This is a genomic window from Arthrobacter sp. 210 2 (genome assembly GCF_059093025.1).
Map to the genome: position 1 here is coordinate 737517 of NZ_JBNHIE010000001.1, position 113141 is coordinate 850657.

At 64.6% G+C, this 113141-nt stretch carries 116 protein-coding genes and 1 tRNA gene (2 of these 117 cut by a window edge); 76 read left to right on the forward strand and 41 right to left on the reverse strand.

What is annotated here, in order from left to right:
* Both AC5RWA_RS03505 and AC5RWA_RS03510 read left to right on the forward strand, forming a co-directional pair.
* Positions 1-251, forward strand: partial view of an ankyrin repeat domain-containing protein gene (locus tag AC5RWA_RS03505; protein WP_275725488.1) — the 3' portion only. It extends 154 nt beyond the left edge of the window; 251 of the gene's 405 nt are visible here — the last part of the coding sequence; the start codon falls outside the window, past its left edge; it ends in the stop codon at positions 249-251.
* Positions 252-299: 48 nt separating this feature from the next.
* Positions 300-1817 (forward strand): DHA2 family efflux MFS transporter permease subunit, encoded by a 1518-nt coding sequence (locus AC5RWA_RS03510; RefSeq protein WP_494056581.1) that lies wholly within the window; start codon positions 300-302, stop codon positions 1815-1817.
* Here the strand turns inward: AC5RWA_RS03510 and AC5RWA_RS03515 are convergent.
* The 5 genes from AC5RWA_RS03515 to AC5RWA_RS03535 all read right to left on the reverse strand — a co-directional run bounded on the left by AC5RWA_RS03515 (position 1779) and on the right by AC5RWA_RS03535 (position 6040).
* Entirely contained in the window at positions 1779-2495 is a 717-nt protein-coding gene (locus AC5RWA_RS03515; protein WP_494056582.1) for a GNAT family N-acetyltransferase, read from the reverse strand. The genes AC5RWA_RS03510 and AC5RWA_RS03515 overlap by 39 nt on opposite strands.
* A 45-nt stretch (positions 2496-2540) precedes the next feature.
* Complete coding sequence (locus AC5RWA_RS03520; protein WP_494056583.1) at positions 2541-3566, reverse strand: ATP-dependent 6-phosphofructokinase; 1026 nt, start codon at positions 3564-3566, stop codon at positions 2541-2543.
* A 229-nt stretch (positions 3567-3795) separates the two neighbouring features.
* Positions 3796-4053 carry a PspC domain-containing protein gene (locus AC5RWA_RS03525; RefSeq protein ID WP_494056584.1) on the reverse strand — a complete coding sequence of 86 codons (258 nt, stop codon included), beginning with the start codon at positions 4051-4053 and terminating at the stop codon, positions 3796-3798.
* A 3-nt stretch (positions 4054-4056) separates the two neighbouring features.
* On the reverse strand, positions 4057-4356 hold the full coding sequence (locus AC5RWA_RS03530; protein ID WP_494056585.1) for a hypothetical protein: 300 nt from the start codon (positions 4354-4356) through the stop codon (positions 4057-4059).
* Position 4357: 1 nt separating this feature from the next.
* Entirely contained in the window at positions 4358-6040 is a 1683-nt protein-coding gene (locus tag AC5RWA_RS03535) for a PspC domain-containing protein (protein WP_494056586.1), read from the reverse strand.
* A 124-nt stretch (positions 6041-6164) separates the two neighbouring features.
* Between AC5RWA_RS03535 and AC5RWA_RS03540 the strand changes: the two genes are divergently transcribed.
* Positions 6165-7601 carry an ATP-binding protein gene (locus tag AC5RWA_RS03540; RefSeq protein WP_494056587.1) on the forward strand — a complete coding sequence of 479 codons (1437 nt, stop codon included), beginning with the start codon at positions 6165-6167 and terminating at the stop codon, positions 7599-7601.
* The gene (locus tag AC5RWA_RS03545) at positions 7598-8281 is read left to right on the forward strand and encodes a LuxR C-terminal-related transcriptional regulator (RefSeq protein WP_275729301.1); all 684 of its coding nucleotides are present in this window, start codon (positions 7598-7600) and stop codon (positions 8279-8281) included. The genes AC5RWA_RS03540 and AC5RWA_RS03545 overlap by 4 nt, the downstream gene beginning before the upstream one ends.
* Before the next feature lie 141 nt (positions 8282-8422).
* On the opposite strand, the gene AC5RWA_RS03550 is transcribed toward AC5RWA_RS03545, so the two are convergent.
* A complete protein-coding gene (locus AC5RWA_RS03550) occupies positions 8423-9640 on the reverse strand; it encodes a pyridoxal phosphate-dependent aminotransferase (RefSeq protein ID WP_494056588.1) in 1218 nt (405 codons plus the stop codon).
* 275 nt (positions 9641-9915) lie between these two features.
* Here AC5RWA_RS03550 and AC5RWA_RS03555 point away from each other — a divergent pair.
* The 9 genes from AC5RWA_RS03555 to rplL all read left to right on the forward strand — a co-directional run bounded on the left by AC5RWA_RS03555 (position 9916) and on the right by rplL (position 16456).
* A tRNA-Trp gene (locus AC5RWA_RS03555) sits at positions 9916-9988 on the forward strand.
* Positions 9989-10070: 82 nt separating this feature from the next.
* On the forward strand, positions 10071-10355 hold the full coding sequence (gene secE / locus AC5RWA_RS03560; RefSeq protein WP_494056589.1) for a preprotein translocase subunit SecE: 285 nt from the start codon (positions 10071-10073) through the stop codon (positions 10353-10355).
* A gap of 113 nt (positions 10356-10468) precedes the next feature.
* A complete protein-coding gene (gene nusG / locus AC5RWA_RS03565; RefSeq protein ID WP_494056590.1) occupies positions 10469-11293 on the forward strand; it encodes a transcription termination/antitermination protein NusG in 825 nt (274 codons plus the stop codon).
* Positions 11294-11421: 128 nt separating this feature from the next.
* Positions 11422-11853, forward strand: coding sequence for a 50S ribosomal protein L11 (rplK, locus tag AC5RWA_RS03570; protein ID WP_003803853.1), 432 nt, complete (start codon positions 11422-11424; stop codon positions 11851-11853).
* Between the two features lie 182 nt (positions 11854-12035).
* The gene (rplA, locus tag AC5RWA_RS03575) at positions 12036-12743 is read left to right on the forward strand and encodes a 50S ribosomal protein L1 (RefSeq protein WP_115525236.1); all 708 of its coding nucleotides are present in this window, start codon (positions 12036-12038) and stop codon (positions 12741-12743) included.
* Between the two features lie 109 nt (positions 12744-12852).
* Positions 12853-13998, forward strand: a complete 1146-nt coding sequence (locus AC5RWA_RS03580; protein WP_494056591.1) for a GNAT family N-acetyltransferase — start codon at positions 12853-12855, stop codon at positions 13996-13998.
* An 8-nt stretch (positions 13999-14006) separates the two neighbouring features.
* Positions 14007-15125: a GNAT family N-acetyltransferase gene (locus tag AC5RWA_RS03585; protein WP_476246202.1), complete on the forward strand. Its 1119-nt coding sequence runs from the start codon at positions 14007-14009 to the stop codon at positions 15123-15125.
* Between the two features lie 293 nt (positions 15126-15418).
* Positions 15419-16000 carry a 50S ribosomal protein L10 gene (gene rplJ / locus AC5RWA_RS03590; RefSeq protein WP_079596662.1) on the forward strand — a complete coding sequence of 194 codons (582 nt, stop codon included), beginning with the start codon at positions 15419-15421 and terminating at the stop codon, positions 15998-16000.
* A 78-nt stretch (positions 16001-16078) separates the two neighbouring features.
* Positions 16079-16456, forward strand: a complete 378-nt coding sequence (gene rplL, locus AC5RWA_RS03595; RefSeq protein WP_079596663.1) for a 50S ribosomal protein L7/L12 — start codon at positions 16079-16081, stop codon at positions 16454-16456.
* 122 nt (positions 16457-16578) lie between these two features.
* Here rplL and AC5RWA_RS03600 read toward each other — a convergent pair whose 3' ends face one another.
* Both AC5RWA_RS03600 and AC5RWA_RS03605 read right to left on the reverse strand, forming a co-directional pair.
* Positions 16579-17076, reverse strand: coding sequence for an aminoacyl-tRNA deacylase (locus AC5RWA_RS03600; protein WP_494056592.1), 498 nt, complete (start codon positions 17074-17076; stop codon positions 16579-16581).
* Positions 17076-18275 carry an acetyl-CoA C-acetyltransferase gene (locus AC5RWA_RS03605; protein WP_494056593.1) on the reverse strand — a complete coding sequence of 400 codons (1200 nt, stop codon included), beginning with the start codon at positions 18273-18275 and terminating at the stop codon, positions 17076-17078. Before AC5RWA_RS03605 ends, AC5RWA_RS03600 begins: the two co-directional genes overlap by 1 nt.
* A gap of 232 nt (positions 18276-18507) precedes the next feature.
* On the opposite strand from AC5RWA_RS03605, the gene AC5RWA_RS03610 reads away from it, so the two are divergent.
* The 9 genes from AC5RWA_RS03610 to AC5RWA_RS03650 all read left to right on the forward strand — a co-directional run bounded on the left by AC5RWA_RS03610 (position 18508) and on the right by AC5RWA_RS03650 (position 35974).
* Positions 18508-18978 carry a hypothetical protein gene (locus AC5RWA_RS03610; RefSeq protein ID WP_494056594.1) on the forward strand — a complete coding sequence of 157 codons (471 nt, stop codon included), beginning with the start codon at positions 18508-18510 and terminating at the stop codon, positions 18976-18978.
* Between the two features lie 287 nt (positions 18979-19265).
* Positions 19266-22775: a DNA-directed RNA polymerase subunit beta gene (gene rpoB / locus AC5RWA_RS03615; protein ID WP_079596667.1), complete on the forward strand. Its 3510-nt coding sequence runs from the start codon at positions 19266-19268 to the stop codon at positions 22773-22775.
* Positions 22776-22881: 106 nt separating this feature from the next.
* On the forward strand, positions 22882-26781 hold the full coding sequence (locus AC5RWA_RS03620) for a DNA-directed RNA polymerase subunit beta' (RefSeq protein ID WP_079596668.1): 3900 nt from the start codon (positions 22882-22884) through the stop codon (positions 26779-26781).
* 379 nt (positions 26782-27160) lie between these two features.
* Entirely contained in the window at positions 27161-27535 is a 375-nt protein-coding gene (rpsL, locus tag AC5RWA_RS03625; RefSeq protein ID WP_009358312.1) for a 30S ribosomal protein S12, read from the forward strand.
* A 1-nt stretch (position 27536) separates the two neighbouring features.
* Positions 27537-28007 (forward strand): 30S ribosomal protein S7, encoded by a 471-nt coding sequence (gene rpsG / locus AC5RWA_RS03630; protein ID WP_026531948.1) that lies wholly within the window; start codon positions 27537-27539, stop codon positions 28005-28007.
* 69 nt (positions 28008-28076) lie between these two features.
* Positions 28077-30191, forward strand: a complete 2115-nt coding sequence (fusA, locus tag AC5RWA_RS03635; RefSeq protein WP_079596669.1) for an elongation factor G — start codon at positions 28077-28079, stop codon at positions 30189-30191.
* A gap of 249 nt (positions 30192-30440) precedes the next feature.
* On the forward strand, positions 30441-31631 hold the full coding sequence (gene tuf, locus AC5RWA_RS03640) for an elongation factor Tu (RefSeq protein ID WP_050054308.1): 1191 nt from the start codon (positions 30441-30443) through the stop codon (positions 31629-31631).
* A 153-nt stretch (positions 31632-31784) separates the two neighbouring features.
* Complete coding sequence (locus tag AC5RWA_RS03645) at positions 31785-35819, forward strand: hypothetical protein (RefSeq protein ID WP_494056595.1); 4035 nt, start codon at positions 31785-31787, stop codon at positions 35817-35819.
* A gap of 29 nt (positions 35820-35848) precedes the next feature.
* Positions 35849-35974 carry a protein BatD gene (locus tag AC5RWA_RS03650; protein WP_139386233.1) on the forward strand — a complete coding sequence of 42 codons (126 nt, stop codon included), beginning with the start codon at positions 35849-35851 and terminating at the stop codon, positions 35972-35974.
* 28 nt (positions 35975-36002) lie between these two features.
* Here the strand turns inward: AC5RWA_RS03650 and AC5RWA_RS03655 are convergent, their stop codons facing one another.
* Complete coding sequence (locus AC5RWA_RS03655; protein ID WP_079596671.1) at positions 36003-37442, reverse strand: GH1 family beta-glucosidase; 1440 nt, start codon at positions 37440-37442, stop codon at positions 36003-36005.
* Positions 37443-37841: 399 nt separating this feature from the next.
* On the opposite strand from AC5RWA_RS03655, the gene rpsJ reads away from it, so the two are divergent.
* From rpsJ to map, 23 genes are all read left to right on the forward strand, one after another.
* Positions 37842-38150, forward strand: a complete 309-nt coding sequence (gene rpsJ / locus AC5RWA_RS03660) for a 30S ribosomal protein S10 (RefSeq protein ID WP_003803825.1) — start codon at positions 37842-37844, stop codon at positions 38148-38150.
* Between the two features lie 17 nt (positions 38151-38167).
* Positions 38168-38818: a 50S ribosomal protein L3 gene (gene rplC / locus AC5RWA_RS03665; protein ID WP_013601833.1), complete on the forward strand. Its 651-nt coding sequence runs from the start codon at positions 38168-38170 to the stop codon at positions 38816-38818.
* Between the two features lie 4 nt (positions 38819-38822).
* Positions 38823-39443: a 50S ribosomal protein L4 gene (gene rplD / locus AC5RWA_RS03670; protein ID WP_079596672.1), complete on the forward strand. Its 621-nt coding sequence runs from the start codon at positions 38823-38825 to the stop codon at positions 39441-39443.
* Entirely contained in the window at positions 39440-39745 is a 306-nt protein-coding gene (gene rplW, locus AC5RWA_RS03675; RefSeq protein WP_009358306.1) for a 50S ribosomal protein L23, read from the forward strand. The genes rplD and rplW overlap by 4 nt, the downstream gene beginning before the upstream one ends.
* Before the next feature lie 29 nt (positions 39746-39774).
* Entirely contained in the window at positions 39775-40614 is an 840-nt protein-coding gene (gene rplB, locus AC5RWA_RS03680) for a 50S ribosomal protein L2 (RefSeq protein WP_066293289.1), read from the forward strand.
* A 12-nt stretch (positions 40615-40626) separates the two neighbouring features.
* Positions 40627-40908 (forward strand): 30S ribosomal protein S19, encoded by a 282-nt coding sequence (rpsS, locus tag AC5RWA_RS03685; RefSeq protein ID WP_003803803.1) that lies wholly within the window; start codon positions 40627-40629, stop codon positions 40906-40908.
* Between the two features lie 38 nt (positions 40909-40946).
* Positions 40947-41312 (forward strand): 50S ribosomal protein L22, encoded by a 366-nt coding sequence (rplV, locus tag AC5RWA_RS03690; RefSeq protein ID WP_009358304.1) that lies wholly within the window; start codon positions 40947-40949, stop codon positions 41310-41312.
* Positions 41313-42143, forward strand: a complete 831-nt coding sequence (gene rpsC, locus AC5RWA_RS03695; RefSeq protein WP_079596673.1) for a 30S ribosomal protein S3 — start codon at positions 41313-41315, stop codon at positions 42141-42143.
* Positions 42144-42560: a 50S ribosomal protein L16 gene (gene rplP, locus AC5RWA_RS03700; protein WP_013601829.1), complete on the forward strand. Its 417-nt coding sequence runs from the start codon at positions 42144-42146 to the stop codon at positions 42558-42560.
* 2 nt (positions 42561-42562) lie between these two features.
* Positions 42563-42892, forward strand: a complete 330-nt coding sequence (gene rpmC, locus AC5RWA_RS03705; RefSeq protein WP_013601828.1) for a 50S ribosomal protein L29 — start codon at positions 42563-42565, stop codon at positions 42890-42892.
* The gene (gene rpsQ, locus AC5RWA_RS03710; protein WP_013601827.1) at positions 42889-43194 is read left to right on the forward strand and encodes a 30S ribosomal protein S17; all 306 of its coding nucleotides are present in this window, start codon (positions 42889-42891) and stop codon (positions 43192-43194) included. Before rpmC ends, rpsQ begins: the two co-directional genes overlap by 4 nt.
* Positions 43195-43900: 706 nt before the next feature.
* Positions 43901-44269 (forward strand): 50S ribosomal protein L14, encoded by a 369-nt coding sequence (rplN, locus tag AC5RWA_RS03715; protein WP_009358299.1) that lies wholly within the window; start codon positions 43901-43903, stop codon positions 44267-44269.
* Between the two features lie 3 nt (positions 44270-44272).
* Positions 44273-44635 (forward strand): 50S ribosomal protein L24, encoded by a 363-nt coding sequence (gene rplX, locus AC5RWA_RS03720; protein WP_013601824.1) that lies wholly within the window; start codon positions 44273-44275, stop codon positions 44633-44635.
* Positions 44635-45216, forward strand: coding sequence for a 50S ribosomal protein L5 (rplE, locus tag AC5RWA_RS03725; protein ID WP_050054317.1), 582 nt, complete (start codon positions 44635-44637; stop codon positions 45214-45216). Before rplX ends, rplE begins: the two co-directional genes overlap by 1 nt.
* Positions 45217-45304: 88 nt before the next feature.
* Positions 45305-45703, forward strand: a complete 399-nt coding sequence (gene rpsH, locus AC5RWA_RS03730) for a 30S ribosomal protein S8 (RefSeq protein ID WP_079596674.1) — start codon at positions 45305-45307, stop codon at positions 45701-45703.
* A gap of 18 nt (positions 45704-45721) precedes the next feature.
* Complete coding sequence (gene rplF / locus AC5RWA_RS03735; RefSeq protein ID WP_079596675.1) at positions 45722-46258, forward strand: 50S ribosomal protein L6; 537 nt, start codon at positions 45722-45724, stop codon at positions 46256-46258.
* Between the two features lie 2 nt (positions 46259-46260).
* Entirely contained in the window at positions 46261-46644 is a 384-nt protein-coding gene (rplR, locus tag AC5RWA_RS03740) for a 50S ribosomal protein L18 (protein ID WP_079596676.1), read from the forward strand.
* The gene (rpsE, locus tag AC5RWA_RS03745; RefSeq protein ID WP_079596677.1) at positions 46641-47369 is read left to right on the forward strand and encodes a 30S ribosomal protein S5; all 729 of its coding nucleotides are present in this window, start codon (positions 46641-46643) and stop codon (positions 47367-47369) included. The genes rplR and rpsE overlap by 4 nt, the downstream gene beginning before the upstream one ends.
* A 3-nt stretch (positions 47370-47372) precedes the next feature.
* A complete protein-coding gene (rpmD, locus tag AC5RWA_RS03750) occupies positions 47373-47579 on the forward strand; it encodes a 50S ribosomal protein L30 (RefSeq protein ID WP_028269574.1) in 207 nt (68 codons plus the stop codon).
* A complete protein-coding gene (gene rplO, locus AC5RWA_RS03755) occupies positions 47580-48071 on the forward strand; it encodes a 50S ribosomal protein L15 (protein WP_079596678.1) in 492 nt (163 codons plus the stop codon).
* A 216-nt stretch (positions 48072-48287) separates the two neighbouring features.
* The gene (gene secY / locus AC5RWA_RS03760; protein ID WP_079596679.1) at positions 48288-49598 is read left to right on the forward strand and encodes a preprotein translocase subunit SecY; all 1311 of its coding nucleotides are present in this window, start codon (positions 48288-48290) and stop codon (positions 49596-49598) included.
* A gap of 5 nt (positions 49599-49603) precedes the next feature.
* Positions 49604-50173: an adenylate kinase gene (locus AC5RWA_RS03765; protein ID WP_176156829.1), complete on the forward strand. Its 570-nt coding sequence runs from the start codon at positions 49604-49606 to the stop codon at positions 50171-50173.
* Between the two features lie 70 nt (positions 50174-50243).
* Positions 50244-51071 carry a type I methionyl aminopeptidase gene (gene map / locus AC5RWA_RS03770; RefSeq protein WP_494056596.1) on the forward strand — a complete coding sequence of 276 codons (828 nt, stop codon included), beginning with the start codon at positions 50244-50246 and terminating at the stop codon, positions 51069-51071.
* Between the two features lie 76 nt (positions 51072-51147).
* On the opposite strand, the gene AC5RWA_RS03775 is transcribed toward map, so the two are convergent.
* Together AC5RWA_RS03775 and AC5RWA_RS03780 are read right to left on the reverse strand one after the other, a co-directional pair.
* The gene (locus AC5RWA_RS03775; protein WP_494056597.1) at positions 51148-51369 is read right to left on the reverse strand and encodes a helix-turn-helix domain-containing protein; all 222 of its coding nucleotides are present in this window, start codon (positions 51367-51369) and stop codon (positions 51148-51150) included.
* Positions 51369-51860 carry a DUF2975 domain-containing protein gene (locus AC5RWA_RS03780; protein ID WP_494056598.1) on the reverse strand — a complete coding sequence of 164 codons (492 nt, stop codon included), beginning with the start codon at positions 51858-51860 and terminating at the stop codon, positions 51369-51371. Before AC5RWA_RS03780 ends, AC5RWA_RS03775 begins: the two co-directional genes overlap by 1 nt.
* Positions 51861-51969: 109 nt before the next feature.
* Here AC5RWA_RS03780 and AC5RWA_RS03785 point away from each other — a divergent pair, with 109 nt between their 5' ends.
* The 8 genes from AC5RWA_RS03785 (at position 51970) to AC5RWA_RS03820 (ending at position 57261) form a co-directional block, all read left to right on the forward strand.
* A complete protein-coding gene (locus AC5RWA_RS03785) occupies positions 51970-52968 on the forward strand; it encodes a P1 family peptidase (RefSeq protein ID WP_494056599.1) in 999 nt (332 codons plus the stop codon).
* A gap of 171 nt (positions 52969-53139) precedes the next feature.
* Entirely contained in the window at positions 53140-53361 is a 222-nt protein-coding gene (gene infA, locus AC5RWA_RS03790) for a translation initiation factor IF-1 (protein WP_009358723.1), read from the forward strand.
* Positions 53362-53431: 70 nt separating this feature from the next.
* On the forward strand, positions 53432-53545 hold the full coding sequence (gene rpmJ, locus AC5RWA_RS03795; protein WP_009358722.1) for a 50S ribosomal protein L36: 114 nt from the start codon (positions 53432-53434) through the stop codon (positions 53543-53545).
* 174 nt (positions 53546-53719) lie between these two features.
* Positions 53720-54094 carry a 30S ribosomal protein S13 gene (rpsM, locus tag AC5RWA_RS03800; protein WP_003803743.1) on the forward strand — a complete coding sequence of 125 codons (375 nt, stop codon included), beginning with the start codon at positions 53720-53722 and terminating at the stop codon, positions 54092-54094.
* 54 nt (positions 54095-54148) lie between these two features.
* Complete coding sequence (rpsK, locus tag AC5RWA_RS03805) at positions 54149-54550, forward strand: 30S ribosomal protein S11 (RefSeq protein WP_009358720.1); 402 nt, start codon at positions 54149-54151, stop codon at positions 54548-54550.
* Positions 54551-54680: 130 nt separating this feature from the next.
* Positions 54681-55691, forward strand: a complete 1011-nt coding sequence (locus AC5RWA_RS03810) for a DNA-directed RNA polymerase subunit alpha (protein WP_013601812.1) — start codon at positions 54681-54683, stop codon at positions 55689-55691.
* A gap of 68 nt (positions 55692-55759) precedes the next feature.
* A complete protein-coding gene (gene rplQ, locus AC5RWA_RS03815) occupies positions 55760-56335 on the forward strand; it encodes a 50S ribosomal protein L17 (protein WP_494056600.1) in 576 nt (191 codons plus the stop codon).
* A gap of 32 nt (positions 56336-56367) precedes the next feature.
* Positions 56368-57261 (forward strand): tRNA pseudouridine synthase A, encoded by an 894-nt coding sequence (locus AC5RWA_RS03820; RefSeq protein ID WP_494056601.1) that lies wholly within the window; start codon positions 56368-56370, stop codon positions 57259-57261.
* A 55-nt stretch (positions 57262-57316) separates the two neighbouring features.
* On the opposite strand, the gene AC5RWA_RS03825 is transcribed toward AC5RWA_RS03820, so the two are convergent.
* Complete coding sequence (locus AC5RWA_RS03825; protein WP_494056602.1) at positions 57317-58981, reverse strand: sensor histidine kinase; 1665 nt, start codon at positions 58979-58981, stop codon at positions 57317-57319.
* Positions 58982-59236: 255 nt separating this feature from the next.
* On the opposite strand from AC5RWA_RS03825, the gene AC5RWA_RS03830 reads away from it, so the two are divergent.
* Positions 59237-60028, forward strand: coding sequence for a response regulator transcription factor (locus AC5RWA_RS03830; protein ID WP_275731393.1), 792 nt, complete (start codon positions 59237-59239; stop codon positions 60026-60028).
* A 6-nt stretch (positions 60029-60034) separates the two neighbouring features.
* On the opposite strand, the gene AC5RWA_RS03835 is transcribed toward AC5RWA_RS03830, so the two are convergent.
* The 18 genes from AC5RWA_RS03835 to AC5RWA_RS03920 form a co-directional block, all read right to left on the reverse strand.
* Positions 60035-60496 carry an Hpt domain-containing protein gene (locus AC5RWA_RS03835; protein WP_494056603.1) on the reverse strand — a complete coding sequence of 154 codons (462 nt, stop codon included), beginning with the start codon at positions 60494-60496 and terminating at the stop codon, positions 60035-60037.
* 89 nt (positions 60497-60585) lie between these two features.
* Positions 60586-61470, reverse strand: a complete 885-nt coding sequence (locus AC5RWA_RS03840) for a type II secretion system F family protein (protein WP_494056604.1) — start codon at positions 61468-61470, stop codon at positions 60586-60588.
* Positions 61471-61477: 7 nt separating this feature from the next.
* Positions 61478-62410 (reverse strand): type II secretion system F family protein, encoded by a 933-nt coding sequence (locus AC5RWA_RS03845; protein WP_494056605.1) that lies wholly within the window; start codon positions 62408-62410, stop codon positions 61478-61480.
* An 8-nt stretch (positions 62411-62418) separates the two neighbouring features.
* The gene (locus tag AC5RWA_RS03850) at positions 62419-63939 is read right to left on the reverse strand and encodes a TadA family conjugal transfer-associated ATPase (RefSeq protein ID WP_494056606.1); all 1521 of its coding nucleotides are present in this window, start codon (positions 63937-63939) and stop codon (positions 62419-62421) included.
* A complete protein-coding gene (locus tag AC5RWA_RS03855) occupies positions 63939-65132 on the reverse strand; it encodes a CpaE/TadZ family protein (RefSeq protein ID WP_494056607.1) in 1194 nt (397 codons plus the stop codon). The genes AC5RWA_RS03850 and AC5RWA_RS03855 overlap by 1 nt, the downstream gene beginning before the upstream one ends.
* Positions 65129-65884: a Flp pilus assembly protein CpaB gene (cpaB, locus tag AC5RWA_RS03860; RefSeq protein ID WP_494056608.1), complete on the reverse strand. Its 756-nt coding sequence runs from the start codon at positions 65882-65884 to the stop codon at positions 65129-65131. Before cpaB (AC5RWA_RS03860) ends, AC5RWA_RS03855 begins: the two co-directional genes overlap by 4 nt.
* Before the next feature lie 29 nt (positions 65885-65913).
* Positions 65914-66954 carry a pilus assembly protein TadG-related protein gene (locus tag AC5RWA_RS03865; protein WP_494056609.1) on the reverse strand — a complete coding sequence of 347 codons (1041 nt, stop codon included), beginning with the start codon at positions 66952-66954 and terminating at the stop codon, positions 65914-65916.
* The gene (locus tag AC5RWA_RS03870) at positions 66942-67316 is read right to left on the reverse strand and encodes a TadE/TadG family type IV pilus assembly protein (RefSeq protein ID WP_494056610.1); all 375 of its coding nucleotides are present in this window, start codon (positions 67314-67316) and stop codon (positions 66942-66944) included. The genes AC5RWA_RS03865 and AC5RWA_RS03870 overlap by 13 nt, the downstream gene beginning before the upstream one ends.
* Positions 67317-67409: 93 nt before the next feature.
* The gene (locus tag AC5RWA_RS03875; RefSeq protein WP_494056611.1) at positions 67410-67628 is read right to left on the reverse strand and encodes a Flp family type IVb pilin; all 219 of its coding nucleotides are present in this window, start codon (positions 67626-67628) and stop codon (positions 67410-67412) included.
* A 260-nt stretch (positions 67629-67888) separates the two neighbouring features.
* The gene (locus tag AC5RWA_RS03880; protein WP_494056612.1) at positions 67889-68767 is read right to left on the reverse strand and encodes a type II secretion system F family protein; all 879 of its coding nucleotides are present in this window, start codon (positions 68765-68767) and stop codon (positions 67889-67891) included.
* A gap of 10 nt (positions 68768-68777) precedes the next feature.
* Positions 68778-69722, reverse strand: coding sequence for a type II secretion system F family protein (locus tag AC5RWA_RS03885; protein WP_494056613.1), 945 nt, complete (start codon positions 69720-69722; stop codon positions 68778-68780).
* A 2-nt stretch (positions 69723-69724) separates the two neighbouring features.
* A complete protein-coding gene (locus AC5RWA_RS03890) occupies positions 69725-71194 on the reverse strand; it encodes a TadA family conjugal transfer-associated ATPase (protein WP_494056614.1) in 1470 nt (489 codons plus the stop codon).
* Positions 71191-72390: a CpaE/TadZ family protein gene (locus AC5RWA_RS03895; RefSeq protein ID WP_400513861.1), complete on the reverse strand. Its 1200-nt coding sequence runs from the start codon at positions 72388-72390 to the stop codon at positions 71191-71193. The genes AC5RWA_RS03890 and AC5RWA_RS03895 overlap by 4 nt, the downstream gene beginning before the upstream one ends.
* The gene (gene cpaB / locus AC5RWA_RS03900) at positions 72390-73172 is read right to left on the reverse strand and encodes a Flp pilus assembly protein CpaB (protein ID WP_494056615.1); all 783 of its coding nucleotides are present in this window, start codon (positions 73170-73172) and stop codon (positions 72390-72392) included. The genes AC5RWA_RS03895 and cpaB (AC5RWA_RS03900) overlap by 1 nt, the downstream gene beginning before the upstream one ends.
* 54 nt (positions 73173-73226) lie before the next feature.
* Positions 73227-74372: a pilus assembly protein TadG-related protein gene (locus tag AC5RWA_RS03905; protein WP_494056616.1), complete on the reverse strand. Its 1146-nt coding sequence runs from the start codon at positions 74370-74372 to the stop codon at positions 73227-73229.
* The gene (locus tag AC5RWA_RS03910; RefSeq protein WP_494056617.1) at positions 74360-74767 is read right to left on the reverse strand and encodes a TadE/TadG family type IV pilus assembly protein; all 408 of its coding nucleotides are present in this window, start codon (positions 74765-74767) and stop codon (positions 74360-74362) included. The genes AC5RWA_RS03905 and AC5RWA_RS03910 overlap by 13 nt, the downstream gene beginning before the upstream one ends.
* Positions 74768-74877: 110 nt before the next feature.
* Complete coding sequence (locus tag AC5RWA_RS03915) at positions 74878-75093, reverse strand: Flp family type IVb pilin (RefSeq protein ID WP_494056618.1); 216 nt, start codon at positions 75091-75093, stop codon at positions 74878-74880.
* A gap of 279 nt (positions 75094-75372) precedes the next feature.
* Entirely contained in the window at positions 75373-76038 is a 666-nt protein-coding gene (locus AC5RWA_RS03920) for a prepilin peptidase (protein ID WP_494056619.1), read from the reverse strand.
* 297 nt (positions 76039-76335) lie between these two features.
* Between AC5RWA_RS03920 and rplM the strand changes: the two genes are divergently transcribed.
* Complete coding sequence (rplM, locus tag AC5RWA_RS03925; protein WP_015937805.1) at positions 76336-76779, forward strand: 50S ribosomal protein L13; 444 nt, start codon at positions 76336-76338, stop codon at positions 76777-76779.
* 38 nt (positions 76780-76817) lie between these two features.
* Positions 76818-77321 (forward strand): 30S ribosomal protein S9, encoded by a 504-nt coding sequence (gene rpsI / locus AC5RWA_RS03930; protein WP_050054349.1) that lies wholly within the window; start codon positions 76818-76820, stop codon positions 77319-77321.
* Between the two features lie 92 nt (positions 77322-77413).
* Here rpsI and AC5RWA_RS03935 read toward each other — a convergent pair whose 3' ends face one another.
* Positions 77414-77956, reverse strand: a complete 543-nt coding sequence (locus AC5RWA_RS03935; RefSeq protein ID WP_494056620.1) for a hypothetical protein — start codon at positions 77954-77956, stop codon at positions 77414-77416.
* A 220-nt stretch (positions 77957-78176) separates the two neighbouring features.
* Here AC5RWA_RS03935 and glmM point away from each other — a divergent pair, with 220 nt between their 5' ends.
* Genes glmM through AC5RWA_RS03950 form a run of 3 tightly spaced genes read left to right on the forward strand, consistent with a single transcriptional unit; the run spans position 78177 to position 80771 of the window.
* Positions 78177-79538: a phosphoglucosamine mutase gene (gene glmM, locus AC5RWA_RS03940; RefSeq protein WP_494056621.1), complete on the forward strand. Its 1362-nt coding sequence runs from the start codon at positions 78177-78179 to the stop codon at positions 79536-79538.
* A gap of 52 nt (positions 79539-79590) precedes the next feature.
* Positions 79591-79980, forward strand: a complete 390-nt coding sequence (locus tag AC5RWA_RS03945; RefSeq protein WP_494056622.1) for a hypothetical protein — start codon at positions 79591-79593, stop codon at positions 79978-79980.
* Between the two features lie 5 nt (positions 79981-79985).
* Positions 79986-80771 carry an HTTM domain-containing protein gene (locus AC5RWA_RS03950; RefSeq protein ID WP_494056623.1) on the forward strand — a complete coding sequence of 262 codons (786 nt, stop codon included), beginning with the start codon at positions 79986-79988 and terminating at the stop codon, positions 80769-80771.
* 105 nt (positions 80772-80876) lie between these two features.
* On the opposite strand, the gene mscL is transcribed toward AC5RWA_RS03950, so the two are convergent.
* The 3 genes from mscL to coaA are packed head-to-tail and all read right to left on the reverse strand — an operon-like array spanning position 80877 to position 83175.
* On the reverse strand, positions 80877-81281 hold the full coding sequence (gene mscL, locus AC5RWA_RS03955) for a large conductance mechanosensitive channel protein MscL (RefSeq protein ID WP_115525205.1): 405 nt from the start codon (positions 81279-81281) through the stop codon (positions 80877-80879).
* Positions 81282-81304: 23 nt separating this feature from the next.
* Positions 81305-82174 carry a M15 family metallopeptidase gene (locus tag AC5RWA_RS03960; RefSeq protein ID WP_494056624.1) on the reverse strand — a complete coding sequence of 290 codons (870 nt, stop codon included), beginning with the start codon at positions 82172-82174 and terminating at the stop codon, positions 81305-81307.
* A gap of 5 nt (positions 82175-82179) precedes the next feature.
* Positions 82180-83175, reverse strand: coding sequence for a type I pantothenate kinase (gene coaA / locus AC5RWA_RS03965; protein ID WP_275726840.1), 996 nt, complete (start codon positions 83173-83175; stop codon positions 82180-82182).
* A gap of 109 nt (positions 83176-83284) precedes the next feature.
* On the opposite strand from coaA, the gene glmS reads away from it, so the two are divergent.
* The 8 genes from glmS to AC5RWA_RS04005 all read left to right on the forward strand — a co-directional run bounded on the left by glmS (position 83285) and on the right by AC5RWA_RS04005 (position 96071).
* The gene (glmS, locus tag AC5RWA_RS03970) at positions 83285-85177 is read left to right on the forward strand and encodes a glutamine--fructose-6-phosphate transaminase (isomerizing) (RefSeq protein ID WP_494056625.1); all 1893 of its coding nucleotides are present in this window, start codon (positions 83285-83287) and stop codon (positions 85175-85177) included.
* Positions 85178-85293: 116 nt separating this feature from the next.
* Positions 85294-85641, forward strand: a complete 348-nt coding sequence (locus AC5RWA_RS03975; protein ID WP_494056626.1) for a holo-ACP synthase — start codon at positions 85294-85296, stop codon at positions 85639-85641.
* 33 nt (positions 85642-85674) lie between these two features.
* Positions 85675-87270, forward strand: a complete 1596-nt coding sequence (locus AC5RWA_RS03980) for an NAD(P)H-hydrate epimerase (protein ID WP_494056627.1) — start codon at positions 85675-85677, stop codon at positions 87268-87270.
* Positions 87271-87339: 69 nt separating this feature from the next.
* A complete protein-coding gene (gene glgX, locus AC5RWA_RS03985; RefSeq protein WP_079597413.1) occupies positions 87340-89595 on the forward strand; it encodes a glycogen debranching protein GlgX in 2256 nt (751 codons plus the stop codon).
* Complete coding sequence (gene treY, locus AC5RWA_RS03990; protein ID WP_494056628.1) at positions 89592-91922, forward strand: malto-oligosyltrehalose synthase; 2331 nt, start codon at positions 89592-89594, stop codon at positions 91920-91922. Before glgX ends, treY begins: the two co-directional genes overlap by 4 nt.
* The gene (treZ, locus tag AC5RWA_RS03995) at positions 91919-93688 is read left to right on the forward strand and encodes a malto-oligosyltrehalose trehalohydrolase (RefSeq protein WP_494056629.1); all 1770 of its coding nucleotides are present in this window, start codon (positions 91919-91921) and stop codon (positions 93686-93688) included. The genes treY and treZ overlap by 4 nt, the downstream gene beginning before the upstream one ends.
* Before the next feature lie 98 nt (positions 93689-93786).
* Positions 93787-94827: an L-glyceraldehyde 3-phosphate reductase gene (mgrA, locus tag AC5RWA_RS04000; protein WP_494056630.1), complete on the forward strand. Its 1041-nt coding sequence runs from the start codon at positions 93787-93789 to the stop codon at positions 94825-94827.
* Positions 94828-94985: 158 nt separating this feature from the next.
* Entirely contained in the window at positions 94986-96071 is a 1086-nt protein-coding gene (locus AC5RWA_RS04005) for an inositol-3-phosphate synthase (protein WP_079597409.1), read from the forward strand.
* Between the two features lie 76 nt (positions 96072-96147).
* Here the strand turns inward: AC5RWA_RS04005 and AC5RWA_RS04010 are convergent, their stop codons facing one another.
* The 4 genes from AC5RWA_RS04010 to AC5RWA_RS04025 form a co-directional block, all read right to left on the reverse strand.
* Positions 96148-97065, reverse strand: coding sequence for a DUF559 domain-containing protein (locus AC5RWA_RS04010; RefSeq protein WP_494056631.1), 918 nt, complete (start codon positions 97063-97065; stop codon positions 96148-96150).
* 122 nt (positions 97066-97187) lie between these two features.
* The gene (locus AC5RWA_RS04015) at positions 97188-98864 is read right to left on the reverse strand and encodes a formate--tetrahydrofolate ligase (protein WP_494056632.1); all 1677 of its coding nucleotides are present in this window, start codon (positions 98862-98864) and stop codon (positions 97188-97190) included.
* 95 nt (positions 98865-98959) lie between these two features.
* Complete coding sequence (gene mshA / locus AC5RWA_RS04020; protein WP_494056633.1) at positions 98960-100225, reverse strand: D-inositol-3-phosphate glycosyltransferase; 1266 nt, start codon at positions 100223-100225, stop codon at positions 98960-98962.
* 93 nt (positions 100226-100318) lie between these two features.
* Complete coding sequence (locus AC5RWA_RS04025; RefSeq protein ID WP_494056634.1) at positions 100319-101719, reverse strand: family 4 glycosyl hydrolase; 1401 nt, start codon at positions 101717-101719, stop codon at positions 100319-100321.
* 91 nt (positions 101720-101810) lie between these two features.
* Here AC5RWA_RS04025 and AC5RWA_RS04030 point away from each other — a divergent pair, with 91 nt between their 5' ends.
* The 6 genes from AC5RWA_RS04030 to tsaD all read left to right on the forward strand — a co-directional run bounded on the left by AC5RWA_RS04030 (position 101811) and on the right by tsaD (position 107200).
* Complete coding sequence (locus AC5RWA_RS04030) at positions 101811-102902, forward strand: carbohydrate kinase family protein (protein ID WP_494056635.1); 1092 nt, start codon at positions 101811-101813, stop codon at positions 102900-102902.
* A 117-nt stretch (positions 102903-103019) separates the two neighbouring features.
* The gene (alr, locus tag AC5RWA_RS04035; RefSeq protein ID WP_494056636.1) at positions 103020-104240 is read left to right on the forward strand and encodes an alanine racemase; all 1221 of its coding nucleotides are present in this window, start codon (positions 103020-103022) and stop codon (positions 104238-104240) included.
* Positions 104237-104926, forward strand: a complete 690-nt coding sequence (tsaE, locus tag AC5RWA_RS04040) for a tRNA (adenosine(37)-N6)-threonylcarbamoyltransferase complex ATPase subunit type 1 TsaE (protein WP_494056637.1) — start codon at positions 104237-104239, stop codon at positions 104924-104926. The genes alr and tsaE overlap by 4 nt, the downstream gene beginning before the upstream one ends.
* On the forward strand, positions 104926-105597 hold the full coding sequence (gene tsaB, locus AC5RWA_RS04045) for a tRNA (adenosine(37)-N6)-threonylcarbamoyltransferase complex dimerization subunit type 1 TsaB (protein ID WP_494056638.1): 672 nt from the start codon (positions 104926-104928) through the stop codon (positions 105595-105597). The genes tsaE and tsaB overlap by 1 nt, the downstream gene beginning before the upstream one ends.
* A complete protein-coding gene (gene rimI / locus AC5RWA_RS04050; protein WP_494056639.1) occupies positions 105594-106100 on the forward strand; it encodes a ribosomal protein S18-alanine N-acetyltransferase in 507 nt (168 codons plus the stop codon). The genes tsaB and rimI overlap by 4 nt, the downstream gene beginning before the upstream one ends.
* The gene (tsaD, locus tag AC5RWA_RS04055) at positions 106097-107200 is read left to right on the forward strand and encodes a tRNA (adenosine(37)-N6)-threonylcarbamoyltransferase complex transferase subunit TsaD (RefSeq protein ID WP_494056640.1); all 1104 of its coding nucleotides are present in this window, start codon (positions 106097-106099) and stop codon (positions 107198-107200) included. Before rimI ends, tsaD begins: the two co-directional genes overlap by 4 nt.
* A gap of 109 nt (positions 107201-107309) precedes the next feature.
* Here the strand turns inward: tsaD and AC5RWA_RS04060 are convergent, their stop codons facing one another.
* Positions 107310-108461 carry a glutamate--cysteine ligase gene (locus AC5RWA_RS04060; protein ID WP_494056641.1) on the reverse strand — a complete coding sequence of 384 codons (1152 nt, stop codon included), beginning with the start codon at positions 108459-108461 and terminating at the stop codon, positions 107310-107312.
* A 386-nt stretch (positions 108462-108847) separates the two neighbouring features.
* Between AC5RWA_RS04060 and AC5RWA_RS04065 the strand changes: the two genes are divergently transcribed.
* Positions 108848-110281, forward strand: coding sequence for a glycoside hydrolase family 3 protein (locus AC5RWA_RS04065; protein WP_494056699.1), 1434 nt, complete (start codon positions 108848-108850; stop codon positions 110279-110281).
* 88 nt (positions 110282-110369) lie between these two features.
* Positions 110370-111188 carry a shikimate 5-dehydrogenase gene (locus AC5RWA_RS04070; RefSeq protein WP_494056642.1) on the forward strand — a complete coding sequence of 273 codons (819 nt, stop codon included), beginning with the start codon at positions 110370-110372 and terminating at the stop codon, positions 111186-111188.
* Positions 111189-111194: 6 nt separating this feature from the next.
* Here AC5RWA_RS04070 and AC5RWA_RS04075 read toward each other — a convergent pair whose 3' ends face one another.
* On the reverse strand, positions 111195-112433 hold the full coding sequence (locus AC5RWA_RS04075; RefSeq protein WP_494056643.1) for a THUMP-like domain-containing protein: 1239 nt from the start codon (positions 112431-112433) through the stop codon (positions 111195-111197).
* Between the two features lie 53 nt (positions 112434-112486).
* On the opposite strand from AC5RWA_RS04075, the gene AC5RWA_RS04080 reads away from it, so the two are divergent.
* A complete protein-coding gene (locus tag AC5RWA_RS04080; RefSeq protein ID WP_494056644.1) occupies positions 112487-112867 on the forward strand; it encodes a hypothetical protein in 381 nt (126 codons plus the stop codon).
* Here AC5RWA_RS04080 and AC5RWA_RS04085 read toward each other — a convergent pair.
* On the reverse strand, positions 112807-113141 hold the final stretch of the coding sequence (locus tag AC5RWA_RS04085; protein ID WP_494056645.1) for a DMT family transporter. Its footprint extends 583 nt past the window's final position; 335 of the gene's 918 nt are visible here — the last part of the coding sequence; its start codon lies beyond the right edge, outside the window; the stop codon is at positions 112807-112809. The two genes, AC5RWA_RS04080 and AC5RWA_RS04085, sit on opposite strands and share 61 nt — an antisense overlap.

Below are 113141 nucleotides of genomic sequence, written 5' to 3' on the forward strand. Positions count from 1 at the left end.
ATTCCCTCCTGATGCTCGCCGCCTACCACGGCCACGTGGACACGGTGCAGCTGATCCTGCAGCATGGCGCCGAAGCCGATACGGCTAATGACCGGGGGCAGACGCCCCTCGCCGGAGCCGCGTTCAAGGGCTACACGGACGTGGCCCGGCTGCTGCTCGATGCCGGCGCTGATCCGGACGCCGGGTCGCCGTCCGCACGGGCGGCGGCACAGATGTTCGCCCGCCAGGAGATCCTCGACCTCCTGGGCTAGCCTTTCCCGGGTCCGCCCGGCAGCCGACGACTTTTGAAGGATGACCGAGTGGAAAACGTAGCAAAGCCCTGGCCGGCCCTGTGGTCACTGGTGATCGGGTTCTTCATGATCCTGATCGACAGCACCATTGTGTCCGTGGCAAATCCTGTGATCATGGAGGGCCTGGGCGCGGACATCAACTCGGTGATCTGGGTGACCAGCGCCTACCTGCTGGCGTACGCGGTTCCGCTGCTGATCACCGGCAGGCTCGGCGACCGGTTCGGGCCCAAAAAGCTCTACCTCCTGGGCCTGGTGGTGTTCACCCTGGCATCGCTGTGGTGTGGTCTTGCCGGAAACGTGGAGACCCTCATCGCCGCCCGCGTCCTGCAGGGCCTCGGCGCGGCCATCATGACACCGCAGACCATGGCTGTCATCACGCGGATCTTCCCGCCGGACCGACGCGGGGCGGCGATGTCCATCTGGGGTGCCACGGCCGGCATGGCGACACTCGTCGGGCCCATTCTGGGCGGCGTCCTGGTGGACGGGCTGGGCTGGGAGTGGATTTTCTTCATTAACGTGCCCATCGGCATCGCCGGCTTCCTCCTGGCGCTGCGCAACGTTCCCACCCTGAGCACCCACCCGCACAGGTTCGATATCCCCGGCGTGGTGCTCAGCGCCGTCGGGCTGTTCCTGCTGGTGTTCGGCATCCAGGAAGGAGAGACCTACAACTGGGGCACCATCGCCGGGCCGGTCAGCGTCTGGGGCCTCATCATCGCGGGCCTGGTGGTGCTGACGGGCTTTGTGGTGTGGCAGCGGTTCAACAAGGGCGAACCCCTGCTGCCGCTGGGGCTGTTCCGGGACCGGAACTTCTCCCTCGCCAACCTCGGGATCACCATGGTGGGCTTCACCGTGACCTCGTTCGGCCTGCCGCTCATTTTCTACTACCAGATGGTCCGGGGCCTGACTCCCACGCAGTCCGCCCTCCTGATGGTGCCCATGGCCCTCATCTCGGGCGGCCTGGCGCCGGTGGTGGGAAAGATTGTGGACCGGGTCAACCCCAAGTACCTCGCGGCGGGAGGCCTTGTCCTCATGGCAGTGGCCTTGTCCTGGAACGCCCTGCTGATGCAGCCCGGGACGCCCATCCTGCTGTTCCTGCTGCCCAGCGCCGTCCTGGGCTTCGCCAACGCCGGGATCTGGGCTCCGCTGAGCACCACAGCCACCCGGAACCTTCCGCCTCGCCAGGCCGGTGCAGGCTCCGGCGTCTACAACACCACCCGGCAGTTCGGTGCGGTGCTGGGCAGCGCCGCCATCGCCGTGCTGATCCAGGCACGGCTGGCGGCCGAGCTTCCCGCGGGAGGACCTGGCGGACCCGCCGGTGAGGGCATGGCATTGGGCGGGACACTGCCTGAGCCGCTGCACAGCGGATTCTCGACGGCGATGAGCCAGTCCATCCTGCTGCCCGCGGCGGTGGTCCTGGTGGGCGCGGCGGTGGCGCTGTTCTTCGCCAAACCCCAGCCGGTCCAGGGCTGGGGCGGCGGTGCGCCCGCGTCAGCCAAGGTGGACGCTGGTCTGGATTCCGCCGGCTGACAGGCCCAGCTTCCGGGCCAAAGCCAGGGAGCCTGTGTTGCTCACGTCCGTGCGCCACTGCAGGGTCAGCCCTGCGGCAAGGGCCTCGTGGGCTGCAATGGATGCAGCCAGGGACCCCAGCCCCTGCCGACGCCACTCCGGGTCCACCAGGACGCCCAGGTGCGCCAGCAGGCCTTCCCACTCGGTGTATGCGCCGCAGGCAAGGGGAACCCGCCGTCCGTCCACCTCGTGGACGATGGTGTAGCGGTTCTCCAGGTCTGAGAGGCCCACCTCGTTGACGTCGTCCGGCGGGCACCGGCCTTCCAGCTCAATGGCCTCGGGGTTGCCGTGCGAAACGGTCATCTCCTCGGACGGCTGCCGCAGGGGCAGGTCGTCGGCAAAGAAGAGGGCAGCAGCCCCCAGGCCGTGCCCGCCATGGGACCGGGTGAGGGTCAGAAGCGTGACATGCTGCGCCATCTCCTCATCCGGGATGCGGTCCGCCGCGTCGATGACCCATTGCGGCCCGATCAGCGCTGAACTGCCAAACAGCCGCACGAACTCCACGGTCCGTACCGACTCGTCCGCCCGCACAATGCGTTCTCCGGAGGCCAGCGCAGTGCTGAAAGCGTCATCCGCAAGCCCCAGGCGGCGCGCCCATGCGAGCTGGATGATGGCAGCAGAACCGGGGTCAAGTGTCATGTTCCCAGCCTAGGACGGGCCGGAACCCCAACCGAACAGGACACCTTAGCCGAAGAGGACGGCGGCTTCGTCGTAGCGCTTCTGGGGGACGGTTTTGAGTTGGCCCAGGGCTTCCTGGAAGCCGACGTGCTCGATGTCCGTTCCCTTCAGTGCCACCATGGTGCCCCAGAAGCCTTCCACTACGGAGTCGATGGCGGCCATGCCGAGCCGGGTGGCAAGGACGCGGTCGAAGGCGGACGGTACGCCGCCGCGCTGGATGTGGCCCAGGATGGTGGCGCGGGTTTCGATGCCGGTGCGGGCTTCCAGTTCGGGGGCGAGCTGGTCGGCGATGCCGCCCAGGCGGGGCCGGCCGAAGGTGTCCAGGCCGCGTTCGGAGTGCGGGGTTTCCATGTGCTCGGGCACGAACCCTTCGGCGACGACCACCAGGGGTGCGCGGCCGCGGGCGTGGGCTTCATTTACCCATTCGGTGATTTGGTCGATGCTGACCTTTTGCTCCGGGATGAGGATGGCGTGGGCGCCGGCGGCCATGCCGGCGTGCAGGGCGATCCAGCCTACGTGCCGGCCCATGACTTCGGCGATCATGCAGCGGTGGTGGGATTCGCCGGTGGTGCGGAGCCGGTCGATGGCTTCGGTGGCGATCTGGACGGCGGTGTCGAAGCCGAAGGTGTAGTCGGTGGCGTCGAGGTCGTTGTCCACGGTCTTGGGCACGCCGACGATCTTCAGTCCGGCGTCGGTGAGACGCTTTGCAGCGGCGAGGGTTCCCTCACCGCCGATGGCGATGATCGCGTCGATGCCCAGGCGTTCCATGTGGGCTTTGATGACCTCGGGGCCGCCGCCGTTGTCGAAGGGGTTGGTGCGGGAGGTGCCAAGGATGGTGCCGCCCTGCTTGGCGATGCCGCGGACCATGGTGCGGGGGATGTCGATGACGTCGCCCTCCACCACGCCGCGCCAGCCGTCGAGGAATCCGACGAACTCGTGGCCGTGGATGGCGATGCCTTTGAGTACGGCGCCGCGGATGACCGCGTTCAGTCCGGGGCAGTCGCCACCGCTGGTGAGGATTCCAATTTTCATGTTTCGGCTCAAATCCTGGGAGAGGGTTTACTGGCAGAGCGCCACGCTGAGCTCACCTAGAAGTGTAGTGCGATGTGTGGGGTACGACACAAACCGGTTACAAAAGGCCGCGTTCCATAGCGACCACCACTGCCCTTGTCCTGTCGTCCACATCGAGTTTGTTGAAGACCCGCTGCACACAAGCAGCGGCCCCCGCCCGGGAGGGGCGGGGGCCGCTGGGGTGACGACGTCAGGGACGGTTCAGTGACCGCCGGTCCAGGAATTCCTGGAGCGGGATGACGTTCCGCTGGTCCGGAAGGACCACCCATGCCAGGAGGTAGAAGATGACGGCCGGGCCGGGGAGGAGGCAGAACAGGAGGAAAGCGATGCGGACGTAGGCCACATCCACGTTCAGCTTGGCAGCGATGCCGCCGAGGACCCCGCCGAGCCAGCGCTGCGGGCCGCGTTTCAGGCCGAGGCCCCTGACGATGCTGAAAAACTTGTCCATGGCCTAAGACTTCCCTGTTGTAGGTTCGTTGTCACGTTTGCGGGCGGAGAGCACGCCGCCCACCACCAGGGCGGCGCCGGCTCCGATCATGAGGCCGATCAGGACATAGGTGCCGTTCAGGGTCACGAATCCCAGCTGGGCCACGATGATGAGTGCGGCGAGCGCCAGGACGATCAGTCCCCACACCACGGTTCCCACCCTCGCAGGTGCCGGGCCGGCAGGGTGCGTGGCCGCCGCCGTCGGTATGTCCGTGGAGTAGGTGCCGGCTGCGTGCGGCTCCGGCGCCGGATTGTTGTTGCTCATTTCAGTTGCCTTCCTGAATGGTGACGTTGCTGAAGGTACCGTCGATCTGGACCACCAGGCGGCTGCCGGGCTCGTCGGTGTTGTAGCTGCTTTCGCGGGTGGTGGTGCCGCCCCGCTGCCCGTTGACCTCGTTGAGGTTTCCCATGGTCATGTCCGCCTTGATATCGACCGGCACGTTGTCCGGGATGACCACTGTGACGTTGCTCGCCGTGATGTCCAGGGGAATGACGACGTCGGACGGCAGCGGAGCGTTGACGGCCAGGTTGGTGAGGTCCACCGTTCCCCGGCCGGCGGTGACGTCGAAGCCGTCGCGGGCCTCAGCGATGCTGGCCGGGCTCCAGTTCACCTGCTGGAACCGCACCCGGTCACCGTTGCCCACCACGTTGTACACGCCGCCGGCGATGAGGGCAATCACTGCGAACAGGCTGAGGATTCCTGCGGTCCGGCCACGCATTCCGGCGATGAGGATCCCCAGGCCAAGGACGGCGGCGGCGCTGGCCCAGACGATGGCATTCGCGGAGTCGCCCAGGTTGATCACGTTGCCGGCGTCAAGGGCCTTGAGTCCGCCGCCTACCAGAAGGGCTGCCCCCGCTGCGATGGCAACGGCCGGAGTGCCGGGACCTGCGGGCCGGGGCTTTGGTGGCCGAGGCGGGGTGGTACCGCCATAAGGGGCTCCGCCGGTGGGGCCGCCGGGATAGGAACCGCTGCTGCCGCCGCCTCCGACGGTGCCGTCACCGAAGGAGCTGCCGCTGTATCCGCCGCCGTAGGACGGCATGGAACCCGAGGCCGGATTGGTGCCGTAGCTTGTGCCGGTCGCGGCAAAGGATGACGTGGAGGCTGTTCCGGGATAGCCCGCATCGTACGTGCTGCCGTACGTGCCGCCGTAAGTACCGCCCCGCTGCTGTCCTGCCATGGCGGGCCGGGCGCCCTTGTTGCGCTGGGAGAGGTAGTAGACCAGGTAAATGGCGCCGCCCACCCAGAACACGGTCCAGAGGAATCCGCCGAAGCCGTTGTGGCTCCAGCCCCAGAATCCGCCGCCCAGGCCCGTGAGTCCCAGGATCGTGGCGATCAGCGAACCGGTCATGCCGGTGGACCAGCGGCCGGCTCCGGCTTCCTGCACATGGATTCGTCCGTCCGGTTCGGGAAGGAAGGCCCAGGCAAGCCCGTAGGCCAGGACGCCGATGCCCGCGAAGAGCGTGAGGACAATAAAGACGCCGCGGATGATGAGCGGATCGACGCCCAGCCGGTTGGCGATACCGCTGGAAACGCCGCCCACCCAGCGGTCGCTGCCGCGGTGGATTCCGTGGCCCCGGACCCAGGTGAAGAAGTCCGTTGAAGGGGCAGCGGCGGGGGCGCCGTAGCGGGGGCCGGGGTAGCTCTGGCCGGATGACGCGTCCTGGTTGCCACCGGGCTGGCCGCTGTAGCTCTGGCCGGATGACGCGTCCTGGTTGCCACCGGGCTGGCCGCTGTAGCTCTGGCCGGCGTTGTTCGGGGCGGTGTTGTTCGAGGCGGCGTCGTCCGGGGTCGCCTCGGACGAAGCGGACAGGGTCGCCTCGGATGAAGCGGACGGGTCCGGAGGTGTTGGTGCGGAAGACGGCAGGGGCTCGGTGGGCCGCTGGCTGCCCGGCCTGGGCAGGGGCTCCGTGGGTTGGTCGTCGTCGGGGGAGGGGGTCTGCGAGTTCATACCTAAATCCTCCCGTTAGGCCTGCGCGGGCTCTACTGGGGGACACCCTGAGCTATCCCTGAGTTACCCCCGGTTGGCACCGGATTGCGGTCCGGGGAAACCTGATCCGTGCTTGGATTGAACCATGACAACCGTCCCCGCAAGGCCCCCTTTGGCCCGCAGCAGCGACCGCGTGATAGCTGGCGTGTGCTCGGGCCTGGCGGTGCATTTGGGTTGGCCGGTAAAAAACGTCAGGGTTGGTATGGCCCTCGCAACCCTCGCCGGTGGTGCCGGCCTGGTCTTCTATGCCTGGCTGTGGATCATGGTTCCCACCGCGGATGAGGCAGCGCGGCGCAGCGCCCGCCGCCCGGCGTCGCCCATTGCTCCTGCAGTAAGCCAGCCGCCGCCTGCCGGACCCCAGCCGCCCGCACCCGCAGGCGGGTACGTAGGCCTGCCCGCACAGGGCGCCGCCACTGCCGGTTTCCCGGGCACAGCAGGCGCCCCTCCGGTGTTTGGAACACCGCCGCTGGACGCCGGCGCACGCGGTGGCGGCCCAGCCGCGTCCGCCGAGGCCACAGCCCCGCCCTGGTTCCGGGTCCGCAGCATGAGGTACGGCAAAGAGATCCTGCTGGGCAGCGGACTCCTGCTGGTTGCAGGAATCATGATCGCCCAGCTCCTGGGAGTGGACGTTCCCCTCGGAACCCTCATCCCGGCAGCCGCCGTCCTGGGCGGCGCCTCCATCGCCTGGATGCAGCTCGATGAAACCCGCCGTGCCGGCCTTGTGGACAAAACCAAGGCAGACCAGGCAGGCGGTTGGGCGCGCCTGGCGGCCGGCCTGGCACTGGTGGTGGCCGGAGTGCTGGTGATGGTGTCCGGATCGGGATCATGGGAGCAGACCTGGCTTGCCCTGTTGGCCTCGGTGGCTGTCCTGGGCGGCGTGGTCCTGGTTCTCCTTCCGTGGGCACTGAAATTCTGGCGGGACCTGGAGTCCGAGCGCGCCGGCCGGATCCGGGAAACGGAACGGGCTGAGATCGCCGCCCACCTCCACGATTCCGTCCTGCAGACGCTGGCCCTGATCCAGCGGCGCGCCGGCAACGAGCACGACGTCGTCCGGCTGGCGCGGGCGCAGGAGCGTGAGCTGCGCGGCTGGCTGTTCCAGGATCCCGGCCGGGAAGCCGGGCAGCTCTCGGACAGGATCAAGGCAGTGGCCGCAGAGGTGGAGGACCTCCTGGGCAACGCGGTGGAAGTGGTCAGCGTGGGCGATGCCGCCATGACCGAAGCGCACGAGGCACTGGTCCAGGCCAGCCGCGAAGCGATGCTTAACGCATCGCGGCATGGCGGTGGAACCGTCTCCGTCTACCTCGAGGCATCGGACGCGCAGACGGAAATCTTCATCAAGGACAGGGGCCCCGGCTTTGAGCTTTCGGATGTCCCCGAGGACCGGCTGGGCGTGCGGGAATCGATCATCGGCAGGATGAAACGGCACGGCGGCACGGCCACCATCCTCAACACCGGGAGCGGGACCGAAGTCCGATTGCGGCTGCAGGCGGCGGGGACGGACAACGTGGAAGGGAAATCATGAACGCGAACCAGGGGGCGGCGGCAAGCCGCCCGGCAAACTCCGTCCGCGTGGTCATTGTGGACGACCATGCCATTTTCCGTTCCGGGCTGAAGGCTGACCTGGACGCCAGCATCCAGGTGGTGGGCGAGGCCGCCACCGTGGAGCAGGCCATCGCGGTCATCGCCGAGCAGCGCCCCGACGTCGTGCTGCTGGATGTGCACCTTCCGGGCGGCCTGGGCGGCGGGGGCCGGGAGGTCATCGCGGGATCCGCCCCACTGCTGGGGTCCACGCGGTTCCTTGCCCTCAGCGTTTCCGACGCTGCCGAGGATGTTGTGGCCGTCATCCGTGCCGGTGCCCGCGGCTACGTCACCAAGACCATTTCCGGCGCCGAGATCACCGACGCCGTGTTCCGGGTGGCAGGCGGGGACGCCGTCTTCTCGCCCCGGCTCGCCGGGTTTGTCCTGGACGCTTTTGGCACCGCACCGGCGGACATCGCCGACGACGAACTGGACAAGCTCTCGGCCCGGGAACTGGAGGTCATGCGCCTCATTGCCCGCGGCTACAGCTACAAGGAAGTGGCCAAGGAACTGTTCATCAGCATCAAGACCGTGGAGACCCACGTCTCCGCCGTGCTGCGGAAGCTGCAGCTCTCCAGCCGGCACGAACTCACCAAGTGGGCCGCCGAGCGCCGCCTCCTCTAACCCCACGACGCTCTCTCACCTCCTGCGCCTAAAACCCAAACGCTCTCTCACCTTTGGCGCTTTAAACCCGAACGCTCTATCACTCTCCTGAAGAGAGGGATAGAGCGTTTGGGTTTTACCTGCGAAAGGTGAGAGAGCGTCCTACTGGGCCTTGCCCAGGAAGTCCTGCAGTCGCTGCACGCCGGTGGCGAGGTCCTCGTCACCCAGCGCGTAGGACAGGCGCAGGTAGCCGGACGGGCCGAACGCCTCGCCGGGGACAACTGCCACCTCAACCTCATCCAGGATCAGCGCCGCAAGCTCGGCCGACGTCTGAGGGGTGGCCGTACCAGCCACCGTCGGGAACTCCTTGCCCAGCAGCCCCCGGACGTCCGCGTAGACGTAGAAGGCACCCTTCGGCGTCGGGCATTCCACGCCTTCGATGGCGTTCAGGCCGGCAACGATGGCCTTGCGGCGGCGGTCGAAGGCCACCTTCATTTCGTCGACGGCGGTCAGCGGCCCGGACACCGCGGCGAGGGCTGCGATCTGCGGGATGTTGGAGACGTTGGACGTGGCGTGCGACTGCAGGTTGGTGGCGGCCTTGATGACGTCGGCCGGGCCGATCATCCACCCCACGCGCCAGCCGGTCATCGCGTACGTCTTGGCCACGCCGTTGAGGATGACCACCTTGTCGCCCAGCTCAGGGGCGGCGGTGGCGATCGAGGTGAAGGGAACACCGTCGTACGTTAGGTGCTCGTAGATCTCGTCCGTGACCACCCAGAGGCCCTTTGCCGCCGCCCACTTGCCGATTTCCGCCACCTGCTCGGGGGAGTAGACAGAGCCGGTGGGGTTCGACGGCGAGACGAAGAGCAGGATCTTGGTCCGGTCCGTGACGGCTGCTTCAAGCTGCTCCACGGTCACCAGGTAGTCCTGCTCCGGGCCGGCGAACACCTCGACGGGCACGCCGCCGGCGAGCCGGATAGCCTCCGGGTACGTGGTCCAGAAAGGGGTGGGGACGATGACTTCGTCGCCCGGGTCCACCAGGGTGGCGAAGGTGTTGTAGACGGCCTGCTTGCCGCCGTTGGTGACCAGCACCTGGGAAGGGTCGACGGCGTAGCCTGAGTCCCGCAGCGTCTTCTCCGCGATGGCCTTCTTCAGCTCGGGGAGCCCGCCGGCGGGGGAGTAGCGGTGGTACTTCGGCTGGGTGGCGGCGCCGATGGCTGCCTGCACGATGTAGTCCGGGGTGGGGAAGTCGGGCTCGCCCGCCCCGAACCCAATAACCGGCCGGCCAGCTGCCTTCAGCGCCTTCGCCTTGGCGTCAACGGCAAGGGTGGCGGATTCGGCAATAGCGGATATGCGTTGGGAAACGCGGGCGGCAGACATGGCAGGTCCGTTCTTCGCTTGCAGCCAGGAGGCTGGAATGTGGGATTCGACGAGTTCTACTCTATGCTGTTCACCGGACTCTCCGGGTTGCCGGTTTTGAAATGTGACTGCCTTGCAGGACGGCTCAAACAGGCTTGCGGAAGGGCCGGAACAGTCTGGTTTTACGAACGCGCAGTTCTTGCGTAGACTGGTTCACCGGTGTTGAAAACACGGATGATGACGTGCGCCCCAGTGCAAGCTGGCTGTTCGTCGTCGGAGAGTGACATTCACTCCATAGGGTAGTGGCGCAATTGGTAGCGCAGCGGTCTCCAAAACCGCAGGTTGCAGGTTCGAGTCCTGTCTGCCCTGCGCAAGCTGCCCCGGGCGAAAATCCGGGGCAAGCGCAGCAACCATGGTTCTGATCAGGGCCGGGTAATCCACCATTGCAAAGATGAGCGAGGACCAGGTGACCGAAACAGCTGCCAGCAGCTCCAAGGGCCGGCCAGCTAAGAAGGACGCCAAGGCAAACTTCTTCGCCCGCATTGCACTTTTCATCCGCCAGATCATCGGCGAACTGAAGAAGGTTGTGGCACCAACCCGCAAGGAACTGATCAATTACACGCTCGTGGTGCTGGTGTTCGTGGCCATCATGATGGTCATCGTCAGCCTGCTGGATATCGGTTTCGGATCCGCTATGGGCTGGCTCTTCGGCGGTACCGGCTCCACGGACAGCTAAGGCTGCTGGGTCCGCAGGCTGCGTGTTCCATCCGGGAAAACCGGAGGGACAGTGGCGTGCGGAATAAAGCCATTTAAATAGGCATGTTAGGCAATGAGGAAGCAGGAGACCAAGTGTCTGAGCAGGAGCTCGAGGTAACCGAGACTGAGCTGGAAGAGTCCGCGGACATCACGGCAGAAGCCGGTGACGAGTCTGAGATTGAGTCCTCCGCGCCCGAATTTGACGACGCCGACTCTGACGACGACGCCGACTCTGACGACGCTGCCGAGGCGGAAGGGGACGCAGCCTCGGGCGAGTCCACGGACGCCCTCGCCGCTGCAGCCGCCACCGCAGCTGCCGACCCGGCTGAGGAATTCAAGGCCAAGCTGCGCCGCCAGGAGGGTGACTGGTACGTCATCCACTCCTACGCCGGGTACGAGAACCGCGTGAAGGCCAACCTGGAGACCCGTATCCAGACCTTGGACATGGAAGATTACATCTTCGAAATCCAGGTGCCCATGGAAGAGGTCGTTGAGATCAAGAACGCCCAGCGCAAGGTCATCAACCGTGTCCGCATTCCCGGCTATGTCCTGGTCCGCATGGATCTGACCGACGCTTCCTGGGGTGCCGTCCGCCACACCCCCGGCGTCACCGGCTTCGTGGGTAACGCCCACAACCCCGTGCCGCTGCGCCTGGACGAGGTCTTCTCCATGCTGGCTCCGGTCTTCGAAGAAGAGCAGGCCGAGAAGGGCAAGCCGGTCAACAAGCAGAACCAGGCCCCCGTGGATGTGGACTTCGAAGTTGGCGAGTCCGTCATCGTCAAGGAAGGTCCGTTCGAGACCCTTCCCGCCACCATCTCCGAGATTAAGGTCGAATCCCAGACCCTCGTGGTCCTGGTTTCAATCTTCGAGCGCGAAACGCCCGTCACGCTGGCGTTCAACCAGGTCACCAAGATCTGATTTCCCAAGAATTCGTCCCGGCGCTGCCCGCTTAGCAGCACCGGAACGGCCGGCCGCCTCGCCATGGCGGCCAAAAACCTGAGGCACGCTCCTGTGTCCCAGGACGTTATTGAGAGAAGGACCCTACATTGGCTCCCAAGAAGAAGGTCACCGGCCTCATCAAGCTGCAGATCCAGGCAGGTGCCGCTAACCCGGCTCCGCCGATCGGTCCTGCGCTTGGCCAGCACGGTGTCAACATCATGGAATTCTGCAAGGCGTACAACGCTGCGACGGAAGCCCAGCGCGGAAACGTCATCCCCGTGGAAATCACGGTCTACGAGGACCGTTCCTTCACGTTCATCACCAAGACCCCGCCGGCTGCAGAGCTCATCAAGAAGGCTGCAGGCGTCGCCAAGGGTTCGGCTACCCCGCACACCGTCAAGGTTGCCAAGCTGACCCAGGCCCAGGTCAACGAGATCGCCTCCACCAAGATGGAAGACCTCAACGCCACCAGCCTCGAAGGCGCAGCGAAGATCATCGCCGGCACCGCCCGCTCCATGGGCATCACGGTCGAGGGCTAGTAACCCCCGCAGCCTTCCGGGCGTCGGGCAATTGACGACGACGGGCGGCACCGCCGGGAAACCGGCACCCATAGAAACATTGAAATGTCGGGCATCCGGGCCGGATAACGAACCGGACCACCGACTGTGGCAGGGCCCAGCGCGGTCCGCAGACCACAACTGCACAAGGAGAAATAAGCAGCATGGCAAAGCGCAGCAAAGCATATGAGGCAGCAGCCGCCAAGATCGACGCGGAGAAGTTCTACGCGCCGTTCGAGGCAGTAACGCTCGCCAAGGACACCAACCCGTCCAAGTTCGACGCCACTGTTGAGGTTGCATTCCGCCTCGGCGTCGATCCCCGTAAGGCTGACCAGATGGTCCGCGGCACGGTCAACCTGCCCCACGGCACCGGTAAGACTGCCCGCGTCCTGGTTTTCGCCACGGGTGACAAGGCTGAAGCAGCAATCGCTGCCGGCGCCGACTTCGTTGGTTCCGATGACCTGATCGAAAAGATCGCCGGCGGCTGGACCGACTTCGACGCAGCCGTTGCCACCCCTGACCTCATGGGTAAGGTTGGCCGCCTCGGTAAGGTCCTGGGTCCCCGTAACCTGATGCCGAACCCGAAGACGGGCACCGTGACCCCCGACGTCACCAAGGCCGTCAACGACATCAAGGGTGGAAAGATCGACTTCCGCGTCGACAAGCACTCCAACCTGCACTTCATCATTGGCAAGGTTTCGTTCGACGCCGTCAAGCTGGCCGAGAACTACGCCGCAGCACTGGAAGAGGTGCTTCGCCTGAAGCCTTCCGCTTCCAAGGGCCGCTACATCCAGAAGGCCACGGTTGCCACCACCTTTGGTCCCGGCATCTCCGTTGATCCCAACGTCACCAAGGTTCTGACCGAGGCGTAAGTCCTCGAAGTTCCTCTTCCGGATCCGTCCGGAATAACAAAAACCGCCCGGCGCCTGCGCCGGGCGGTTTTTGCTTAACTTGTCTTCCCCTAATGCCTAAGCTGGGGCAATGGCCGAACCGGAGCCCCCCGCCCCAGAAGGTCCTCCTGCGTCCGCCGTGCTGGACATCGCCGCTGTGGAGATCCCGGAGCCCGGTAATGACACCCAGCCGGCCGCCGTCGCGCCTTCCTCAGACTTCTCTATATGCCATGCCATGCGGGTGGACCACGAACTGTCGCTCTGGGGAAACCTGGACCGGTGTCCCACCCTGCAGGAGGCTCTGGAGTTCTGGCGGGGCAACGAGTACGAGGAGCGGCACCTGTACCTGGCCCGCGTTGGCGGGATGCCCGCCGGACTGTGCTCGGTGACCCTTCCCCTGCGGGAGAACACGTCCACTGCCGGAATCGATGTCCTGGTTGATCCCGCATACCGGCGGCAGGGCCTTGGCAGGGCTCTTCTGGACTATGCGGAGGGCAGGGCGGTGGAACGCGGGCGCACGTCACTGGATGCGTATCACGAGGTGCCGTTGGAGCTGGTACGGGCTGACTCCGATATGGTTCCGGCCAGGTCCGGCGCCGGGGAACTGCCGCTGAATGACCTGGCCACCGCTTTTGCCTCCGCCGCCGGGTATCAGTTGGAGCAGGTGGAGCGGTCAAGCCGGCTGGCCCTGCCCGTCAATGCGGACCTGTTGGCCGGGCTCGAAGCCGAGGCCTCCGCCTTGGCCGTGGACTACGCCGTCACCGGCTGGGACGACCGCTGCCCCGAGGAGCTCGTCCACATGTACGCGGAACTGAAGGCACGGATGAGCATGGACGTCCCCACCGCAGGGCTCGACTGGGAGCGTGAGGACTGGGATGCGGCGCGCGTGCGGGAGGAAGAGCGCACGCTTGCCCGCAGCGGCGTGCAGTTGGCGGTGGCCGCAGCCCTGCACCGCCGCACCGGGGAACTGGTTGCCTACACGGTCCTGAACTGGCGGCCGGGGGTTCCGGCGTCCATCGCACAGCAGGACACCCTGGTGTCGGGGGAACACCGCGGCCACCGGCTGGGCCTGCTCATCAAGATCGCCAACCTGCGCCGTGCCCAGCCCAGATGGCCCTCGGCGCGCGCGGTCCTGACGTGGAACGCCAGCGAAAACCAGCATATGCTGGCGATAAATATCGCGCTTGGATTCAAGCCCGCAGGCCTTGAAGGTGAGTGGCAGAAACGGCTGGGATGATGCCCCCAATGGCAAAAGACGTGAAGATCGAGCAGCTATGGATTCCCGACTCAGTGGACGCGCCGGACGCAACGGACTTCCTCGCCGCCGTCGAGGTGGGGCGCAAGGTAAGGATGCAGACGTGGGGGAGTGACGACCTCGCCTACGGCCCGCTTGAAAAGCTCCTCGAGTTTGAGGACCCCTACGAGCGGCAGCTGATCCTCGTTGCCAAAGTGGACGGCGAAATCGTGGGCACCGTGGACATCGCACTGCCCCTCACGGACCACCTGGACCTCGCCGAATTCACCCTCGACATCCTCCCGGAGTTCCAGCGCCAGGGTGTTGGCCGGCGCCTGCTCGAAGCCGCCGAACACCTCGCCCGCGCTGAAGGGCGCACCATGATCCTGGTGGACACGAACCACCCCGGCGCTTCCCTCCACGAGTTCGAACAGGCCCAGCTCGTTCCCGGTTCCGGGCAGGGCTTCGTCCCGCTGGAGAGCCGCGAAGTCGAGTTCGCGCAAAAGACCGGGTACACCCTCCAGCACATTGAGCAGTTCAGCTCCTGCTCCCTGCCCCTGGACACCAAGCTCGTGGCGGACCTCCAGGCCGAGGCGGACGAGGCCAACAACGGCCGGTACCGGCTCCACCACTGGACGGACCGCTGCCCGGACCAATGGCTGGAAGCCGTGGCCACCCTGGAGAACCAGGCCGGGGCGGACGTGGACCCGTCCCTCGACGTGCCGGTGGAGCAGGACATGGTGTTCGACGGCGGGATCCTCCGCGAGGCCGAGGAAGTGGCCATTGCGCAGGGCAGGCGGACGGTGGTCACCGCCGTCGAGCACCTCGCCACAGGTTCGCTCGTGGGACTGACCACCATCACGGTCCTGGCGCACCGCGCCGACGTTGTCTTCCAGGACGACACGATTGTGCTGCAGGAGCACCGGGGCAACAAACTGGGGCTGCTGATCAAGGTGGCCAACATGGAGCGGTTGACCGAGCAGTTCCCGGATGCCCGCGTGATCTACACGTGGAACGCCCCGGAAAACCGCTACCTGCTCACCGTCAACCAGCAGCTGGGATTCCACACAGCCGGTGTGACCGGGATCTGGCAAAAGGAGCTTCCGCAGCTGCACACCAGGACCAGCTGAGCCCCGATTTGGTGGTGCAGTGCGTCCTCCCGTAGACTGGGATGACCAAAGACCGTCGGTTGTTGGAAATCCACTCTCCTGAACATGGCTCAACTCTGCAGTTGTGCGCGGAAGATCCAGTGGCTTTCCGGACGAAGGACCCTGACATAGGGCGGCCGGCGCAGGTGAACGAAGCAACGCTCCGCGGATTACCGTGTTGAGCCAAGCCCCGTGCATCTGCGCGGGGCGTTTTTAGTTTTAGCTCACCTGAGCGGGGACCGTCGAATACCGGCACTATCCCCGGAAGGAGGGTTATGGCAACGCCTACCAAGGTTTCAGCAGTAGCTGAGATCACTAACGATTTCAAGGAATCGAACGCCGCTGTCCTGACCGAATACCGCGGGCTCACCGTTGCACAGCTCAAGCAGCTGCGTGTTTCTCTCGGCCAGGACACCAAGTTCGCGGTCGTCAAGAACACCCTGACCGCCATTGCAGCCAAGGAAGCCGGCGTCGAAGCATTCGACGGCCAGCTTGCCGGCCCCACTGCAATCGCGTTCATCAAGGGTGACGCAGTTGCCGCTGCCAAGAGCCTGACGGATTTTGCCAAGACCAACAAGCAGCTGGTTATCAAGACCGGTTACTTCGAGGGCAAGGCACTGAACGCCAGCGAAGTTGCCGAACTGGCAGCGCTCGAGTCCCGCGAGCTGCAGCTCGCCAAGGTTGCAGGGGTCCTCAAGGCACCCGCCGCCGCAGCTGCACGCATCATTGACGCACTGCGCCTCAAGCTTGAAGAAGAGAACGGTGCACCGGCAGCTGCCGAAGCACCCGCCGCTGAAGAAGCTCCCGCTGCCGAAGCTGAAGCCCCGGCCGAAGCTCCCGCAGCCGAAGAGAACTAATTTCTCTTTACCCCACAAGACTCCGGTGTAAGGCCCGGCCCCGTGCCGCCGAACACCACAACAGGAAGGACGCCTACCATGGCGAAGCTCAGCAACGAAGAGCTCATTGAAGCTTTCAAGGAACTGACCATCATCGAGCTCTCCGAGTTCGTCAAGCTCTTCGAAGAGACCTTCGAAGTTACCGCTGCTGCTGTTGCAGTTGCCGGCCCCGCCGGTGGCGCAGCTGCTGAAGAGGCCGAAGAGAAGACCGACTTCGACGTCGTCCTCGAATCTGCCGGCGACAAGAAGATCGCAGTGATCAAGGAAGTTCGCGCCATCACCTCCCTCGGCCTCAAGGAAGCCAAGGACCTGGTTGACAGCGCACCCAAGGCTGTTCTCGAAGGCGCCAACAAGGAAGCTGCCGAGAAGGCCAAGGAGCAGCTCGAGGCTGCCGGCGCTACCGTTACCCTCAAGTAACAGCGTTTTCCTGGAAAACCCCGTCCACTCCGGTGGGCGGGGTTTTCTGCTTTAACTCCAACGCGAGGTCACTATCCGCCCGATGAATTGACGCCGCGGGGCCATAAGTGACCCCGCGTTGCTTATATTGGCTCGGAGATGTCGGCAACCACAGCTTCCAGTGCTGTGGTCAGGGCGTCGGCGTCAACGAAGGCGCTGTAGCCGTGGGCTCCCGCGCCCATCGAGATACGCCGGCCGGTAATGGTGGCGTCCGCGTAGACCGGCCAGGGTTTGGTGCTGCCCAGCGGTGTGATGGTGCCGCGTTCGTATCCGGTGGCCTCGAGCGCCACGTCAGCCGGGGGCAGTGACAGTTTGTTCACGCCCAGGAGGGTCCGCAGCTTGGGCCACGAGATCTGGCGGTCGCCCGGGATGAGGGCGAACAGGAACGAGCCGTCCTTGTGCTTGACCACCAGGGACTTGACGATGTCCCCGGGGCTGATGCCCAGGATCCCGGCCGCCTCCTCAAGGCTCTTTGCGGCAGGGCGTTCCACTATCTCCACCTGCAGGCCGCGGGCCGCGGCGTCGGCCAGGAACCGCTCCCGTCCGACGCCGTTCGTTCCGTTTGCGGATGCGCCCGCCATCAGTCGCGGTACAGCAGGAGCGCTTCGCCCTGCCCGCCGCCCCCGCACAGCGACACTGCGGCCTTGCCCGACCCGCGGCGCTTGAGTTCATGCGAGGCATGGACTGCCAGGCGTGCCCCCGAGGCGCCGATCGGATGTCCCAGGGCGATGGCGCCGCCATGGAGATTGCACTTCTCGAGCGGGTAGTCCAGGTCCTTGAGCGATTGCACGGCAACGGATCCGAAGGCTTCGTTGATCTCGATGAAGTCCAGTTCAGCGGTGGTCCAGCCTGCCTTGCCGAGGGCGTTCATGATGGCGCGGGAGGGCTGGGAGTGCAGCGAGTTGTCCGGCCCCGCAACCTGTCCGGGCTTTCCAACAACGGCCAGGTATTCCAGGCCGTGTGCCTCCGCGTAGCCGCGGGATGCCAGCACCAGGGCGGCGGCGCCGTCGGACAGGGGAGAGGAGTTGCCCGCCGTGATGGTGCCGTCCGTGACGAAGGCTGCGCGCAGGCCGGCCAGCGACTCAACGGAGGCGTTGGGCCGGACCCCCTCATCCGTCGCCACCACGAGGGGGTCACCCTTGCGCTGCTTCACGCTGATGGGGACGATCTCGTCGTCGAACGTTCCGTTCTTGGCCGCGAGGGCAGCGCGCTGGTGCGACTGGGCGGCAACGTGGTCCTGTGAGGTGCGGTCGATGCCCAGGGTCAGGTTGCGGGTTTCCGTGGAGAGGCCCATCGACTGGCCGTCGAACGCGTCCGTCAAACCGTCATGGGCGGCGACATCCAGTGCCTGGATGGATCCATACGTCCAGCCCTGCCGGGACCCGGGCAGCAGGTGCGGAGCCCTGGTCATCGACTCCTGCCCGCCGGCCACTACCACCGAGGCCTCACCGCCGCGGATCATCCGGGCCGCGTCGATGACCGCAGTCAGCCCCGAGAGGCACACCTTGTTGACGGTCACGGCCGGGACGTTCCATCCGATTCCGGCGCCGATGGAGCTTTGCCGGGCAGGGTTCTGGCCCGCGCCCGCCTGCAGGACCTGGCCCATGATCACCGCCTCCACGTCGCCGACGTCCACGCCGCTGGCATCCAGGGCGGCCTTGATCGCGTGGGCGCCGAGGTCCACCGCCGTAAAGCTTGCCAGCTGCCCGTTGATTTTTCCCTGCGGAGTGCGTGCTGCCGCGAGGATGACAACGTCACTGTTGTCAGGGGAGTTGCCCATGGTTATCTCTTCCGCTCTGATCCGCTGTGCGCCACCAAGGCTATCGTGACCCTCGTCACCTATCTATTCAAACGCCGGAACCGCTATGTGCATTCCGTGCGCGGGCTTCCTGCAAGGGGGAGAGGTCCCCATCGCAGCGGGATGCACGACGGCGGCGGCGTGCGTAGGGTGGGCGGCGGAGGGAACTGCGTCGCGGAACGCGCTCCGAACACAAACCACGGGAAGCAGTATCGTGAAGAAGATCCTCGCCGCGGCGGCCGCGGCAAGTCTTGCCGGACTGGCGGCATGTTCCACAGCCGCGCCTGCGCCGGGCGGCAGCACCTCACCTTCCGCCCCTGGAACGTCCACTTCGGCAGCCACCCAGGTGCCGCCGTCGGGCACGTCCGAGGCAGTAGCCGGCGCCGAGGCGAGCGGCGCCAAGGCGGCATGTGAGTTGTTCAATTCGCTTCATGCAGACCTGCAGGCGGCAGGGAATGACGCCAATGCCTTCGAGGACGTCTACCGGGAAGCTGCGGATGCCAAGGGCAGCGTCTCCGGGGACCTGTCGGGCCTGTTCGCGTCCATCGGCGTCCTCGCCCTGGACTACTCGAGCGAAGTGGAAACCGGCGAGCCTGTGGACCAGGCGTCCAAGGACCTGGTCCGTGACGCCGTCTTCGCGAACTCCGGAACCTGCACCGCCGCGGGAGTCACCCTGCGGCTCTAACCGGCAAGGAAAGTGGTGCTTGCAATCCGGCGGGATGTGGGGTAGACACGTAGGTTATTTTGCCGTATCGTAGATATTTGCGTCTTCCCTGTTTACCTTCAGCCTTCATATAGCGGTGGGCTTTGCCTGGCAGCTGACAATCAACGTGCCGTCAACAACGTCACAGCATAGTCAGCACCGGCCCCGGGTCATATAGCGGAACCGGATGGTAGCACTGCGGATTCATTCTGCAGGGTGCACAGCGGGGGAGATCTGAAAACGCCTGAAGGTCTGTGGAAGGATCCCTCTTGGTCGCCTCGAGCACCTCTAATAACGAAACCGCTAACACCGCCGACAGCACTGATGGTGCCACTCGCCGGCTCTCATTCGCAAAGATTCACGAACCTCTTGACGTTCCGAATCTGCTTGCCCTGCAGACGGACAGCTTTGACTGGCTGGTCGGCAACGAGCGCTGGCAGGCACGCGTAGCAAAGGCTGTCGAAGAAAACGATCTCAGCGTCGCCACCACGTCCGGCCTGTCGGACATCTTCGAAGAGATCTCCCCGATCGAGGACTTCCAGGGCACCATGTCCCTGAGCTTCTCCGATCCGGAGTTCGCTGACCCCAAGTACACCATGGCCGAGTGCAAGGACCGGGACGCAACGTACTCCGCTCCGCTGTACGTCAAGGCCGAGTTCATGAACAACAACACGGGCGAAATCAAGCAGCAGACCGTGTTCATGGGCGACTTCCCGCTGATGACCGAGAAGGGCACCTTCGTGGTCAACGGCACCGAGCGTGTCGTCGTCTCCCAGCTGGTCCGTTCGCCGGGCGCCTACTTCGAGCGCGCCGCTGACAAGACCAGCGACAAGGACATCTTCACCGCCAAGATCATCCCGTCCCGCGGTGCATGGTTCGAGCTCGAAATCGACAAGCGCGACCAGGTCGGCGTCCGCCTTGACCGCAAGCGCAAGCAGTCCGTCACCGTTCTGCTGAAGGCCCTCGGCTGGACCGAAGGCCAGATCCTCGAAGAGTTCGGCCAGTACGACTCCATGCGGGCCACCCTGGAGAAGGACGCCACCGAGACCCGCGAAGACGCGTTGCTGGACATCTACCGGAAGCTGCGCCCGGGCGAGCCGCCCACCGTCGAGGCTGCCCAGTCCCTGCTGGACAACCTGTACTTCAACTCCAAGCGCTACGATCTGGCCAAGGTTGGCCGTTACAAGATCAACCGCAAGCTGGGCATCGACCGCTCCCTCGGCGACAAGGAAGCCTCTGTCCTGCACGTTGAAGACATCGTCGCCATGATCAAGTTCCTCGTTGCGCTGCACGCCGGCGAGAAGACCATCAAGGGCACCCGCGATGGCCAGGAAGTGGACCTGCGCGTCGAAATCGACGACATCGACCACTTCGGCAACCGCCGCATCCGCGCCGTCGGCGAGCTCATCGAGAACCAGGTCCGCACCGGCCTGTCCCGCATGGAGCGCGTTGTCCGCGAGCGTATGACCACCCAGGACGTCGAGGCCATCACGCCGCAGACCCTGATCAACATCCGCCCTGTGGTTGCAGCCATCAAGGAGTTCTTCGGAACCTCCCAGCTGTCGCAGTTCATGGACCAGAACAACCCGCTCTCGGGCCTGACCCACAAGCGCCGCCTGTCGGCCCTTGGCCCCGGTGGTCTGTCCCGTGACCGCGCCGGCATGGAAGTCCGTGACGTGCACCCGTCCCACTACGGACGTATGTGCCCCATCGAAACCCCTGAAGGCCCGAACATTGGTCTGATCGGTTCGCTGGCTTCCTACGGACGCATCAACCCGTTCGGCTTCATCGAGACCCCGTACCGCCTGGTCAAGAACGGCGTCGTGTCCGACGACGTCCAGTACCTGACGGCCGACGACGAGGCTGAGGTGCTCATCGCCCAGGCCAACGCGCCGCTGGACGAGAACAAGAAGTTCGCCGAAGAGACCGTCCTGGTCCGTGCCCGTGGTGGTGGAGGCGAGCCTGTGCTCGTTCCCGCCGAGGACGTCGAGTTCATGGACGTTTCCCCGCGCCAGATGGTGTCCGTGGCTACCGCCCTGATCCCGTTCCTCGAGCACGACGACGCCAACCGCGCACTCATGGGTGCCAACATGCAGCGCCAGGCCGTGCCGCTGGTCCGTTCCGAGGCCCCCTTCGTGGGCACCGGCATGGAGCGCGCCGCAGCCGTCGACGCCGGTGACGTTGTCATCGCCAAGAAGGCCGGTGTGGTCACCGAGGTTTCCGCCGAGCTCGTCATCATGCTCAACGACGACGGCACCGAGACCAACTACCGCATCAACAAGTTCGCCCGCTCCAACCAGGGCAACTGCTACAACCACCGCGTCCTGGTGAACGAAGGCCAGCGCCTGGAAGTCGGCGGCATCATCGCCGACGGCCCGGCAACGGACCAGGGTGAACTCGCACTCGGCAAGAACCTGCTCGTGGCATTCATGTCATGGGAAGGCCACAACTTCGAGGACGCCATCATCCTCTCGCAGCGCATCGTTGCCGAGGACGTCCTTTCCTCCATCCACATCGAGGAGCACGAGATCGATGCCCGCGACACCAAGCTTGGTGCCGAGGAAATCACCCGTGACATCCCCAACGTGTCCGAGGAAGTCCTGGCCGGCCTGGACGAGCGCGGCATCATCCACATCGGCGCCGAGGTTGAAGCAGGCGACATCCTGGTCGGAAAGGTCACCCCGAAGGGTGAAACCGAACTGACCCCGGAAGAGCGCCTGCTGCGCGCCATCTTCGGTGAGAAGTCCCGCGAAGTGCGCGACACCTCCCTGAAGGTGCCCCACGGCGAGTCCGGCACCGTCATCGGCGTGCGCGTCTTCGACCGTGACAACGACGACGAGCTGCCCCCGGGCGTGAACCAGCTGGTCCGCGTGTACGTTGCTGCCAAGCGCAAGATCACCGACGGCGACAAGCTCGCCGGCCGCCACGGCAACAAGGGTGTTATCTCCAAGATCCTCCCCGTTGAGGACATGCCCTTCCTTGCCGACGGCACCCCCGTTGATATCGTCCTGAACCCGCTGGGTGTCCCGGGCCGTATGAACGTGGGCCAGGTACTCGAAACGCACCTCGGCTGGGTTGCCAAGACCGGTTGGAAGATCGAAGGCGAGCCCGAGTGGGTCAAGCAGCTGCCGAACCTGCCGCGCGAGAGTGGCCAGACCACTGTTGCAACGCCGGTGTTCGACGGTGCCCGCGAAGAGGAAATCACGGGCCTGCTGGACTCCACCAACGTGACCCGCGACGGTGAGCGCCTGATCAACTCCTCAGGCAAGACCCGCCTGTTCGACGGCCGCTCCGGCGAGCCGTTCCCGGATCCGATCTCGGTCGGCTACATGTACATCCTGAAGCTCCACCACCTGGTGGACGACAAGATCCACGCCCGCTCCACCGGCCCGTACTCCATGATCACGCAGCAGCCGCTGGGTGGTAAGGCACAGTTCGGTGGCCAGCGCTTCGGTGAAATGGAAGTGTGGGCGCTCGAAGCTTACGGCGCCGCCTACACGCTCCAGGAACTCCTCACGATCAAGTCCGATGACATCCACGGTCGTGTGAAGGTCTACGAAGCAATCGTCAAGGGCGAGAACATCCCCGAGCCGGGCGTTCCTGAGTCCTTCAAGGTCTTGATCAAGGAAATGCAGTCGCTGTGCCTGAACGTGGAAGTACTTTCCACGGACGGAACCACAATTGAAATGCGTGACTCTGATGACGCAGTCTTCACGGCTGCGGAAGAACTGGGCATCGATCTGTCTCGTGCAGAGCCCAGTTCCGTAGAAGAGGTCTAGCAGGCGGGCGTACGACGGCGGGTGCCCACCCGCCGTCGTACCCCACCTCCCTCTTCCCGTAACCCAAGACTTCAGAATTTAGAGAACAAGAGAGAACAGGGACCATATGTCCAGCGAATCCTCCTTCGGCCTCATGCAGATCGGCCTCGCCACCGCGGAAGACATCCGCGGCTGGTCGTACGGCGAGGTTAAGAAGCCGGAAACCATCAACTACCGCACGCTCAAGCCCGAGAAGGACGGACTCTTCTGCGAGAAGATCTTCGGCCCGTCCCGGGACTGGGAATGCTACTGCGGCAAGTACAAGCGCGTGCGCTTCAAGGGCATCATCTGTGAGCGCTGTGGCGTTGAAGTCACCCGCGCCAAGGTCCGCCGCGAACGCATGGGCCACATCGAGCTGGCCGCACCGGTCACGCACATCTGGTACTTCAAGGGTGTTCCCTCCCGCCTGGGCTACCTCCTTGACCTGGCACCGAAGGACCTCGAAAAGGTCATTTACTTCGCTGCCTACATGATCACCAGCGTCGACGAGGCTGCCCGCCACGAGGAACTGCCCAACCTGCAGGTTGAGCACGACATCGAGAAGAAGCAGCTCATCGACAACCGCGACTCCGACATCGCTGCCATCGCCCGCGACCTCGAAGGCGAAATTGCACGCCTTGAGGGCGAAGGCGCCAAGGCTGCCGACAAGAAGAAGGCACGCGACTCCGCCGACCGCCAGATGGCCAACGTGCGCAAGCGCGCCGACGCCGACATCGAGCGCCTCGAGCAGGTCTGGGACCGCTTCAAGAACCTGAAGGTCGCCGACCTCGAAGGTGACGAAGGCCTGTACCGCGAGCTGCGCGACCGCTACGGCATGTACTTCGAAGGCTCCATGGGTGCCGAAGCCATCAAGAAGCGCCTTGAGAACTTCGACATGCAGGCAGAGTCCGACCTGCTGCGCGACGTCATTGCCAACGGCAAGGGCCAGCGCAAGACCCGTGCACTCAAGCGACTCAAGGTGGTCAACGCGTTCCTGACCACCAACAACAGCCCGCTTGGCATGGTCCTCGACGCCGTCCCGGTGATCCCGCCGGAACTGCGCCCCATGGTCCAGCTGGACGGTGGCCGCTTCGCGACCTCCGACCTCAACGACCTGTACCGCCGCGTGATCAACCGCAACAACCGCCTCAAGCGCCTGCTTGACCTGGGTGCTCCGGAGATCATCGTCAACAACGAGAAGCGCATGCTTCAGGAAGCTGTTGACAGCCTCTTCGACAACGGCCGCCGCGGCCGTCCGGTCACCGGACCGGGCAACCGTCCGCTGAAGTCCCTGAGCGACATGCTCAAGGGCAAGCAGGGCCGTTTCCGCCAGAACCTCCTCGGCAAGCGCGTCGACTACTCCGGCCGTTCGGTCATCGTCGTCGGCCCGCAGCTGAAGCTGCACCAGTGCGGCCTGCCCAAGCAGATGGCCCTGGAGCTCTTCAAGCCGTTCGTGATGAAGCGCCTGGTTGACCTCAACCACGCCCAGAACATCAAGTCGGCCAAGCGCATGGTGGAGCGTTACCGTCCCCAGGTCTGGGACGTGCTCGAAGAGATCATCACCGAACACCCGGTGCTGCTCAACCGTGCACCTACCCTGCACCGCCTGGGCATCCAGGCGTTCGAGCCGCAGCTTGTTGAAGGCAAGGCAATCCAGCTGCACCCGCTGGTTTGTGGCGCCTTCAACGCCGACTTCGACGGCGACCAGATGGCAGTCCACCTGCCGCTGAGCCCCGAGGCGCAGGCTGAGGCCCGCATCCTGATGCTGTCCTCGAACAACATCCTGAAGCCCTCCGACGGACGCCCGGTCACCCTGCCTTCGCAGGATATGATCATCGGCCTCTACCACCTGACCACCAAGCGTGTCGGTTCAGCCGGTGAAGGCCGCATCTTCGGTTCGGTTTCGGAAGCCATCATGGCGTTCGACGCCCGCGAGCTGCACCTGAACTCGCAGGTCAAGATCCGCCTCGAAGGCTTTGTTCCGTACGCCGGCTGGGAAGCTCCCGAAGGCTGGGAGCCGGGTCAGCCCGCTCTCGTCCAGACGTCCCTGGGCCAGGTCCTCTTCAACGAGACCCTGCCCGAGGACTACCCCTGGGTCGAGGCTGTTGCCGACAAGGGCGAACTGTCCCGCATCGTCAACGACCTCGCCGAGCGCTACCCCAAGGTCGTCACCGCGGCAACGCTGGACAACCTGAAGGATGCCGGTTTCTACTGGGCCACCCGTTCAGGCGTCACCGTCGCTATCTCCGACATCGAGGTGCCGGCCGCAAAGCCGCAGATCCTCGCCGGTTACGAGGAGCGCGCCGCCAAGATCCAGGGCCAGTACGACAAGGGCCTGATCGACGACGACGAGCGCCGCCAGGAACTGATCGAGATCTGGAACAAGGCAACCAACGAGATCGCCCAGGTCATGCGTGACAGCCTGTCCCCGATGAACACCATCAACCGCATGGTGTCCTCCGGTGCACGTGGTAACTGGATGCAGGTCCGCCAGATCGCGGGTATCCGTGGCCTGGTGGCCAACCCGAAGGGTGAAATCATCCCGCGTCCCATCAAGTCCTCCTACCGCGAGGGCCTGTCGGTGCTGGAATACTTCATCGCCACGCACGGTGCGCGTAAGGGTCTGGCTGACACCGCGCTGCGTACCGCCAACTCGGGTTACCTGACCCGTCGTCTGGTGGACGTCTCGCAGGATGTCATCGTCCGCGAAGAGGACTGCGGCACCGAGCGTGGCCTGGTCACGCCCATCGCCGTCGCCGATTCCAACGGCGAGCTGGTACTGGACGAGAACGTCGAGAACAGCGCCTACGCACGTACGCTGGCTGTCGACGTCGTGGACTCCGAGGGCAACGTCCTCGCAGCCGCCGGCACCGACTGCGGAGACGTCGTCATCGACGAGCTCTTCAAGGCCGGCATCACCGAGGTCAAGGTCCGCTCCGTACTCACCTGTGAGTCCAGCGTCGGTACCTGCGCCCTGTGCTACGGCCGTTCGCTGGCCACCGGCAAGACCGTGGACATCGGCGAGGCCGTGGGCATCATCGCCGCACAGTCCATCGGTGAGCCCGGTACCCAGCTGACCATGCGTACGTTCCACACCGGTGGTGCAGTCTCCGCCAGCGGTGGCGACGACATCACCCAGGGTCTGCCCCGTATCCAGGAGCTCTTCGAAGCCCGTACTCCGAAGGGTGTCGCACCGATTGCAGAAGCAGCCGGCCGCATCACCATCGAAGAGTCCGAGCGCCAGATGCGCCTGGTCATCACCCCGGATGACGGAACCGAAGAGATCGCCTACCCGGTCCTTCGCCGTTCACGCCTGCTGATCGAAGACGGCGACCACGTCACCGTCGGCCAGAAGCTGATCAACGGTCCGGTGGATCCCAAGCAGGTTCTGCGCATCATGGGTCCCCGTGCTGCACAGAAGTTCCTGGTGGACGAGGTCCAGGGCGTGTACCGCAGCCAGGGCATCGGTATCCACGACAAGCACGTCGAGGTTATCGTCCGCCAGATGCTGCGCCGCGTCACGGTCATCGAGTCCGGCGAATCGGACCTGCTCCCCGGCGAACTCGCCGAGCGCAGCCGCTTCGAGGACGCCAACCGCCGCGTTGTGTCCGAGGGCAAGACTCCGGCTTCCGGACGTCCTGAGCTCATGGGTATCACCAAGGCGTCGCTGGCCACCGAGTCCTGGCTGTCGGCAGCTTCCTTCCAGGAGACCACCCGCGTCCTGACGCAGGCGGCCATGGAAGGTAAGAGCGACCCGCTGCTGGGCCTCAAGGAGAACGTGATCATCGGTAAGCTGATCCCGGCCGGCACGGGCCTCCCGCGCTACACCGAGGTCACCGTGGAGCCCACTGAAGAAGCGAAGGCCAACCTGTTCACCGGCCCCAGCGCGTTCAGCGACTTCTCGTACGACACCCTGGGCGGTGACGGAGCTCCCGAGTTCCACGCCATCCCGCTGGATGACTACGACCTGGGCAACGACTTCCGCTAGACACGGAGTCTGGCCAAGGGATGGTCCCGCACCGCAAGGTGGGGGACCATCCCCGTTTAACCCGCCGATTAAGGCATGGAGACCGTCCATGCTAGACTTGTTACCAATTGTTATTGTGGCAGTGGATGAGTGCGCCGGTTCCAGCTGAAAGGCTGAACTAGAGCGACGTTTCCGGTTTGCAGGGTTCTTGTGCAACGTATGCCACATTTTTGCATGCCTAGGGACTGTTGAAGACGCCAGTCGTGTCCCGGTGTGCGATCCGACTATTAAGGCTTCGCCTTCACCGCCCTGGAGATCTTCTTCGAGGCCCGGGCGGCGGGGCAACGCAACAAGAGAGTGGCCGGAAGCGGCCGCTCCGGATAAAACGGAGAACACGAGAGTGCCTACGATTAACCAGCTGGTCCGCAAGGGCCGCACGCCTAAGGTCTCAAAGACCAAGGCTCCCGCGCTTAAGGGCAGCCCCATGCGCCGCGGTGTTTGCACCCGCGTCTACACCACCACCCCGAAGAAGCCGAACTCGGCTCTGCGTAAGGTGGCACGTGTGCGCCTCAACGGCGGCGTTGAAGTAACCGCCTACATCCCCGGTGTTGGCCACAACCTGCAGGAGCACTCCATTGTGCTCGTTCGCGGTGGTCGTGTGAAGGACCTCCCGGGTGTCCGCTACAAGATCGTCCGTGGCGCCCTCGATACCCAGGGTGTCAAGAACCGTAAGCAGGCACGCAGCCGCTACGGCGCAAAGATGGAGAAGAAGTAATATGCCTCGCAAGGGTCCGGCCCCCAAGCGGCCGCTCGTACTAGATCCCGTTTACGGCTCCCCGCTGGTGACCCAGCTCATCAACAAGGTTCTTGTTGACGGCAAGAAGTCCACCGCAGAGCGCATCGTTTACGGCGCCCTCGAAGGTGCCCGTGCCAAGTCCGGCGGCGACCCCGTTGCAGCCCTCAAGAAGGCCATGGACAACGTCAAGCCTTCCCTCGAGGTCCGCTCCCGCCGCGTCGGTGGCGCCACCTACCAGGTTCCGGTTGAAGTGAAGCCGGGCCGCTCCACCGCACTCGCCCTGCGCTGGCTGGTTGGCTACTCCAAGGCCCGCCGCGAGAAGACGATGACCGAGCGCCTCCAGAACGAAATCCTGGATGCCTCCAACGGTCTCGGTGCCGCTGTGAAGCGTCGCGAAGACACCCACAAGATGGCCGAGTCCAACAAGGCCTTCGCACACTACCGCTGGTAATACTCCCCGGACGCCGCCGGCTCAACCGAGCCGGCGGCGAACGTGTAGTCCATCCCAAAAGGAGACCCCGTGGCACAGGACGTGCTTACCGACCTTAGTAAGGTCCGCAACATCGGCATCATGGCCCACATTGATGCCGGCAAGACCACCACAACCGAGCGCATCCTGTTCTACACGGGTGTGAACCACAAGATCGGCGAAACGCACGACGGCGCTTCGACCACTGACTGGATGGAACAGGAAAAGGAACGCGGCATCACCATCACGTCTGCCGCCGTGACCTGCTTCTGGGAAAACAACCAGATCAACATCATCGACACCCCCGGCCACGTTGACTTCACCGTTGAGGTTGAGCGCTCCCTGCGCGTCCTCGACGGCGCCGTTGCCGTCTTCGATGGCAAGGAAGGCGTTGAGCCGCAGTCCGAGACCGTATGGCGCCAGGCTGACAAGTACAACGTTCCGCGTATCTGCTTCGTCAACAAGATGGACAAGCTGGGTGCTGACTTCTACTTCACCGTAGACACCATCATCAGCCGCCTCGGTGCCAAGCCGCTGGTTATGCAGCTGCCCATCGGTGCCGAGAACGACTTCATCGGCGTCGTGGACCTGCTCTACATGCGCGCACTCGTCTGGCCTGGCGATGCCAAGGGTGACGTGACCATGGGTGCCAAGTACGAGATCCGCGAGATCCCGGCTGACCTCCAGGAAAAGGCTGAAGAGTACCGCGCAGCTCTCGTTGAGACCGTTGCCGAGTCCTCTGAAGAACTCATGGAGAAGTACCTTGAGGGCGAAGAGATCTCGATCGACGAGCTCAAGGCCGGCATCCGCAAGATGACCATCAACTCCGAGCTCTACCCGATCTTCTGCGGTTCTGCATTCAAGAACCGTGGCGTTCAGCCCATGCTCGACGCCGTGGTGGACTACCTGCCGAACCCGCTCGACGTCCCGCCGATGGTCGGCCACGACCCCCGCGACGAAGAGAAGGAACTGACCCGCAAGCCTTCCGCTGAGGAGCCGTTCTCGGCCCTCGCATTCAAGATTGCGGCCCACCCCTTCTTCGGCCAGCTCACCTTCATCCGCGTGTACTCCGGTCACGTGGAAGCAGGCGCCCAGGTGGTCAACTCCACCAAGGGCAAGAAGGAGCGCATCGGCAAGCTGTTCCAGATGCACGCCAACAAGGAAATGCCCGTTGAGGGCGCTACCGCCGGCCACATCTACGCAGCCATCGGTCTGAAGGACACCACCACGGGTGACACCCTGTGCGACTCCGCCAACCAGATCGTCCTCGAGTCAATGAGCTTCCCGGAGCCCGTGATCTCGGTTGCCATCGAGCCGAACACCAAGGGTGACCAGGAGAAGCTCTCCACGGCTATCCAGAAGCTCTCCGCTGAGGACCCCACCTTCCAGGTGTCCCTCAACGAAGACACCGGCCAGACCATCATCGCCGGCATGGGCGAGCTCCACCTGGACATCCTGGTGGACCGCATGCGCCGCGAATTCAAGGTCGAAGCCAACGTTGGTAAGCCGCAGGTTGCCTACCGCGAAACTATCAAGCGTGCCGTGGAACGCCACGACTACACGCACAAGAAGCAGACCGGTGGTTCGGGTCAGTTCGCAAAGATCCAGATCGCGATCGAACCGCTGGACACTGCCGAGGGCGAGCTGTACGAGTTCGAGAACAAGGTCACCGGTGGCCGCGTTCCCCGCGAGTACATCCCGTCTGTTGACGCTGGTATCCAGGATGCACTGAACGACGGCGTCCTGGCCGGTTACCCGGTTGTGGGCATCAAGGCCACGCTGGTTGACGGCGCGTACCACGATGTTGACTCCTCGGAAATGGCGTTCAAGATCGCCGGCCGTATGGCTTTCAAGGAAGCTGCACGCAAGGCGAACCCCGTTCTGCTCGAACCGCTGATGGATGTCGAGGTCCGCACCCCTGAGGAATACATGGGTGAAGTTATCGGTGACCTCAACTCCCGCCGTGGCCAGATGCAGTCCATGGAAGATGCACAGGGCGTCAAGGTCATCCGTGCACACGTCCCGCTGTCCGGCATGTTCGGCTACATCGGTGACCTGCGCTCCAAGACCCAGGGCCGCGCTGTGTACTCCATGACGTTCAACAGCTACGCCGAGGTCCCGAAGGCAGTTGCCGACGAGATCATCCAGAAGACCCGCGGCGAATAGTCCTTCGGACGTTCGAAGCGAACAAACTCGGGTGCGCTTGCCGGCAACGGAAAGCACAGCCGGTGCAGGTGGCCGGGTACGGTCAAGGCGGTTTCCGGCCATCTGCACGAACAGGCTCGAGGGACTAGTATTAGTTCCTGAATCTGCAATTTCACCAATCCAAAGCCCCCCAAGTAGACTTACCTGAGTTTCCGCCGCGACAAGCGCGGCTGAAGGGTATGTCATTTGAAAACGTTCTAGGAGGAACCTGTGGCAAAGGCAAAGTTCGAGCGGACTAAGCCGCACGTTAACATCGGCACCATTGGTCACGTTGACCACGGTAAGACGACGTTGACGGCCGCCATTTCCAAGGTGCTGTACGACAAGTACCCGACTCTCAACGAGAAGCGTGACTTCGCGTCGATCGACTCTGCACCCGAAGAGCGTCAGCGCGGCATTACCATCAACATCTCCCACGTTGAGTACCAGACCGAGAAGCGCCACTACGCACACGTAGACGCTCCCGGTCACGCTGACTACATCAAGAACATGATCACCGGTGCTGCCCAGATGGACGGCGCAATCCTCGTGGTTGCTGCTACCGATGGCCCCATGGCTCAGACCCGCGAGCACGTTCTGCTCGCCCGCCAGGTTGGTGTTCCCTACCTGCTGGTCGCGCTGAACAAGTCCGACATGGTTGACGACGAAGAGCTCCTCGACCTCGTCGAAATGGAAGTTCGTGAGCTCCTCAGCTCGCAGGGCTTCGATGGCGATGAGGCTCCGGTTGTTCGCGTTTCCGGCCTGAAGGCCCTGGAAGGCGACCCCGAGTGGGTCAAGTCCGTTGAGGACCTGATGGCAGCTGTCGACGAGTCCGTTCCGGACCCCGTACGTGACCGCGACAAGCCGTTCCTGATGCCGATTGAAGACGTCTTCACCATCACCGGCCGTGGCACCGTTGTTACGGGCCGCGCCGAGCGTGGAACCCTCGCCATCAACTCCGAGGTCGAGATCGTTGGCATCCGCCCGGTCCAGAAGACCACGGTTACCGGTATCGAGATGTTCCACAAGCAGCTCGACGAAGCATGGGCCGGCGAGAACTGTGGCCTGCTGCTCCGTGGCCTGAAGCGCGACGATGTCGAGCGTGGCCAGGTTGTCGTCAAGCCGGGTTCCATCACCCCGCACACCGACTTCGAGGCCAACGTCTACATCCTGTCCAAGGACGAAGGCGGACGTCACAACCCGTTCTACTCCAACTACCGCCCGCAGTTCTACTTCCGCACCACGGACGTAACCGGCGTTATCACCCTGCCCGAGGGCACGGAAATGGTTATGCCTGGCGACAACACTGAGATGACCGTTGCGCTCATCCAGCCCATCGCTATGGAAGAGGGCCTCGGCTTCGCAATCCGCGAAGGCGGCCGCACCGTTGGTTCAGGACGCGTTACCAAGATCATCAAGTAGTCCTTGCTGATCAAACGGATGCCCGGGATGTAATCCCGCATAGTCCACGGAAAACCCCGCTGCTGTGTGCAGCGGGGTTTTCTTTTGCTAGTGTTAATCCACTCATTGGATTAATAGCAGCGGCACGCTGCTGCTCCCTGGAAGGGCCCTGGCATGCGGGACGAATCATACGAAGCCGGGTACCGGGCCGGCCATCTGCAGGGCTGGTTGGATGCTATGGCAAAAGTCGCCCAGGACCAGCCGCAAAGAGCGGCTGTCCAGCAGGCGGCTGCTGTGCCGCAAACGGCTCAGCCAGTGGCGGCACGGGCCGTGTCGCCCCAAGTCGCCCAGGCGCCGCCGGTGCCGAGGCCCCGGCCACTCATACAACAGCCAGCCCCTCAGAAACCGGCCCGCCCGCCCGAAACTCCGGCGGAACGGCAGGCACGCCGTGAGCGCCGCGACCGGCAAAACATCAACGTCACCCTGTACGTGGCCAGCCTGCTTCTCGTGGCGGCTGCCGCGTTGTTTGTAGGGACCGGCCTCCCGCCGACGCTCCGCTTCGCCGGGGTCTTCGCTGTTGCCTCCTTGTTCTATGCCTCCGGGTTCGTCCTCCAAAGCAAGGTGCCCCGGTTGAAACCCGCTGCCGTGGCGTTCACCGGCACCGGGCTCTCACTGGTTCCCGTGATCGGCCTGGCGCTGTACAACTTCGCCTGGCACAACGGGCCTGCTGCCTGGCTGACCACGTCCATCATCGGAACCATCGCCTACATCGCCGCCGCCCTTCGGCTCGAGAGCCGGGTCCTGGCGTACCTCTCCCTGACCTTCGTCATCTCCACGGCATGGTCGGGAATTGCAGTGCTGGGGGCGGCCCTGGTCTGGTATTTCGTTGCGCTCATCGGCGTGGCTGTGATCCTTACGGTGCTGTCCCTGGTGAAGCCGGGCTGGCTCCCGCCCTTGTTCGCGAGGCCACTGGCCACCCTACATCCGGTTGTGGTTCCAACGGTGGCCGTGGCGGTGACCTTCTTCCCGCTGCTTCTGACGCGTGGGGAGTACGCACTGGTGATGGGACTATGCGGTACGTACTTCGGTGTTGTGGCGGCTGTGCCGGCTGCACAGTACCGGGTGCGCAATTTCTATGCTGCGAGGGCTGCCCTCACGGTGGCAGCCGCCATTGCCGTCTGGGAGCTGACCGGGTACGCAGCTGATGCCCTGTTCACCGCAGGAGCAGCGCTTGCAGTCCAGGCCATCGCCGTCACCTACAACGGAAAGCGGCTGGACGCCTGGTTCCCGCCTGTGCCCGCCCAGGCCTCCCGCCTGGGCAGCCGGACAAAGACGTCCGACCGTGCCCCTTGGCTGAGTCGGGGCCGCTGGCATCGTGACGCCCTGGTAACTTTTTCGGCCCAGTTTGTACTCACGGCGGCCTTCGCTGGGACTGTGATTCTTGAGGCCGCGGTGTCTCCCGGAACGGGAAGCGATGGGCCGCTCCCGCCATGGCTCCCTCTGTACCTTCTGCTGCTGACCAGCTTCGTGGTGGGTGCCAGGCTGGGAGCGGCTGCGCAGTTTTTGCCGTTCCCGGTTTTGGCGCTGGCCGGGCTGGTGCTTCCGACCTTGGGGGAGTGGGCTTTCGCCGCGATGCTGGTCCTGGCGGCGGTCGTCTGGCTGGTCCAGGGACTCCGTGCGGGCGATGAACTGCGGCCCCTGGTGATGTTCAATGCCAGGCTGGCGGTAACCCTGGCAGTGCCCTCGGTGGTGGCAGCGTTCGCGGAGGGGAGGGGGCAGGACCAGGCCGTGTGGTTCAGCCTCGTAGCCGCGGCGGCCGGGCAGCAAGTCCTCTCCGCGGCACTTCAGCGCGCCGGACGTTCGGTGCTGGCGCCGCAGGCCACACTCATTGGCTACTCCGGCCTGGGCGTGGCAGGGGTTGCGATTCTGGCGTCTGTTGAGGGTGGACCGGGCAGCTGGCTGACCTGGGGTTCCATCCTGTTGCAGGTGGCGGCAGCCTGTGCCGTTGGCCTGCTGCTGGTCCCTCGCCATGTGGAGGACGGTGGCTGGCGCGCCAGCGTGGGTGAAGTGGTGCCCCCGGTGACCGTGGCCGTGATGGTGGGGTTCGCATTCCAGTGGGTGTCGCTGGGCGCCGGAAACACGGCCTTGTTGCTGTTTCTGGCTTACCTCACCGGAACCGGGCTGCGCCTTCCTGCGCGCCTGCACCGCTGGAGCTACTGGTGGATGGGCCGCGCAACGGGAACACTCCTGGCCATCACAGCCTTTGAGCAGCTCACCCGGACTGCAGGTGCTCCTGTCCTGGGCGGTGAGGACGTTCAACCGGCTGCCGTCCTGGGGTTGGTGCTAGGGCTCCAGGTGGCACTGGTCCTGGCAGCCTACCTGCTGCACCGGGCGCCGCGGGGCGCGGTCATCGACGCCGGCTGTGTCATCCTTTTGCAGGTGGCAGCATGCGCCTTCCTCGCCCCGCTGGGTGAAGGAAGCTGGCAGAACCTCATGGTTCCGGCCGTTGCCGCCGTTTCCGCGGCAGGTGCGGGCTATGTGTTGCGGCGGGAAGCGGGCGCACCGTGGTTCGCTCCGGCGTCGTTCGTTGTCCTGATGTTCCTGTCCGCGGGCAACCTGACGCTCGTGGATTTGCTGCTGGCCATCTTCGCTCTTTTTGCCGCTGTGATGGTGGCCGCCGCCCCTCAGCCGGTGCGTAAGGGCTGGTACTTCGTGGCAGCAAGGGTGCTCACAGCCGCCCTGGCCGTGGTCTTCAGCTACGACGTTACGGCGTCCCCCGCAGCGGTGTCAGTGACCTTCGCCGTGGTTCTTGTGGCGCAGCATGCCGTGCGCTGGGTGATGCGCTTCCGCCTGCAGACCGTCCCCTTCCAGCAGGCGGCTGTGTGGATAACCCTGGGAAGCCAAGCAGTTCTTCCGCTCATTTATGCCTTGCAGTACAGCCGGAACGGCAATGACGACGGCGGCCGCTGGGTGGTGCTCCTCGAACTCGCTCTGCTGCTGGCATCGGCTGCCGTGGCCCGGCGCCTGTTCGCAGCCCGCGGGGCGCTGTACTTCGGCGTCTGGGCGCTCCTGTTTGCCGTGTTCACGCTGAGCCCGTTCGTATCCTTCGGCGAGGCGACCCTGTTCACCTACACGGGAACGGCCATCGCCCTGCTGCTGCCGGGACTTTCGGCGGCAGCAATCGGTGCGCTGTGGAGGCGTCGGAATATCGAGCTCCCCGGCATTGAGCGCTGGCTATGGCTGGTTGCCGCCCTGTCCTTCACCCTCGCCGCATTGGTTGTTGCGCCGAGGGCGGCCGACTGGGTTGCCGGGGCGGCCGTCCTTGCCCTTGCGGCAGTGCTTTTCACCGCCTCACACGTCGAGCGGGCCCCGGCCCTCTATCCGCCCGCAGCACTGGGTGTGCTGGTGGGCGCCTTGATGCTCGCCGCCGTAGTGGCCGGGGCCTACGAGGGGGAGTGGGGCCGCTATCTTCCGTGGCTGACCGGGCCGGGTGTCGCGGCCGTTGGGCTCTATGCTGTTCGGCGGGTCCGTGCCGGCGGGCTGGTGCAGGATCCGGTACGGCGGTGGGCACTGGCCGGAGCCACCCTCCTGGGGCTCGGCGCCACCGCAGCGGCCGGGCTGCAGTCGGACGCGACGGCATGGGTTGGCGCTGCCGCACTTGGGTGCACTGCCGCCGTCGCACTCCTCGAAGCGCCACCCCCGCTGCGCCGGATGGTTGCGGAACTGGGTGTCCTCGCTGTCGTGGCGGCGGTACAGCGGGCTGCCATCTTTGAGCTGGACACATGGGACCTGCCCCATCCGTTCTGGGTGGCCCAATGGTACGTGGTGCTGGGCGTGATACTTGCCGCCCTGCGTTATCGGTCCGGACATGATGCCGTGGGCCGTACCATCGCCGGAGCTTCGGGCATCCTGCTCACGCTGTCCGGTGCCGGCGTGGTTTTCGGGGGCACAGGGGGCCAGCAGCTCTGGCTCCTGGTCCTGTTGGCCGTGATGCTGGTGGCCGGCCTCGCACTGGGTGACCGGCTCTTCGTGCGCTGGGGCGCAGGCGGCGTAGCTGCCTGCATCCTGTGGGCAATGCGGGAGTACACGTTCGCGCTGCTGGCGCTGATCGCCGTCGGACTCATTGCCTTTGCCGTGTGGCGGCTCAACCGCAGCACGGGAACCGCAGCGGCCGGCAGCAAGGACAGGCCGGCCCGGAACCTCCCCTGATACTGTTGCAGCATTGAGAGGAGTTCATCATGGGATGGCTTATTTTCCTGATTATCGCGGTTGCGGTGGTGGCCGGAGTGTTCTGGGCCAAGAGGCACTTCCGTCACGAGATTGAGCGCGCCAAGCGCATCAACCGGGCCAACAAGAACCAGTAGCCCCGCTTCAGCAGAAATTCCGGGCGGACTACTGGCCCGCCTTGGCTTTGCGTGCCCGGCTGAGGGCCTGGTACCAGTAGTAGGACTGCTTGGGAGTTCGTTCCTGGGTTTCAAAGTCCACGTGCACCAGGCCGAACCGCTGCGAATAGCCCGCGGCCCATTCGAAGTTGTCCATGAGGGTCCACACGTAGTAGCCGCGCAGGTCCACGCCGGAGGCGATTCCGCCCGGGGACGTGGCGTCCAGGGCAGCGCGCAGGTGGGTGGCCAGGTACTGCACCCGCTCGTCATCCTGGAGCGTGCCGGATACCTGGTCCGGTTCGGGGAAGCTCGCGCCGCCTTCGGTGATGTACACCGGCGGGAGGGCGTCCCCATAGCGGTCCTTGAGCTCCTTGAGCAGGATGCCCAGGTGTTCGGGAGCCACCGGCCAGCCGAACCCCGTGCTGTCGAACTCCGGGTAGCCCACCTCATGGAAGGGCAGCCGGGCCACGGCCTTATGCATGTCCGCCGGAATGGGAGCCACGCCGCGGCCGATCGCCACCTTGACCGGGAAATAGTAGTTGAGGCCGTAGAAATCCAGTGGCTGGTGGATTGTGCGCAGGTCCGCGTCGGAGATCCGGCCGATGGAACGCAGCCACGGCCGGGCGTACACGGGCAGGGTGGGATAGCGGCCCAGCAGGACAGGGTCGGCGTAGATCCGGTTCATCAGCAGGTCATAGAGATGCGCCACGAGCCGGTCACCGATCTTCCGGGACGCGGGCCGGATGGGCGCATGGAGATTGGTGACTCCCACCGTGCCGGTGACGCCCGCCGCCCGCAGCGCCTGGGCGCCGAGCCCGTGGGCGAGGAGCTGGTGGTGGATGGAGGGAAGGGCGTCGAACATCAGCGCGTGGCCGGGGGCGTGGACACCCAGGGCATAGCCGTTCAGGGTTACCGAGACCGGCTCATTGAGCGTGACCCATTGAGCCACCCGGTCTCCGAAGCGTTCGGCCGCCGCCGCGGCATAGTCGCCAAAGCGTTCCGCGGTTTCGCGGTTCATCCAGCCGCCCTTGTGTTCCAGGGGCAGGGGAGTGTCCCAGTGGTACAGCGTGGCCATGGGGGAAATGCCGGCGGCCAGCAGCTGGTCGATCAGCCGGTCGTAGAAGTCCAGGCCCTCCTGGTTGAAGCTTCCCCGGCCGTCCGGCTGGATCCGCGGCCAGGACAGCGAGAAACGGTAAGAATCCACGCCGAGCTCCTGCAGCAGGGCCACATCCTCGGGCAGCCTGTTGTAGTGGTCGCACGCCACTGCGGGAGAGTGCCCGTCGACGATGGCCCCGGGTTTCTCGGCGAACGCATCCCAGCCGGACGGTCCGCGGCCCCCCTCACTCAGGGCGCCTTCAATCTGGAACGCCGCTGCCGCGACGCCCAGGGTGAACGACGGCGGCATGCGGTTGGCCAGTTCCGTCACCGATTCAGTGCTTTCCAGCGTCATCTCCTTATCATCCATTCGGAAGGAACAGAGGGCAATGACCCCGCTGCGGCCGCCTGAAAAGGGGCGATTCGCATCTGCCGGGGTTTTCCGGCATACTAGATGAGTTGTTCAAGCGCTTCTTCGTGTCCCGATCCGGATAATGCCGGGTGTCAGGGTCCAAGTGGAAGACCAAACATAACCCACCCCAATGGAACTGCGGATTTGTATGCGTGCTGAGCGCGACACGCCCGACCGCGGGGGTCGGTTACGCCGGCAAGGTGAGGAACCCGGATTCATCCGGATTCAGTTTGTGCGGCGGATGGTGGTTACGACCTCAATTGCTTCGGCAGCCATACAACGAGTAAGTGAACAGGGCAGCCCCAACCAGGGGAAGCACAGACTGAAAGAGAGTCAGGCGACATGGCGGGACAAAAAATCCGCATCCGGCTGAAGTCATACGACCACGAGGTCATTGACGTTTCAGCACGGAAGATCGTTGAGACGGTCACGCGCGCAGGCGCAACGGTAGTGGGCCCCGTGCCGCTGCCGACGGAGAAGAACGTGTACTGCGTCATCCGCTCTCCGCACAAGTACAAGGACAGCCGCGAGCACTTTGAAATGCGCACGCACAAGCGTCTTATCGACATCATCGATCCCACGCCGAAGGCTGTTGACTCGCTCATGCGTCTCGACCTGCCGGCTGACGTGAACATCGAAATCAAGCTGTAGGGAGGTGCTGAGAAACTATGACCGCAACCCGTAACGTAAAGGGCCTGCTGGGCACGAAGCTCGGCATGACCCAGGTCTGGGACGAGAACAACAAGCTCATCCCCGTCACTGTGGTCCAGGCAGACTCGAACGTCATCACCCAGCTGCGCAACGCAGAAGCTGATGGCTACGTCGCCGTTCAGATCGGCTACGGCCAGATCGATCCCCGCAAGGTCACCAAGCCGCTGGCTGGTCACTTTGAGAAGGCAGGCGTCACGCCTCGCCGCCACGTCGTCGAACTCCGTACCGCAGATGCTGCTGAGTACGAGCTGGGCCAGGAGCTCTCCGTAGAGGTCTTCGAAGCCGGCCAGAAGATCGACGTCATCGGCACCACCAAGGGTAAGGGCTTCGCCGGTGTTATGAAGCGTCACGGCTTCCACGGCGTTGGAGCTTCCCACGGTGCCCACAAGAACCACCGTAAGCCCGGTTCAATCGGTGGCGCATCCACCCCGAGCCGCGTCTTCAAGGGCATGAAAATGGCCGGCCGCATGGGCGCCGTTCGTCACACCACGCTGAACCTCACGGTCCACGCGGTTGACGTCGAGAAGTCGCTGCTCCTGATCAAGGGCGCCGTCCCCGGCGCCCGCGGCCAGGTCGTACTCGTACGCACCGCCGTGAAGGGAGCCTAGTTCAATGGCTAACACTGTCCAGGTTGACCTGCCTGCAGAGATCTTCGACGTCCAGACCAACGTGCCGCTGCTGCACCAGGTTGTCGTTGCCCAGCTCGCTGCTGCTCGCCAGGGTACCCACAAGACCAAGACCCGCGCTGAAGTTTCCGGTGCAGGACGCAAGCCGTTCAAGCAGAAGGGCACCGGCCGCGCCCGTCAGGGTTCCATCCGTGCTCCTCACATGACCGGCGGTGGCGTTGTCCACGGTCCCACCCCGCGTGACTACAGCCAGCGCACCCCCAAGAAGATGATTGCTGCTGCACTGCGCGGCGCACTCTCTGACCGGGCCCGCAACGGACGCATCCACGTTGTCGCTGAACTGGTTGCAGGCGACAAGCCTTCGGCCAAGAACGCACTGGCAACGCTCCGCGGTGTTTCCGACCGCAAGAACCTGCTGGTCGTCATCGAGCGCGCCAACGATGTTGCTGCACTGTCCGTGCGTAACCTCGCCGGTGTTCACGTTCTGTACGCAGACCAGCTGAACACCTACGACGTTCTCGTGTCTGATGACGTTGTCTTCACCAAGGCTGCCTACGAAGCATTCGTTGCCGCCAAGGCAGCTAAGAACGAGGAGGATGCCAAGTGAGCGCAGCCACCATCAAGGATCCCCGCGACGTCGTGCTTGCACCCGTCGTGTCGGAAAAGAGCTACGGCCTGATCGACGAGGGCAAGTACACCTTCCTGGTGGACCCCCGGTCGAACAAGACCGAGATCAAGCTGGCCGTGGAGAAGATCTTCTCCGTCAAGGTCGAATCGATCAACACCATCAACCGTGCCGGTAAGCGCAAGCGCACCAAATTCGGATGGGGTACCCGCAAGAACACCAAGCGTGCGATTGTCACCCTCAAAGAAGGCACCATCGACATCTTCGGCGGTCCGCTCTCGTAGCGGAGACCACTTTAACGAGGAAATAAATTATGGGAATCCGTAAATACAAGCCGACTACCCCGGGCCGTCGTGGCTCGAGCGTAGCGGACTTCACCGAAATCACGCGGTCGACGCCGGAAAAGTCGTTGGTACGTCCGCTGCCCAAAAAGGGCGGCCGTAACAACACCGGTAAGATCACCACCCGTCACAAGGGTGGCGGACACAAGCGCCAGTACCGTCTGATCGACTTCCGTCGCCACGACAAGGACGGCGTTGACGCCCGCGTTGCCGAAATCGAGTACGATCCGAACCGCACGGCTCGCATCGCCCTCCTGCACTACGTTGATGGCACCAAGCGTTACATCATCGCCCCGAACAAGCTGTCCCAGGGTGACTTCGTAGAGGCAGGTGCCAACGCTGACATCAAGCCTGGCAACAACCTGCCCCTGCGCAACATCCCCGTGGGTACCGTTATCCACGCAGTTGAACTGCGTCCGGGTGGCGGCGCCAAGATGGGCCGCTCCGCCGGTGCATCCATCCAGCTTGTTGCCAAGGAAGGCCGCTTCGCCCAGCTGCGTCTGCCTTCCGGCGAAATCCGCAACGTTGACGTGCGCTGCCGCGCAACCGTCGGCGAGGTGGGCAACGCCGAGCAGTCGAACATCAACTGGGGCAAGGCCGGCCGCATGCGCTGGAAGGGCGTCCGCCCGACCGTCCGTGGTGTAGCCATGAACCCGGTTGACCACCCGCACGGTGGTGGTGAGGGTAAGACGTCCGGTGGACGTAACCCCGTCAACCCGAACGGTAAGCGGGAAGGCCGCACGCGCCGCCCCAACAAAGAGAGCGACAAGCTTATTGTGCGTCGCCGTCGTACTGGCAAGAACAAGCGATAGGAGCCTGGACACATGCCACGCAGCCTGAAAAAAGGTCCTTTCGTTGACCAGCACCTCTTTGTGAAGGTAGCCAGGGAAAACGAAAAGGGCACCAAGAACGTCATCAAGACCTGGTCCCGCCGTTCGATGATCATCCCCGACATGCTCGGACACACGATCGCCGTACACGACGGACGCAAGCACATCCCGGTGTTTGTCACTGAGTCGATGGTCGGGCACAAGCTCGGCGAATTCGCTCCCACGCGGACATTCCGCGGCCATGTCAAGGACGACCGTAAGGGCAAGCGCCGCTAGGCGCCTGCACTTACGTCAAAGACGAGAGAAGGAAAGCAATGGAAGCCAAGGCAATTGCGCGCCACATCCGCGTAACGCCTATGAAGGCCCGGCGCGTCGTCAACCTTGTTCGTGGTTTGCAAGCGAATGAGGCTCTGGCAATTCTGAAGTTTGCCCCGCAGGCAGCTTCGGAGCCGGTATTCAAGGTAGTACAGTCGGCAATCTCCAACGCCCGGGTCCTCGCGGACCGCGACGGCGTGGCGTTTGACGAAGGCGACCTCATCATCAGCGAAGCGTTTGTTGATGAAGGCCCGACCATGAAGCGGTTCCAGCCGCGTGCCCAGGGTCGTGCATTTCAGATCAAGAAGCGCACCAGCCACATCACCGTGGTAGTCGCTACCCCGGAGAAAGAGGAGGCTCGCTAAGTGGGACAGAAAGTAAACCCGCACGGGTTCCGACTCGGCATCACCACCGATCACGTATCGCACTGGTTCGCTGACAGCACCAAGGCCGGCCAGCGGTACAAGGACTTCGTTCGCGAAGACATCCGCATCCGCCAGCTCATGTCCACGGGCATGGAGCGCGCCGGTATCGCCAAGGTTGAGATCGAGCGCACCCGTGACCGTGTCCGCGTGGACATCCACACGGCCCGTCCCGGCATCGTCATCGGCCGCCGTGGAGCAGAAGCAGACCGCATCCGCGGCGAGCTCGAAAAGCTCACCGGCAAGCAGGTCCAGCTGAACATCCTCGAGGTCAAGAACCCCGAGATGGAAGCCCAGCTTGTTGCCCAGGGCGTTGCAGAACAGCTGACTTCGCGTGTGGCTTTCCGCCGCGCGATGAAGAAGGCCATGCAGTCCGCACAGCGTGCAGGTGCCAAGGGCATCCGTATCGCCTGCTCCGGTCGACTGGGTGGCGCTGAAATGTCCCGCTCGGAGTTCTACCGCGAAGGCCGTGTGCCCCTGCACACCCTCCGCGCGAACATCGACTACGGCTTCTACGAAGCCAAGACCACCTTCGGCCGCATCGGCGTGAAGGTCTGGATCTACAAGGGTGACGTCACCGCCAAGGAACTGGCCCAGCAGGCCGCTTCCGCCCCGTCCCGTGGCCGCTCCGGCGACCGTCCGGGCCGTCCGGGTGGCGCTGACCGTGGTGACCGCCGCCGTCGCAACGACCGCCCGGCCGCTGACGCAGCTCCTGCTGCAGAAGCACCGGCAGTTGAAGCAGCACCTGCTGCTGCAGAAGGAGGACAGGCTTAAATGCTTATCCCACGTCGAGTCAAGCACCGTAAGCAGCACCACCCGGGTCGCTCCGGCGCTGCTACGGGCGGCACCAAGGTCTCCTTCGGTGAGTACGGCATCCAGGCCCTGAGCCCGGCATACGTCACCAACCGTCAGATCGAGTCTGCACGTATCGCGATGACCCGCCACATCAAGCGTGGCGGCAAGGTCTGGATCAACATCTACCCGGACCGTCCCCTGACCAAGAAGCCTGCCGAAACCCGCATGGGTTCCGGTAAGGGTTCACCGGAATGGTGGGTCGCAAACGTCAAGCCGGGCCGGGTTCTCTTCGAGATCTCCGGTGTCGAAGAATCGGTAGCACGCGAGGCCCTGCGCCTGGCAATCCACAAGCTCCCGTTGAAGGCACGCATTCTGCGTCGCGAAGGTGGTGAATAGAAATGGCAGTAGGATCCAAGGATCTGGCTCCCGCACAGCTGGACGGTTTCGACAACGAGCGTCTCGTTGAAGAACTCCGCAAGGCCAAGGAAGAGCTGTTCAACCTGCGTTTCCAGTCCGCCACCGGACAGCTGGAGAACCACGGTCGTCTGCGCGCGGTAAAGAAGGACATCGCCCGCATCTACACCGTTCTCCGTGAGCGCGAGCTGGGCATTCGTGCCGAGGTTGCCGCACCGGTTGTGGAAGCCAAGGAAGAGAAGAAGTCCAAGAAGGCAGCAACCAAGAAGGCCGAGCCGGCTGAAACGGTTGAGACCGAGGAGGATGCCAAGTGAGTGAAAAGGACGAGAACGTGACGGAAACTGCTACCGCAGCCACGGCTGAGCAGCGCGGTTACCGCAAGACGCGTCGCGGCTACGTGGTCTCGGACAAGATGGAAAAGACCATCGTTGTCCAGGTTGAGGACCGCGTGAAGCACGCCCTGTACGGCAAGGTCATCCGCCGTACCTCCAAGGTCAAGGCTCACGACGAGAACAACACCGCCGGCATCGGCGACCTCGTTGTCATCGCCGAGACCCGTCCGCTGTCCGCCACCAAGAACTGGCGGCTCGTGGAAATCCTCGAGAAGGCCAAGTAGCACCTGCTGCTTAGCTGGAAGCCCTCGCTCCCTCCGGAGCGGGGGCTTCCTCGTTTAACCGCGCGGGCCGTCACGGGCAGCCCACTTTTGAGGAGCTTACGACGGCGGCGCCGCGGCTTTTTGGGGGAGTGGCACCAAAAGTGGGCCAAAAGGCTGCCCTGGGTGACGACGTCGTCCGCCCTTCCCGCACCCTCTCCCACCTCTCGCCGTCATTTTGGCAACGCTCTCTCACCTGATGCAGGTTTTGGGAGGACCCTCTCTCACTTCCCTTAGGAAAGTGAGAGAGCGTCGGTTGAACATGCGCATCAGGTGAGAGAGCGTGCGACGCCGGGGCCGCGGCTTTGCGCGGGAGTGGTGCGCCTGGCGGGCCAAAAGGCCGTGCTGCGTGCCGCCGTCGTCCGTCTTGCGGGGGAGCGCTGCCGGGTGATATGGGGACTGCGGCAATCTGTGCTAAGATTTTGAGTTTGTATGGCGCCTTTCGTGCGCCGTCATCAAACCTCGTAAACAAGCGTGCCAAGGCATAGTGCCCCCTTGCGCCCGGGATCCGTCCCGGACCGGATGGGAGCAACTGCTGTTGGCACGGGCGTTTAGGCCTGGTCTGGCAAAATCCAGGCAGGTCAAGAGACACCCCGATCAACCGTTCCGCAAGGCTCATTCCGTAGGAAGATTTTCGGTCTGAGAACCGGCGCGACGCAAGGAGTAAATAGTGATTCAGCAGGAGTCGCGACTCAAGGTCGCCGACAACACGGGTGCTAAGGAAATCCTTACCATTCGCGTTCTCGGTGGATCCGGCCGTCGCTACGCAGGCATCGGTGACGTCATTGTCGCCACCGTCAAGGACGCAATTCCGGGCGGCAACGTAAAGAAGGGCGATGTTGTCAAGGCAGTCATCGTCCGTACCAAGAAGGAACGCCGCCGTGCGGATGGTTCCTACATCAAGTTTGACGAGAACGCAGCTGTGATCCTGAAGGGCGACGGTGACCCCCGCGGTACCCGTATCTTCGGACCGGTTGGTCGTGAACTCCGTGACAAGAAGTTCATGAAGATCGTTTCTCTGGCTCCGGAGGTGCTCTAGTCCATGGCTGCAAAGATCAAGAAGGGTGACCTCGTTCAGGTCATCACTGGCGCCAAGGCTGAGCGCGGCGGCGACCGCGGCAAGCAGGGCAAGGTCCTGCGCGTGTTCACCGACACCAACCGAGTGTTGGTCGAAGGCATCAACCGCGTAACCAAGCACACCAAGGTCGGTCAGTCGCAGCGCGGCACCAAGACCGGTGGCATCGAGGTTGTTGAAGCCCCGATCCACATCTCCAACGTGGCCCTGGTTGACCCGTCCACCAAGAAGCCCACCCGCGTTGGCTTCCGCACTGAGACCGTTGAGCGCAACGGCAAGCAGCGCGAAGTCCGCATCCGCGTGGCCAAGAGCTCAGGGAAGGACATCTAATGACTGAGACTCTCGAGACTCCGGCAACGAAGATCGTTCCTCGTCTGAAGACCAAGTACGCCGAATCCATCAAGAGCACGCTTATTGAGGAATTCAAGTACGAAAACGTCAACCAGGTTCCGCGCCTCGTCAAGGTCGTTGTGAACATGGGTGTTGGAGATGCCGCCAAGGACTCCAAGCTGATCGACGGCGCTGTCCGCGATCTGACCCAGATCACCGGCCAGAAGCCGCAGGTAACCAAGGCCCGCAAGTCGATCGCACAGTTCAAGCTGCGCGAAGGCATGCCCATCGGTGCACACGCTACCCTGCGTGGCGACCGCATGTGGGAATTCCTGGACCGCCTGGTCACCCTCGCACTGCCCCGTATCCGCGACTTCCGCGGCCTGTCCGGCAAGCAGTTCGATGGCAACGGCAACTACACCTTCGGTCTGACCGAGCAGGTTATGTTCCACGAAATCGACCAGGACAAGATCGACCGCACCCGCGGTATGGATATCACGGTTGTTACCACTGCAAAGACCGATGACGAAGGCCGCGCGCTGCTGAAGGCGCTTGGCTTCCCGTTCAAGGCCGAAGACTAATCTAACTACGTAAAAGGTCCGGCGGTACGGCTCCCACCTGTGGAAGCGGCACCGCGGAAACCGTTATGAGGAAGGGCAAGAGCCCACAATGACAATGACAGATCCTGTCGCAGACATGCTCACGCGTCTGCGCAACGCAAACTCGGCATACCACGACACCGTGTCCATGCCGTACAGCAAGCTCAAGGCACGCGTCGCCGACATCCTCAAGGCCGAAGGCTTCATCGCCGGCTGGAAGGAAGAAGACGCGGAGGTCGGCAAGAAGCTGACCATCGAGCTCAAGTTCGGGCCGAACCGCGAGCGTTCCATCGCTGGCGTTCGCCGTATCTCCAAGCCGGGCCTGCGTGTTTACGCAAAGTCCACCAACCTGCCGCACGTGCTCGGTGGCCTGGGTGTCGCAATCCTGTCCACCTCTTCCGGCCTCCTGACTGACAAGCAGGCCGGCAAGAAGGGCGTGGGCGGCGAAGTCCTCGCGTACGTCTGGTAACGGGAAAGGAAGAGAATAATGTCACGTATTGGACGTCTCCCCATCACCGTTCCTGCCGGCGTTGAGGTCAAGGTTGACGGCTCTGTCGTCAGCGTCAAGGGTGCCAAGGGCGAGCTGAACCACACTGTGGCCAGCCCGATCGAGGTTTCCCTGGAAGCAGACACCCTGACCGTCGCCCGCCCGAACGACGAGCGCGCATCCCGCTCTCTCCACGGCCTGACCCGCACCCTGATCTCCAACATGATCGAGGGCGTCACCAAGGGCTACGAGAAGAAGCTTGAAATCGTCGGTACCGGTTACCGCGTTCAGGCCAAGGGATCTGACCTTGAGTTCGCTCTCGGTTTCAGCCACCCGGTCAACGTCTCCGCACCGGAGGGCATCACCTTTGCAGTTGAGACCCCGACCAAGCTCTCTGTTTCAGGTATCAACAAGCAGCAGGTCGGCGAGGTTGCTGCCAACATTCGCAAGCTGCGGAAGCCGGACCCCTACAAGGGCAAGGGCATCCGTTACGCCGGCGAAGTCATCCGCCGCAAGGTCGGAAAGGCTGGTAAGTAACCATGGCCATCTCAATTAACAAGAAGCGTACGAACAAGAGCAAGTCTGCTTCGCGCAGCCGCCGCCAGCTTCGTATCCGTAAGCGCATCTCCGGTACGGCTGTACGTCCTCGTCTGGTCGTCAACCGCTCCGCACGCCACGTATTCGTCCAGGTTGTCGATGACACCAAGGGCCTGACCGTAGCGAGCGCGTCCACTCTGGAAGCCGACCTTCGTGCATTCGACGGTGACAAGACTGCCAAGGCCAAGCGCGTTGGCGAGCTCGTCGCCGAGCGTGCCAAGGCTGCCGGTATCGAAGCTGTTGTCTTCGACCGCGGTGGTAACAAGTACCACGGCCGGATCGCCGCCGTCGCTGACGGTGCACGTGAAGGTGGGCTGTCACTGTGACGGAAGCAAACAAGGAAAAGGACACTGTGTCTGCAGATCAGAAGGCGACTGAAGCCGTAGCTGCTCCGGCCACTGAGACCACTGCCCCCGCAGCTGGTGACGACCGCCGTGGCGGTGCTCGTCGCGGCGAGCGTGGCGACCGTGGCCAGGGCCGCGGCGAGCGTGGTGGCCGTGGCGGCCGCGACGGCGGCCGTGAAGCCGAGAAGAGCCAGTTCGTAGAGCGCGTCGTCACCATCAACCGCGTTTCCAAGGTGGTCAAGGGTGGTCGTCGCTTCAGCTTCACCGCTCTGGTCGTCGTCGGTGACGGCAACGGCATGGTCGGCGTTGGCTACGGCAAGGCTAAGGAAGTTCCTGCCGCAATCGCGAAGGGCGTTGAAGAGGCCAAGAAGTCCTTCTTCCGCGTTCCCCGCGTTGGCAACACCATCCCGCACCGCGTTCAGGGTGAGGCTGCTGCAGGCGTCGTAATGCTGCGTCCGGCCTCCGCCGGTACCGGTGTTATCGCCGGTGGCCCGGTCCGTGCAGTACTGGAGTGCGTGGGCATCCACGACATCCTCTCCAAATCGCTCGGTTCCTCCAACGCCATCAACATCGTTCACGCGACCGTTGACGCCCTGAAGCGCCTCGAAGAGCCGGCAGCAGTGGCAGCACGCCGCGGCCTGCCCCTCGACGAGATCGCTCCGCCGGCACTGGTGAAGGCCCTCCTGAACCCGAAGGCAGGTGTCTAAGTTATGGCTAAGAACCTGATCCCCTCCGACACCCAGTTGGAGATCACTCAGATCAAGTCCGCCATTGGCGGCAAGCAGAACCAGCGCGACACCCTGCGGTCCCTCGGCCTGAAGCGGATCGGACACACCGTTGTCCGCACCGCCGACGCCGTCACCGTCGGAATGCTCAACACGGTTCCGCACCTGGTAAAGGTAGAGGAGGCGAAGTAAATGGCAGAGAACACTGCTGACAAGGCACAGAGCGCCGCTGCTGACAAGCAGAACGCCCTGAAGGTTCACCACCTGCGTCCCGCTCCGGGTGCCAAGACCGCCAAGACCCGTGTTGGTCGTGGTGAGGCATCCAAGGGTAAGACCGCCGGTCGTGGCACCAAGGGTACTGCAGCCCGCTACCAGGTCAAGGCTGGCTTTGCCGGCGGCCAGCTGCCGCTGCACATGCGCCTGCCGAAGCTGCGCGGCTTCAAGAACCCGTTCCGGGTTGAGTTCCAGGTTGTAAACCTGGACAAGCTCAACGAGCTGTTCCCGGAAGGTGGCGCAGTCACCGTGGAGAACCTGGTCGAAAAGGGTGCAGTTCGCAAGAACCAGCCCGTCAAGGTGCTGGGCACCGGCGACATCACCGTCAAGGTTGACGTCACCGCCCACGCATTCTCGGCCAGCGCCGCTGAAAAGATTGCTGCAGCAGGCGGAAGCACCACCGCTCTCTAGAGCCGGTGGGCGCCAAGCCCGTTGTTGAACTCCCGGTGACCGGGGCCAAGGCCCTGGTCACCGGGAGTTTTTCACATCCACCCGCCGTATTTTTCCCGCCACCGGGCGCACGGGCGCCGCCGCGGATTGTTCGCATGGCGCGTCCAACCGTTAGACTCGGTTGTTGGGATTATTGAGCCCCATCACACCACTCTTATAAACACCACAGGAGGACGCTTGCTTAGCGCATTTGGCCGGGCCTTTCGCACGCCTGATCTGCGACGCAAGTTGTTGTTCACGCTGGGAATCATCACCATCTTCCGCTTGGGTGCTTTTATTCCCTCGCCTGGTGTGGACTACCAGAATGTCCAGCAATGCTTGCAGAACGGTCAGACGGCAGGCGGGCTCTACCAGCTCGTTAACCTGTTCAGCGGCGGCGCGTTGCTCCAGGTGTCCATCTTCGCCCTGGGCATCATGCCGTACATCACGGCCAGCATCATCGTCCAGCTGCTCCGGGTGGTCATACCCCGCTTCCAGCAGCTGTACGAAGAGGGCGCTTCGGGCCAGTCCAAACTGACCCAGTACACCCGGTACCTCACCATTGCCCTGGGCCTGCTGAACGCCACCACCCTGGTGTCCCTGGCCCGCTCCGGGCAGCTGCTTCCCGGCTGTGCGCTCCCGATCATCCCTGACGACAGCGTCATCACCACCATCCTGATCATCATTACCCTGACAGCCGGCACCGGCCTGATCATGTGGATGGGCGAGCTCGTCACCGAGAAGGGCGTGGGCAACGGCATGTCCCTGCTCATTTTCACCTCCATCGCAGCGACGTTCCCCACCTCCCTCGGCGCCATCTGGAGCTCGCAGGGACCGGCAACGTTCTTCACCGTCCTGGCCGTCGGCCTGCTGACCGTGGCGCTGGTGGTCTTCGTGGAGCAGTCACAGCGCCGTGTTCCGGTGCAGTACGCCAAGCGGATGATCGGACGCCGCACCGTGGGTGGAACCAGCACCTACATCCCCATCAAGGTGAACATGGCCGGTGTTATCCCGGTGATCTTCGCTTCCTCCATGCTCTACCTGCCCGGCCTGATTGCACAGTTCAACCAGCCCGCCGCCGGTGAGCAGCTCCAGCCGTGGGTCGAATGGATCAACAACAACCTGGTCCGCGGCGACCAACCGATCTACATGGTCCTGTACTTCGCCATGATCGTGTTCTTCACCTACTTCTATGTCGCGATCACCTTCAACCCTGAAGAAGTGTCCGACAACATGAAGAAGTACGGCGGCTTCATTCCAGGTATCCGCGCCGGTAAACCGACCGCTGACTACCTGCAGTACGTGCTCTCCCGGATCACCCTGCCCGGCGCCCTCTACCTGGGCTTCGTGGCACTGATTCCGCTGGTGGCACTGGTACTGATCAACGCAAACCAGAACTTCCCGTTCGGTGGCACCTCGATCCTGATCATGGTGGGCGTTGGCCTGGAGACCGTCAAGCAAATTGATGCGCAGCTACAACAACGTCACTACGAAGGGCTTTTGCGATGACGAGAATGCTGATTATTGGACCTCCCGGTTCGGGCAAGGGTACGCAGGCGGAAAGGATCTCGGAGCGCCTCGGCGTTGTTGCGATCTCCACCGGCGACATCTTCCGCGCCAATGTAAAGGGCGAAACGCCGCTTGGCATCGAAGCCAAGAAGTACATGGATGCGGGCGACTTTGTTCCGGACAGCGTCACCAACAAGATGGTGCGCGACCGCCTCAGCGAGGCCGACGTCGAAAGCGGCTTCCTGCTGGACGGCTACCCGCGCACCACAGCGCAGGTGGATTACCTCGACGAGATCCTCGCCAAGGGCGACGAGAAGCTCGACGTCGTCCTGCAGCTGACTGCCGACGATGAGGAGCTGGTGCACCGCCTCCTGGGCCGGGCCAAGGAAACGGGCCGGAGCGACGACAACGAAGCCGTCATCCGCCACCGCCTTGACCTGTACCACGAGCAGACCGAAGCCGTTGTGGCGAAGTATGCCGAGCGCGGCATCCTCACCCAGGTTGACGGCATCGGCCCGATCGATGAAGTGACCGACCGCGTGATGCAGGCCATCAAGGCGGCACAGGCGGCCTGATCCAGGCACTGATTTCCGAGGCTCCTCCCGGTACACGGGAGGAGCCTCAGCCATTTGAAAGGAACACACCATGGCCTTTGGCCAGCCCCGCATCGAATACAAGAACAACGCCCAGATGCGCACCATGCACGAGGCAGGACTGGTCCTAAGCCGTGCCCTGGACGCTGCTGTTGCCGCCGCGGTGCCCGGTGTGACCACCAAGCACCTCGACGACGTGTTCGCCGCCGTCCTGAACGAAGCCGGCGCGAAGTCCAACTTCCTCGGGTACCACGGCTTCCCGGCCACCATCTGCACGTCCGTCAATGACGAGGTGGTGCACGGCATCCCGGGCAGCCGCGTGTTGCAGGACGGCGACATCATCTCGATCGACGGCGGTGCCATCGTGGACGGCTGGCACTCCGATTCGGCGCGGAGCGTCATTGTGGGAACCGCCGACCCCGAGGACCAGCGGCTCTCGGACGTCACCAACGCTGCCATGTGGCGGGGAATCGCAGCGCTGGCCACCGGCACGCACGTGGGTGACATCGGCGCGGCCATCGACGACTACGTCTCCTCCGTTCCGGGAAAGCCGCTGGGCATCCTCGAGGACTACGTGGGCCACGGCATCGGCTCCGAAATGCACATGGCGCCGGACGTCCTGAACTACCGGACCAGCCACCGCGGGCCCAAGATCAAGCCCGGCCTGTGCCTCGCAATCGAGCCCATGCTGGTGCGCGGCGGCATTGAGACCGCCGTGCTGGAGGACGACTGGACCGTGGTGACCACCGACGGCAAGCGTTCCTGTCAGTGGGAGCATTCCGTGGCGGTCCATGAGAAGGGCATTTGGGTGCTTTCAGCGCCCGACGGCGGAGCGGAGCACCTTGTGCCGCTCGGCGTCACCCCCGTGCCCATCCCCTAGCCCATGTAGGTAGCAGTAGTTGTCGTTATGGCGCGCCAAAACGACAACTACTGCTACCCAGTTGGGGAAGGCCCTCTTAGTCTTCCGCATGGCCGTCCGGCACCCACCGCAGCAGGTCGCCGGGCTGGCACTCCAGCACCTCGCACAGGGCCTCGAGCGTGGTGAACCGCACCGCCTTGGCCCGCCCGTTCTTGAGTACCGCCAGGTTCGCCGGCGTGATTCCCACGCGCTCGGCGAGCACGCCGACAGGCATCTTCCGTTTGGCCAGCGCCACATCGATATCCACGATGATCGCCATCAGATCACCTCGTCCAGCTCGGAGCGCAGGTGCTTGGCCTCGGCATCACGGGCCACCGCCTGCGCCAGCAGCGTCCGGAGCACCAGCACGAGCAGTGCCACACCGGCGATCATGAGCGAGGCGCCGCAGATCAGCAGGACGACGCCCGGCGCCACCTCTCCCGGGGCCAGCAGCACGGCGATCCCGAACATCAGCAGCGACGCCACCGCAATGGCACCGAAGATGACGTCAACGTAGCGGAACGCGCCGTGGGAGAAGACCGTTCCCTTCCGCACCATGGTCAGCAGCCGCCAGACGCACACTGCCGTGACCTGGACGCAGACGATGCCCAGGACCACAATCGCCAGCAGCGCGATGCGCGGGCCGGTGGGTGCGCCCGCCTCCGCCATGTCGACGGACAGCAGCGGCACCATCCATACCTGCACGAACAGTGAACCGGCGAGGACCAGCGCTATAACAATGCGCAGCGCCAGGACCGTTAGCTTTCCCATGAACTTCTCCTTTATCGGGCAACAGTCGGATTCTATCGATATTCAATAGGTTAAACAATGCGGCGCTGCCGCGGCTGGGCGCTCGGGCGGTGCGGGGCAGAATGGGCGCATGGGATCTCTCACTGATGTGCCCGGTATCCGGGTTGGCCATGTTCAACGGAACGACGCCGGCTGGCTCGCCGGGGTGACGGTGGTCCTGCCGCCGCCGGGCACTGTGGGCTCAGTTGATGTCCAGGGCGGCGGGCCGGCCACGCACGAGACCGATGCGCTGGATCCCACCAGCCTTGTCAGTGTTGTGGATGCCGTGGTGCTGACCGGCGGCAGCGCCTACGGCCTCGCTTCCGTCGGCGGCGTCCAGCGGTGGTGCGAGGAAAACGGCAGAGGCTTCGCCGTGCCCGGGGGAGTGGTTCCCATCGTCCCGGCGGCAGCGATTTTCGACCTGGGTCGGGGCGGTGACTTTTCCGCACGTCCGACGCCGGACATGGGGTACGCGGCGACGGCGGCGGCTGCGGGGGAGAAGGAAGGGCACGACGTCGGGCGCGGCAACGTGGGTGCCGGCACCGGGGCGCTTCTGGGCAGGACCTACAAGGGTGGCGTAGGCACGGCGTCCGTCACCCTCGACAGTGGAGTTGTGGTTGCGGCGTTAGCAGTCGTTAATGCCTTGGGACTTCCGATAGTTAACCCCGGTCCGGTGGTTGAGCCTGCCGAAACCCTGGATTTCGACAAGCTCAATCACCGGGAGGGCAAGCTCGATCACCGGGAGGACAAGCTCAACGGTCCGGCGCCGCTGAACACCACCCTTGTTGTGGTCGCGACCAACGCCGTTCTGGACGTGGCGGAGTGCAAACGGACTGCCGGCGCGTCACATGCCGGGATTGCCCGGTCGCTTAATCCGTCCCATACCCTCGCTGATGGGGACACTGTCTTCTGCCTGGCAACCGGCGGCTTGGCACTCGACCGCAGCGACGAAACTGCCCGGCAGATCAGTCTCATCACGCTGCAAAGCGCGGCAGCCGACGTCGTCCGCTTGGCCATCCTGGACGGCGTGGCCAGCGCCGAACCCGTCAGCACTCCGGCCGGGGATTATGGTGTGTACGGTGCCGAGTAGGTTACTATTGCCGATTTAACTTTTACGGCGAGACAGAGTAGTGTTGTTTGTTGGTTGTCTGGACTGCCGCGCCCTCTTTGGGCCTGGAGCCGCAATCGATCCAACAAAAACGTTCGTGGCCATGCGCGGTGCAATCCGGCAGGGCTGCGGCAACAACAGTTAGCGGAGGGTATGGCCAAGAAGGACGGGGTCATTGAGATCGAAGGCGTTGTGACCGAGGCGCTGCCTAACGCGATGTTTCGCGTTGAGCTCACCAACAAGCACATCGTTCTGGCACACATCTCTGGAAAGATGCGTCAGCACTACATCAGGATCCTCCCCGAGGACCGCGTAGTGGTGGAGCTGAGCCCGTACGACCTCACCCGTGGTCGTATCGTCTACCGCTACAAGTAAATTGCTGGGCGGCTTCAGCGCGAGCTGACCGCCGCTCCAGTTGACCAACTGTTACACGCAAAGGAATGCCATGAAGGTCAAGCCGAGCGTCAAGCAGATCTGCGAAAAGTGCAAAGTGATCCGCCGTAATGGCCGGGTCATGGTGATCTGCGAGAACCCGCGCCACAAGCAGCGCCAGGGCTAATTCCCTTCATCGGGAAATCCTGGGTTGCTAACCCACGCAAGTAAATAAAGGCAGCACAAGCTGATCTGGGACGTATGGAGCCCGGGCAGCTAACCCCCGGTCGGAGGCTGGGGCCGCACAGAACGTGCGGGTGTACTGCCTACGACCTCCGGTTTATCAAGGAGTACTGCCACTATGGCTCGTCTCGCTGGCGTAGACATTCCCCGCGAAAAGCGGCTGGAAATTGCGCTTACTTACATCTACGGCGTGGGCAAGACCCGTGCACACGAAACCCTGGCTGCCACTGGCATCAGCGCTGACGTCCGCGTTAAGGACCTCACCGATGCCCAGCTGGTTGAGCTGCGTGACTACATTGAAGGCAACTACAAGGTTGAGGGTGACCTTCGCCGCGAAGTAGCAGCTGACATCCGCCGCAAGGTTGAAATCGGCAGCTACGAAGGCCTGCGCCACCGCAAGGGCCTGCCCGTACGCGGTCAGCGTACGAAGACCAACGCGCGTACCCGCAAGGGCCCGAAGCGTACCGTCGCCGGCAAGAAGAAGGCCCGTTAAAATCCCCGCCGGGATTAACGGAGCTTTCCCCAATAACTTTCTGTAGGAGAAAAAATGCCCCCGAAGACTCGTGGCGCGGTTCGCAAGCCGCGTAAGAAGGACAAGAAGAATATCGCGCTTGGCCAGGCGCACATCAAGAGCACGTTTAACAACACCATCGTTTCCATCACGGATCCGACCGGCGCTGTTATCTCTTGGGCTTCCTCAGGTGAGGTTGGCTTCAAGGGCTCGCGTAAGTCCACCCCGTTCGCTGCCCAGATGGCTGCTGAAGCCGCTGCCAAGCGTGCGCAGGAGCACGGCATGCGCAAGGTAGACGTTTTCGTCAAGGGTCCGGGTTCCGGACGCGAGACGGCAATCCGTTCGCTGCAGGCCGCTGGCCTCGAGGTTGGCTCCATCCAGGACGTCACCCCCGCAGCGCACAACGGCTGCCGCCCGCCGAAGCGCCGCCGCGTCTAAGGCTTTCCCGCCGCATGAGCTTGCCCGGACCGTCGATGGTCCGGGCAAGCCCAGCGCGTTAAGTCTTCAGACCGAATTTCCACCACCTGTGTTGCGTCATATAGCGGATGCTCGCCGAAAGGAAACCTAAGTGCTCATTGCACAGCGCCCCACCCTCTCCGAAGAGGTAGTCTCCGAAAACCGTTCGCGTTTCATCATTGAACCGCTGGAACCGGGCTTCGGCTACACCCTCGGAAACTCCCTCCGCCGTACCCTGCTCTCCTCCATCCCCGGTGCTGCCGTAACCAGCATCCGGATCGATGGCGTGCTGCACGAGTTCACCACGGTTCCGGGTGTCAAGGAAGATGTCACTGAGATCATCCTGAACATCAAGAGCCTCTCGGTTTCCTCCGAGCACGACGAGCCGGTTGTCGCTTACCTGCGCAAGCAGGGCCCCGGAGTCGTCACCGCCGCGGACATCGCTCCGCCGGCCGGCGTCGAATTCCACAACCCGGATCTGCACATTGCCACGCTGAACTCGAAGGGCAAGTTCGAACTCGAACTGACCATCGAGCGCGGCCGCGGCTACGTTTCGGCAGCTCAGAACAAGTCCGGCGACGCAGAGATCGGCCGTATCCCGGTCGACTCCATCTACTCGCCGGTGCTGAAGGTTACTTTCCGCGTGGAAGCAACCCGTGTTGAGCAGCGCACCGACTTCGACAAGCTGATTGTCGACGTCGAGACCAAGCAGGCCATCGCCCCGCGCGATGCCGTCGCTTCCGCAGGCACCACCCTGGTGGAACTGTTCGGTCTGGCCCGTGAGCTGAACACCGCAGCTGAAGGTATCGAGATCGGCCCGTCGCCCACCGACGCTGCCCTGGCAGCCGACATGGCACTGCCGATCGAGGATCTGGACCTCACCGTCCGTTCCTACAACTGCCTCAAGCGTGAGGGCATCCACACCGTGGGTGAACTCGTTGCACGCTCCGAGGCTGACCTGATGGACATCCGCAACTTTGGTGCAAAGTCCATTGACGAGGTCAAGGCAAAGCTGGTTGAACTGGGCCTGTCCCTCAAGGACTCGCCTCCCGGTTTTGACCTCGCAGCACGCGCCGCAGCAATCGAAGAGGACGACGCCGCCTTCGGCGACGACGAACTCTAAACCAGACCTTGGCCGGCGGGCTGCACCATGGTGTGCGGTCCACGGCTTCCACATGAGGAGAAACAATTATGCCTACCCCCACTAAGGGTCCGCGCCTCGGAGGCGGCCCGGCTCACGAGCGCCTCATGCTCGCGAACCTGGCAGCATCCCTGTTCGAGCACAAGCGGATCACCACCACGGTGACCAAGGCCAAGCGCCTGAAGCCGTACGCAGAGCGACTGGTGACCTTCGCCAAGCGCGGCGACCTGGCTTCCCGCCGCCGCGTCCTGGGCCTGATCAGCAACAAGGGCGTCGTCCACGAGCTGTTCACCGACATTGCCCAGGCAGTGGAGAACCGCGACGGCGGCTACACCCGCATCACCAAGATCGGCAACCGCAAGGGCGACAACGCTCCCATGGCTGTCATCGAACTGGTTCTCGAGCCGGTTTCCGCCAAGCAGGCTGTAGTCGCCGAGGCTACCCAGGCTGCTGCCAAGGCTGCTCCGGCTGCCGAGGAAGCTCCCGAGGCCGAGGTAGCCGAGACCGAAGCTGCTGAGGCTCCCGCCGGCGAAGAAACTGCGACTGAAGAAGCTGCCACCGAAGAGGCTCCGGCCGCTGAGGAAGCTGCTGAAGCTCCCGCTGCCGAGGAAAAGGACGCGAAGTAATTCGCTGATTTTCTTCGCATAGACTTAAGTCTATGAACGACCAAAAACCCGCGGCCCCCGTTTTGGGGGGCGGCGGGTTTTTGCGTGTCCGGCTTGATGTGTCCTACGACGGCGGCCCCTTCAGCGGGTGGGCACTGCAGCCGGGCCTGCGGACAGTCCAGGGCGTCCTGGAGGAAGCGCTGCAGCTCCTGGTCCGCCGCCCCGTCCGCGTCACCGTTGCCGGGCGGACCGACGCCGGCGTGCACGCACGCGGGCAGGTGGTCCACCTGGACCTCACCGAAGCCGAGTGGCTGGGACTTCCGCGCGGGCACGAACTCGATCCCGCCGTCGCCATGCTCCGCAGGATCCGCGGGGCACTGAGCCGTATCCTCGGCGACCTCACCGGGGCCGTCGAGGTGCACCGGATCTCGCTGGCACCTCCCGGCTTCGACGCCCGCTTCTCGGCCCTCTGGCGGCGCTACAGCTACCGGATCGCCGACGGCCCCGCCCTCTGGGACCCGCTGGGCCGCTACTCCACCCTGTGGCACAAGAACCCGCTGGATGTTGACCTGCTCAACAAAGGTGCCTCCAAGCTGCTGGGGCTCCAGAACTTCCTGGCTTTCTGCAAGCCGCGGGAGGGGGCCACCACCATCCGCGAGCTGCAGCGCTTTGAGTTCACGCGTGCGGAGGACGGCGTCATCGTCGCCATCGTGCAGGCCGACGCGTTCTGCCACAACATGGTGCGCGCCCTCATCGGCTCGGCCCTGTACGTGGGGGAGGGCGTGGTGGAACCGGGCTGGCTGCATGAGCGGCTGCTGGCGAAGAAGCGCGACGCGAAGTCCGTGCTCGCCGCGCCGCATCCGCTGGTCCTGGAGGAAGTGGCCTACCCGTCCGACGACGAACTGCTGGCCCGCGCCGAGCTGACAAGGGCGCTGCGGGAGACGTAGTCCCGGTGGTTGGGTTTCGACAGGCTCAACCACCGGTGGTTGAGCCTGTCGAAACCTAGAACGACGGCGGGGGCTCGTCCGCGGGCAGGGTCAGGGTGAAGGTGCTGCCTTCGCCGTGGCCGCTTTGGCACGTGATGGTGCCGCCGTGCCGTTCCACGATCAGCTTGGTGATGGACAGCCCCAGCCCGGCACCGGAGATGGCCGCTTTGCGGGCGGCCTCGGTGCGGTAGAACCGCTTGAACACCCGGGCGGCGTCCTCGCTGGTCATTCCCATCCCCGTGTCGCTGACGCTCAGCTGGATCCAGTCGTTGCCGGTGCTGGCACTGATGCTGACCTTCCCGCCGTCGGGGGAATACTTGATGGCGTTGGACACCAGGTTGTCCAGCGCCTGCCCGATCCTCAGCGGATCGGCGTAGGCCCAGAGAGGGGATGGAACGTCCGCGGTGAGCTCGATGTGCGCCCGCTCGGCCTGTGCCTGTGCGGAGCCCACGCTCGTTTCCACGAGGCCCGCCAGGTCCGTCCGTTTCGGGTGGACGTTCAGGGCAGCTGATGCTGACGCCGTCAGGTCGGAAACCAGCGCCAGCAGTCGTTCCGAATTCCGCTGCACCACCATCAGCCGCCGGGCCACGTGCGGCGGGAGGTCCGCCGCGTCGTCGAGCACCATGTCCACGTTGCCGATGATCGAATTCAGCGGGCTTCGGAATTCGTGGGAAACGTTGGACACCAGTTCCTCATTCGCGGCCAGCGCCTCCACCAGGCCGGTCACGTCACTGAACACGACGACGGCGCCGCTGGGGCTGCCGTCATCGCCGGCGAGCTGCCGGGCGGCAGTGGAGATGGCCCGCTGGTCGGTGCCCTCGCCGATCCAGATGAGGTAGTCAGCAAAGGACTCGCCGTGCACGGCCCGCCTGACGGGGCGCTTGTCCTCGGGCAGGGCGGTCTGTTTGTCCAGGGCGAAGATGGCCTGCTGTGCTTCGTCGCGGTCCTCCGGTCCGCTGGCGATCTCCCGGAACCGGCGTTGCCGGTCGTTGATCAGGAGATGGTTCCCGTCGGCATCGACGGCGACGATGCCGACGTCGGTGGCGTCCAGTACCGTCTGCAGCAGCTTTTCCCGTTCCCGGCTTTCGCCCAGCAGCTTCCGGAGCTCCCGGTCCTTTTCCGCCAGCTCCCGCTGCTGCATGCGCAGATGGACACTCGCAAACCTGATGGCCAGCGACACGGAGAGCATCATGAGCGGGAAGAGGAACACGGTGGTGATGTCCGAGGCCGTGAGGTTGGGAATTTTTCCGGCCACGGACGGGAGCATGATGAAAAACGGGCCCGCGAAGCTGAGGACCAGGCTGCTGCGGGTCAGCATTCCGGAGGCCGAGAGCCAGATCACCGGGAAGACCGCCAGGACTGCAAGGCCGGGGAGCAGGGGCGCTGCCCCGTTGCGCAGCAGGCCGATCGCCACGAAGTCCAGGATGGGGATCAGCAGGTACGGGCGGTGCGCCAGCCGCTCCCACGGGACCAGGAAGCACGCCAGGAACAGGACGCCATGCAGAACGATGCCACCCATGTACAGCGGACTTTGCAGAAGCGTAGGCCAGGCGAACGGCGTGGCTATTGCCAGGCCAGCCACCAGCAGCGTCAGTGGCAGCTGGCATAACGCCACCTGTGAGCGGGTCCCCAATCCCCGGAAAAAGCGCAGCGGTCCACGCCGCATCAGGGTTTCAGCCATAAACGCCGCTCGAACCTTTCGACGTCGCGTTCAGGCGGGAGGCGGCATGTGCCGCTGAATTCCTGCAGGTCGCCATTGTGCACATCCTTTCCAGCCCCAAATGTACATGCCTTGTCATAATTATTGACTTTTCAAATGCAAGCTTCAAAGAGATGTAATCAGCCCGGGTTACTTGTAGCGTATAAATGGTTGGAGCAGATATGGCATTGGCGCTGGGCTAATGGGGGGCCGTATCCGCCTGGCTCAGGGATAGTAATGGACGACGATCTTGGTGTGGCTGTAGTCATCGAAGATGACGCTGACGTGCGGAACCTCCTCGAAGGGGTTCTCAGCCAGGCGGGCTTCGAGGTCCATACAGCGGTTGACGGGCGGGCCGGGGTTGAAGTGGTCCGCAGCAAGCAGGCCAACGTGGTGACGTTGGACATCGGCCTGCCTGACATTGACGGGTTCGAAGTACTTCGGCGGATCCGCCACTTCAGCAATGCCTATGTGGTGATGCTGACGGGCAGGACCGAAGAGCCGGACCTGCTCTCCGCCCTGAATGCGGGGGCGGACGACTACATCGCCAAGCCCTTCAGGCCCCGGGAACTGCGGGCACGGGTTGCCGCGATGATGCGCAGGCCGCGCCACGAAGTCAGCGCACAAAAGCCGGCGGCCGGCACGTGGCCACCTGCCCAGGCAGCTGCCGTGCCGCGCCAGCACGATTCCGCCGTCCTGCAGCACAACGGCCTGCTCCTGAACCACCGGACGCGGACCGTGGAAGTGCAGGGCCAGCCGCTGACGCTCACCCGCAGCGAGTTCGACCTGCTTCACGTCCTGCTGAGGGGCGGCGGAGCGGTGTGCACGCGGGCTGACCTGGTTAGGGCGGTGCGCGGGGAGTTCTATGACCAGGACACCTACATCAGCGACGCGGATGAACGCGCCGTCGAAGTGCACATCGGCAACCTGCGGCGGAAGCTAAAGGAGGACCAGGTGTCCCCGCGGTGGCTGCAGACGGTCCGGGGGGTGGGCTACCGGCTGGCACCCAGCCGGCCACTTGAGCGGTAGGCCGTATCAGTCGTTTTCGAGGATGTAGCTGGACTGAAGCTCGGAGATGGTCAGGCCGCCGTCCTCGGCCACCCGCTCCATCAGCACCTGACCCTGGCCGAAGTCGCCGAGGCGGATCACGGCTTCGAGGAGCTCGGCCAGCTTGGCAAGCCGCAGCCCGCCCACCATGGCCGAGGTGATCTTCAGGCTGATGACGGCGTCAAGGGCTGCGTCGCCGTCCCGGTTGTCCACGGCTGCTGCAAGGCGGGCATACCGTTGGTCCCACATGGCCGCGTAGTCCCGGGCAAAGCGCTGGGCCAGGCCCGAGCCGGCCAGCTCGTCCTCCAGCTCGTCCAGGACGGCGGCGTCAACGAGCGGCAAGAGCCCGGCCGCTTCCTGTGGGGATGCGGCGAGGCCGGCTGGCATGATCCCGGGCTCGAAGGCCGCAGGTGCCGCCTCGTCGCTGGTGCCGGGATCTGGACTGTGCATTGTTCAAGGCTACTTCCTGAATTTCCTGGATTGTGCTGTTTGGGGTGATCCTTTGGAAAGCTTGAGCGATCCTTCAGCCGGACCTGGCCTTATTGGCCACTGAACGTCATCACGGTATTAACAACTGCCGGTCCCAGAATTGCGATGAAGAGAACCGGAAAGATAAAGAACAACAGCGGAAACAGGATCATGACGGGCAGTTTCATGGCTTTTTCTTCAGCACGTTGGCGCCGCTTGACCCGCATCACCTTCGCCTGGACCCGCAGCACCCGGCTGATGGCGATGCCGTACGTGTCTGCCTGGACCACCGCCTGGACAAAGCTGCGCAGCTCGGGGATGTTGGTCCTTTCGGCCAGTGCGATGTACGACTCGCGCCGGCTGCGGCCCACCTGCATGTCCTGCAGCGTGCGCACCAGTTCCTCGGCCAGCGGTCCCTTGCCGTTCTCACCAGCCCTGGCCATGGCGCCTTCGAAACCGAGGCCGGCCTCGACGGAGATCAGCATCTGGTCAAGGGTGTTGGCCAGTTCCAGCTGGATGACCTTCTGGCGCTCCAGGCCCTTGCTGTAGAGCAGGAGGTCCGGGATGAAGTAGCCCAGGAACAGCACGAAGAGCCCGGCCAGCTTCATGAGCGGGGTACTGCCGATGGCGGTCAGGTAGAAGCCCAGCACGGCGCCCGTGAGCCCGAGGGCAAGCTTTGAGCCCAGGACTTTGCCCAGCGGCATGGACGCCGGCCGGCCTGCGAGGGAGAGCAGGCGGTCCAGGAACGCCACGTACGCCGGGGGAGTGAGGCGCCGGCCCACACCCTCCAGCAGCCCCGGCTTTCCGGCGGAGGCAACAGCGATCGGCGCGGCACCGCGGGACAGGAGATCGTTGACGGCGAGCCGGCCCTGCCGGTCCACCGTGAGCACGGACCAGGCCAGCCCGGCCAGGGGAGCACACACCAGCAGGATGGACAGAAGCACAATCAGGTTCATGGCGTCCTCAGAACTTCAGGTCGATGATCTTGCGCATCCACAGCGCGCCGATGGTCATGAGGACAAAGGACGCTCCGATCATGGCCCAGCCCAGGGGATGGGTGAACATGGAGTTCATGTAGCTGGGGCTCACGGACAGGAGCATGGCCACGATGCCGAACGGCATGGCGATGAGGATGTAGGCCGAGAACTTGCCTTCCGCCGCCAGTGCCTTGATGTGGCCCTTGATTTCGGCGCGCTCGCGGATGGTTTCGTTGACCTGGTCCAGGACGTCCGCCAGGTTGCCGCCCACTTCGCGGTTGATCTGGATGGCTTGGGAGATCCAGACAAAGTCCTCGTTCTTCATCCGATCGGCGGTGTCATTGAGCGCTGCCAGGAGGTCTCGGCCCAGGCTGGTTTCGGTGATGACCCGGCGCATCTCCTCGGATGTCGGTTTTTGCGATTCGGTGGCGGCGGCGTCGACCGCCCTGAGGATACTGTGGCCGGCGCGCAAACCGCCGGAGAGCAGCTGCAGGGTGTCGCCGAGCTGGCCGTCGAACGCCGCCCGGCGTTTCCCAGCCAGGAATCCGAGGACGAGTTTCCCGACGAAAGGCGCCAGCAGTGCCAGGAGCAGCCCCACCAGCGGTCCCACCGTGACAGTACCCACCAGCATTCCGATGCCGGCGCCGATGCCCACCAGCAGGAAGAACTCGGCCTGGCTCAGGCGAAGCCCGGCGTCCTCCAGTTCGGCGCGGGCGAACAGCTTCACGTTGCGTCCGGCCAGGGGCCGTTCGAAGGAGCGGACGGCGGAGAGCGCCAGCCGGGAGATCGAGGAGGGCGGCTCGGCTTCAAACGGACGACGGCGGTCCAGCGGCACCGAGGGGGCGCCCGGTAGGATCACCGCGACGCCCAGCAGGCACACGGCCACCAGCAGGATGACAGCTCCGGCAGCGAGAATCACGGCGGTACCTATCTTCCGGTCTTGTTTTGGGCAGCGGGAGGTTGTCCCGTCAGGGCCTGCGGTCCGGCGAAGACACCCGGCGAGACGTGGATGCCCAGGTCCTCGAACCGGTCGATGAACCGTGGCCTGATGCCGGTGGCAACGGGCTTGCCGAGGAACCGGCCATGGGCGTCCACTCCGGCGGAGTAGTCGAAGACGAACGCGTCCTGGAGGGTCACGATGTCTCCTTCCATTCCCTGTACTTCGGTGACGTGGGTGATGCGCCGGGAACCGTCCCGCAGGCGCGAAATCTGGACGATGAGGTTGACGGCGGACGCGATCTGCTCCCGGATGGCGCGCAGCGGCAGGTCCATGCCGGCCATGAGCACCAGGGTTTCGAGCCTGGCCACGGCGTCGCGGGGCGAGTTGGAGTGCACGGTGGAGAGGGACCCGTCGTGGCCGGTGTTCATGGCCTGCAGCATGTCCAGCGATTCGCCGCCGCGGACCTCGCCCACCACAATCCGGTCGGGGCGCATGCGCAACGAGTTACGGAGCAGTTCGCGGATGGTCACCTCGCCCTTGCCCTCGGTGTTCGGCGGCCTGCTTTCGAGGCGGACCACGTGCTGCTGCTGGATCTGCAGTTCCACGGCGTCCTCGATGGTGACAATCCGCTCGTCCGCGGGAAGGAAGGAGGACAGGACATTGAGGAGGGTGGTTTTACCCGTACCCGTGCCGCCGGACACGATGATGTTGAGCTTGGCTTTGACGCAGGCGTTCAGCAGCTCCGCCATTTCCGGCGTCAGCGTTCCAAAGTCGATCAGGTTGCGGACCGTCAGGGGGACCTTGCTGAATTTACGGATGGTCAGCGAGGACCCGCCAACCGCCAGCGGCGGGATGACGGCGTTGACGCGGGAGCCGTCCTCAAGGCGGGCGTCCACCAGCGGGGAGGACTCGTCGATGCGGCGGCCCACTTTCGACACGATGCGTTCGATGACCTTGCGCAGGTGTTCCTCGGAGCTAAACCGGGACTCCGTGAGCGTGAGCTTGCCCTTGCGCTCCACGTAGATCTGGTCCATCCGGTTGACCATGATTTCGGTGACGGCAGGATCGTCCAGCAGGCGCTGAAGCGGGCCGTAGCCCAGGACGTCGTCGGCAACGTCCCGCACCAGGCGGGTCCGTTCCTCGGGCGTAAGGGGGACCTGTTCTGCGTCGATGATGCGCGACAGTTCCTCCTTGGCGGTGGCGCGGAGTTCCTGCTCGGTGACCGCAGCGTCGTTAAAGCGGGTGCCCATCCGTTCGAAAAGGGCGGTGGCCGCCCGGAGCTTCATGGCGGCGAAGACGTCCACGCCAGGTGCCTTGGGCACCTGCTGAGTGCCGCCGTCGTGCGTTGGAATCACGACGGCGGCAGGCTCGGGAAGGTGCCCCTCCGCCGTCGGGCGCGGGGAGGGGATGGATGCGGCGGCGGTGCGGGGCCGCTCAAGCACGGCCGTGGCCGCGCCGGACGGCTGGTTGCGGTCCTGGACGGCGCTGATGCGTTCAGAGAGTTTCATCAGATGACCACCCTTCGGTGAAGCTTGCGCTGGGTCTGGGTACGCCACGCCGGGTTGAAGCGCTCCACCAGCTGGCGGAGGCTTTTGACGGCGGGGTCCTTCTTCGATTCCTGGAGGACGGGGATGCCCCGGTTGGTGGAGAGGGCCACGGCGCGGGAACGGGGGACGCTGACGTCCACGGGCGCGCCGATGGTGGACTCGACGTCCTGGACGCTGAGGCCGGCCTTGGCGTCGGCCATGTTCAGGACCACGTGGCGGGATTCGGGCATGATGTCCAGCTGTCGGAGGACGTCCAGGCCGCCCCGGAGGCCGCGAAGGCTGGGGATGTCCATAGCGCTGACCCATACCACGTCCGTGCACTGCTCCATCGCGGCGAGGCCGATTTCGGGCATGCCGGGGGCGGTGTCCAGGACCACGTACTGGAATTCCTGGGCCAGCTGCTCGAGCAGGCGGGTGATCTGTTCCGGGGTGATGTGGTCCGCGTCCACCGGGTTGGGCGGCGCGCACAGGGCGTAGATTCCGGCCGGGTGCACCGTGAGGAAGGCCTTGAGGACCAGGGAGTCCTGGCTGGCCGCGGGGGTGACGGCGTCCGTGACCGTGTGCTCTGGGTTGAGGTAGAGGCCGGAGGCGACGTCGCCGAACTGCAGGTCCAGGTCCACGATCACCACGCTCATGGGCGCGATCTGGCCCAGGCCGATGGCGATGTTGGTGGCGAGGGTGGTCTTGCCCACGCCGCCCTTGGGGGAGAAGACGCCGATCACCAGGCCCTTGCCGTTGGTCTCACCTTGCGCTTCCGGAGTGCGGTGGCGGGTGGCGAAGGACTGGCAGGCGCGTTCGAGGAGTACCCGGATTTCCGCGGCGTCGGCGTTGGGGCTGAGGATGTCCCGGATGCCGGCGCGCATGGCGTGGAGGAGAAAGGACGGGTCCACGTCGCTGACCAGCACCAGGCTGAGGCCGGGGAGCTGGACGTCGAAGACCTTGGCGAACCGGAGCGCCTCCTCGTAGGGGACGTCCGGGCCGATGATCAGGACTTCGGGCTGCTCCTGGTTGAGGAGGGCGAAGAGTTCGGCGGGGCCGGCAGGGAGGATGTCCGAGGCGATGGTCTGCACGGTGCCGCGGAGGCCGTGCGCGACGGCGGCGCGCAGCTTCTGGTCGAAGTCGCCGTTGGGGGAGAGGAGGACGAAGCGGCTCACTTGTACACCACTTCCTTGCGCTCGATGCGCGGGCCGTTGTCCTGGGCGTCCAGGGGTTCCTTGGTGAGCCAGAGCTCGCCGTTGATGGAGGTGAAGATGATCTTGCCGGCGTCGATGTCCGTGACGGCGACCGTGAGCATCAGTGATCCTTCCGGGAGGGTGGTGTCTGCGGGGTCCGAACCGTCGGCCGGCTTCTCGGCGCTCGCGGCCTGCGGGGCCCGCTGCACGGCGGTGACCAGGACTTTGCGGAGCGTGAGCTGGGTAGTGGCGTCCTCGGCTTTCGCTTTGTAGGCGCCGTTCCCGAAGTTTAGGGAGATACCCACGTGGTCGCCCACGTTGATCCGGCCGCCCACCACGCGCTGGGGTTCCAGCTGGAAGGAGACTTCCTGCAGCCCGGCGGGGACCTTCGCCACGCCTTCTGTCTTGACCTCTTCAGGTGCCACGAGCCGTTCGGCCAGGAGCTGTTCGCCGGGGACGAGGTCCACGGTGCTGACGGTGCCGGCCTTGTTGTCCAGGGTGCTGAGGGCGGTGTCCGACTTCCCGGCGGCCGGGACCTTCTCGATGACCAGCGATGCTGCCATGTCGTTGACCGGGGTGCCGGCGGGGATGGCGGTCTTGACCACCAGGACGTCAACCGGTTCCGTGGTGGCCAGGGCGCGCTGGTCCGCGCCGTTGGCGTAGAAGATGATGAGGAGGGCTCCCACGAGCGCCAAAGCGACCGCGGCCGTTCCGGCGAGCAGGCGAGACTTCACTGTGTTACTCCGTGGTTTGGGATGTTTGGTCAGAGGGTGAGGCGGGCGATGGTGGCGCCGTAGGCGTCCACGGGGCCGAGGGTGTAGCCGTCGGCGAGGGAAACGTACTTGACGAATTTGCCGATGATGCCGCGGCACTCACCTTTGCATTCGGTCGCAACGGTGACGCCCGTCGTCGTCGACTTTTCACTGCGGAACTCATACGGCAGACCGGTGCCGCCGCTGAACTTCCAGCCGGTGACTTCGAAAGCTGCGAAGGACAGCATTCCGTAGACGGCGCCCGCCCCGGTTCCCGTGACTTTGTTGAAGACGGGCAGGAGGACGATGACCTTCCGGCCTGCCGTGATTTCGCTGGCCCAGCGGTTGAGTTCGGTGGAGCAGTTGCCCGGGGCGTTGTTGCCGGGGTCGCTGCCGCCCTCGCTTACGGCGAGGTCGATGGTGCCGCCGCAGACGCCGGGATCCTGGACCAACCAGCCGAAGCCGCCTTGGACAGCAGCCCCGGACGGGCCATAGTTGCAGTCAATGTTCTGGTTCTTGCCGTGCTCCTGGAGGAGCTGGAGGGAGCCGCCGATGTTGTCCTTGACCTGGCAGATGGAGAACGCCAGGGGGAATGCGGTGCGGCCGGCCTTGGGGCTGCCCCAGGCGGCTTTGGACCGGGCGCCGACTTCCTTGGTGGGGATGCCGAGGACGTCCGCTAAGAAGAGGGAGACAGAGTTGTCTTGTCCGCCCGTTTCCTTGGCGCTGGTGGTGACCGAAACCGTGCGGGCTATTTTATCCAGCTGGATGCCGTGCACCTTGCTCATGCCGTCCAGTGCGTTCTGGTTGGCGAGGCTTGTGGCCAGCGTTGACGTCGTCGAACAGTTTGTGTCGGTGGCGTCGCGGGCGCATTTCTGCGCCAGTGCGATGGCCGAGGCGTCCGCGCCGCTTTGCAGCTGCGCGCGCTCGGAGTAGATGACCCCGACGTCGACGGCGATCGCCACGAAGCCGAGGAGGGTCACCAGGAGGATGGCAACGATGACTGAGACGGCGCCGCGTTCGTTTGTTGCTTGGTCGCTGGTCAGCCGCCGCACAGCATGACCCCCTTGCCCGTCATCGGGAACGGGCCCGCGATGCCGGTGATGGTGGACAGGTTGTAGTTGATGGTGAGCGTTACCTGGTTTCCGGTGCTGCACGCGTTGGTGCTGAGCGTGATGTCAGTGGTGGGAATGCTGGTGCTGACCGATGCTGCTGCGTTTTTCGCCGCATTCTTGGCGCCGGTTGGATCGTTGGCGATGGCCATGACCCGGACGCCGTCGCGGGCTGCGTTGGTGAGGGTGATCTGGGCGTTGTAGGCTCGCCCGAATTCGATGGTTCCCAGTACCAGCATCAAGAGGAGGGGCAACAGGAGTGCGAATTCGACGGCGGCTGCACCGCGTTCCGAATTGTGCTGCACCTGCTGCACCTCCTCTTGAGTGACTCGTGTTTTGGGCGTTGCTGTGTGATGTGGTGCGGTTCCGATATGGGGGGCCGGAACCGAACAGGGTTGTTAGTTGGCGGGAGCGGCAGCTGGCGTGGTGGCAGCGGGAGGGGTCAGCACGTCGGTGTTGACATCAGTGAAGAGGTTGAGAAGAGTATCGCCGAGGGTGCTGACGGCGATAATGATGACGACGGCGATAAGCGCGACCATGATGCCGTATTCGACGGCCGTAGCGCCCTTTTCTTCGGTGCGGAGGCGTGCCACAAGGTTGGTGTAAAGAGAAAGCATTTGAGACTCCTGTGCGAGACGGATGGCTGGTCCTGCACCAGCACTGATACGAAATTAGCAACGAGAAATGGACAAAATCGGTATCTTGGGGCATCCTGCGCAAAGGCTTTCCCGGCTGTATCTTTCCTGCGTTTTCACTTGGTGTTTGCTGCGCTAACGCTGGGATTTGTAGTTCCGAGGGCACATAAGAGGACCCCCTCGGTTCTGGGTGCCGAGGGGGTCCGGTCTATGGGGCGCTTGGGTGCGCGCTGGGGTTTGGCCTAAAACAGCGTGTTCATGATGTTGATGACTGCTGGACCCAGAAGAACGATGAAGAGCACCGGGAAGATGAACAACAGCAGCGGGAACAGGACCTTAACGGGAAGCTTCATGGCTTTCTCTTCAGCCCGTTGCCGACGCTTCACCCTCGATTGCTTTGCTTGCGTCCGGAGGACTTTGGCCAGGCCAATTCCATACTTGTCCGCCTGAACCACCGCTCGGACGAAGCTGCGTAGTTCTGATACTGAGGAACGGTCCGCCATGGCCTGATAAGCCTCTTGGCGCGGACGTCCCACCTGCATATCCTGCAGAGTGCGGGTGAGCTCCTGCGCCAGCGGGCCTTCGCCGTACTGACCCGCGCGAGCCATGGCTGCTTCAAATCCAAGCCCCGCTTCTACGGAAATGAGCATCTGGTCCAGGGTATTGGGTAATTCCAGCTGAATAGCCTCTTGCCGCTTGATCCCCTTGTTGTAGACAAGGAGATCCGGTAGGAAGTACCCCAGCCCCGTGATCAGCAAACCAATTCCGACGCTCTGAGGCGTTGGGGAACTCCTAAATACGAAGATCGCAAGTACGGCGCCGGCCAAGGCAAGGATGGGCTTGCCGATGATCAGCTTCTCCAAAGGCATGGAAACCGGGCGTCCAGCCAAAGCAAGCCACCGGTCCAGCTTTGCTTCGTAGCTGCCTGGAGTGAGCCGTTTGGCCATACCCAGCATGGCGGGAGGACGAGCCGTCGCCGTCGTTCCACTGTGAGTGAAGCCCTGTCCCAAGTTGGTTTGAATGGCTAAGGCACCCCTCCGATCCAACGTGGCCAGGACCCAAACGAAATAGGTGAGAGGAAGAACCACGGCGGCGATGATGAGCCAGGCTGTGGGTGTCATGACGATCCTCCTAGAACTTGATCTTGACAGTGCGGCTCATCCAGACGCCCCCGATGACAAACATGACGGCGCTAACGGCGATCATGATGTTGCCAAGAGGCTCCTCGATAAACACCCTCATATACGTAGGGTTGATAACCGAGAGCATGAGGGCGACTGCTACCGGCATACCCATGAGCACGATGGCTGACATCTTGCCCTCTGCGCTCAGTGAACGCACCTGGCCCTTGATCTCGCTGCGCTCGCGAATGGTTCCCGCGACTTGCTCGAGCACCTCCGCTAGATCGCCGCCGACTTCGCGATTGATCTGTATGGCTTGGCCGATCCAGCCAAAGTCCTCGCTGCCCATACGTTGCGCGGTTTCCTCCAAGGCTTGCCCCGGGTCCTTGCCTATGCGGGTCTCGTTGACAATTCGCAGGAGTTCTTCCGAGGTGGGCGCATCGGATTCCAAGCCAGCGGCTTCCAGGGAACGCATGATGCTGTGGCCTGCCCTCAGGCCACCAATCAGCATCTGGATGGTGTCTATGAGCTGGGCTTCGAATTTACCCCGGCGCTTATCGGTGCGAATGCTCAGAACCAGACGGGTAAGAAAGGGTGCCGCGGCCCCCAGGAAAATACCTATGACCGGGTTTGTGAACAGTGCGCCGAGGAAGCCAAGTAAAACGGACGCCACGGCCACAAGGACGGTGAAGTCCGCGGGCGTCATTTTCACACCTGCGTTGTAGAGGAGGTCCCGGTTAAAGGGACCGCCGGACTTACCGAGTGCCCGGTCGACGTTGTCGACCAGCGTCTGTGAAACCTTACTGAGGGACGAATTCTCGGGGCTGCTGCCTTTCGGACGTCTCCGGTCCAAGGGAATCGTGCCAGTTGTCGGTTTAAGGACGACAAAGAACAGGATGACCAGTGCGCCAAAGCACGCGAGTACTGCCACCCCGATGAGCAGGGGACTTTCCACAGCTACCGCCTCCCGAGAGGGGCCATGTCGACACCGAACACGGCAGGTGAGACGCCAATTCCAAGCTCCGCGAAACGGTCCAGGAACCTGGGCCTGATACCGGTCGGAATTGGCTTGCCCAGGAATCGGCCCTGGGGGTCCATTCCTGCTGAGTAGTCGAATAGAAAGACGTCCTGGAGGGTGACGATATCGCCTTCCATGCCTTGGACTTCGGTCACGTGGGTTACGCGACGGCTTCCGTCTCGGAGCCTGGTGACTTGGACAATGAGGTCCACGGCTGACGACACCTGTTCGCGAATTGCCCGAAGCGGAAGGTCCATCCCGGCCATGAGTACCAGGGTCTCCAGCCTTGCGATAGCGTCCCTCGGAGAATTCGCGTGCACCGTGGACAGCGACCCATCATGGCCCGTGTTCATGGCTTGCAGCATGTCCAACGACTCACCACCTCGGACTTCGCCCACAATGATGCGGTCCGGCCTCATGCGGAGCGAATTTCGCACCAGGTCCCGAATTCCGATCGCGCCTTTGCCTTCAATATTCGGCGGGCGGCTTTCGAGTCGCACCACGTGGTCCTGCTGCAGCTGGAGCTCAACCGCGTCCTCGATGGTGACGATGCGGTCGTCTTCTGGAATGAAGGAGGACAACACGTTCAACAGCGTGGTCTTGCCGGTGCCAGTACCACCAGAAACGATGATGTTGAGCCGTGCCCTGACACAGGCACTAAGGAGTTCAGCCATATCGACCGTTAGGGAACCCCACTCGATGAGATTCCGTACGGTGAGCGGGACATGGCTGAACTTACGGATAGTGAGCGATGGGCCGTTCACAGCGAGTGGAGGAATGATCGCATTGACCCTCGACCCGTCTGCTAGGCGGGCGTCTACCAGGGGCGAAGATTCATCAATCCTGCGGCCCACCTTGGAGACAATTCGTTCGATGACTTTTCTCAGGTGGTCGTCGGAGCTGAATTGGGACCCCGTCAAAGTCAGATGGCCACCACGCTCGACATAAATTTGGTCAAAACGGTTAACCATGATCTCCGTTACTGACGGATCTTCGAGGAGCCGCTGCAAGGGCCCGAAACCCATGACCTCGTCGGCAATTTCACGGATGAGCCGCCGTCGTTCTTCGGGGGAGAGGGGTACCTGTTCTTCATCAATGACGGCCGAAAGTTCCTCCACTGCCGACGTGCGCAGTTCCTCTTCGGAAGACGAGGAATCTCCGAACCGGGTTCCCATCCTTTCGAAAAGTGCGAGCGCAGCCCGCTGTTTCAATCCTGCGAGCGCATCGACGACTGGGGCTGGCGGGGTGTAGGCTGCGCCAAGCTGCGAGGCAAGCGGCGTCCGTGACGGTGCCGCGGGTGTGTCTGCTACCCCGTGAAAGGAGGGCGACCTTTCCCCCGTGCTCGTTGTTTCAGCCGGCGTGACAACAGCTCCGCTGCTTTGCTTAGAAAGCCGATCTGAGAGTCTCACGATACAACCACCCTTCGATGGAGCTTATTTTGCGGGGACGACACCCATTGAGGATCAAAGCGGTCCACAAGACGCCTAAGGCCCTTAGCTGCTGAATCCCTGTTGCTGCTCTGCAGTACCGGAACCCCTCGATTAGTAGAGAACGGCAGCGTGCGGGAACGCGGAACAACTGCATCGATAGGGACCCCGATGGTTGCTTCTACGTCCTGGACAGACAGGCCGCTCTTGCGGTCTGCGAAGTTGAGGACTGTATGTCTTCCTTGTGGTACTAGTTGCAGCTCTTTCAGTACGCTGAAGCACTTGCGGAGGCCACGAACACTCGGGACGTCCATACCGCACACCCACACCCCGTCCGTTGCCTGTTCCAAGGTGGCAAGCACGTGTTCGCCCAGCCCCGGAGCAGTATCCACTACCACGTACTTGAACTCGCCAGCCAACTGATTGATCAGCCGGCTGACATGGTCCGCCGTGATGTAATCCGATTCAGCCGGCGTCCGTGGTGCGCAAAGGGCATAGATACCGGCAGGATGAACTGTCAAAAAAGCTTTCAACACCATGGAGTCCTGGGAGGCAGAGCCGTGGACCGCATCAGTTATGCAATGTTCTGGCTCTAAAAGAAGGCCGGAAGCCACGTCGCCAAACTGAAGGTCGAGATCCACGATGACTACACCCATAGGCGCTACCTTGCCGAGCCCAATAGCAAGGTTGGTCGCGACAGTCGTCTTGCCGACGCCCCCTTTCGGGGACATTACCGCTATGACGCGGCCCCTCTCCTGGCCCGATTCGGCCGCCGGCGCCATCCCTCTGCGCCGGCTGGCCGCTGCCAGGCATGCGCGCTCCAGAAGCACCCGGAGATCGTTGACCACGATCTCCGGAGTCACAACGTCCCTGATCCCGGCGTGCATGGCGCGGAGCACTAGGTCGGGGCTTGGCTCGGCAATGAGCAGCAGGCTGACTTCTGGATATTGAAGATCAAAAACAGTTGCAAGTTTTAGAGCGTCGTCCGGGGCAACGCCGGGGCCTAGGAGCAGGACCTCCGGCTGGGCGCCCGAGAGTTGCCTCAATACGTCTTCCGGTCCTCCTGCCAGGACCTCCGGAGAAAGCGTCTGTAGCTCGCCGTGCAGTGCACCAGTTATTGCTTGCCTGACTCGTCCTTCAAAATCGCGGACTGCAGTGATGGCAACGAAACGGCTCATTAGTACAGCCCTCCAAAGGTTGTTACTGGGGGATCACTCTTGGTGCTGGTATCCGTCTGCTTTGCAAACCAAATCGTGCCAAACTCCGCCGCGTAAACCAGCTTTGCTGCGTCGGCATCCGTCCTTGCGACAGTGATGAACGCAGATCCGTTAGGCATCTCAACACTGCTTTCTGACGTTCCGGAATCATTAGCGCTGCCGGACGATTTGGTGTTTGCTGTAGCTTTTTGGACCGCAGTTACCAGGACATCGTGGAACAGTAGGCCTGTGGACTGAGTCCAGCCTCTTACTTCGGCGGGGACCGGAGCGTCCGCTGGCATGTTGCCTTCGGACTTGAAAGACGAATATATGGTGACGGTATCGCCCGCTTCGATGCGTCCGCCCAGAATGCGTTCTGGGGACAAGAGCAGGGTCACCTCCTCCAAACCACCCGGGACGGGAACGGTGCCTGGAACGAGTTCCCGGGGATCTACGAGCCTGGATGCAAGGAGTTGTTCCCCGGGTTCCAAGGTGACAGACGTAATTTTGCCCGTCTGCTCGCTTAGCCGTTCCAGTGCTCCTTCGGGAACTGCTGATTGAGGAACGGCCTCCAACTCGAAGTATCTGTTTAGGTCTTCTGCTTTAGTGCCGGCCGGCACACGTTCTTTCGCTACCAAAACATTCACGGGTTCTAGCTCTTGCGCTGCCCTGGCGTCAGCTCCCTGTACATAAACCACGAGTAGTACAGTTCCGATGATCGCGAGTACTAATGCTGCAATGCCTCCCAGTAGGCGTGATTTCACTTCGTCTGCTCCTTTTAGATGGGTTTTCGTCGAGTACAGATGACGGGCTCGGTGCTATTCCGTAAGGGAAGCAACCGTCCCTCCGTAGTTGGGCACCCCGTCAGAAACTGCAAGTCCCTCTTCAATAGAGACGAAACGGGTGAAATAGCCCTGAATGCCGCGACAATTGCCAGCGGCCAAGATTTCCGTGCTGCCTTCCTCATCTTTGCCGCCTTTGCCGTCTTTGCCGCCCTTGTCGTCCTTTACGACTGGCTCGTCTTTGCATTCCGGAGCATCGGGATCCAGATCAGTTAGTCCAGGCCCGCCGCCGAACTTGAACCCTGTTACTTGGAAGGCAAGGAAACCACTCAGGGTGTACTCGGTCTTCTGGCCATTCTTTGCGGCTGTAGTGAAGACGGGGATGAGGATCGGTGAGTCTTTGATGGTTGCTGGCATCTCGTGACACACGTTGGGCAAGTCGTTGCCCGGGTTGCTGCCGAATTCGTTGTTTTCAATGTCAATGCTTGCGGAGCACTCACCATCGGTGTCAAGCCAACCAAATCCGCCGGGAGCGTAACCGTTCTGCTCCTCGCATCCCGGGAATGTAGGGACGTTTTGGTCGTAGCGGAAAAGGATGAGAGTAGGAACGGGATCACCGGTGAAGTTGCCGCTCGAGTTGAAATCTGCCAGCTGCGCGGGTGACAAAAACTGCTTGAATACACACTCGCTGATCGTCCAAGGGAGTGTCTCGGCCTTGGAAGGGGCCCCCCAAGATGCTACGGCTGCGGCATGTATGACTGCAGTTTCATTGCCCAATACTCTGGCAAAAAACAATGAGAAAGTGTCGTCTTCCGAACCAGGTTCCTGCGCGTTGGTTTCAACTCGGACGCTATTGGTAGTGGGCTGCGTAATAGAGTAGACGCCGCTGGAAGCATCGTTGGCGTTGGCGTCGGCGAGACGATTGTTGGGATTTTCCATTGCGGTTGCACAATCCAGGCCCTTGGCGCAGTCGCCGGCAATTGCTAACGCTGTCGCATCAGCACCGTTCTGGAGCTGCGCTTTTTCGGCATACATTGCTCCTACGTCGACTGCCAGGGCAGCGAAGCCTAGAAGCACCACCATGAAGAAAGCTACGATTACAGCCGCCGCGCCCCGTTCGTTGTCATCACGGTGTGAATCAGTTCCCGCAATGACAACCTCGCATTGTTTCAGCCACCGCATCTCATCACCCCTACTCCGGTGAGCCTGATTGGAAAGAGGCCAGGAGATCCGAACCAGCCAGCATCAAGGAACCCAGACATTGAAGGCAGGTCAACGCTGGTAGTGACCTCGACGTCCATACCTGTTGCGCAATTGTCGGCGTTGTCATCTACGACGACGGACAGACCATCTAAAGAAGGAGCTGCTGCGAGCGCAGTGCCTTGTACGTCAAGCGCGTCCTTGTTGTAGTAAATAGCTGCGTGACGGGCACCCTCTCGTGCAGCCTGAGTCAACGAATTTTGAACGTTGAACACGCGCCCAAATTCCATGGTCCCGATCAAAATCAAAAGCAGTAGAGGCAAAAGAACTGCCATTTCAACGGCTACTGCGCCGCGCTCCCTCTGTTTCTGTTTCAAGATCTTCTCCAAGACGCAAGTACCGCCGGATGCTTTGCAACCTCACAGTTGCAGGAGACAGGTGCGGCTCTGACCGGGATCAGTAATCCCCGTCAGAGCCACCCCGAGAACTAAGATCCTGCTGCCGGTGCTGCCGGGAGCTTGGCGTTGACCGTGTCGAAGAGGTTGTCAATGCCGATGCCCAGGACACCCGCACCGACCGCGACGATTACAGCGATGAGAGCTACCATCAGGCCGTATTCAACCATCGTCGCGCCCTTTTCGGATTCGAGGCGCTCCTTGACGCCGGCGATGAAAGCAGTCATTGAGACCATGAGAGAAGTCATTGTGTTTTCCTTTAATTCGGTGAAATGGATTGAATTGATTTCAACGAATTTCCAGCTGCCCCCATAAATCTTTAGCGGCTGGATTTCGCTAAGAAGAGATTGTCATTGGGGGGGTAGAGGCAACAATGCGTAGTGGTACTCGACTTTTTCTAAGCGTGCAAAAAGTACGTACTTGAAGAGCGGGGGCAGTACTCAGTAGGAGAGGTGAGTACATCGACCCACTACTTGGAACCGAAGGAGCCCCTGGTTTGGCAAGCCTTGAAAGAACGCCGAAGGAAGCTACAGGAGGAAGAGGGCTGCAGCCGCCGTCGCGCCGAGCATTGAGGGGCCATGGGGTACTTCTGTCGCTCTATTCCGGTCTTTTCGCCTCAAAATCAACACTGTGACCAGGCCGTTAAGGACGAACCCAAGAAGGCCCCCGTAGAGCAGCTGGCTCCAGCCTAGGTACCCGAGGTACAGACCGGCGGGGGCGGCAAGCTTTACGTCGCCCATTCCGATACCTCCGGGGGAAATCAGCCCCAAAATAAGGTAGCCAGCAAACAAAATGATGGCCCCAAACACGGCACGCAGGAGATCGTCAGCCTGCTTATTAAGTAGTCCGGGCATCAAAAAAAGTAAAAAGCCGCCAGCGAGCAGCATCAATACGAGTGGGTTCGGCAACAAGTGCAGTGCGACGTCAATCCGTGCGAGCTGCACGCCCAAGGCAGCCAGGAATATGAAAGCCGGCAGGGCAAGGCCTATTCCAAAGCGCAGGGTAAAGGCGGCGCATGCGAGGCCAGTGAGTGCCGCCGTCGTGATCCTGACAGGGAGGGCTGGGAGACCGCCCAGTCTGGGCAGGTGCCTGGCGATGAGTATCTCGGCGACAGGGGAGAGGGCCACCCCCAAGAGGCCGGCGGCAAAAACCAGGAGCCAGGCGGCAGAACCCTCGTTACCCACTGCAAACACCGCGACCCCCTGTGCCGGTAAGGCCGGCAGGCGCTGTGCTGGCAGCCGGCTACCCCATTTTGACCCTGAACCCCTTAACGCGCTAATCTTGGTAGTCGTTGTGCGTGTCCTATTCCGATGGTGCGTGCCCGCTTGAGAATCCGGTTGCAGGATGACTACTCAACGTGCACATTCGGAACCACAGGATGACTGGTTACATGGAGCCCTCACCTCTGTTCCGGTAGCGCGCAGATAGTAGGTGCCCGCCCCTGAGCGGCACCTAAACCAGAACGCCAGAATAAGAACGAGGCAAACACCGTGCGTACGTACACCCCGAAGCCCGGCGATATCAACCGCCAGTGGCACGTCATTGACGCCACAGACGTTGTCCTTGGTCGTCTCGCGAGCCAGACCGCAATCCTGCTGCGCGGCAAGCACAAGGCCACCTTTGCGTCCCACATGGACATGGGCGACTTCGTCATCATCATCAACGCTGAAAAGGTAGCCCTCACCGGCGCCAAGCTGGAGCAGAAGCGCGCATACCGCCACTCCGGCTACCCGGGCGGCCTGACCTCCGTCAACTACGCGGAACTGCTGGAATCCAACCCGGTCCGCGCCGTTGAGAAGGCCATCAAGGGCATGCTCCCCAAGAACTCCCTCGCTGCACAGCAGCTGGGCAAGCTGAAGGTGTACCGCGGTGCTGAGCATCCGCACGCCGCCCAGCAGCCCAAGACTTTCGAAATCACCCAGGTCGCCCAGTAGTCCTGGCCACCAAACAACTTATCTATACAAGGAGAATCGTGGCTCAGAACGAAGAGACCACCGAAGCCGTTGAGGCTGAGGAAACCCTGACCAGCTACACGTCTGAAAGCTCAGCTGCCGAAGCTGCGCCGAAGAAGGAGCGCCCGGCCCTGACCGTTGCCGGCGCAGCTGTTGGCCGCCGCAAGGAAGCCGTTGCACGCGTCCGCGTTGTTCCCGGCTCCGGCAAGTGGACCATCAACGGCCGCGCGCTGGACAACTACTTCCCGAACAAGCTGCACCAGCAGGACGTCAACGAGCCTTTCAAGATCCTTGATCTCGAAGGCGCCTACGACGTTATCGCCCGCATCCATGGCGGCGGCATCTCCGGCCAGGCCGGTGCGCTGCGCCTCGGCATCGCCCGTTCGCTGAACGAGATCGACGTCGAGAACAACCGCGCCACCCTGAAGAAGGCCGGTTACCTGTCTCGGGACGCCCGCGTCATCGAGCGTAAGAAGGCCGGTCTCAAGAAGGCCCGTAAGGCTCAGCAGTACTCCAAGCGCTAAATCCGCTTGCACAGAAGCCCGTCCCGCCATTGGCGGGGCGGGCTTTTGCCGTTACGAATCAGATTTGGATTTAGGTATCGCTCTCGACATCCTCAGCGATGAATGAGGTGCCCCCAGTCCAATGCGTCGATTAGAGCGACGTCCTTGAATCCCGGGTGAGCGTGGCGCAGGTGTTTCATGTCAGCGTGGCTATCCCAGGCCCCGATGCCCATCCGTTTGCCTTCCTCGATCAAGGCGTCGGCGCGGCTTACGGCCACGGTGATTTGCTCGCGCGTGTAGAGATCGCCTAGCGCGCTGATGAGGTTAATCCGTCCCAGGCCGTGCTGGCCAAGATGTCCGGAGTAGCGGCAGTTGAAGTAGTGGATTGTGAAGACCGCGTTGAGCATGTCCTCTTCCCGGGCCTTAACGATTAGCTGCTCCCTTCGGATAAGGGCGGAGACCTGCGCCTCGTCGATCCGCGCTAAGGCCTCGTCAAGTTCGATCTCGTACCGCTCGGGAGTGAAGCCTGGTACCTTTTCTCGGATCTGTTCAAGTGCGGAGTCCCGGAAGTCCTTGCCTTCGACGAGTCGTGAACCGTGGTAATCGGCAATCGAGCGAAGCTCTGACTCAGGACTCCGGTGCTCCTGTTCATCCATGGTCATTTTCCTCAACCGCCCCTCTGTAGCTCTGGCTTCCGGCGTTGTTCAGTTCGCGATGCCTACTCTACGGATCGCCGCAAGCGGCTCCTCGGACTTGTGGGGGGCCGGGGGAAAGGCTGGAGGCTGAAATTTGAAGTCCTTCATGCCTAAAAAGCACGTTGCAGGGCCGTGGCCAGCCGTTTCAAGCCCAACCACCCCCATCCTCTAGACTTGTCCGGTGTCTAGATTATTTGGAACTGATGGTGTCCGGGGGCTGGCCAACGGCCTGCTGACAGCAGAGCTGGCCATGCAGCTGGCCCAGGCGGCCGCCGTCGTGCTCGGCCATGACCGCAACTCCAACGGCAGCCGGCCACGCGCCGTGGTGGCCCGCGACCCGCGCGCCAGCGGTGAGTTCATCGCCGCAGCCGTAGAGGCCGGGCTCTCCAGCTCAGGTGTGGACGTCTACGACGCCGGCGTCCTCCCCACGCCCGCAGCGGCCTACCTGGTGGCCGACCTGGACGCCGACTTCGGCGTGATGATCTCCGCCTCCCACAACCCGGCACCGGACAACGGCATCAAGTTCTTTGCCCGCGGTGGCCAGAAGCTCCCGGACGAGGTGGAAGACGCCATCGAGGCGCAGATGTCCAAGGAGGCCGTCCGCCCGGTCGGCGCCGACGTCGGGCGCATCCAGCGCTTCTCCGACGCCGAGGACCGCTACATCGTCCACCTCCTCCAGACCCTTCCGCACCGCATCGACGGACTCAAGGTGGTCCTTGACTGCGCCCACGGCGCCGCCAGCGGCTGCTCACCCCAGGTCTTCAAGGACGCCGGCGCGGACGTCGTCGTCATCGGCGCGGACCCGGACGGCCACAACATCAACGACGGCGTCGGGTCTACGCACTTGGGGGCTCTGAAAGAAGCGGTCGTGCAGTATGGCGCCGACCTCGGCATTGCCCACGACGGCGACGCCGACCGCTGCCTCGCCGTGGACCATGAGGGCAACGAGGTGGACGGCGACCAGATCATGGCTATCCTCGCCGTCGCCCTCAAAGCCTCCGGCAAGCTCAAGGACGACGTCCTGGTGGCCACCGTCATGAGCAACCTCGGGCTGAAGCTCGCACTCCGCGACGCCGGCATCAGCATCCGCGAAACCGCGGTGGGCGACCGCTACGTCCTCGAGGAAATGCGCGACGGCGGCTTCAACCTTGGCGGAGAACAGTCGGGCCACGTGATCTTCGCCGACCACGCCACCACCGGCGACGGCGTCCTAACCGGCCTGCAGCTCGCCGCCCAGATCGCCCTGACCGGCAAGCCGCTGAAGGAACTGGCCACTGTCATGACCAAGCTTCCGCAGGTCCTGATCAACGTCAAGGGCGTCGACCGCGCCGGGGTCAAGAGCAACGAGGTCCTGGCCCAGGCGGTGGCAGCAGCGGAGGCCGCGCTGGGCGACACCGGACGCGTCCTGCTGCGGCCCTCCGGCACCGAACCCGTGGTCCGCGTCATGGTGGAGGCCGCCGACGAAGATACGGCGCAGTCCATCGCCGAGCACCTCGCCCAGGTAGTCCGGACAGAGCTCGCCCTGGAACTCGTCACGGAGTGAAGCCATAATTCCATGGGGGTCGAAATAATCCGTTTTGGATTAGCATCAGTCCATGGGGCGACGCATTCAGGGGCAAGACCACGGCATAGAGCATTCGTATAAAGATCAGGAAAAATCCAAACTTCGGGCTGCCGTTATTTTGATAGGTCTCCTGCTCATGTTTTTAGTGCCACTGAGCACCTTAGACGATGAGCGTCCCTCGAAGTTTGGCTGGCACATGTACGCTGCGGCGGTAGATCTACCCACGGTAGAGATCGAATTCGTTGACGGCACCCGAAGCGAGCGGAACGTAGGCAACATTGCTTCGGGTTTTCGCCCCGAAATCGATTACTTTGATCCCATTGCTCAATACCTATGTACTCGTGAAGCGAATGCTGTTTCCGTGACTATGAGTCGGCAGCATCCTGAGCGCAAAGTGGTGATCACATGCGAGCGGTTCTGACTGCCATGATGAACCCCCGTCCCTTGGCTGCCGCCCGAATCATAGTGGGACTGGTAGCTGTAGGATTTTCCTTCGAATGGGGCAGGATCCTCTTACGGGCCTCCTCAGGCAACTTCTTAGCTCTTCCAGTCGTCAGTGGGTGGTCATCTGTTCACCCGCCCTTTGTAGCAGGATTATTCGCCCTCTCAATGGGCGCCTCTCTGGCAATGGTTATGGGCTTGGCTGGCCGACTACCTGCAGCATTGGTTGCGGTTACTGCCGGAGTTGCTCTTCTTGCTGACGAGCAGACCTACAGCAATCATTTGGTGCTGCTCATGATGATGGCTACGTGGTTGAGCCTGAGTAGTGCGGATCAGGCGTTTAGCCTGTCCCGTTCTCCGAAGAGCAAGCAGGTTCCCTACTGGCCGGCGTTCCTGATAAAGATGCAGATCACAACTCTGTACGGTTGGACGGCTATAGCCAAAATCAATGAGCAGTACCTATCCGGGGAAGTCGTAGGCACTTACGTTCATAGTTGGATGCCGATCTCAGCACAGCTACTGCCCGCGGCCGCTGTGTTGAGCATTCTCGCAGAGGCATTCCTATCGGTGGCACTTTGGATACCCTCTCTTCGCAAAATCAGTTACCTTGTCGGTGCTGGCCTCCATGTAGGAATCGTGGTTTTCCTAGACTCACCGGCTCCTCTTGTGGGGTTCGGAGCTTTGATGCTGTCCGGCTATGTCATTTTTGCCTATGGAAGGCCAATTGCTCCCTCGGCAGCCTATTCTCCCGTGGCGACCATGAGGAGTTAGCCGTCACTCCGGATTGAACAAGGAACTCAGTCCTCCGTTCCCCTAGATACGGGAATGGTCCGCTTTCCCAAAGGAAAGCGGACCATTTTTGCCACCCGGGAAAACCTAGACAGCCCGGTCCTTCAACGCGTCACGAATCTCCGTCAACAAGGCAATCTGCGGGTCCTCCGCGGACTCCTTCTTAACGTCCTGGTTGATCCCCAGCCTGCGGTTCCGACGCTCAATCATCAGGTTCATCGGCATCACCACCACAAAGTAAATGGCCGCGGAAATCAGCAGGAAATTGACGATTGCCGTCAGCAGGACACCGAATTCAATGGCGTTTCCGTTCAGGTCCACCTTGGCGAAGCTGTCGAAATTGGGCGACCCCACCAGCCCCGCGATAAAGGGCATCAACACCTTGTTGACGAGCGCCGTCACCACCGCGCCGAAGGCTGTGCCAATGACGACGGCCACGGCAAGGTCAACGACATTGCCTTTCATAATGAAATTCTTGAATCCAGTCAGCATAGGAACCACGCTAACCCATCGCCCTACGGGTATCCCGGCGCCGCTTCCACGCCGAAGTACTCCTCCAGCGTGAAGATGCCGCGGTTCGCCATGTCCGTGGCGGCCTCCACCCCGATGTACCGCAGGTGCCAAGGCTCGTAGTAGTACCCGGTGATCGGGTGGAACATCCAGGGATACCGCACCACAAACCCGAACCGGTGCCCGTTCGCCTTCGCCCACACCGCGGCGGGCTGGTCCGCGAAGCACGGCTGGAACCCGCACACGCCGTTGCCGTCGGCGATGTCGAACGCCCACCCGGTCTGGTGCTCGGAATAGCCCGGGCGCGCGCTAGCTGTATCGGCGTCGGCCTGTCCGCGCGAGGCGACGTAACCGTTGTAAGTCGCAACCTGCGTGCTGTATGAGCGGTATCCGCTGGCCAGCACCATGGACACGCCGTCCGCCGCGGCAGCCGCGAACATCGCTTCCGCCGCTGTCGCCGTTGTGCTGTTCAACAGCGCAGCCTCCCCGGACGCGGTGGTCGCGACGGCGGGGCGCACCAGGTCAGCCGGCGCGTAGGCCGCGGGGACCAGCGGCCGGTGCTTGTTGACGATGAGCCACGGGCTCGCCGGGTCGGTCAGGGAGAACTGCCGCGGCAAAGCGGCGGAGGGCGACGGTGCCGGCTCGGAAGGTGCGGCGGCCGCCGTAGTGGGGTCCGGCGTCGGGGTTGCCGATGCGGTGGTGCCAACGGGGGAGGGGGACGCAGGAGGAGAGGCCGACGACGGCGCCGCCGCCGTGGGTGCCTCCGGCGTGCATGCCGTCAGGACAGTCAGTCCGGCCCCCGCTGCGAGGAACCGTGCGAAGCTGCGGCGGCTGGTGCCCGCCGGTCCTGGTTCGGCTGAGCAGTCGTGGCACACCCGTGCTACACCTTCCGCAGCAGCATGCGGCGGATGGAGTGGTCAGCCTCTTTGGTCAGCACCAGCTGCGCGCGCCCTCGTGTTGGAAGGACGTTCTCCTCCAGGTTGGGCTCGTTGATGCGCTTCCAGATGTCCCGGGCGGTGCTCTCTGCCTCCTCCTCGGACAGGGTGGCGTAGCGGTGGAAGTAGGACTCCGGCTGCGCGAACGCAGTGCTCTGGAGCTTGCGGAACCGCTCCACGTACCACTCCTCGATGTAGGACGTCTTGGCGTCCACATAGATGGAAAAGTCGAAGAAGTCGCTCAGCGCCAGCCCCTGCTTGCCGTCGTGGCGCGGGCGGGCCGGAGCCAGCACGTTCAGCCCCTCAACAATGAGGACATCCGGGCGGCGGACCACCACTTCCTTGTCCGGAACGATGTCGTACGTGACGTGGGAGTACCAGGGCGCGCGGACTTCCTCGGCGCCGCCCTTGATCTCGCTCACGAACCGCAGCAGCGCACGGCGGTCGTAGGATTCCGGGAAGCCCTTGCGGTCCAGCAGTTGGCGGCGCTTGAGCTCGGCCAGGGGATAGAGGAACCCGTCGGTGGTGATCAGCTCCACGTTCGGGGTGCCGGGCCAGCGGCGCAGCATCTCGCGGAGCACACGGGCGATGGTGGATTTGCCCACCGCCACGGAACCGGCCACGCCGATGACGAACGGCGTGCGCTGGGTGTGCTCGCCAAGGAACGTGGTGGTGGCGGCATGCAGCTGTCCCGCAGCCTCGACATACAGGTGCAGGAGCCTGGACAGCGGAAGGTAGACCTCACGGATTTCCTTCATATCCAGGGGATCCCCGAGGCCGCGCAGGCGGATGATGTCCTCTTCGTTAAGAGGCTGTTCCATCTCGTCTGCGAGCCGGGACCAGGTCTGCCGGTCCAGCTCGACGAACGGGGAGACACCCTCTCCATTCGCCTCATTGCGTTGCAAAGTCACGTTAGAGATTCTGCCCCGCGCCCGGCACATAGCGAAATGCAGGCTGCCGGGCGCCCGGCTGGTCCCGCAACATACAAGGCACGCGCGGGCGGACCATCCGGTTTACAGCTGGCGGCTCCCAGCCGATAGTCTTGGGGCTATGTGTGGAATCGTGGGATATGTGGGCCGTCCTGTTGACGGCGTAATTGACGGTCACAGTGCTTTGGATGTTGTCCTGGAGGGACTGCGCCGCCTGGAGTACCGGGGCTACGACTCCGCCGGGGTGGCTGTGGTGTCGCAGGGCGCCATCGAGTCGCGGAAGAAGTCGGGGAAGCTGAGCAACCTGATTGCCGAGCTGGAGGCCAGCCCGCTGCCGGAGACGGTGACCGGGATCGGCCACACCCGCTGGGCCACCCATGGCGGCCCGACGGACCGCAACGCCCACCCGCACCTGGCCGACGGCGGCAAGCTCGCCGTCATCCACAACGGCATCATCGAAAACTTCGCCGAGCTCAAGCTCGAACTGCTCGAAAAGGGCGTGGAGTTCCTCTCCGAGACGGACACCGAGGTCGCCGCGGCCCTGCTGGCGGACATCTTCCGGAACAAGCTGGGCGGCGACGCCTCCAACGGCGGCCTGACCCGGGCCATGGAACTGGCCTGCCAGCGCCTCGAGGGCGCCTTCACGCTGCTCGCCGTCCACGCCGACCAACCCGACGTCGTGGTTGCCGCCCGCCGGAACTCACCGCTGGTGGTGGGTCTGGGCGACGGGGAGAACTTCCTGGGCTCGGACGTGTCCGGCTTCATCGACTACACCCGCCGCGCCGTGGAGCTGGGCCAGGACCAGATCGTCACGATCACCGCGGACACCGTGGACATCACCGACTTCTTCGGCAACCCGGCCGCGGGCAAGGAATACCACGTGGACTGGGACCCGGCCTCGGCGGAAAAGGGCGGCTTCTCCTCGTTCATGGAGAAGGAAATCCACGACCAGCCCGACGCCGTGGCGCAGACCCTGCTGGGCCGGTCTGACCTGGACGGGAAGCTGACGCTGGATGAGATCCGGATCGATCCGGAGCTGCTCAAGCAGGTCAATAAGATCATCGTGCTGGCCTGCGGCACCGCCGCCTATGCGGGCACGGTGGCGAAGTACGCGATCGAGAACTGGTGCCGGATCCCCACCGAGGTGGAGCTGGCGCACGAGTTCCGTTACCGCGATCCGATCTTGGACGCGAACACCCTGGTGGTTTCCATCAGCCAGTCCGGCGAGACCATGGACACCCTGATGGCCGTCCGCTACGCCCGGGAACAGGGCGCGAAGACCATCTCGATCTGCAACACCAACGGCTCCACCATCCCACGGGAATCCGACGCCGTGCTGTACACGCACGCCGGCCCGGAAATCGCGGTGGCCTCCACCAAGGCGTTCCTGGCCCAGATCACCGCGGCGTACCTGCTGGGCATGTACCTGGCCCAGCTGCGCGGCAACATCTTCTCCGGGCAGATCAAGGACGTCCTGGCGGACCTGAACAAGATCCCGGCCAAGATCCAGACCATCCTGGACAACGCCGAACCGCTGCGCGAGCTCGCCCGCAGCATGAAGGACGAAACGTCCGTCCTGTTCCTGGGCCGCCACGTCGGCTACCCGGTGGCCCTGGAGGGCGCGCTGAAGCTGAAGGAAATCGCCTACATCCACGCCGAGGGCTTCGCCGCCGGCGAGCTGAAGCACGGCCCCATCGCCCTGATCGATGAAGGCAAGCCGGTGTTCGTGATTGTCCCGTCCCCGCGGGGCCGCGAATCGCTGCACGCCAAGGTCATCAGCAACATCCAGGAAATCCGTGCCCGCGGTGCCCGGACCCTGGTGATCGCCGAGGAAGGCGACGAAGCCGTCAAGGCCTACGCCGAGCACGTCTTCTACGTCCCGGCGACACCACCTCTGCTGATGCCGCTGCTGACCACCGTCCCGCTGCAGATCTTCGCCGCCGAACTCGCCGCCGCCAAGGGCTACGACGTGGACCAGCCGCGCAACCTCGCCAAGAGCGTCACGGTCGAGTAAGCCGTCCGGCAATAAGCACAGGCAGCCCCGAGCCCCTCCGGCTCGGGGCTGCTGCTTTAATCGGGCCCGGCGAGCTCTGTGCGGGAGGCCGGGATCGCCACCGTAGACTAAGCCACATGATCGTTGGCATTGGCGTAGACGTAGTAGACATCGAGCGGTTCGGCCGCCAGCTTGAGCGCACCCGGGGCCTCCGGGACCGGCTGTTCGTCCCCGCGGAGCGTGAGCTGAACACCCGCTCCCTGGCCGCGCGGTTCGCTGCGAAGGAAGCTGTGGCCAAGGTCCTCGGTGCGCCCGCGGGCATGAACTGGCAGGACTGCTGGATCGGCCTGGACCAGAACGGTCCCACCGTCCAGGTCAAGGGCACCGTGCTGGCAGTTGCCGAAGCCAAGGGCGTCAAGCGTTGGCACCTCTCCATCAGCCACGACGGCGGAATCGCCACCGCCACGGTCCTGGCCGAGGGCTGACCCGGCCCCGGGCCCGTCCCTGGACTCGAGCACATGATCTCCGCCTACACCGGAACGCAGGTCCGGGCAGCCGAGGAACCGCTCCTGGCTGCCGGGCTTGGCGATGTCCTGATGCAGCGCGCCGCCCATGGCCTGGCAAACGCCGTCATCACGGAGCTTCGCACCCGCGGCCGCCGCATCTACGGCGCACGCCTCGTGGTGCTGGCCGGCAAGGGCAACAACGGCGGCGACGGCTTGTACGCTGCCGCTTTCCTCGCCGCCCGCGGGATGCGTACGACGGCGGTCCTCACCTCCGGCACGGGACATCCCGCTGCGCTGGCTGCTTTTGAACGTGCCGGCGGACGCGCGGAGGAACTGACCGAGGAGGCACTCGGCGGGCTTGCCGCCGAAGCCGCGGGCGCCGACGTCGTGATTGATGCTGTCCTGGGGACCGGCGTCAAGGGCGGTCTGCGGGGGAGTGCCGCCGCGCTGGTGGACGCCATCACCAAGGCCCGCAGTTCCATGGATTCGCAGGGATTGGTGGTGGCTTGCGACCTGCCCAGCGGCGTGGACGCCGATACCGGCGTGGCCGCCCGGCCCGTGCTGCCGGCTGACCTGACCGTCACCTTCGGCGGCGCCAAGACCGGGCTGCTTGCGGACCCCGGCGCCGATTACGCCGGCCGCGTGCACGTAGTGCCCATCGGCATCGAGGAACACCTGCCGCGCCCTGCGCTGCGCCGGCTCGAGGCAGCAGACCTCGCAATGCTCCTGCCGCGGCCCGAACGCCGCGCACACAAGTACTCCCGCGGAGTGCTGGGCGTGGTGGCGGGCTCGGTCCAGTACCCCGGCGCCGCTGTCCTGGCCTGCCGGGGCGCCCTCGCCGCCGGGGTGGGCATGGTGCGCTACCTCGGCCCGCCCGACGTGGCGGACCTGGTGCGGCAATCGTGCCCGGAGGTTGTCTGCAGTACCGGCTCCGTGGCCGACAACCGGGTGCAGGCCTGGCTGGTGGGCTCCGGCATGGGCCCTGAAGACTCCGACCAGCTGGCGCGTGCGCGGGACGCCGCAAATTCCGGCCTGCCCACCGTGGCGGACGCCGGTGCCCTGCCCGCCCTTCCCAACCAGCTGGCCCCGCACGTCGTCCTGACCCCGCACGCCGGCGAACTCGCCTCGCTCCTGCATCGGCTGGGAGGCGTGGATGACCGGGAATCCGTGGAAGCGGGGACCCTGGACGCCGCCCGACGCGCCGCCGCCGTTACCGGAGCAACGGTCCTGCTCAAGGGTGCGACCACCCTCGTTGCCACGCCCGGCGGCGACGTATACAGCCAGGCGGACGGGACCCCGTGGCTCGCCACGGCCGGCAGCGGCGACGTCCTGGCCGGCGTCATCGGTGCGCTGCTCGCCCAGGCGGGTCCCGACGTCGGGCGCTTCCGTTCACTGGACAATGACGACGACGGCCGGTGGGCTGCGATTGCCGCGCTGGGGGCGGCGCTGCACGGTAAAGCCGGGACGGCGGCGTCGGACGCTTCCTTTGGCGGGCCGATCGCTGCTGGCGGAATTGCCGATGCCATAGCCGAAACGTGGGGTAATGTCAGCATGCTTAGTAACTCTGGACTCCGGAAACGTAATAGTCACAGCCACCCATTACGGTAGGCACTAGTTCGCATGGGCGGCAGGGACGTTCCGATGTCCCCTGTTGCCGACCAAGAAATGAGGAGCATTATGGAAGTCTGGCCCGGATCGGCTTATCCCCTTGGCGCCACGTACAACGGAACCGGCACCAACTTTGCCCTGTTCAGCGAACGAGCAGAAAAAGTGGAACTGTGCCTCTTCGACGATGACGGCAAGGAAACCCGCATCACGCTGGATGAAGTGGATGGCTACGTGTGGCACTGCTACATCCCGCAGATCCAGCCCGGCCAGAAGTACGGCTACCGCGTCCACGGGCCCTACGACCCCGCGTCCGGCAACCGCTTCAACCCCAACAAGCTCCTGCTGGACCCCTACGCCAAGGCCATCCACGGCCAGGTTGACTGGGACCCGTCCCTGTTCACCTACAACCTGGGCGAAGAGGACTCGATCAACAACGAGGACTCCGCCAGCCACATGATGCTCGGCGTGGTCATCAACCCGTTCTTCGACTGGGACGGCGACCAGAACCTGCGGATCCCATACCACCAGTCCGTGATCTACGAAGCCCACGTCAAGGGCCTCACCCAGCTGCACCCGGAGATCCCCGAGGAACAGCGCGGAACCTACGCCGGCGTGGCGCACCCCGCCGTCATCTCCCACCTGCAGAAGCTCGGCGTCACCGCCATCGAGCTCATGCCCGTGCACCAGTTCGTCAACGACGGCACGCTGCAGGACAAGGGCCTGAACAACTACTGGGGCTACAACACCATCGGCTTCTTCGCGCCGCAGAACACCTACAGCTCCACGGGCGACACCGGCCAGCAGGTCCAGGACTTCAAGGCCATGGTCCGCTCGCTGCACAAGGCCGGCATCGAGGTCATCCTGGACGTGGTCTACAACCACACCGCCGAAGGCAACCACCTGGGCCCCACGCTGTCCTTCAAGGGCATCGACAACGCCGCCTACTACCGGCTGATGGAGGGCGACGAAAAGCACTACATGGACTACACCGGCACCGGCAACTCGCTGAACGTCCGCCAGCCGCACTCCCTGCAGCTGCTTATGGACTCGCTGCGCTACTGGGTAACCGAGATGCATGTTGACGGTTTCCGCTTTGACCTCGCCTCCACCCTGGCCCGCGAGTTCTACGACGTGGACAAGCTGTCCACCTTCTTCGAACTCATCCAGCAGGACCCTGTTGTCTCGCAGGTCAAGCTCATCGCCGAGCCGTGGGACGTTGGCCCCGGCGGCTACCAGGTGGGCAACTTCCCGCCGCAGTGGACCGAATGGAACGGCAAGTACCGCGACACCGTCCGCGACTTCTGGCGCGGCGAGCCTGCAACGCTGGGCGAATTCGCCTCCCGCATCACCGGTTCGGCGGACCTCTACGAACACTCCGGCCGCCGCCCCGTGGCGTCCATCAACTTCGTCACCGCGCACGACGGGTTCACCCTGTCGGACCTGGTGTCCTACAACGAGAAGCACAACGACGCCAACGGCGAGGGCAACAACGACGGCGAATCCCACAACCGCTCCTGGAACTGCGGCGTTGAGGGCCCCACGGATGATCCCGAGGTCCTGTCGCTGCGGGCACGCCAGCAGCGGAACTTCATTGCCTCGCTGCTGCTGTCCCAGGGCGTGCCCATGCTCCTGCACGGCGACGAGATGGGCCGTACCCAGCAGGGCAACAACAACGGCTACTGCCAGGACTCGGAACTGACCTGGATCAACTGGGAGACCATCGATCAGCCGCTGGTCGAGTTCACCGCCGCCGTTAACGCCCTCCGCGCCAAGCACCCCACCTTCCGCCGCAGCCGCTTCTTCGACGGCCGGCCCGTCCTGCGCGGCCAGGGCGAACGCCTGCCGGACATCGTCTGGCTCGATCCCGACGGCGAAACCATGAAGCCCGAAGCCTGGGACAGCGGGTTCGGCCGCTCTGTTGGCGTGTTCCTGAACGGCAACGGCATCCAGGGCAAGGACAGCCGCGGCCGCCGGATCACCGACGTGAACTTCCTGCTGTACTTCAACGCCCACGATGACACGGTGAAGTTCACGCTTCCGTCCGACGAGTTCGCTCCGGCCTGGGACGTCATCATCGACACGGCCGGGCAGAACGCGGACACCGAGCCCGTCTCCGCCGGGCAGCCGCTGCCCGTTGAGGCCAAGTCCCTGGTGGTCCTCCGGGCGCACACCGTTCCCGAGGTGGAGCCCGACCACTCGGTGGCAGCCTCGCTTGCCGCGCTGACCCAGACCTCCAGCAGCGAGACGGAGACCATCAGCACACCGGCAGTGGCGGAACCCGGAAAGACCACCAAGATCGGGGAGCGGAAGGCTTCGAAGAAGTGAGGGTCCCGGCATCCACCTACCGGCTGCAGATCCGCCAGGGTTTCACCCTGTTCGACGCCGCGGAGCAGCTCCCGTACCTGAAGTCGCTTGGCGTTGACTGGGTGTACCTCTCGCCCATCCTCACCGCGGAGAAGGGATCGGACCACGGCTACGACGTGACCGACCCCTCCGCGGTGGACCCGGACCGCGGCGGCCCCGAGGGTCTGCTGGCCCTGTCCAAGGCTGCCCGCGAGCACGGCATGGGTGTGCTGGTGGACATCGTCCCCAACCACGTGGGCGTTGCCACGCCGGCCCAGAACCCATGGTGGTGGTCCCTGCTGAAGGAAGGGCGCGGCTCACGCTACGCCGAAGCTTTCGACGTCGACTGGGACCTGGGCGGCGGAAAGATCCGGCTGCCCATGCTTGGCTCCGATGCGGACCTGGACAAGCTGGAAGTAGTGGATGGTGAACTCCGCTACTACGACCACCGCTTTCCGATCGCTGCCGGCACGTACACCGAGGGGGATTCCCCGCAGGAGGTGCACAGCCGTCAGCACTACGAGCTGATGGACTGGCGCCGCGCCGACGCCGAACTCAACTACCGGCGCTTCTTCGCCGTCACCAGTCTGGCGGGCATCCGGGTGGAGATCCCGCAGGTCTTCGAGGAAGCCCATGCTGAGGTTGGCCGCTGGTTCCGCGACGGGTTGGTTGACGGGCTCCGCGTGGACCACCCGGACGGACTCGCAGATCCGGCAGGCTACCTGCGCTGGCTCAAAGACCTCACCGGCGGGGCCTACGTCCTGGTGGAGAAGATCCTGGAACCGGGGGAGGTCCTGCCGGGCGAGTTCGCCTGCGAAGGTACCACCGGTTACGACGCTCTTGCAGACGTGGACCGGGTCTTCGTGGACCCCGCCGGGCAGGCCGCTTTGGATGCGCTGGACGCGTCCCTGCGGGGAGCCGATAGCCCGGCGGACTACGCGGAAATGATCCGCGGCACCAAGCGCATGATCGCCGACGGCATCCTGCGGTCCGAGGTGCTTCGCCTGGCCCGCCTGGTGCCCGAGTCCCACGGCCTTTCGGTGGAGCAGGCGGCGGATGCCATCGCGGAGATCATCGCGTCCTTCCCGGTGTACCGGACCTACCTGCCCACCGGCGCCGAGGTTCTGAAGGAAGCGTGCGAGTCGGCGGCTGAACACCGGCCGGACCTTGCCGTTGCGGTGGGGACACTGCTGCCGCTGCTCCTAGACCCCTCGAACGCGATCGCCGTCCGGTTCCAGCAGACCTCCGGCATGGTGATGGCCAAGGGCGTGGAGGACACTGCCTTCTACCGCTACACCCGGCTGGGCACGCTCACCGAGGTGGGGGCCGAACCCACCGAGTTCGCGGTGTCCACGGAGGAGTTCCACCACCGGATGCGCCGCCGGCAGGAGGACCTGCCGCTGTCCATGACCACCATGTCCACGCACGACACCAAGCGCAGCGAGGATGCCCGGGCCCGGATCTCCGTCATCGCGGAGCTTCCGCAGGAATGGACAACCACCCTGAACACGCTGCGGGAACTGGCGCCAATCCCGGACGGCCCCTACGAGAACCTGCTGTGGCAGGCCGTCATTGGGGCATGGCCCGCCAGCCGTGAACGGCTGCAGGGATACGCGGAGAAGGCAGCCCGGGAAGCCGGCAACTCCACCATGTGGACGCAGCCGAACGAGGACTTTGAGTCCGCCGTCAAGGCCGCCGTGGATGCGGCGTTCGACGACGCCCGGGTCACCAAGGTGGTGGAGGAGTTCGTGGCACGGATCGACGCGTACGCCGCCTCCAACTCGGTGTCCGCGAAGCTGGTCCAGCTCACCATGCCCGGTGTGCCCGACGTTTACCAGGGCAGCGAGTTTTGGGAACGGTCCCTGACCGACCCGGACAACCGGCGGCCCGTGGACTTCGCGCTCCGCCGGGAAGAGCTGGCAAGGATCGACGGCGGGACGTTGCCGGAAGCGGGGACGGAGGCCAGCAAGCTCCTGGCCACCTCCCGGGCGCTCCGCCTCCGCCGGGACCGGCCGGAACTGTTCCAGGGCTACACCCCCGTTTCGGTCACAGGAGCGGCTGCCGGCCACCTCCTGGCCTTTCACCGCGGTGCCTCCGAAGGCTCCGTCGGCGCCCTGACGCTGGCCACCCGGCTCCCCGCCGGACTGGAAGCGGACGGCGGCTGGCGGGACACCGCCGTCGAACTTTCCGCTCCCATGCGTGATGAACTGACCGGAGCCGGCTACGGACCCGGAACCGTTTCGGTGGCGGACGTCCTGGGTACATACCCCGTGGCTTTGCTGGTACCGGTGGATGGAGAGAAGGCATGACCCTGGTCAACGTTGGACCCGAACGCTTCGACGTCTGGGCCCCCGACGCCACGTCCGTGACTCTGCTGGCAGACGGCTTGCAGTACCCCATGCAGAAAAAGGAGACGGCGCCGGGCGCCGAGGGGTGGTGGTCCGCGCCCGACGCCCCGGCCGGCGGCGAGGTGGACTATGGCTACCTGCTCGACGGCGACACCACCCCGGTGCCCGATCCGCGGTCCCGGCGCCTTCCGTCCGGCGTCCACGAGCTGTCCAGGACGTTCGATCCGGCCAGCCACTCCTGGCAGGACACTGGCTGGCGCGGCAAGGAGCTGAAGGGGTCCGTCATCTATGAACTCCACGTCGGCACCTTCACGCCGGAAGGAACCCTGGATGCCGCGGCGGAGAAGCTGGGCTACCTGGCGGACCTCGGCGTCGACTTCGTGGAACTGCTCCCCGTCAACGGCTTCAACGGCACCCACAACTGGGGCTACGACGGCGTGCAGTGGTACGCCGTCCATGAGGGCTACGGCGGACCGGCCGCGTACCAGCGGTTCGTCGATGCCGCCCACGCGGCGGGGCTCGGCGTCATCCAGGACGTGGTCTACAACCACCTCGGTCCCAGCGGCAACTACCTGCCGAAGTTCGGCCCGTACCTGAAACAGGGCGACGCCAACACCTGGGGCGACTCCGTCAACCTGGACGGACCCGGCTCCGACGTGGTCCGGGAGTACATCCTGGACAACGCGGCCCTGTGGCTGCGGGACTACCACGTGGACGGGCTCCGCCTCGACGCGGTGCACGCCCTGCGGGACGAGCGCGCCGTGCACATCCTGGAGGAATTCGGTGCCCTGGGGGACGCGGTGTCAGCGGAAACCGGGTTGCCCAAGACGCTGATCGCGGAGTCGGACCTGAACAACCCACGCCTGCTGTACCCGCGGGACGTCAACGGCTACGGGCTCGCCGGGCAGTGGAGCGACGACTACCACCACGCGGTCCACGTCAACGTCAGCGGCGAAACCACCGGATACTACTCGGACTTTGAGTCGCTGGCGGTCCTGGCCAAGGTCCTCAAGGACGGCTTCCTGCACGACGGCAGCTACTCCAGCTTCCGGGGGCGGCACCATGGCCGGCCCATCAACACCTCCCTGGTGCACCCCGCTGCGCTGGTGGTCTGCAACCAGAACCACGACCAGATCGGCAACCGGGCTACGGGGGACAGGCTCTCGCAGTCGCTGTCCCACGGGCAGCTGGCCCTGGCCGCGGTGCTCACGCTGACATCGCCGTTCACGCCGATGCTGTTCATGGGCGAGGAATTCGCGGCCAGCACGCCCTGGCAGTTCTTTACCTCCCACCCGGAACCCGAACTCGGCAAAGCCACCGCCGAGGGCAGGATCAAGGAGTTCGAACGCATGGGGTGGGACCCCGCCGTCGTCCCCGATCCCCAGGACCCGGAAACCTTCAGCAGGTCCAAGCTGAAGTGGGACGAAGCCTCCGTTGGCGACCACGCCCGGCTGCTGGAGCTGTACCGGTCCCTGACCGCGCTCCGCCGCGAACATGCGGAGCTTGCCGGGCTCGGCTTCGAGGAGACGGAAGTGGCGTTCGACGACGACGAGCGCTGGCTGCGGTTCCGCCGGGGGACGGTGGAGGTGCTGCTGAACTTCTCCGATGCGAAGGTCCGCCTGGACAATGCCCGCGGGACTGTCCTGCTGGCAACGGACGACGGGACCGCCCTGGAGGGTGAGTCCCTGGCCCTCGCGCCTTGGAGTGCGGCAATTCTCAAATCCTGACGTTTTCGGAAGTTGCGCCGCGGGTCGATTGTCAGCCCGCGGCGTAACTTCTCTCACGTTGCAATGTAGCGCCGGTCACAACTGGCAGGATGGAACGTATGACTTTTTCTGCAGCGGAGGACCGCTACGAATCCATGCCCTACCGCCGCGTTGGCCGCAGCGGACTGAAACTTCCGGCGATCTCGCTGGGCCTATGGCACAACTTCGGCGACGACAAGCGCTTCGACGAGCAGCGCGCCATTCTCCGCCGCGCCTTCGACCTTGGCGTGAACCACTTCGACCTGGCTAACAACTACGGTCCGCCGGACGGTTCCGCTGAGACGAACTTCGGGCGGCACCTGCAGGATGACTTCAAGCCCTACCGCGACGAACTCGTCATCTCCACCAAAGCGGGCTACTACATGTGGCCCGGCCCGTACGGCGAGTGGGGCTCCCGCAAGTACCTGATCTCCAGCCTGGACCAGTCGCTGCAGCGGATGGGCCTGGACTACGTGGACATCTTCTACAGCCACCGCCCGGATCCGGAAACCCCGATGGAAGAAACCATGGGCGCCCTGGATTACGCCGTCCGGTCCGGCAAGGCCCTCTATGCCGGCATCTCGTCCTACACCCCGGAGCAGACCATCGAGGCGGCCCGCATCCTGAAGGAACTCGGGACGCCGCTACTCATCCACCAGCCCAGCTACTCCATGCTCAACCGGTGGACGGAGGACGGGTCGCCGAACCTGTATGAGGCACTGGACCAGGTGGGCGCCGGCTCCATCGCGTTCTCGCCGCTGGCGCAGGGCATGCTCACCGACCGGTACCTCAACGGCATCCCCACCGACTCGCGCGCCGCGAAGGCCCGGTTCCTCTCGGAGGAAGCCATCACCGACGACAAGCTCGCCCGGATCCGGGGGCTGCACGCCATCGCCGAAGGCCGTGGCCAGTCGCTGGCGCAGATGGCCGTAGCGTGGATCCTGCGTGACCAGCCGAAGGGGTCACCGGTGACATCGGCGCTGATCGGCGCATCCAGCGTCGGTCAGCTTGAGGACACGCTGTCAGCCATCAAGAACCTGGACTTCACGTCCGAGGAGCTGGCGGCCATCGACGAATTCGCCGTGGAATCGGACATCAACCTGTGGAAGCAGCCCGTCTGACAGCCCGGAATCGTTACGGGGCGGGACCGGCGGAACAAAGCCCGGTCCCGCTCTGTTAGGTACTATGAAAAGGCGCCGCGCGGCGCCGTACCAGCCGGCCGCCGTCGCACTCTCCCCGACGCACCCGGCCGGCTGACATTTGTCTTTAAAGGAGTTCCGTGTCTTCACATCCGATCCGTGTCGCAATCGTCGGCGTAGGCAACTGCGCCGCATCGCTGGTCCAGGGCGTCCAGTACTACAAGGACGCTGACCCCAAGGCCACCATCCCGGGCCTGATGCACGTTGAGTTCGGCCAGTACCACGTGGGTGACGTCGAGTTCGTCGCAGCATTCGATGTGGACGGCAAGAAGGTCGGCAACGACCTCGCCGACGCAATCCTGGCCAGCGAAAACAACACCATCAAGATCGCCGACGTCCCGCCCACCGGCGTCACCGTCCAGCGCGGCCACACCCTCGACGGCCTGGGCAAGTACTACCTCGAGACCATCGAGCAGTCCACCGAGGAACCCGTTGACGTGGTGCAGGCCCTCAAGGACGCCAAGGTTGACGTCATGGTCTGCTACCTGCCCGTTGGCTCCCAGGAAGCAGCCGAGTTCTACGCCCAGTGCGCCATCGACGCCGGCGTGGCCTTCGTCAATGCCCTGCCCGTCTTCATCGCCGGCACCAAGGAGTGGGCTGACAAGTTCACCGCCGCCGGTGTCCCGATCGTGGGCGACGACATCAAGAGCCAGATCGGTGCCACCATCACGCACCGTGTCATGGCAAAGCTCTTCGAAGACCGCGGCGTCACCCTGGACCGCACGTACCAGCTGAACGTCGGCGGCAACATGGACTTCAAGAACATGCTGGAGCGCGACCGCCTCGAGTCCAAGAAGATCTCCAAGACCCAGGCCGTCACCTCCAACGTCGAGGCCGAACTGGCCGCGAAGGACGTCCACATCGGCCCGTCCGACTACGTCCAGTGGCTCGACGACCGCAAGTGGGCCTTCGTCCGCCTTGAGGGCCGCAACTTCGGCGACGCCCCGGTCTCGCTCGAATACAAGCTGGAAGTCTGGGACTCGCCCAACTCCGCCGGCGTGATCATCGACGCCATCCGCGCCGCCAAGATCGGCCTGGACCGCGGCATCGGCGGCCCGCTGCTGTCCGCCTCGAGCTACTTCATGAAGTCGCCGCCGGAGCAGTTCAACGACGACCTCGCCCGCGAAAAGGTGGAAGCCTTCATCCGCGGCGACCTGGAGCGCTAACCCCCTTCAGATGCCCTATCACTTTTGGTCCCCAAAACCTTTGTTTAGGAACCAAGGGTGATAGGGCATCTTTCGTTTAACCGTGCTTCAGGGCCATCCGGACCTTGCCGACTGCCCTGCGGAAGTCTTGTGCCAGGTCGTCGGCGTTGAACTTGAAATATCGCCACCCTGCTGAATGGAAACGCTCATCCCGGTGATTGTCCCGGGACTGTTGTTCCCGCGTAAGGTGATGGCCGCCGTCGTACTGGATGGCAATCCGCTGCAGCCGGTACCCCATGTCCGCTGCGGGCGAATAAGGGTCTCCTGGGACGATCCGGATCTGCAGTTCGGGCTCGGGGAGCCCCGCCTCTGTCAGCGCCAACCGCAGGAATGTCTCGGGGGCGGAGTCCGCCCCGGGGCGAATCAGTTCGAGGGCGGCGCGGGCCTTAACAATGCCCTGCAGCTTCGTGTGCCGGGTCAGCATCCGTTGCAGCTCGGGAAGGTTGGACCAAGGCTCTGTCCGCAGCTCCAGGCCGGGCCGGGGCTGACGGACCAACTGGTCTCCGACGGCCACAAGATCCGCCAATGGGACAACACGGGCAAGGTCCAGCCAGGTTCGCGCCGGCGTTGACATACGAATTCCCTCCCACACGGTAATTTCGTCCTCGAACGCCAACACCGTGTGCCCCACTACTCCTTGACGGCGTACTGGAGGCAGGACCTTGGGCTTGCTCAGGTGAAGATCGCGGCAGTCCCGGAACCGGGCAGGAAGCCAGAAGCCCAGCAGAACTGCCGCCGTCACATGGGAAATCCACGCTCCGGGAGTAGCGGCGCTGAGCGCCCGTGCTAAACCGGCAAGCTCGAACTCCCAGCCCGCGGGCAGGTAGAGAAGACGCCCGGCCGAAGCCAGGTCCGACGAGCGGAGCCGCCCACTGCTCAAACTCGCTGCCCGTGCCTCGTGCACTGTGAAGGGGGCAGAAGCAAGGTTTATCGGCAAGGGAGACGAAGGGCGCATGCGCAACATTCTCACCCGGGCTTCGGGCGGCCCGCAGAAGTTATCCACAGCCCCCTGATGCGCTATCAGTTAGAGCTCGTATAACCCAGTTTTAAGAGCTCTAACTGATAGAGCAACGGGGGTTAGGTGAGGCCTACGGGGTTGCCGGCGTCGTCCACGTCCATGCGCAGGGCAGCCGGGACGGCGGGGAGGCCGGGCATCGTCATCACGGCACCGGTAAGCGCCACGATAAACCCGGCTCCGGTCTTGGGCAGCAGGTCGCGCACGTGGATGGTGAAACCCTTGGGGGCGCCCAGCCGGGACGCGTCGTCGGTGAAGGAGTACTGCGTTTTGGCCATGCACACCGGCATGCCGCCCCAGCCGTTCCGTTCGATATCGGCCAGCCGCTTCAGTGCCGGGACCGAGAAGTCCACCCCGTCCGCCCCGTAGATCTCCTGCGCGATGGTCCGGATCTTGTCCTCCACAGACAGTTCCAGCGAATAAAGGTGCCGGAAACTGCTGGGCCGGGACACCACCTGCGCAACCAACGCAGCCAGTTCGTCGCCCCCGTCCCCGCCTCCACCACGCCCCCAGACGTCTGCAACAGCGGCGGGAACACCCTCGGAGGCGCACCACGCCAGCAGCCAGTCGAGCTCCTCCTGGGTATCGGAGGAAAACCGGTTGATGGCCACCACCGGGGTGACGCCGAACTTCTCCACGTTCCGCACATGCCGGCGCAGGTTCGCCACTCCCGCCTCCAGGGCCGCCAGGTCCGGCCGGGTCAGCTGGTCCTTGGCCACCCCGCCCTGCATCTTCAAAGCCCGCACCGTGGCCACCACCACGACGGCGGACGGCGCCAGGCCTCCAACACGGGCCTTGATGTCCATGAACTTTTCAGCACCCAGATCGGCGCCGAACCCGGCTTCGGTCACCACGATGTCGGCCAGCCGGCGCGCCGTCTGTGTGGCGATCAGCGAGTTGCAGCCGTGCGCGATGTTCGCAAACGGGCCGCCGTGGACCAACGCCGGAGTACCCGCGATGGTCTGCACCAGGTTGGGCTTGATGGCCTCCTTCAACAGCAGGGCCAGGGCACCCTGGACGCCAAGGTCCGCCACAGTGACGGGGGAGCGGTCAAACGTATAGCCGAAGGTGATCCGTCCCAGCCGTTCCCGGAGGTCGGCCAAGTCCGTGGCGAGGCAGAACACCGCCATGATTTCGGATGCCACCGTGATGTCGAAACCGTCCTGCCGGGGGATTCCCTGGGTGGGCCCGCCAAGGCCGATGACCACCTCACGCAGGGCCCTGTCATTCATGTCCAGGACACGCTTGAACGTCATGCGCCGCGGATCGATATTCAGCTGGTTGCCCTGGTAGATGTGATTGTCCACCAAAGCCATCAGTGCATTGTTGGCCGACGTGATGGCATGGAAATCGCCGGTGAAGTGCAGGTTGATCTCGTCCATCGGCAGCACCTGGGAGTAGCCGCCTCCGGTGGCGCCGCCCTTCATGCCGAGGACCGGGCCCAGTGAGGGCTCCCGGAGCGCGATCATCACCCTGTGCCCGGCACGGGCCAGGGAATCGGCAAGGCCAACGGTGGTGGTGGATTTCCCTTCACCTGCTGGGGTGGGGGACATGGCCGAGACCAGCACTACCTTCCCGGCGGGAGGCGGGGCGTCCAGCCGGGCGGGATCGATCTTCGCCTTGAACCGCCCGTACTGTTCAACGGCTTCGGCATTGATCCCGGCAGCGGCAGCGATCTCCCCGATGGGCCGGATACGGGCTGCGCGGGCGATCTCGAGGTCGGTAGGGAAATCAGACATCCTTGTCCTTTCCTGGAGCGGCTGGCGCCACGAACCTGCCGGAGCACCTGCCCCAAAACTAACAGCCCTGCAGCACCAGCACCCGCAAGAAAAAATCAGGATGCGGGAACGGCCGGGACGAGCCGGTGCCCCACGTGGCGGTCGACGGCGGCATGGTAGCTTTCGAGCGTGATGGCGGCCGTGCGGGCCCAGCCGGAGTTCTGGGCACGGATGGCGGCGGCGCGCCCCATGTCCTCGCGGGTGGCGGGATCGTCGTACAGGGCCTCGAGTGCGTCGGCCCAGTCGGCGGCGTGGTGCCCGTCCACCAGCAGCCCGGTCCGGCCGTGGAAGATGGCCCGCGACAGTCCGCCCACCCGGGTGGCCACCACGGGCGTGCCGCAGGCCTGGGCCTCCAGGGCCACGAGTCCGAACGATTCGCTGAAGGAAGGCATCACCACAACGTCAGCCGCGCGGAACCAGGCCGCAAGCTCCGGTGCCTTCACCGGCGGAAGCTGCGTGACGACGTCGTCCATTTCCGCCTCGGCAACCAGCCGCCGCAGGTTGAACTCCTTGTTTCCGCTCAGCGACCCCAGGATGGTGAGCCGGAGGTCGATGTCCGGCCGCCGGCGCCGGAGCAGGGCGGCTGCTTTGACCAGAATCTGGGGACCCTTCAGCCGCTGGATGCGCCCCGCGAACAGCAGGTGGAAGGTGCCCGGGGCGATGCCGCGCTCCGCCCGTGACCGGGTCCGGAATGCCGGCGTGAAAGTACTGAGGTCCACGCCCGGCGGGGCGATATCGATGCGTTCGTACGTGGCTCCGTAGTGCGACACCAGTTCCGCCGCCTCCGAGCTGGTGTTCGCGATCAGCCGCTCCGCGCCGTCCACGATGCGGTGCTCGCCGAGCTCGCGCCGCCGCGGCTCGGGCTGCTCGCCGGACTCCAGCAGCAGGTTCTTGACCTTCGCCATGGTGTGCATGGTGTGCACCAGCGGGACACCCCACAGTTCGGACAGCTCCAGGCCGGCGATGCCCGACACCCAGTAGTGCGAATGGATGACGTCGTACCGGCCGTGCGGCTGCCGGCGGCGGATCTGTTCAATCTCGGCCACCATGCTGTGCAGCAGTCCGGGAAGTTCTTCCTTGGGAATCTTTTTCGGCGGGCCGGCCAGGACGTTGTGCACGCAGACCCCTGGATCGGGATGTTCGACGGCGGGCTGCCCGTCGGAGGTGGCGCGGGTGAAGATCTCGACTTCCACGCCCGCCTCGGCCAAGGCGGAGGCCAGTTCCCGGATGTAGACGTTCATCCCGCCCGCATCACCGGACCCGGGCTGCTCCATGGGGGAGGTGTGGAGGGAGAGCAAAGCGACCCTGCGGATCAATGCCACGGGACCTCCTTCCGGCCGCCGGCGCGAGTGGGCGCCGGTTCAGTGCGCATTCGATAAAACACTACTCCCTCCCCTCACGCCGGCCGATGTGTGTTAACTCCTGGCCCCGCCCCACAGCTCCCGCAGGGCAGGGAAAGCGTGCTCGTAACCGGCCAAAAGCCTTTCGGCCACGTCCGCCGAGTCCACCAGGGGGTGCCGGGCGAAGGCCTGCAGGGCGGCATCCCGGTTGCCGTCCGTGGCGGCCCGGACCGTGAGCCGTTCGACGTCCTTGACCCGGTTAAGCAGCTCACGCTGCGGTTCCGGCGGTGCCTGCTGGGGCAGCGGCAGCGCGCCGTCGGGGGTTACCGTGCAGGGAAGTTCGACGACGGCGTCCGCCGGCAGTCCCGGGATGGCGGCCTGCGGTTCGGCTGCTTCAGCCGCTGAGAGGGGAGAGGGCAGGGAGTTGCGGGTATTGAGAATCAGTTGCGTGGTGCCTCCTCCGGAGAGCGCGCTCATCGCTGCCAGTGCCACGCGTTCATAGCCGCCGCCGGCCAGATCGTCCTCGTCCCGGTGTTCGCCTTCGGCCCGGGCCTCGGCCAGGTAGCCTTCCTCGCGGGACCGCCGTGCCTCCTCCCAAAGCCGGAACGCCTCCCCGCCGGCAGCGGCCAGCCGCGGATAGAGCTCCTGCTGCTGGCTGTGGATGGTCTCCCCGCGGGTGCTGGCCATCGCCTGCATTGCCTGCCGGGCTTCCGCTGCGCGGTAGTAGTAGTACAGGTACTCGTTGGGCAGCGCGCCAAGGCTCGCCAGGAAGGGCTGCGGGAACAGCCTGCCTTCCTCAAAGGACTGCAGGGTGCGGGGATCGGCGAGCAGGTCCGGAAGCACATCCCGCCCGGCGGACTCCAGCCGGTAGAGCCAGCCGAGATGGTTCAGCCCGTAGTAGCCCACGCCGTCGAGCCGTCCCTCCGGCAGCGCCACCCCGGCCGCATGCGCGGCGCGGTGTACCAGGCCGCCCGCCGAGTCACAGATGCCGATGGCCCGGCGGCCCAGCACGGGAAGCAGCGCCTCGGTGACCATGCCGGCCGGATTGGTGAAGTTGATCAGCCACGCCTCGGGACAGTGTTCCGCCATCAGCCGGGCAAGTTCCAGCATGCGCGGGATGGTCCGCAGTGCGTAGGAGATGCCCCCGGCCCCGGTGGTTTCCTGACCCAGCAGCCCGAGGTCCTGGGCCACCCGTTCATCTGCCACCCGGCCGGCGGTGCCGCCGGGGCGGATGGCGGCGAACACCATCTGCGTTCCGTCGAGGGCGTCCGGAAGGCTGGTGGTGGCGCGGACCGGGAGACGGGCACCCGGTCCGGCGGGCATACTCCGCAGCACGGCGGTGACGGCGTCGAGGCGGGCGGGGTCGACGTCGTACAGCACCAGTTCGGTGGCCAGGCCGGCAAAGCGGCCCGAGACCAGTGCCCGGTAGATGAGCGGCACCCGGAAACCCCCGCCGCCGGCAATCAGAAGCCGCATAACCAGCAGTCTAGGCCTGGATTGGCTTGTCCCTGACGCAAAGCAGGGCGTCCACTATCGGATGTCAGCGGCAGGGCGTATCGTGCCGGACATGGAAGCGATCCCAGCCCGGCCTTTCGACCCCCTGGCCGGCGTCCGCTCGCCCTCCGAACCCGGGTTTGACCTCCTCCTGGCCGGAACGGTGTTCCAGGACATCATTTTCACGGGTCTTCCCCACAGCCCGGAGCCCGGCACCGAAATCTGGAGCGACGGCATGGGCAGCTGCCCCGGCGGCGTGGCCAACCAGGCAATCGCCGCCGCCAGACTGGGACTCCGCACGGGCCTGGCCGCCGCGTTTGGCGACGACGGCTACGGCGACTTCAACTGGAAAATCCTTTCCAGCCAGGAACACGTGGACCTCAGCCTGTCCCGGCGCGTCCCCGGCTGGCACTCACCGGTAACCGTCTCGCTCTGCGTGGAGAAGGACCGGTCCATGGTGACCCACGGGCATGCCGCTCCGGTAACGTCCTCGGAACTGATCGGCATCCCTCCTCCGGCGCTCGCCGGCATTGCGGAGGTGGGGGTGGAGGTGGAGCCCTGGGCGAAGGCGGCGCACAAGGCAGGGGTGAAGCTGTTCGGCGACGTCGGCTGGGACCCCACCGGGGAATGGGCGCCCGTCCGGCTGGAGAATCTGCAGTACTTCCACGCGTTCCTGCCCAACCAGCGCGAGGCCATGGCCTTTACCGGCAAGGATGATGCGTGGAGTGCCCTGTACGCGCTGGCGGACCGGGTTCCGGTTGCGGTGGTGACGCTCGGCCCGCAGGGTGCCATGGCGGTGGATTCGGAGACGGGGGAGGAGGAGTGGGTGCCGTCCCTTCCCGTGAAGGCTTTCGATCCCACCGGAGCCGGTGACTGCTTCGACGCCGCGTTCATTGTGGGCAGCCTGGCCGGCTGGCCGCTGGGCAACAGGCTGCGCTTCGCCAACCTGTGCGCCTCGCTGGCCGTGCAGGAGGTGGGAGGGTCGCTAGCGGCCCCCGGCTGGGGAGACATCGCCGACTGGTGGAAACGTGCCAACGCCCGGCCCGAACGGCAGATGAGCCAGTGGCTGCGGCGCTTCGGGTTCCTCGCCGAGATCATCCAGGACGTCCCGCTTGCGGCGCAGCGCAGGGCCGCTGCCACCATCGCGCACCTTTCGGACGCCTGAGGGCCGGTCCGGGCAGGAGGGCCTTCGGCGACGGCCCCAGGCCAGCCGCCTGTTCCGGAATCCGGCCTGCCCGGCCGCGATTATTCGGCAAGAAGTGCCAGCACTAGAATCACTAAGGTGACTTACCCCGCAACAACCGGTGAATTCAGCGCTGCCCCCGGACAGGACCCCCGCTACGAGCGGTCCGCCGTGATCGACCTTGAGGCCATCCGGCACAACGTCCGCCGCCTCGCTGCCGCTGCGTCCCCGGCGAAAGTCATGGCCGTCGTCAAGGCCGACGCGTACGGGCACGGCGCCGTTCCCGTGGCGCGGGCAGCGATCGAAGCCGGTGCCTCCTGGCTGGGCGTTGCCCACATCTCCGAAGCCCTTGCATTGCGGGCCGCCGGCATCGACGCGCCGCTGCTCGCCTGGCTGCATACCGTGGACAGCAACTTCGGGGCCGCGGTGGCCGCCGGCGTCGACATCGGCTGCTCGGGGTGGGAACTCGAACGCATCGTGGTTGCAGCCCGGGAGCAGGAGCGTCCGGCCCGCATCCACCTGAAAGTGGACACCGGCCTGGGACGAAACGGCGCCACCCTCGATACCTGGGACCACCTGGTGGGTGAAGCCATGGAGTACCAGGACCAGGGGCTGCTGCGCGTGGTGGGCATCTTCTCGCATCTGGCCGTCGCGGATGAGCCGGAGCGGCCCGAAACCGACCAGCAGCTGGCGGCATTCCGCGAAGCCCTGGCTGTTGCCGAAGACGCGGGCGTGGACCCGGAAGTCCGGCACCTGGCCAATACCCCCGCCACGTTGTCCCGGCCGGACACCCACTTCGACCTGGTCCGCGCAGGCCTGGGCATTTACGGGCTCTCGCCCTTCGACGGCCAAACCTCCGCGGAGCTCGGGCTCCGCCCCGCCATGACGCTCCGGACCCTGGTGTCCCAGTGCAAGGAGGTACCGGACGGGCAAGGCGTGTCCTACGGCCTCCGCTACCACACCAGCGGCCGCAGCACCCTGGCGCTCATCCCCATGGGCTACGCCGACGGTGTGCCGCGCATCGCAACCGGCGGCCCCGTCCGGGTGGCCGGCAGGACATACCCCGTGGTGGGCCGGATCGCCATGGACCAGATGGTGATCGACCTCGGCGACGCCGGTCCGGCCGGCGCGCGACTGCTGGGTGCCGAGGCCGAACTGTTCGGGAACGGTGACGACGGCGGCCCCACCGCCGAAGACTGGGCGCGCGCCGCCGGGACCATCAACTACGAAATCGTCACCCGCATCAGCCCCCGGGTCCCGCGCCGCTTCGTCAACGAACAGGACGCGTCCGCCGCCCTTCACACGGAGGGTGCCGCGTGAACGCCTTCGAACCGCCGGCCGTGCCCAACTGGGAAAAGACCTTCACGGCGACGACGGCGGACCAGACCCACGCGTTTGGCGCCGCCCTCGCCGGGGTGCTTGAAGCCGGGGACCTGCTGGTGCTGTCCGGCGAGCTGGGGGCCGGCAAAACCACCTTCACCCAGGGGCTGGGGGAGGGGCTCGGCGTCCGCGCCGGAATCATCTCGCCGACGTTCGTCCTGGTCCGCATCCATCCCAACGTGCCCGACGGTCCGCGCCCCGGCGGCCCCGATCTGGTGCACGTGGACGCCTACCGCCTGGGCTCGGCGGCCGAGATCGACGACATCGACCTGGAAAACACCATGGACTCATCGGTGACGGTGGTCGAGTGGGGACATGACCGGGTGGAGCACCTGAGCGACAGCCGGCTCGAAATCGACCTGCACCGTGCCGTCGGACTCAGCGCCGTTGGACTGGGCGACGCTGGACTGGGCGGCGCTGGCCTGGGTGACCTCGGTGCCGGCACGTCCTCCGGCAACGGAGCCGGAACCCTGGACTTCGATACTGAAGACACCGACGAGCCCCGCACCATCGTGATGCGCGGGTACGGTCCGCGATGGCCGGCCGCCCCCGAACTGGGAACCCCGGAACTGGGAACCCCGGAAATCGGGACAGCAGAACCCGGCGCCCCGGAAGGGAAAGACTGATGCTGATCCTCGCCATTGACACCTCCGCCGTTGCCAGCGCAGCGCTGGTTTCGGATGACGCGCTGGAAGGCGTCGTTGCCAGCTTCTCCACCGAGGACACCCGAAGCCATGCCGAAGTGCTGGCTCCGGGCATCGCGGAGATGCTTGCCGAGGCCGGCGTCACCGGACAGGACATCGACGCCCTGGTGGTGGGCGTGGGGCCCGGGCCGTTCACCGGCCTGCGGTCCGGAATTGCAACGGCGCGCACCCTGTCCTTTGTGTGGGGCAAGCCCCTGCACGGCCTGATGAGCCTGGACGCCGTGGCCCTGGAAGTGGCTGAGTCCACCGCCGCCGTCCCCGAATTCCTGGTGGTGACCGACGCGCGGCGCAAGGAGGTCTACTGGGCCCGCTACAGCCTGGCCGAGGGGAAGCTGCCCCGGCTCGAGGACGGTCCCCACGTCGGCTTCGCGGCGGACCTGCCGGACCTTCCCGCCTTTGGGGCCGGCGCCGGGCTCTACGCCGACACGCTGCGCGCAGATCCGGAATTCGCTCAGGAGCAGCCGGACGCGCTCTATCTGGGCCAGTTCGCGCTGGCCCGGCTGGCCTCCGGCGACGGCCTCCTGGATTCCACGCCGCTGTACCTGCGCGAATCCGACGCGCAGGTGCCCGGACCGAGGAAGAGAGCACTGTGAGCACCGCCCCGGATCCGCGAACTGCAGGAATTACCGTGCGGGACATGACCCTCGACGACGTAACCGCCGTCAGCGTCCTTGAGCAAAAACTGTTCCCCATCGACGCCTGGCCCCTGCAGATGTTCCTGGATGAGCTGGCCCAGCCGGACACCCGGCGCTACCTGGTGGCCGAAAGCGCCGACGGCATCGTGGGGTACGCCGGCCTGATGTGCATCGAACCCATCGCGGACGTCCAGACGATCGCCGTCGTCCCTGATTATGAAGGCCGGGGGATCGGCACCACGCTGCTGACCGCCCTCATCGATGAAGCCCGTCGCCGGTACGCCGCGGACCTCCTCCTCGAAGTCCGCGCGGACAACCCGCGGGCGCAACGTCTGTACCTGCGCTTCGGGTTCGAGCAGATCCACGTCCGCCCCCGGTACTACCGCGACGGCGTCGATGCCCTGATCATGAGGCTCCAGCTCACCGGCGACGAGGAAACACGTGAAGGAGGCCAGCCATGAACCGTTCCCAGCCACTGGTCCTGGGCATTGAATCATCCTGCGATGAAACCGGCGTTGGCATCGTCCGCGGGACCACGCTCCTGACCAACACCGTGTCCTCATCCATGGACGAGCACGTCCGATTCGGCGGCGTCATCCCGGAGATCGCCTCGAGGGCCCACCTGGACGCGTTCGTACCCACACTGGAGCAGGCATTGTCCGACGCCGGCGTCAGCCTGGACGAGGTGGACGCCATCGCCGTCACCTCCGGCCCCGGACTCGCAGGCGCACTGATGGTGGGAGTCTGCGCCGCCAAGGCACTGGCAGTGGCCACCGGGAAGCCGCTGTACGCCATCAACCACCTGGTGGCGCATGTGGGCGTGGGGCTGCTGGACGGCAAACGGAAAGACGGTAACGGCAACGAGGCCCCGCAGCTCCCGGAAAACCTGGGCGCCCTGCTGGTATCCGGCGGACACACCGAAATCCTCAGGATCAACAGCATCACCGACGACGTCGTGCTGCTGGGCTCCACCATCGACGACGCCGCGGGGGAGGCCTACGACAAGGTGGCCCGCATCCTGGGCCTGGGCTACCCCGGCGGACCGGCCATCGACAAGGTGGCCCGCACCGGCAACCCGAAGTCCATCCGCTTCCCCCGGGGCCTCAGCCAGCCCAAGTACATGGGAACGGCGGAGGAGCCGGGCAAGCACCGCTACGACTGGTCCTTCAGCGGACTGAAGACCGCCGTGGCCCGGTGTGTGGAGCAGTTCGAGGCCCGGGGCGAGGACATCCCGGTGGCCGACATTGCCGCCGCATTCCAGGAAGCCGTGGTGGACATCATCTCCTCCAAGGCCGTCCTGGCCTGCCGGGAGCACGGCATCAAGGACGTCCTGCTGGGCGGCGGCGTGGCGGCCAACTCACGCCTGCGTGAACTGACCGGCCAGCGCTGCGCCTCGGCCGGCATCCGGCTCCATGTGCCGCCCCTGGACCTGTGCACGGACAACGGCGCCATGGTGGCCGCTCTGGGCGCCCAGCTGGTGATGGCCGGAGTGGAACCGAGCGGAATCAGCTTCGCGCCGGACTCGTCCATGCCGGTCACCTCGGTATCGCTCCCCGCCTGAAGCCTGCTGGCCCGGCGATCCGTCGCGGGGCACTTTGGGGGCGCCGCCGTCGTACATCACGACGGCGGCCGGCGTGTCCGTGCCGAAGTGCCCCGTTACGGCAGGGGGATCAGGCGGTGGGGCCGTTCCGCATCTGCTTGACGAGGTCCAGCACCACGGCCTGGAGGTCCCCGCCGTGCTCGGCGGCCACCTTCCGCTGGCGCTGGTACCCGGCCCCGCGGCGGATGATCTTCTCCACATCCGCGAGTTCGTCGGCGCAGCGCAGCTTGGCGGCCACAGGCTCCAGCCGGTTCAGGGTCTCCAGCAGGTGGTCCGTCACCAGCTGTTCCTTGCCCGCGGCGTCGAGGATGATGATGGCGTCCATGCCGTAGCGGGCGGCCCGCCACTTGTTCTCCTGGATGTGCCAGGGCGGCATGGTGGGGATGGTGCCGCCGTTGTCCAGGGTGGTGGAGAATTCGTCCACGAGGCACTGGGTGAGCGCGGCGATGGCGCCCACTTCCTCCAGGGTGGCCAGGCCGTCGCAGATGCGCATTTCGATGGTGCCCAGGTTCGGGACCGGCCGGATGTCCCAGCGGATTTCGGAGAGGGTGTCGATCACGCCTGTGGTGAACATGTCCTGGACGTAGGACTCGTATTCAGCCCAGGACTGGAACTGGAAGGGCAGGCCGGCCGTGGGCAGCTGCTGGAACATCAGGGCGCGCTGCGACGCGTAGCCGGTGTCCTCGCCGCCCCAGAACGGGCTGGACGCGGAGAGCGCCTGGAAGTGCGGGAAATAGTTGACCAGGCCGTCCAGTACCGGGAGGGCTTTCTCCCGACGATCCAGCCCCACGTGCACGTGCACGCCGTAAATCACCATCTGCCGGCCCCACCACTGCGTGCGGTCGATCAGCTTCGCATAGCGGGCCTTGTCCGTCACCGGCTGCAGCTGCGGCGGGCTGAACGGGTGGCTGCCCGCGCAAAAGAGTTCCACGCCCATCGGGTCCGTGATCTCCCGGACGGCGGCCACGGACCGGCTCAGGTCCTCCTTGGCTTCGGCGGCCGTTTCACAGATGCCCGTGACCAGCTCCACCGTGTTCAGCAGCAGTTCCTGCTTGATGTGCGGGTGTTCGTCGTCCTCGTTCAACTCCGGATGGCGGGAGGCCACGCCGCGGAGCACTTCGTTGGCTACAGAGGCCAGCTCACCGGTGCTGCCGTCCACCAGCGCGAGCTCCCATTCAACACCAAGGGTTGATTGCCTCGATGAAGCGAAGTCAATCTTCACGCGTTTCCTTACTGTCCGGTTTGCCGCTGGCTGACGCCGCTCACGGGCTGCTGCCGGCAGGCGAACGGGTGGTTCAAGTCTAGTGCAGGGGTAGCATCGTATTGATGGTCCCGTTCCAACACCTGCGTGACAGTACCCACAAAACCTTCCCCCTCCTCGCGGCAGTATCCGCCCTGGCCCTCGCCTCCTGCACCCCCGCGCCGGCGCCCGGGCCGTCGTCGCCCGCCACCACGGCGGCACCTTCACCGTCCGCGTCGCCCACCCCAACACCGCGTACGACGCCGTCCCCCACCGCTGCGTCCCTCTCACCCGATCCCGGTTCCCGGCCCCTGGGCTGGGGCCCGCTCCAGCGGGACCAGGACGCCGCCGCGGCGGCCGTGGCCGGCATGACAACCGAGGAAAAAGCCGGGCAGGTCCTGCTGCCGTTTTTCACTGGCAAGGACGTGGAGGCCCACGCGGCCACCATCGAGCGGCTGCACCTCGCGGGATCCATCATCATGGGCGACAACGTTCCGCGGGACCCGCAGGGAAGAGTGGACACTGCCGGCATGGCCGCCATCAACCAACGGCTCGCGCAGGCCACCGTTGCGGACGGCGAGCCCTGGCCCGGCATGATCGCGGTGGACCAGGAAGGCGGCCTTGTAGCGCGCCTGGGTACGCCGCTGACGGAGTGGCCCGCTCCCATGAGCTACGGCGCGGCCGGCAATGAAGCCCTCACCCGGGAGGCGGGGCAGGGCCTGGCCGGCGAGCTGGTGCCGCTTGGCTTCAACACCGACTTTGCACCGGACACGGACGTCACCATGGGGCCCAAGGACCCCACCATCGGGGCGCGGGCCATGTCCGCGGACCCCGCCGCCGTTGCCGTGCACGGGGTGGCGTTCTCCCAGGGCATGCTCGCGGCAGGAGTCCTTCCGGTCGTAAAGCACTTCCCGGGCCACGGATCAGTGACGGCCGACTCCCACCTCAGCCTTCCGGTGCAGCCGGCCGGCGTCGAGGAACTCCGCGGCAGGGACTGGAAACCGTTCCAGGCCGCCATCGCCGCCGGGACACCCATGGTGATGACCGGGCACATTGCCGTGCCGGCGCTGGAACCCGGCGTCCCGGCGTCGCTCTCTGCCCCCACCTATGCCGCCTTGCGCGGCCTGGGATTCAAGGGCGTGGCGGTCACGGATGCGCTGAACATGGGCGCGGTGGCCAAGCAGTACCCCAGCGGGTCTGCTGCGGTGATGGCGCTCCGGGCGGGCGCGGACCTGCTGCTGATGCCAGCCGACGTGTCACAGGCGCATGCGGCCATCGTGGGGGCGGTCAAGTCCGGAAGCCTGCCCCCGGAAAGGCTGGACGAGGCCGCCCGGCGGGTGGCCACCATGATGGTCTGGCAGGGCAGGCGGGGTCCCGCGGCTGGTATCCCCGCAGGCAGCAGCGCCGCCGTGTCCGCCCGGGTCTCGGCCTCCGCCGTCACCGTTGTCTCCGGGCCGTGCACCGGGCCACTGGTTCCCGGAGCGGTCCGGGTGGCCGGCGGCGGGCCCGGAGACCGGGAACGGTTCGAGGCGGCCGCCGCCCGCGCTGGTCTCGCCCTGGGTTCAGGGCCGCTGGTGAACCTGATCGGGTTCGGCGGGCGTCCCGCCGGAGGGGACATCGAGGTGGCCCTGGACGCCCCCTGGCCGTTGCAGGGTTCGCCGGCGCCGGTCAGGCTGGCGCTGTACGGCCGCACCGACGCTGCCTTCGACGCGCTCGCGGCCGTGCTGGCAGGCAAGGCGACGGCACCCGGGAAGCTGCCTGCCGCCGTCGGAAGCGTCCCCGCAGGCACCGGCTGCCCCTGACCCAAGTAAGTAGCGTCAACTGTCGTTCTGGCGGCTGAAAACGACAGTTGGCGCTACCCAGTTGGGGGAGTGCGGGTTTAATGGTCGGGTGCCCATTCTGAATAAAGACATGACCCTCTGCATCTCGCTCTCGGCCCGTCCCAGCAACAACGGGACCAGGTTCCACAACCACCTGTACGAACAGCTGGAGCTCAACTGGATCTACAAGGCGTTTGCCCCCACCAACCTGGAGCAGGCCATTGCCGGAGTCCGCGGGCTGGGCATCCGCGGGTGCGCCATCTCCATGCCCTACAAGGAAGACGTCATCGCGCTGGTGGATGAGATGGACCCCTCCGCCAAGGCCATCGATTCCGTGAACACGATCGTCAACACCGACGGCCACCTCAAGGCGTACAACACGGACTACACCGCCATCGAACAGTTGCTTGCCACCAACTCGGTGCCCACCGGCTACTCGGTCCTGGTCCAGGGTGCGGGCGGCATGGCCAAGGCCACCGTGGCGGCGCTGCGGGATGCCGGGTTCACCGACGTCACGGTGATCGCACGGAACGAAGCGACAGGGCGGGCGCTGGCCGAACAGTACGGGTTCCAGTGGCGTGCAGCGCTCGACGGCGGCACGGCGGACGTGATCATCAACGTCACCCCCGTGGGGATGGCCGGCGGGGCGGAAGCGGACGCGCTGTCCTTCCCGGCCGAGGCCATTGACGCCGCGCGGCTCGTTTTCGACGTGGTGGCGCTGCCCGCCGAGACCCCGCTGATCAGGGCCGCCCGCGCCGCCGGAAAGCCGGTGATCACCGGCGCGGAGGTGGCCACCATCCAGGCGCTGGAACAGTTCGTCCTGTACACCGGAGTGCGGCCAAGCCCTGAGCAGGTACGCGCGGCCGAGGAGTTCATGCGGGCGCAGTAAACGGCCTTACACCGCAGTAACGGGTTCCACCACGATGGCCACCCGGTCCTCCCCGATGCGGGTGAGGACCAGGGTGGCCGTTTTGGTGCCGCCCTTTTTCGCAGGGTTTTTCCCGCCGGGCAGGAGCTGCTTCCGGAGTTCCTCGGGAGTGACGGCAGTGCCGCGTTTCTTGATGTCCAGCACCGTGATGCCTTCGGCCTTCACCCACGCCTTGAGCGCCTTGACGTTGAACGGCATCACGTCCAGCACCTTGTAGCCCCGCGCGAACGGGGTGTCCACAAGGGCGGGGGCGCAGATGTAGGCGATGTGCTCGTCCACCAGGTGGCCCCCGAGCTCAAGCGCGACGTCGGCAACGAGCCCGGCGCGGATGACCGCGCCGTCGGGTTCGTACAGGTAGCCTTCCACGGGACCCACCGGTGCTTCCGGCCCGGCCCCGAAGTCCTCGCCGCTGGTCAGCTCGGCGGCGCCGCTGGGCCCCAGCACCAGGGCTGCGCGGCGGACTCCGGGCCGCCGCACGGCGTTGAACCACAGTGCCACCTCGGTGACGTCGCCGGCCACGGAGACCCACTGTGCCTCGCAGTTGTGCGGGACGGAGTCATGCGGCATGCCGGGCCCCATCTTCACCCCCACGGCCTTGCCGGACGCGGCCAGGGCTTCGACGAAGGACAGCGGCGGCGAAAAGGCTTCTGGATCCCAGATGCGCTTGGTGCCCGAGGTGGAGGTGACCCGGCGGGCGGGGTCCAGCCAGACGCCGTCGATGCCGTCCAGCGGAACAGCAGTGGCGTCCGCATGGACCACCGTGGCGTTCGGGAACGGGATGAGGTTCACGGTGGCGCAGGCGGCCGTGGTCTCATCCATTTCGACGGCGGTGACGGTCACGTCAAGGGACGCCAAGGCGAGCGAATCGGCGCCCAGCCCGCAGCCCAGGTCTGCCACATGGCTGACCCCCGCGCCGGCAAACCGCTGCGCGTGCCGGGCGGCCACGTTCAGGCGGGTGGCCTGTTCCAGGCCTGCCTGGGTGAAGAGCATCTGCCGGGAAAACTCCCCGAATTTTGCTTCGGCCTTGGTGCGGAGCCTGGACTGGGTCAGGACGGCGGAGACCAGGTGGGGGGAGTGGCCGGCCTTCCGGAGGGCCGAATTGAGCTCATAGGAGGAGTCCTCCTGGTAGGGACCCAGGGACGCCAGCAGCTCCCAGCCTTCCGGGGTGAGCAGCGGTGCGATCTGGTCCTGGGAAGCGTGGGGCATGGGTTCCAGCCTAGTGGAGGAGGGCCCGGCGCTATGCCGATAGTGTTGAAAGCATGGAAGACAGCGCAGGCCCCCAGCAGTCCGGAGAAGAGCAACCCACGGACCGGGGTCCCGCCAGGTACGCTCGTCCCGCCCTCATTGCGGCTTCCCTGGTGGCAGTGGTGTGCATCGCGCTGCTGGTGATCATTTTCTTCCTGGATACCTTCAACGCCACCGTCTATTCCGTGGGGGGCAACGACATCCAGGACGACACCCAGGAAGCCAGCGACATCCGCGGGTTGTATGCCGGTGCACGGGCGGGAAGCATCGTGTTCCTGGTGGCGTCCCTGCTCGCTGCCGCCGTTGCGGCCGTGGTGCTCTACCGCGGCAGGAATCAGGGGAGGCGGGATTCCGACGGCGGCGAGGACGTGGACTTCGACGACCTGGGACGCTGAGGCCGCTGGCCGGCGCTGGTCAGCAGGACCCCCGATATCACCAGGACTCCGCCCAGCACCTGTGCCGCGGTGATGGGCTGGCCCAGCAGCACGGTGATGATGGCGGTGAAGACGGCGATCAGGTTCAGGTAGTTGCCGGCGTTGGCCGCAGAAGTCCGCTTGAGTGCCAGGTTCCACAGCAGGTAGGAGCCCAGCGAGGGGAACAGGGCGATGAACGCCAGGGACCAGCCTTCGGCCGGAGTGGACGGCAGCCCGGCCCCGGTTGCTGCCGCGA

Bases quoted from the DNA above. Each gene is read 5' to 3' on its own strand.
- AC5RWA_RS03515 (WP_494056582.1), bottom strand. From the start codon at position 2,495: ATGACACTTGACCCCGGTTCTGCTGCCATCATCCAGCTCGCATGGGCG.
- AC5RWA_RS03520 (WP_494056583.1), bottom strand. From the start codon at position 3,566: ATGAAAATTGGAATCCTCACCAGCGGTGGCGACTGCCCCGGACTGAAC.
- AC5RWA_RS03525 (WP_494056584.1), bottom strand. From the start codon at position 4,053: ATGGACAAGTTTTTCAGCATCGTCAGGGGCCTCGGCCTGAAACGCGGC.
- AC5RWA_RS03530 (WP_494056585.1), bottom strand. From the start codon at position 4,356: ATGAGCAACAACAATCCGGCGCCGGAGCCGCACGCAGCCGGCACCTAC.
- AC5RWA_RS03535 (WP_494056586.1), bottom strand. From the start codon at position 6,040: ATGAACTCGCAGACCCCCTCCCCCGACGACGACCAACCCACGGAGCCC.
- AC5RWA_RS03540 (WP_494056587.1), top strand. From the start codon at position 6,165: ATGACAACCGTCCCCGCAAGGCCCCCTTTGGCCCGCAGCAGCGACCGC.
- AC5RWA_RS03545 (WP_275729301.1), top strand. From the start codon at position 7,598: ATGAACGCGAACCAGGGGGCGGCGGCAAGCCGCCCGGCAAACTCCGTC.
- AC5RWA_RS03550 (WP_494056588.1), bottom strand. From the start codon at position 9,640: ATGTCTGCCGCCCGCGTTTCCCAACGCATATCCGCTATTGCCGAATCC.
- secE (WP_494056589.1), top strand. From the start codon at position 10,071: ATGAGCGAGGACCAGGTGACCGAAACAGCTGCCAGCAGCTCCAAGGGC.
- rplA (WP_115525236.1), top strand. From the start codon at position 12,036: ATGGCAAAGCGCAGCAAAGCATATGAGGCAGCAGCCGCCAAGATCGAC.
- AC5RWA_RS03580 (WP_494056591.1), top strand. From the start codon at position 12,853: ATGGCCGAACCGGAGCCCCCCGCCCCAGAAGGTCCTCCTGCGTCCGCC.
- AC5RWA_RS03585 (WP_476246202.1), top strand. From the start codon at position 14,007: ATGGCAAAAGACGTGAAGATCGAGCAGCTATGGATTCCCGACTCAGTG.
- rplJ (WP_079596662.1), top strand. From the start codon at position 15,419: ATGGCAACGCCTACCAAGGTTTCAGCAGTAGCTGAGATCACTAACGAT.
- rplL (WP_079596663.1), top strand. From the start codon at position 16,079: ATGGCGAAGCTCAGCAACGAAGAGCTCATTGAAGCTTTCAAGGAACTG.
- AC5RWA_RS03600 (WP_494056592.1), bottom strand. From the start codon at position 17,076: ATGGCGGGCGCATCCGCAAACGGAACGAACGGCGTCGGACGGGAGCGG.
- AC5RWA_RS03605 (WP_494056593.1), bottom strand. From the start codon at position 18,275: ATGGGCAACTCCCCTGACAACAGTGACGTTGTCATCCTCGCGGCAGCA.
- AC5RWA_RS03620 (WP_079596668.1), top strand. From the start codon at position 22,882: ATGTCCAGCGAATCCTCCTTCGGCCTCATGCAGATCGGCCTCGCCACC.
- rpsG (WP_026531948.1), top strand. From the start codon at position 27,537: ATGCCTCGCAAGGGTCCGGCCCCCAAGCGGCCGCTCGTACTAGATCCC.
- AC5RWA_RS03645 (WP_494056595.1), top strand. From the start codon at position 31,785: ATGCGGGACGAATCATACGAAGCCGGGTACCGGGCCGGCCATCTGCAG.
- AC5RWA_RS03650 (WP_139386233.1), top strand. From the start codon at position 35,849: ATGGGATGGCTTATTTTCCTGATTATCGCGGTTGCGGTGGTGGCCGGA.
- AC5RWA_RS03655 (WP_079596671.1), bottom strand. From the start codon at position 37,442: ATGACGCTGGAAAGCACTGAATCGGTGACGGAACTGGCCAACCGCATG.
- rpsJ (WP_003803825.1), top strand. From the start codon at position 37,842: ATGGCGGGACAAAAAATCCGCATCCGGCTGAAGTCATACGACCACGAG.
- rplC (WP_013601833.1), top strand. From the start codon at position 38,168: ATGACCGCAACCCGTAACGTAAAGGGCCTGCTGGGCACGAAGCTCGGC.
- rplD (WP_079596672.1), top strand. From the start codon at position 38,823: ATGGCTAACACTGTCCAGGTTGACCTGCCTGCAGAGATCTTCGACGTC.
- rplB (WP_066293289.1), top strand. From the start codon at position 39,775: ATGGGAATCCGTAAATACAAGCCGACTACCCCGGGCCGTCGTGGCTCG.
- rpsS (WP_003803803.1), top strand. From the start codon at position 40,627: ATGCCACGCAGCCTGAAAAAAGGTCCTTTCGTTGACCAGCACCTCTTT.
- rplV (WP_009358304.1), top strand. From the start codon at position 40,947: ATGGAAGCCAAGGCAATTGCGCGCCACATCCGCGTAACGCCTATGAAG.
- rplP (WP_013601829.1), top strand. From the start codon at position 42,144: ATGCTTATCCCACGTCGAGTCAAGCACCGTAAGCAGCACCACCCGGGT.
- rpmC (WP_013601828.1), top strand. From the start codon at position 42,563: ATGGCAGTAGGATCCAAGGATCTGGCTCCCGCACAGCTGGACGGTTTC.
- rplX (WP_013601824.1), top strand. From the start codon at position 44,273: ATGGCTGCAAAGATCAAGAAGGGTGACCTCGTTCAGGTCATCACTGGC.
- rplE (WP_050054317.1), top strand. From the start codon at position 44,635: ATGACTGAGACTCTCGAGACTCCGGCAACGAAGATCGTTCCTCGTCTG.
- rpsH (WP_079596674.1), top strand. From the start codon at position 45,305: ATGACAATGACAGATCCTGTCGCAGACATGCTCACGCGTCTGCGCAAC.
- rplF (WP_079596675.1), top strand. From the start codon at position 45,722: ATGTCACGTATTGGACGTCTCCCCATCACCGTTCCTGCCGGCGTTGAG.
- rplR (WP_079596676.1), top strand. From the start codon at position 46,261: ATGGCCATCTCAATTAACAAGAAGCGTACGAACAAGAGCAAGTCTGCT.
- rpmD (WP_028269574.1), top strand. From the start codon at position 47,373: ATGGCTAAGAACCTGATCCCCTCCGACACCCAGTTGGAGATCACTCAG.
- rplO (WP_079596678.1), top strand. From the start codon at position 47,580: ATGGCAGAGAACACTGCTGACAAGGCACAGAGCGCCGCTGCTGACAAG.
- AC5RWA_RS03765 (WP_176156829.1), top strand. From the start codon at position 49,604: ATGCTGATTATTGGACCTCCCGGTTCGGGCAAGGGTACGCAGGCGGAA.
- map (WP_494056596.1), top strand. From the start codon at position 50,244: ATGGCCTTTGGCCAGCCCCGCATCGAATACAAGAACAACGCCCAGATG.
- AC5RWA_RS03775 (WP_494056597.1), bottom strand. From the start codon at position 51,369: ATGGCGATCATCGTGGATATCGATGTGGCGCTGGCCAAACGGAAGATG.
- AC5RWA_RS03780 (WP_494056598.1), bottom strand. From the start codon at position 51,860: ATGGGAAAGCTAACGGTCCTGGCGCTGCGCATTGTTATAGCGCTGGTC.
- AC5RWA_RS03785 (WP_494056599.1), top strand. From the start codon at position 51,970: ATGGGATCTCTCACTGATGTGCCCGGTATCCGGGTTGGCCATGTTCAA.
- infA (WP_009358723.1), top strand. From the start codon at position 53,140: ATGGCCAAGAAGGACGGGGTCATTGAGATCGAAGGCGTTGTGACCGAG.
- rpmJ (WP_009358722.1), top strand. From the start codon at position 53,432: ATGAAGGTCAAGCCGAGCGTCAAGCAGATCTGCGAAAAGTGCAAAGTG.
- rpsM (WP_003803743.1), top strand. From the start codon at position 53,720: ATGGCTCGTCTCGCTGGCGTAGACATTCCCCGCGAAAAGCGGCTGGAA.
- rpsK (WP_009358720.1), top strand. From the start codon at position 54,149: ATGCCCCCGAAGACTCGTGGCGCGGTTCGCAAGCCGCGTAAGAAGGAC.
- rplQ (WP_494056600.1), top strand. From the start codon at position 55,760: ATGCCTACCCCCACTAAGGGTCCGCGCCTCGGAGGCGGCCCGGCTCAC.
- AC5RWA_RS03820 (WP_494056601.1), top strand. From the start codon at position 56,368: ATGAACGACCAAAAACCCGCGGCCCCCGTTTTGGGGGGCGGCGGGTTT.
- AC5RWA_RS03825 (WP_494056602.1), bottom strand. From the start codon at position 58,981: ATGGCTGAAACCCTGATGCGGCGTGGACCGCTGCGCTTTTTCCGGGGA.
- AC5RWA_RS03830 (WP_275731393.1), top strand. From the start codon at position 59,237: ATGGACGACGATCTTGGTGTGGCTGTAGTCATCGAAGATGACGCTGAC.
- AC5RWA_RS03835 (WP_494056603.1), bottom strand. From the start codon at position 60,496: ATGCACAGTCCAGATCCCGGCACCAGCGACGAGGCGGCACCTGCGGCC.
- AC5RWA_RS03840 (WP_494056604.1), bottom strand. From the start codon at position 61,470: ATGAACCTGATTGTGCTTCTGTCCATCCTGCTGGTGTGTGCTCCCCTG.
- AC5RWA_RS03850 (WP_494056606.1), bottom strand. From the start codon at position 63,939: ATGAAACTCTCTGAACGCATCAGCGCCGTCCAGGACCGCAACCAGCCG.
- AC5RWA_RS03875 (WP_494056611.1), bottom strand. From the start codon at position 67,628: ATGCTTTCTCTTTACACCAACCTTGTGGCACGCCTCCGCACCGAAGAA.
- AC5RWA_RS03880 (WP_494056612.1), bottom strand. From the start codon at position 68,767: ATGACACCCACAGCCTGGCTCATCATCGCCGCCGTGGTTCTTCCTCTC.
- AC5RWA_RS03895 (WP_400513861.1), bottom strand. From the start codon at position 72,390: ATGAGCCGTTTCGTTGCCATCACTGCAGTCCGCGATTTTGAAGGACGA.
- AC5RWA_RS03905 (WP_494056616.1), bottom strand. From the start codon at position 74,372: ATGCGGTGGCTGAAACAATGCGAGGTTGTCATTGCGGGAACTGATTCA.
- AC5RWA_RS03915 (WP_494056618.1), bottom strand. From the start codon at position 75,093: ATGACTTCTCTCATGGTCTCAATGACTGCTTTCATCGCCGGCGTCAAG.
- AC5RWA_RS03935 (WP_494056620.1), bottom strand. From the start codon at position 77,956: ATGGATGAACAGGAGCACCGGAGTCCTGAGTCAGAGCTTCGCTCGATT.
- AC5RWA_RS03945 (WP_494056622.1), top strand. From the start codon at position 79,591: ATGGGGCGACGCATTCAGGGGCAAGACCACGGCATAGAGCATTCGTAT.
- AC5RWA_RS03950 (WP_494056623.1), top strand. From the start codon at position 79,986: ATGATGAACCCCCGTCCCTTGGCTGCCGCCCGAATCATAGTGGGACTG.
- mscL (WP_115525205.1), bottom strand. From the start codon at position 81,281: ATGCTGACTGGATTCAAGAATTTCATTATGAAAGGCAATGTCGTTGAC.
- coaA (WP_275726840.1), bottom strand. From the start codon at position 83,175: ATGTGCCGGGCGCGGGGCAGAATCTCTAACGTGACTTTGCAACGCAAT.
- glmS (WP_494056625.1), top strand. From the start codon at position 83,285: ATGTGTGGAATCGTGGGATATGTGGGCCGTCCTGTTGACGGCGTAATT.
- AC5RWA_RS03975 (WP_494056626.1), top strand. From the start codon at position 85,294: ATGATCGTTGGCATTGGCGTAGACGTAGTAGACATCGAGCGGTTCGGC.
- AC5RWA_RS03980 (WP_494056627.1), top strand. From the start codon at position 85,675: ATGATCTCCGCCTACACCGGAACGCAGGTCCGGGCAGCCGAGGAACCG.
- glgX (WP_079597413.1), top strand. From the start codon at position 87,340: ATGGAAGTCTGGCCCGGATCGGCTTATCCCCTTGGCGCCACGTACAAC.
- treZ (WP_494056629.1), top strand. From the start codon at position 91,919: ATGACCCTGGTCAACGTTGGACCCGAACGCTTCGACGTCTGGGCCCCC.
- mgrA (WP_494056630.1), top strand. From the start codon at position 93,787: ATGACTTTTTCTGCAGCGGAGGACCGCTACGAATCCATGCCCTACCGC.
- AC5RWA_RS04010 (WP_494056631.1), bottom strand. From the start codon at position 97,065: ATGCGCCCTTCGTCTCCCTTGCCGATAAACCTTGCTTCTGCCCCCTTC.
- AC5RWA_RS04015 (WP_494056632.1), bottom strand. From the start codon at position 98,864: ATGTCTGATTTCCCTACCGACCTCGAGATCGCCCGCGCAGCCCGTATC.
- AC5RWA_RS04025 (WP_494056634.1), bottom strand. From the start codon at position 101,719: ATGCGGCTTCTGATTGCCGGCGGCGGGGGTTTCCGGGTGCCGCTCATC.
- AC5RWA_RS04030 (WP_494056635.1), top strand. From the start codon at position 101,811: ATGGAAGCGATCCCAGCCCGGCCTTTCGACCCCCTGGCCGGCGTCCGC.
- tsaB (WP_494056638.1), top strand. From the start codon at position 104,926: ATGCTGATCCTCGCCATTGACACCTCCGCCGTTGCCAGCGCAGCGCTG.
- tsaD (WP_494056640.1), top strand. From the start codon at position 106,097: ATGAACCGTTCCCAGCCACTGGTCCTGGGCATTGAATCATCCTGCGAT.
- AC5RWA_RS04065 (WP_494056699.1), top strand. From the start codon at position 108,848: ATGACAACCGAGGAAAAAGCCGGGCAGGTCCTGCTGCCGTTTTTCACT.
- AC5RWA_RS04075 (WP_494056643.1), bottom strand. From the start codon at position 112,433: ATGCCCCACGCTTCCCAGGACCAGATCGCACCGCTGCTCACCCCGGAA.
- AC5RWA_RS04080 (WP_494056644.1), top strand. From the start codon at position 112,487: ATGGAAGACAGCGCAGGCCCCCAGCAGTCCGGAGAAGAGCAACCCACG.